Genomic DNA, 115,343 nt, shown 5'->3' on the forward strand with positions numbered 1-115,343 from the left:
CATGACCTGGAACTCTACGGGCTTGTCCACTTCACCCCCACGACTTTCGAAAACAAGGAATGGGGTTATGGTGATGCTGACCCCAAGATATTTAACCCGGCTAGTTTTGACGCCGATCAGATTGTAAAAGCAGCGAAGGCAGGCGGCCTCCGCGGAGTGATCCTGGTTGCCAAACACCATGACGGGTTTGCCTTATGGCCTACACATACTACTGAATACAATATTTCCAAGAGCCCGTTCAGAGGTGGAAAAGGAGATATGGTAATGGAATTCATGGAAGCCGCCCGGAAAAACGGGATTAAATTCGGCATCTATTGCTCGCCCTGGGACCGGAATAACCCTGCTTACGGTACGGCCGCTTATCTCGAAATTTACCGTAACCAGCTCAAAGAGCTTTACAGCAACTACGGGGAACTTTTCATGTCGTGGCACGACGGAGCCAACGGCGGGGACGGCTATTATGGGGGCAGTCGCGAAAAAAGATCCATTGACAATACGGTTTACTACGACTGGGACAACACCTGGAACGAACTGACGCGAAAGCTCCAGCCATCCGCCAATATTTTCAGCGATATTGGTTGGGATGTCCGCTGGGTCGGCAATGAAAAAGGCGTAGCGGCGGAGACCCATTGGGCCACCTTTACCCCCAAACCCGCCGAAGGCGCGCATGCAGCCGTTCCGGGGCAGTCCAACTACAAAGAAAACCCGACCGGGAACAGGGACGGGAAATTCTGGATCCCTGCTGAATGCGACGTCCCCCTCCGGAAAGGCTGGTTTTACCATCCCGATGAAAAAGCAAAATCCCCGGAAGCCCTTTTCGACCTTTACCTGAAAAGTGTGGGCCGCGGTACCGCGCTTGATCTTGGGCTCGCTCCCGCGCCCGAGGGATTGCTGGATACCGGTGATGTAGAAACGCTGACCACTTTCGGCAACAAGCTAACCAACACCTTCTCGGTAAATCTTCTCAGAGGAGCCAACCTGAAAGCGTCCAATGTACGCGGCTACAACTCTATTTACGGCACCAAAAACCTCACCGATCAGAAGAAAGAAACTTACTGGGCCACCGACGACGACTTCAATACGCCAACGCTTGTTATCAGCTTTCCGAAACCGGTAGTTTTCGACATTTTTGATATACGTGAAAACATCAGGCTCGGTCAGCGGATCGGGAAGTTCACGCTTGAAATTGAAGAAAACGGCGCCTGGAAAGAAATTCACCGCGGCACCTCTGTTGGCGCACGACGGTTGGTCAAATTTGATGCACCGATAACCGCTCAGAAAATAAGGTTAAATATCACCGAATGCCCCGTCGCCGTAGCGATAAGCGAAATGGGAATTTACAAGGAAGCAAAATAGAGCAGTCGAAGCAAATTATAAAGCACTACAGCAAGTCTACCAAAGTTGATTTGTCCAGCACTTCGAGGTTGGCATCGCGCCACCTTTGCATCACATTCCGGAGGGTACATTCTTCTTCACTCTGACAGTCCTCACATCTGCCATAGAAATAAAGCGACACGCAAAGCGTAGGCGACAGGGGGCCGTCAATTACCCGGATCACCTTCGAAAAACTGACCTCCTCGGGCGGAAGCCGCAGCATATAGCCGCCTCCTTTCCCTTTCTGGCTTTGCAATACCCCGTTGTTGCGGAGATCCAGCAGGATCGCTTCCAGGAACTTCTTGGGGATTCGTTCTTTTTCGGAAATATGAGAAATTAAAACAGGTCCCTTTCCATACTCTTGAGCGAGCACTTTCAACGCTTTGAGCGCATATTTTGCTTTTTTTGAAATCATAGAAATTGAAACAAACCTGTTTTATAGAATCACCGGCCGCTTGCAAACGCCGGTCTCTTTCCCAAAAGTACGAAAGTTTTCAGATATACGCAGCCCTGTTCAGACAGCTGAACAGGGCTGCAGACCTCTATCCTGACACAAAAACGTTACCTCAGTTCCGCGGGATCTTCCCGCCGTTCAGCAGCCCTTGCATGCGTTCCAACGTTTTCTTCTCTCCGCAAAGTGAAAGAAACGCTTCTCTCTCAAGATCAATAAGGTACTGTTCTGAAACCTCCTGGGGATAGCTAAGGTCGCCGCCGCAGATTACGTACGCTAGCTTCGAAGCTATTTTGCCGTCATGCTCTGTAATATAATTGGCCAGCTTCATCTGCTCGATTCCCGCCATAAACAAAGCAATACCGGCGCGTCCCTGTACTTTCACATCCGATCGTTCTTTCGGTTGGGTGTACCCGTTTTCCGCCAGCTCAATAGCAGCCTGCTTCGCTTCGGCAAGCAGCCTGCTTCTGTTAAGTACGATCAGGTCCTTTTCCTGGAGGTAGTTCATGTCAAAAGCATCGCGTGCAGACGTCGAAACTTTCGCCTGGGCAATGTTCATGAAAGCATTCTGCAGAATGTTAAGCTCCGGGTCGCCTTTCTGGTACAGGTCGGAGCACCGCAGCGCCATTTCTTTCGTACCGCCCCCGGCTGGAATAACCCCTACCCCGAGCTCTACGAGCCCCATATACAATTCAGCCGAAGCAACTACTTTGTCCGCATGCAGGTTCAGCTCGCAACCACCACCCAATGCCAGGCTGTGCGGCGCAGTCACAACCGGGATGGAGGAATAACGCGCCCGCATCATTGTTTTCTGAAACTGGCCGATCACCAGGTTGATCTCATCAAACTCCTGCTCGATCGCAAACATAAACAACATCGCCAGGTTGGCTCCTGCCGAGAATGCTTCCACGCCTTCATTACCGATTACCAATCCCCGAAAATCTTTCTCCGCCACCGATATCCCCTTGTTGATCCCCTCGATCACTTCTGCCCCCATGGTATTCATTTTGGAATGAAACTCCAGGTTCAGAATGCCGTCGCCGATGTCATACAACGATGCGCCGGCATTTTTCCAGATAATGTTGTCAGAGAGGTTCCGCAGGTACAGGAAACCTTCCTGGCCCGGGATAGGCAGGTAGGATTTGGAAGGAATGTCATAGTAAAGACGGTTTCCTTTCTCGGTCTTGTAGAACGAATCATGCCCGGCCGCCACCATGTCATACACCCAGGGGGCGGGCTTGTGATCCAGAGCCTCCATCATTTCCAGGCCCTTTTTTACCCCGATGGCATCCCAGGTCTCGAAAATTCCCAATTGCCACCCGAACCCTGTCGTGATTGCTTGGTCAATGCGGTACAGCTCATCTGCAATCTCGGGAATCCGAAACGAAGCATACCTTGAAATATCTGCAAACGTCTGCCTGTAAAACTCTCCGGCTTTGTCTTTGCCTTGCATAAGAACCGGCAGGCGCGCGCTTAAACTGTCGATCGACTTGGTGGCTTCAAGGGTTTCAAACTTGACCTTACCTGCCGGTTTGTACTCAAGGCTCTGCATATCCAGCGCCAGTATTACCGACTTTCCGGCCTCGTCTTTTATTTTCTTATAGAATCCCTGCCCGGTTTTATCGCCCAGCCATTTTTTCTCGAAAAGCTTTTCTACAATTCCCGGTAGCAGGAACCCGTCTCGGGATTCGTCCGTCTTCTCACCTGAAGCATACAGGTTCTTCGCAACATTTACCGTCGTGTCAAGACCTACCACGTCGGAAAGCCTGAAAGTACCCGATTTCGGTTTTCCGCTGACAGGACCGGTGAGCTTGTCTGCCTCTTCTATCGTTAACCCAAGCGCTTCTGTAATCCTGATGGTCTGCAGCAAGGCATAAATTCCCAGCCGGTTGGCGATAAAGCCGGGGGTATCCTTGCAAAGGACAGTTTCCTTCCCGAGAAAAAGATCGCCGTAGCGCATCAGGAATTTCACGACTTCCGGGTCTGTATCCGGAGCGGGAATAATTTCGAGAAGCCGGAGGTAGCGCGGCGGGTTAAAGAAATGAGTTCCGCAAAAATGCTTCCTGAAATCCTCGGACCTCCCTTCTGCCATCAGGTGAATCGGTATCCCGGAAGTATTGGAGCTCACCAGGGTACCAGGCCTGCGAACAGCATCTACTTTTTCATACAGTGCCTTTTTCACATCGAGCCGCTCCACTACCGCTTCAATCACCCAGTCGTAATCACTGATCTCTTTAAGGTTGTCATCAAAGTTTCCCAGCCTTATGTTTTCAGCCAGATCGGGCGTATACAAAGCGGCAGGCGATGCCTTCAGCGTATTCTGAAATGACTCGTTCACAATCCGGTTGCGGACGGCAGGGCTTTCCAGTGTAAGTCCCTTTGACTGCTCAGCCGGGGTAAGCTCCTTTGGAACGATGTCCAGCAGGAGCACCTGTACGCCTATGTTAGCAAAATGACTGGCGATGCGGGAGCCCATAATTCCGGAACCCAGCACGGCTACTTTGCGAATTCTTCTATTCATAACCTCAATAATTCGTTTTCTTGACTCTGAGTAAATCTTTTATCAGTTATCCCTCCAGTACGTCGGCATTTGCACTTCCTTCCGACCGGAGTTTCTGGTTTTCCTCTTCGACAATCGCATTGATCTGCTGCATCACGTCGAAAAATACCACCAGTTTATCCAGGGGTATTTTATGCCTGATCAGGTTGTTGAAACTTATGACCCCCTCGCGCGCAAGCTCTCGTTTCTCTTTTCCCTTGGCGGTCAGGACAATCCGCACAAAACGTTTGTCATTGTCGTCCACTTCCCGGTAAATAAGTCCTCTCTCCTCCAGGGTTTTCAGCATTCGTACCATACTCCTCGGTTCCATCCCCAGTGACGGCCCGATTTTGGTGGCAGGGGTGCCATTCTCCAGGTCGATATTCAGCAAGACATAGCTCGTTGCCATGGTCATATCAAAGCGGGCAGCAAAGCCATTGTACATTTTAGAAATGGAGTGCCATACCCACTTGATGTGAAAATCTACTGTTTTTTCCTTACGCATAACCTAATAATTTCCACACTCCCCACAAGAGCGCTCCCCACAAATGTAATGAAATTTATCAGTATTATGCAAGCATACCTTTTTGAGCAATAACAGGCCCTGGTTCCATAATTCTGGTCAATTCTTCTACTTTTTCAAGAATTGCATTTTAACATTGGACAGGTACTTTGCAAAATCTATAAATTTGTCAGAAATCTCCGGATGACTATGCAAAGCCCCGAAAATCCCGAAAAGATGGAACAGACCCCGCCCTATCACGTACCGGTGATGCTGAAGGCCTGTCTGGACGGGCTGAATATCCGGAGAGACGGAATTTATGTAGACGTCACCTTCGGCGGGGGCGGACATTCCCGCGCCATACTGGAGCAGCTGGATACCGGCAAGCTGGTGGTTTTTGACCAGGACCCCGACGCTTTCGAAAATGCCGCCGAACTCCAGGACGATCCCCGGTTCCTGTTCATCCAGGCCAACTTCCGGTTCCTGAAGCGCTACCTGAAAATTCACCGGATCCCGTTAGTAGACGGCATTCTGGCCGATCTGGGGGTTTCCTCTCACCAGATCGACGATGCTTCACGGGGTTTTTCCACCCGCCTGGACGGCCCGCTGGATATGCGCATGAATACGGACCAGGACGAATTTTCTGCCTGGGAAGTAGTCAATGAATACTCAATTGAAGAATTACAGCGCGTGCTGGGCCGGTACGGCGAAGTACACAATGCGAAAACCCTTGCCACCGCCATCTTCGCAAGCAGGCACAATGCCCCTATTGAAACGGGCCAGGCGCTGATTGCAATACTGAAACGCTTTGCACCGAAATTCAAAGAGTTCAAATACTATGCACAGGTCTTCCAGGCAATCCGGATCGAAGTCAACCGGGAGCTGGAAGCACTTGAAGATTTTCTTACCCAAACCCAGGAAGTAATTAAGCCGGGCGGCCGCCTGGTAATTATGTCCTACCATTCCCTGGAAGACCGTCTGGTGAAAAATTTCATCCAGAAGGGAGATTTCCAGGGTGAGCCCAGAAAGGACTTCTACGGCAACGTCCTGAAGCCCTTTGAGCCGGTCAACCGGAAGCCCATTGAAGCCGACGACGCCGAGGTGGCGAGTAATCCGCGGTCGAGAAGTGCGAAATTACGGGTCGCCGAGAAACTGCCCGAATAAGCACACCACCCACACAAACTTAATTTTCCTACTTCACATGGCTAAAAAACAACCGGAGCCATTAAAGCCCCGCCCCCAATATAAGCTGTTCAACTGGCTGAACCGGCTTTTACCGCTGGACCGTTTTTTTGCTGAAACAACCAAGAACGGGCCGAATGACACCCGGATTCCGGTTGCTTATTTTAATTATTTTCTCTGGGTCATCCTGCTGCTCATTGTGCAGGGACGAATCGGTTACTGGGATGAAGTCAACGCGCGGAAAACAGTGCTGCTGAGCCAGCGTGCGGAGAATATGCGGGCCGAATACACTACCCTCGTCTCGGAAAATATGAAAAGCGGCAAACAATCCGTTGTTCAGACAAAGCTGTTAAAAGACAGCATTATGGAGCGAAAATCACCGCCGGTCAAGATTGTCGTGGACAATACCCCGGAAGAATAGCATCCGCCTTTTTTTAACCCGAACTTCATTACCAAATCAAGGATCAGTTTATGTCGAAAGCAATAAAAGGCGGGAAAAGCAACAAGCAAATTCTAATCCTCCGGGCCTACCTGGTAACCGGCATGATGGCCGTGCTCGGCCTTGCTGTTTTTGTCAAGCTGATCGGCATCCAGTATTTTGATAAGTATGATGGCAAAACCTGGAAAGAAAGAGCCGAAGCCAGTAAGGAACGCGAAATCAAGATTCCTGCGCTGAGAGGAAACATCTATTCTTCCGATTCAAGCGTTCTGGCGACGTCCCTTCCGTTTTACCACGTGGGCATGGACGTAAAAACTGCTGATTCTTCTTACTTCGAGGCCCATATCAAGGCGTTTTGCGCCAGTTTTGCGGCGCAATATCCCGATGGCAAGTCGGCTGCCACACTTGAGCGGGAAATCAGGTCAAAACGAAAACGTTCCGCCAAAAGCAGCCGGTACATGCGCCTGATTCCCGGAACCGTCAATCATTTCGAACGCGAGCAGATTAAAAAACTCCCGTTTTTCGCCTCGGCCAAGGGCGGCGGCGGCGGGGTGTTTGAGACCGTCCCGCTCCGGTACAAACCTTTTGGCCAGATGGCAAGCCGCACCATCGGGACACACTCGGCCGAAAAGTCGAAATCGGTCGGAATTGAAGCCAGCTTCAACACATTTCTCGCCGGGAAAGGGGGCACGCAGCTCGTCGAAGTCGCCGAGAAAAACATGAAGATCCCCATCGGCGACTTTATTGAAAGGCCGGTACCGGGAATGGACGTGTACACGACGCTTGATATGAACATTCAGGATTTTGCCGAAACCGCTTTGAAAAAAGCCGTCCTGAACTTCAACGCCGACAACGGCTGTGTGGTTGTTATGGAAGTAAGCACCGGTGAGATCAAAGCACTCGTAAACTTCACAAACGACAACGGCGTATTGAAAGATATTTTCAACTACGCGCTTCAGAATGCTTCCGACCCCGGATCTACCTTCAAGCTGGCTACTTTAATGGCTGCTACCGAAGAAGGTAATTTCAATATCAACCAGGAGATGGTAAATACCGGGAGCGGCAAATACCGGCTGACGCGGAATATTACCATTTCGGATGTCCGGAACTTCGGTTACGGCACCATTTCGGCTAAGAAAGTACTGGAGGTATCAAGCAACGTAGGAACCGTTCTCCTCGCGCAGAAATATTTTGGCAAAAACCCTTCGAAATACAGCGAGTACCTGGACCGTTTCCAGCTCCGCGGTCAAACGGGTATACCGATGGAAGGAGAAGTGGCCTCCCAAATTAAAAAGCCTTCTGATAAAAACTGGAACAAGGTCATCTCGCTGCCTTTCATCTCCCATGGTTACGAGATGAAAGTAACTCCTCTCAAAATGCTGACGTTTTATAACGCAGTAGCAAACAACGGATTTATGGTGCGGCCCATGCTGGTCAGAAAAATCCGGTCCAACCAGGAAATTGTGGAAGAATATAAGCCCCAGGTGAGCAAGGAGCGAATTGCGTCGGAGTCTACCATCAGGCAAATGAAGGAGGCCCTGGCGGGTGTGGTTGCCAACGGCACCGCACATAAAATCAACTCGCCCTACTACAGCATTGCCGGGAAAACGGGGACCGCGCAGCTTAACGGCCCCAAAGGTCCGGAAGAAGGAAAATACCATGCCTCTTTTGCCGGCTTTTTCCCACTCGACAAGCCGAAGTACAGTATGATCATTTCAATCAACAACCCTAAAGGTTATTCGCTGTCTTCGCTCTACGGCGGTAGCGTATCCGCGCCGGTATTCAAAGAAATTGCCGACCGGATCTATCTCTACGACGTGAGCCTGCACAACTCGCCGGCGATAAAACCGCAAAAGCAAACAGAAGGCGAAAGCCTTTATCTTGCCGGCTATTCAAATGACCTGAATGCAATAGCAAGTGAGTTAAAGCTCGCCAGGCAACCGACCGTCGAAAACCAGTGGATCACCGGGAAAATAAAAGGACGGGAAAGCTCTGTCTGGCAGAAAAAATACCCGGCTGAGATCCGCCTCCCGGACGTAAGCGGCATGAACCTCAGGGATGCCCTCTTCCTCCTGGAAAACAAAGGCTATAAGGTGCTATTCCAGGGCTCCGGCAAAGTTGTATCCCAGGATTACCGCGAGAACGGGGCACTGAAAGAGGTATTGCTGACGCTGAAGTAGGTTGGAAGTCGGAAGTCAGAGATCAGAAATCGGAAGTCGGAGATCGGAAGATTGCAGTGGGAATCAGGTATTAGCGTACCGGGCCGAAAGCGGCTCGCGGAGCATCAGTTCGTCTCAATGTAAGCCTTTGTCGGGTTAGGGTTGATGGTATCCGACTCCACCAGGCCGTCGCGCAGGCGGATGATGCGGTGGGCATAGTGCGCAATATCTTCTTCGTGCGTCACCATTACGATGGTATTGCCCTTGGCATAAAGCTGGTCGAACAGATCCATGATTTCATATGACGTTTTACTGTCAAGGTTACCGGTAGGTTCATCGGCAAGTAAAATACTGGGATCGTTCACGAGTGCACGCGCGACCGCTACCCGCTGGCGTTGTCCCCCCGAAAGCTCATTGGGCTTGTGATGCGCACGGTTTTCGAGACCTACGTTTTTTAGTGCGAGCATTGCCTTCTCTGTCCGCTCTCCCTTGCTCAGTCCCGCATATACCAGCGGAAGCGCCACGTTATCAAGCGATGACATTCTCGGCAACAGGTTAAAGGTCTGGAACACAAACCCAATTTCCTTGTTCCGGATCCCCGCCAGTTCTCCGTCGCTCATATCGCTCACATCTTTTCCATTCAGGATATAACGGCCGGTCGAAGGTGTGTCCAGACAGCCGATGATGTTCATCAGCGTAGATTTTCCTGATCCCGACGGTCCCATGAAAGCCACATATTCGCCCTTATTGATGTGCAGGGTTACCGATTTAAGCGCGTCAATAATTTCCGCACCCATCACATAACGTCGCGAAATATCTGTGGTTTCGATTATTTTCATCTGGATAAAGTTTTGAGCCTTGAGTTGTGAGCCTTGAGTTGTGAGGCATGAGCTTTTGGTTATCGATGATCTTCCTGACGTGACCGCCACCTCACACCTCATGTCTCACACCTAGCCCCCTTTTACGCAAACCCGGATAAAGTTTTGAGCCTTGAGTTGTGAGGCATGAGCTTTTGGTTATCGATGATCTTCCTGACGTGACCGACACCTCACACCTCATACCTCATACCTCACGGCTCACACCTCGCCCCTTTCTCGCAAACGAAGATACCTAATTATTGAAATTCCGCACGTTCTTTTTGTTTGAGCGAGCGTATTTGTTGATAATGGGTAAAAAATCGGTGATAATCAGCTTCGGCGGCATACTTCCGGACATTCTCCATACCTTCTTCGGCTTCATTCAACAAGCCCAGCTCAAGATTGAGAAGCACGTACTGCTCCCACAAAACGGGCGACTTGTCATTAAACCTGAGGGCATTTACCACCACCTGGTAGGCGGCTTCGGTACGGGACGGTTTCTGACGGGTCAAAAATGCCACGGTCTCCGCCACTGCACGCGAATCAAAAGGATTATGACGAAGTAAAGCCCTGTACGCACCTTCAGTCGCTGAGCTGCGGGCAAGCACCAGTAACGAGTCCGATTTTGAAGGCAGCTTTTTAAGCGACACCACCCTGTCCTGGAATGCAGCAACCCGGGCGGAATCATAGCCGGAGGCCTTCAAACGCTCTAAAATAATCGCTGCCACCGACTGGTTTCCGGCAAGCGACTGTGCAATTGCCTCTCCAATTACCCCTTCGGGCTCGCTTACCCGAGAGAAAAAACCGATCGCTGCGTCGTACAGTCCCAGTTGTAGGAACCAATGCCCTAACACCTTTCTATACAGTGAAACCTGCTCGCCTTCGCCCTCCGCAAGTGTCAGGACCGTTTCGATGGCATTGGTTTTGTCACCCCCGTAAAAATCCGCATGCGCAGTTGCCAGCAGCAAATCATCGGACATGGCATTGTTTTTCCCAACAATCCGTTTCAGCTTCGCCGCCAGCAGGCTATCATTCCCGGCCTGGTTATAGGCGTAATTGAGCCAATAGGCATACCCGGCAGCGTTCAGCAGAGAATCCTTCCGGATCGCATCCCGGCGCGCCTCAAGCGGCGTACGTTTGCCCGTAAGATTACTGACCAGCAACCGGTTTGCCGCCCATACCAAATCATTTCCCGCTTTCATGGCGTTGCTGACCGAATCGAGCTCCGCGGGTTCAAGCACGCCCGACAACACACCCAGGATATTGGCGGCCGGAACATCGCCGGCCTCCTTCTCCGCCAGGTGGAGGAAGTAGTAGGCAGAATCTGCCAGATTGGTTTTGGCGTAAAGCATTCCAAGGTTATTAAGAATCTGCCCGTTCCCGGGGAAAGCCCGCGCTCCCTCTTTCAGGCTGAACATCGCCTCGAAATACAGATTATCATGTGCGAGAAGGTTGCCCAACCCGACATAGGCCTGGGGCGACGGCTTCTTCAGCGTAGCCTGTCTGTAGTAGAACACCGCCGCACTGTTGTCTCCCTGAATCCGGGCGAGAGAGGCCAGCGCGTAATTTCCTTTGTGGTTTTGAAGCGCCTGCTGCAACGACATCCTGTAATATTGTTCAGCCAATACATACTCTTCCGTCAGGAGGTGCCGGTCGCCGAGGCCGTTGAAATACCCGGCGATACCCTGCTTCACCGGGAACAGGTTCTGCATGGAGAACAGGCCGATGACCACGCCAAACCCGATAATCCTGGCCTTGGTAAGACTAAAATTCTGCGGCTTGTACAACACCTTATGTACCTGCAGCCCGTTGCGAAATAGCGGCACAAAGTTGGCAACTATGTAAAATACAAAAACGACGCCCATCCCCAACTGAGCATTCACGACGGTATCTTCCAGCAATTCCAGCAAAGGATCATTGGCCGCTATCACCGCTATCCCGGTCATTCCGATAGAAATGAGCATAAGTCCGGAATAAATCCAAAAACCCGAAGAGCGGAAAGGCAACTGGCCTTCCGTACTTTCACAACGTAGCCGAAACCCGAACAAACCGATAAGCGCCGCAGCCGCAGCGAGAAAATAAACCGGCACGAGCACGATGCCCCATGTGGCCATACGCGTATTGCCAACGTATGCAAAGACAAGCACCAGCAGGTAGATCAGGAGCATAACCGCCAGGTTGACCAGGGACTTCTTTCCCATGCCGGTAGCCCTGGAAGTAGCTACCCAGACAAGTCCGTATATAATTTCGGTAGCACAAACCACCAAAAAGACGAGCGTCGGAACAAGCCACAGAGGCAAGCTGTATACCAGGAAAGTATACAGAGGGGCAGCAGTACCGGAAAAGAAAACTGCTGCAAGCAGCAAAGCCGACAGTCCTGCAAAAGCGAATATGCGCGTAACCAGGGCGGTGTGCGGCCGGAAAGCATGGAAATAATATGCAACACCGTTAAAACACAAAAGGGCCGATACCAAAACTATCCGCTCCGGAAGCCCCGCAAAAGCAATCATTTCGGTTCTCGAAAAAACAAACAGGAGGATAAAAATCCCCATTCCGCCCAGGAACCAGAAGCGGGACAGCGTAGTCAGTCCGGCCAGGACCGTGGAGAGCCCTGCCAGAGCCAGCAACATAAACGCGAGACTTGTTATTACGTCGGGCATCATGAGCGGCGCTGCGAACTGCCCCGTGACATAGGCGGAAGGCACGGGTACTTCGAATCGCAACCCCTCGAAATCGATGCGATTAGCCGGTACCAGCCGCTCCTGGAGCTGCGTAACGAGGTCCCACGCAACACGCTGGCCCGGGTACAGCAGGCCGGAAAAGAACACCGCGCCCGCCAGCGAAACCAGTATTAACCCGAACAAAAACAAGGTCATCCGCCGTTCCGCAGGTGACCATACGCGCCAAAAAAACAGTTCTTTCATTCGGTACTAACGAATTCTTCTTCGGATACTAATATGTGTTCTGGTCGTGCGGGGAACGTTTTCTAGAAAATATCCAATATTTGCACCCCTTAACCGTTTGTTATGATGGATTTATCAACTACTTTTGCGGTCTCAAATTTAATATACGCCAATAAAATATAGCTAAACAATGTCAAATGCGGCAAACATAGGGAAAATTACCCAGGTAATTGGACCGGTAGTAGACGTATCGTTTGAAAATCACAGCCACATGCCATCTATTCTGGATGCCTTGGAAGTCGTTAAAGCGAATGGCCAGAAGGTGGTACTGGAATGTCAGCAGCACTTAGGTGAGGACCGCGTACGCGCCATCGCTATGGAAGGTACCGAAGGTTTGCAGCGTGGCATGGAGGTTATTGCCAAGGGTGCTCCGATCAAAATGCCGATCGGTGAGCAAATCAAAGGCCGTCTTTTCAACGTCGTTGGAGACGCCATTGATGGTCTTAAAGATGTGGATGCCAGCAATGGGATCTCCATCCACCGTGCGGCGCCTAAATTTGAGGACCTGGCAACCGGTACCGAAATTCTTTATACAGGGATCAAGGTAATTGACCTTTTGGCCCCTTACGTAAAAGGTGGTAAAATCGGTTTGTTCGGGGGTGCCGGTGTAGGCAAAACCGTATTGATCCAGGAGCTGATCAATAACATTGCAAAAGCATATTCAGGACTTTCGGTGTTTGCCGGAGTCGGCGAGCGTACCCGTGAGGGTAATGACCTGATGCGCGAGATGATCGAAGCCGGTATTATCAAATACGGTGAGAAATTTAAGCACAGCATGGAAAACGGGGGTTGGGACCTCGATAGCGTTGACTACGAGGAACTGAAAGAATCACAGGCAACCTTCGTATTCGGACAAATGAACGAACCTCCCGGAGCACGTGCCCGTGTTGCCCTTTCGGGTCTGACGGTTGCGGAATACTTCCGCGACGGCGAAGGTGACGGAAAAGGCCGCGATATCCTTTTCTTCATTGACAATATTTTCCGGTTTACCCAGGCAGGTTCGGAAGTATCAGCCCTTCTGGGCCGGATGCCTTCGGCGGTAGGTTACCAGCCGACGCTGGCAACTGAAATGGGTGCCATGCAGGAGCGGATTACTTCTACAAAGAATGGATCTATCACGTCGGTTCAGGCCGTTTACGTACCTGCCGATGACTTGACTGACCCTGCTCCGGCAACTACTTTCGCCCACCTTGACGCAACTACCGTACTAAGCCGTAAAGTAGCTGAGAAAGGTATTTACCCTGCAGTGGATCCGCTTGACTCTACGTCAAGAATCCTTTCCGCCGAAGCACTTGGCGACGCGCACTATGCTTGTGCACAGCGCGTGAAAAACATTCTGCAGCGTTATAAAGAACTTCAGGACATCATCGCGATCCTTGGCTTGGAAGAACTTTCCGAAGAAGACAAACTGGTTGTGTCGCGCGCCCGTCGCGTAGAGCGCTTCCTGTCGCAACCTTTCTTCGTGGCTTCGCAGTTTACAGGTCTCGAAGGGGTGTTGGTTGATATTAACGATACCATCAAAGGTTTCAACCAAATCATCGACGGAGAGTTTGATCACCTTCCTGAAATGGCTTTCAACCTGGTGGGAACTATTGAGGATGCCGTCAGAAAAGGAGAAAAAATGCTGGCTGAAGCTTCAAAAGCTTAATCCGTACTCCTTCTAGCAAATATTACGTTTTCCAGTTGCCCGGTATGCTTTGCCGGGCAACCCAAAACAAACCTCAAGCAAGATGAATTTGGAAATCATAACACCTGACAAGAAGGTTTTTTCCGGAGAGGCTACTTCTGTTACTTTTCCGGGCTCAGAAGGGCAATTTCAGGTTTTAAACAGCCACGCACCTCTTGTGAGCACCCTTGGAAAAGGTGAAATCCTGATCGATACAGGTTCCGGCAAACAATCTTATACCGTTGACGGCGGTGTGGTGGAAGTGCTCAACAATAAGATACTGGTACTGGCTGAGGCTATCTTGTAGACAGGAACTATGCAAAATAATGAGGGGAATGAGAACCGGTTGTTCTCATTCCCCTTTTTTGTTCGCTATAGAGTTGAAACCGTTCTTTGGATAAACGCGGTCAGGTCGCTTCCCGAAAGCATGCCCTGCGACAGCAAGGCGAGATCGAAGAGCTGCTTCGCCAGCTTGCCTTTTTCTGTCTCATCTTCGGCAGCCAGGATTTTATTTACCAGCGGGTGATTGCCATTGACGGACACCGTGTACATCATCGGCATTTCGCCAAACATATTTCTCTGCCCCGAAGTGGCCTGCATATCCATCATCCTGCGGATAAATTCAGGGAAAGTGATGATTACCGGCAAGTCATCAGGTGAAAGCGGCTCGATGTTAACCGAAGCCGATTTATTGTCTGCCACCCCCTGGAACAGGCTTTTCAACGCCTCCTGGTCCTTTTCCGATAACAGATTTTCGGGCATGATTTCTTTCTCCACCAGCTTGTCAACCGTATCGGCATCCACGCGCTTCACACTTACTTTTTCCAGCTTCTGTTCCAGGCTGTTGATAAAATGAGAGTCGATCGGACTGTCGAGGACCAGAACATCGTAATCCTTCTTGCGTGCGGCAGCCACGAAAGCATCCTGCTTACCGGCGTCGGAAGTGTAGAGCCATACCTGGCGATCATCTTTGGTAGTCTGGTTTTCCTTTACTTTTTCGCGGTACTCATCGAAAGTAAAATACTGGCCCTCGGTATTTTTCAACAAACAGAAGTCCTTCGCTTTTTCGTAAAATTTCTCATCGCTGATAGCGCCGTACTTCACAAACAACCCGATGTCTCCAAATTTCTTTTCGAAGCCTTCCCGGTCATTTTTGAATAGCTCTGCAAGCTTGTCAGCCACCTTCCGCGTAATGTAGCTGCCTATTTTTTTCACGTTTCCGTCCGCCTGAAGATAGCTTCTGGACACATTCAGCGGAATATCAGGGGAATCGATTACACCATGCAGCAACTGGAGGAAGTCAGGCACAATATCCTTCACTTCGTCGGTGATAAAAACCTGGCGGCTGTACAGTTGAATTTTCTCGCGCTGAAGCTGGAAATCGTTCTTTAGTTTTGGAAAGTACAAAACGCCCGTCAGGTTGAACGGGTAATCCACATTCAGGTGAATCCAGAAAAGCGGGTCTTCGCTGAAAGGGTAAAGCTCTTTATAAAAAGCAAGGTAATCTTCGTCTTTCAGATCAGCAGGATTCTTGATCCAGACGGGGGTCGGGTTGTTGATCACCTTCTCCTCGAACTCGATCGGGATGGGTAGAAACTTCCCATACTTTTCAAGAATTTGCCGGAGCCGGGCGCCCTGGAGGAATTCCTCCGAATCGGGTGCAATGTGCAGCACGATGTCAGTTCCCCGCTGCTCTTTTACGGTAGGCTCAATTGTAAATTCAGTAGAGCCGTCACATTCCCACCGAACGGGCTGCGCCTCATCCCGGTAAGAACGTGTAAATATTTCCACTTTCGAGGCCACCATATAGGCAGAGTAGAAGCCCAGCCCGAAGTGGCCGATAATGCCGGCCTCGCCACCTTTATCCTTGTACTTTTCAACGAATTCGCTTGCTCCTGAAAACGCGATCTGGTTGATATATTTTTTGATCTCGTCGGCAGTCATCCCGATCCCGTTATCGCTGATCGTGACCGTTTTGGCCTCCTCGTCCAGCTTCACCGTCACTTTCAGCTCCCCCAATTCACCTGTGAATTCGCCCATAGACGCCAATTGCTTCACTTTCTGTGTAGCATCGACCGCATTCGCAACCAATTCCCTCAGGAAGATTTCATGGTCGGAATAGAGAAATTTCTTGATGATAGGAAAAATATTTTCCGTGTGGATGCTTAGCGAACCTTTCTCCTGCTGCATTGTTTCCATTTACGATATTTTGGTTTGGTACAGTTTTTTTATCTTAAATTCAGTAATCGCAATATGCAAACACAAAATTGCGTTCCAATACGTGAAAAAGTGTTGCAATACTGCCAGAATGACAGCAATACTGTGTTTTAATTCAAAATTAGCAATGAGAAAATTACTTTTGGCCGTTATCACCGGCTTGGTTTTGGGCTGTTCGACCCCCAACAAAGTGCCTTTTACCAACTATACTGTTTTCACGGAAGAGCTAAGAAAAGACCTGGAATCGGCGGGTATTCCCCTGGAGAAGGTGCAGTTCTACAATGACAAAATGCTGGTAATCAAACGTGAGGGCGTCAATCCGAACGATATCGGGGTTACTTCGGAAGGCAAGATCAGTATCCAGAACGGGAAAAGCGTGCATACCATTACCATCCGGCCGTTTACTCCCGGTGTATCACTCAGCGCCGAGGCCGGGAAAATAAACGCTTCGTGGGATGACTCTCAACAGGACAAAGACGGTATTCCGTTCGTGATCACCGGCAACCAATACTACCTCTCCACCACTGAAGACTCCAAGATAAACTATAAAGACAACCTGTATGATGTGCAGAGTGGCGTGGGAGCCAGGCTATTTGTAAGCAAAGACCTTTTGAAACAGGTTAACTCACAACGCGAAACGCTGAAAGGCCGTCGCGTCGGGGGAGAAAACTAAAAGGGGATAGGGGGGAGCCGGATATTCCTGCAAGCCGTCGAAATGAAGGGGGGCCATTGTTCTTCCCGGGGCTGCAGGGGACTCTTCCCCCATCCATACTAGAATAAGTGTCGCTTGTAAGCCAGTGCAATCGCCTGGGCAATATTTTTCGCACCCGTCTTCTCAATAATTCGCTGACGGTATCCCTCCACGGTACGGCTGCTTATAAAAAGCTTATCCCCTATTTCCGCAGTGGAAAGCCCGTCGCAAAGCAGCCTTAAAACATCTTTCTCACGCGTAGACAGATCTGACGCGAAGGGTGCATTGAAAACCACCGGCGCCGCATCGGCCTTCTTTGACAATAGCTTCCGGTGCAAAACCTTCCCTACAAAGTCACTGTAATAAGCCCCCTCCTCATACACCTGCCTGATTGCTTTTTCAACCTCTTCCGGGGACGAATCTTTCAGGAGATAACCGTTCACGCCCTGCTCCAGCATGTGCGTCACAAAGCGGTCTTCATCGTACATGGAAATGATAATGATTTTGACCTCGGGGAATCGATCTTTCATAATTTCGGTGGCCTTTATGCCATCCATCACCGGCATGTTGATATCCAGCAGCACAATGTCACAAGGCTGCTCTGCCAACCGGTCAATCAGTTCCTGCCCGTTACCGGCTTCAAAGGCGAAGCAGAATTCATCCACCCCTGACAGCATGGATACGAACCCCATCCTGAACAGGCGATGGTCATCCGCAATACCGAGTACAATTTTTCCCATTTAGATTGGTCTGTTTTGCAAAACTCAGCGCACTAGGCTCCTGTTTCTTCCCTGGAAACAAGCGGAACTGAAACCACAACACTCGTACCCTCACCCATACGCTCGTACTTTGCACTTCCGTTTAATATGCTTAACCTGCTTTCAATATTTTTCAATCCCAGTCCGCTGCTTTTACTTATCCTGGCAGCATCCGCATCGAATCCAGAACCATTGTCCCTTACTCTTACCCAAATACGTTGGGACTGGCTGTAAATCTCTATGCCGATTGTCGAAGCATTCGCATGCTTTAGCGCGTTGTTGACCAATTCCTGGATCACCCTGAAAAGCGTGAGCTCTGTCTTGGGGGCCAGGCGCGGTATCTGTTGCCCGTTCTCTATCAGCCTGACACGCGTTCCATCCATGCCTGAAAACTTTACGATCAGGTCTTCCACAGCCGCCTCCAGCCCGAATTGCTCCAACGTGGTAGGAACCAGCGCCTTTGAAATTCTGCGCACGTTGGTCATGGTTTCATCCAGCAAACCCCGGATTTTAAGCACCATTTCCTTATTGTCTTCCGAGGTAGCACCCAGGCCCTGCTGCAATTGATTGACGCTCATTTTGGTAAGCGAAAGCATTACCCCGATATCATCGTGAAGCTCCCCGGCCATCCTTCTCCGCTCGGCTTCCTCCGAATCCAATGCCGTCTCGAGCAGGCTCTTCTGATATTCCCTTTGCACATCGCCGAGTTCCTTCTCCTGTTTCATCTGCCGCCGCTGGTATTGTATAGCAAAAACAACAATAAAGCCGGCCATCAGGAGCATGGACAAAAAACCAAACAGAATCCCTATTGCGATTTGATTTTGCTCAATCATTGTTTTGAGAAGTAATCAATCCCACCGCAACCGCCAAAATCAGGATAGTCAGGAGGTCCATGTAGTCCGGAATTAGATCCAAAGCACCCAGATCCAGCCGCCCATGCATACGAGCATAGTAATAGAGAAACGGTGCAAAAAAAACCCGGGACGCGAAAAAAAACATCCAGGCAACTACAGTTACAAATCTTGCCGAGGCCAACAGATTAACCACCTTCAATGACTTCAGCAATTCGTAAAAATACAGCAGTATCCATAACAGCATCAGTATACACTCCAAAACCCCGATATATCTAACCCAAAAGTGCTCCTGGTCGCTATTGCCAGGTTGATAGGAAACATATATCTCTCCGACACTGAGCATTAAAAAGATGGGAATCATCCATTTAATCGTCTGCCTCAACTTTTTCGACTCCAGGAATTGGTACATCATACTGCTCAATAAAACGTACCGGAGGGGCACATGTAGATTGTGCAGCAAAATATTATTTTGCCCCGTCGCAGCGGTATAAATCATCGCCCAATCCAGTACAAACTTGCAGATTAGATAAATCAACAGCAAGCGGAAGCCTACCTCAAGTTTCCTATACTTTGCAACCAGTATTCCAATCGGGATCAGTGTAACAAAAACACTTAGGTAAATCGGGTAGTACTCAAAAAATAAAAGAATGAGCCGTAACGTTTTCACCGAATTTCAAACTTGTCTAGTTATCCGGCGGAATGGGTGGAAAACATTTCGGCGGACATGAAGGGCCGGCTGCAAGCACCTGGCCTGCCAATACGTTGCCATTTTCATCTACCGCCATAACAACCAGGCGAGGGTTATTAAGCTTTTCGTCTGCTACGAAATGAAATTTAAATGCAACACACTTGCTGTCTGCCTCATCGAGGAGCTGCTGTAGCCTGGCTTTTCCAAAAACCTGGTAATGCGTATAGTCTGTTGACTTGATTTCGCTTTCCTTGTAGAAAGCGCGGGTCTTCAAAATGAGTTCATCCGCCTCGGTCTGAGAAATGAAAGAACCATCATTTTCCGTAAAATGGATATCGGACATAGAAGATGGGGGGTTGGTAAAACTTTCGCCCAAGATACCCACTTCACGGCCTCCCGGACATACCGTTTAATAAATAACGCGGGGCAATGCTATGCCCCCTCGCCGCTAACCGCTGCCGCTCAGGCGATACGCTGCCTCACGCTTTCGTATAAAATGACCGAAGCAGCCGCTGAAACATTGAGGGAATCCACTTCACCCAACAGCGGAATCGCTACCCTGACGCCCGCCAGTTCCAGCAGATCCGGAGAAATGCCGTCTTCCTCCGACCCCATTATGATTACCGTAGGCGTCGTAAAATCAGCCTGGTAAAGAGGAGTTGAGGATTTTTCCGTACAGGCTATACATTGAAGGCCGCTTTCCAGCAGGTAGCGGACTACCTCTTTAAGGCTCTCTTCCCGGCAAATAGGCATATAGTTAAGCGCGCCCGAGGAGGTCTTCATCGCATCGGCATTGATCATTGCCCCGCCTTTGGCCGGCACGATCACCGCCTGAACGCCGGCACACTCGGCGGTTCTGACAATAGCGCCAAAATTTCTGACATCCGTTACCCGGTCAAGCAGCAGGAACAGGGGCACTTTACCCGCTTCATACACCTGGGTTAGTACGTTGTGCACTGGCGCGTAACGAATAGGCGACAAGAAGCAAACGACCCCCTGGTGGTTTTTCCGGGTAAGCCGGTTGAGTTTTTCCAGCGGGACCCGGTGAATCGCGATCTGCCTGCTTTCCGCAAGCTTCACGATTTCGTTCATTCCCATTTCACGTTGGATGAACAGCCGCTCGACCTCTTTGCCTGAGCGCAACGTTTCTAAAACCGGCTGAACGCCGAATGCCATATCTCCTTGCGGAGGTCTCTTTTTTACAGGTCTTCTTACCTGATATTGCCGGTTCTCCATGCTTCTACCATCGGGTACCAAATGGGCTGATATTCGACATAGCGAACCAGTTCATAGTGGTTATCGACGAATTGATTGGTTCTTTTATTAAAAGTAAAATTAATATTATTGGCGCTCCCCCGCTGGTTATAGACCCAAACTTCCCGGTCCTTGCTCCGCTGAACTTTGTCCGGATTGCCCAGGACAATAAAAATCATTCCCTTATCGGTCTTCCAGCCCTCCTTATAGGTCGTAAACAGGCGATTGGCCTCCTCCACTCTTTCATAATAGCTTCTGATCATGCTGCGCGCCAGGTCCTGGTTGCCATTAACCAGCGACAGCCAGTACCGGTCGAGCGCTTTCTTGGCATTTTCAGTATTCTGCATGTTTTTGATCTCGGCATTGGTACTCATGTACTGTATCGGCCCCGTCAATTGCTCCGGATAAGTCATTTTCGGAAAACGGTCATTGGTGACAAGCAAACCAATACCATCGTGTTTCGCAGTGTCGGCAACAAAATAGTAAAGTCCTTTTCTGTTCAGGGCAAGTTCCTCACCGGGAACCGTACTGAAAGCACTATCTACCTTAAGGGTCCGGGGCGTACCTTTTGCGGAGGTATTCATAGGTGAACTCGCAGGATCAAAGGTATGCCGGTAATAGGATGCCATAAGAGGCACCGTTTGTCCGGAAAGGCTTTTGATCACCACCCGCTCCTGCTCCCGTACAAAATTCCGGTTGAGCAAATTGCCGGTAGCCACGTCAAAAACACCATACTGATCACCGGTACGTAGATTGGAGAACCGCACCGGCAGGTCATTCAGAGATTTTTTCAGCGTGCCCGCCTCGCTGATTTCACTGAGCACTACCCCTGCTTCTTTTCCCGATGGTTTCTTTATGTCGAACTGCACGAGTATATGATCTCCCGCCCTGGTAACGGAATTACCGTCGAGCGGTACATTCCCGTACCCCAATCGGTCACGGCTTCCGTAGTCGCTGTATACCACATAATTCAGGTTGAACTTACCGGTAAACTCCTCTACGGTCAACGGGTTTTTCCCCTTGTAAACTGTCACAAAAAGGTAAACGCGTGTGTTATCCGCGTCCTTATCAAGGAACTTAGACTCAATGACGGGCGGCGAAAACTCTTCGGATTCCGCACCCCTCGCAGCAGTCCCCATTTCCCCCTGCTTATTAATTCCCTTCATGGCCTGATCCGCCTTCCTTGAGGAGGAACAACCGGCCATTCCGGCTGCTATAAAAATTCCGAAAAGACCCCAAAAGTACTTTTTCATGCCATCTGATTTCTTTTATCTGTAAAGAACGAAGTAATGTAGCTTTTTTGCTAAAAAACCGCCAAATATTTGCACGTCGCTACTGAAAGGCCCCGGTGTCCCACAGGCGGAGTCTGCCCTACCGTATTGCGGGTAAAACGAAGCATCCGCCCGATAAAAAACGAATGGTCCGAAGACAATCAGCAACACAACCGGGAGCAGGCTCATTTATTCCGAAATCAGATTATTCACACAAAAAATCAACTATATTCAACCCTGCCAAAACAGGAGCGTGGTGAGCGCCCTGTTATTTGAAAGACAGAATTAAAAAAAAGCCGATTATTTCAAAACATGACCTTACTGGAAAAACTGCTTCCGGAACTCAGCTTCCAGACCGCGCGAAGCGGTGGAAAGGGCGGCCAGAACGTAAACAAGGTTGAGAGCAAAGTTGAATTGAGGTTCGACATTCAAAATTCGGAAGTTCTGACCGAAGAGGAGAAGAAAATTCTTCTGAACAAGTTAAGAAATCGCGTTACCGCTGAAGGAATACTTGTTTTATATCACCAGACGGAACGCTCACAGCTTGCCAATAAGGAACTTGTGATCGGCAAATTCGGAACGCTTCTACGCAACGCATTAACAAAATTACCACCGAGAAAACCAACGCGGCCAACCAAAGCTTCGGTCCTTGCCAGGCAAAAAGCCAAAAGCCACCGGTCCGAAAGAAAGGCCGGTCGCCGGAAAACAGGATGGGAGTAAGGGGTGAGGTTTGAGGTGTAAGGTATGAGTACACCCTCACCCCTCACACCTCACATCTCACCCCTACCAACAACATTCAAACTATGAATCTTAACCTCAAATCAAAAACGCAGAACTCGTACGATGCTATCGTTGTCGGGTCGGGAATAAGCGGCGGTTGGGCCGCAAAGGAACTCACTGAAAAAGGCCTCCGGGTTTTGTTGCTGGAACGCGGTCCCGATGTAAAACATATCGAGGGTTATGAAACCGCATTAAAAGCGCCCTGGGAATTTCCGCACCGTGGAAGGCTCACCAATGAAGTAAAGGAAAACTACCCGGTTCAGGCCAGGAAATACGCGCTTACCGAGGCGACAACCGGCTTGATGACACAGGACATACGATATCCCTACCTGGAAGCCAAACCTTTTCAATGGACCCGTGCTTTTGTTGTGGGGGGGCGCTCATTGGTTTGGGGCCGGCAGAGCTACCGTTGGAGTGACCTCGACTTTGAAGCCAACCTGAAAGACGGGCACGGCGTTGACTGGCCCATCCGATACAAAGACCTTGCTCCCTGGTATGACTACGTAGAACGGTTCATAGGGGTCAGCGGCTCCGCTGAAGGATTGCCGCAGCTGCCGGATGGCGTCTTTCAGGCGCCTATGGAATTAAGCTGCGTCGAGCAGCACGTCAGATCGGCAATTGAACAAAAATGGAAGGTCAGCCGCAAGCTCATGATCGGGAGGTCTGCCAACCTCACCGCTCCTACCCCCGAACAGCTTCAACTGGGGCGCGCCTCCTGTCAGTTCCGGAACCTCTGCTCCAGAGGCTGCCCTTACGGTGCCTACTTCAGCACCCAATCGGCTACCCTCCCGGCAGCCATGGCAACCGGTCGCCTGACACTCAGGCCCAACTCCCTTGTTCATGAAGTAATTTTTGACGAAAACAGAGGCAGGGCAACCGGTGTCAAAGTGATCGACCAGGAAAGCAAAGAAGAAATAATCTTCCACGCCCGGGTGATTTTCCTGAATGCTTCGACGATGGCTACCAATTTTTTACTCCTCAATTCTACCTCCCCGCGCTTTCCGGAAGGGCTCGGCAACAACGAAACCGCAAGCCTGGGGAAATTCATCATGGATCACCACCAGTCTGCCGGGGCCAAAGGCACCTTCCGGGACTTCAATAACAAATATTTTTTTGGACGGCGGGCTAACGGAATTTACGTGGCCAGGTACCGCAACTACCTCGAAAAGGGCGACGGATATTTCCGCGGCTTCGGCTACCAGGGAGGCGGCTCAAGGGGGGGATGGCAGCGCGGGACATCAACAAAAGGCTTTGGCGCCGGCTTCAAAGACAAGCTGAGCGCTCCCGGCGATTGGAGCATGAACCTCAACGGCTACGGAGAATGCCTCCCGTACGAAGAAAACCGGGTATACCTCGACCGGACCCGGAAAGATCCCTGGGGCCTGCCCATGCTGGTGGCTGATGCGGAATACCGCGAAAATGAGAAAGCGATGCGCAAAGACATGATGAGTGACGCCGCGGAAATGCTCGAAGCTGCGGGCGCAACTGACATCAGCACCTTCGATGATATCAAGTACATCGGTTTCTGCACCCATGAAATGGGAGGCGTAAGGATGGGTAGGGATCCGAAAACATCGATTCTCAACCAATGGAATCAATTTCACCAGGTTCCCAATCTCTTTGCCACCGACGGTTCGGCTATGACTTCCTCCAGCTGTTCCAACCCGTCACTGACCTACATGGCTCTTACCGCCCGCGCGGCCGACTATGCCGTTACCGCTATGAAGAAAAACGAATTTTAACCGGATAACCGCACCCAAATAAACGTCGTCTACCGGCGGTGAACCCTGGCCAATAGACGACGTTTTAAAAACCTTGGTACCGATTAACGGACAGAGAAAGTCCCCTCTCCTATAAGAAAGCCTTCGCAAAACAGTTGTACCGCGTAGTTGCCGGAGGTAAAATCACCGCTCCGGTCATACAATATGCTCACATCCTGATTGTTGTTGGTGTAATCCACCTCTTTTGAATAGGTATACTGGTGCGTCTCCCCGTTGTATTGGAAAGTTCCCGAGCCGGTACCCGTGTCGGAAATTGTAGCGCCATTGGGGTCGAGAATTCTCAGGTAGACCAGCTTGGTTCCCGTCTCTGACAGCGGGTTTTTCTCAAGCATAAAATCCACCCTGATTTTATCTACCCGTTTCGACTTCACTTTTTCACCTTCCCGGACTTTCCCTTTAGAAGAGACCGCATAGGTTTTCACATTCCGGGCTTTTAACGCCGAAGCAATGTGCACTTTCCCGGCAAGTTCCTCTGTTTTTGCCAGTGCGCCCGACAGTGAATCCCTTACAGTTGCTCTTTCCTGGGTCAGCGTTTGGTTGGCGGTAGTCAGCTCTTCCTTTTCACTGAGAAGCTGCTGATTCTCCTGGCGCAATTGTGCGATTTCCTCGTCTTTCTGCTTAAGGAAAGTCTCGTATTCTTTAATTTTGCCGCCCAGATTGGCATTTCCTTTACGGAGTGACGCACGGTCAGCCTCAAGTTGCTGCTTCATCTTGGTCAGCTCTGCCAGGTCGCCGCCCAAACCTTCTACCTCGGCGATTTTCTCGTCCAGCTTCCGCGAAATACTGTCGAGTTTCATTTCCATGCCGGCCAGTTCAGTGACCTTTGCCTGAATGTCCTGGGTTTGCTTGCCCGAAAGCTGTTTTTCCTGGTAATACAGATAGGCGAAGACGCCCGCCAGAATGGTCATAATTACTAATGCGGCGAGGATCCCGGAGTTACTTTTCTTTTCCATAGATTGTGATGGTTTTTTTGAGTGTTACAGCAAAAACCATACCATAATCCGAACGCTTCATCATGAGGGGCCAGAAGGAAGTACTGATACCGTAATAGTGGCTAAAACCGGCCAGATCGGTGTTTTTCAACAAACAGTTTGCTCCAATCACCGGAATCATCGCTTTCCGCAAAGTGTGGAAATCTGTGTCGGACAGCCTGTCAACAAGAAAGCCGGGAAAATGTGCAATTTCTTAAGTGTTTTGTATTTTTGCGCCAAACAGAACGGCCGGTGCCGCCGTTACCATCAATACCAGATTACAAAGCAATGGGAAGAGCCTTTGAATATCGCAAAGCGAGAAAATTTAAACGTTGGGGCCAGATGGCCAAAGTGTTCACCAGGATAGGCAAGGATATTGTTCTGGCCATTAAGAACGGAACGGCCGACCCGGCCACCAATTCAAGGCTGAGAGCAGTTCTGCAGAACGCGCGGGCGGCCAACATGCCCAAAGAAAACGTGGAGCGTGCCATCAAAAGGGCTACCTCCAAAGACCAGGAAGATTACAAGGAGATGGTCTACGAAGGATACGGACCGCATGGGATTGCCATACTCGTCGAAAGCACTACCGATAACCCGACCCGAACAGTAGCGAACGTCAGAAGCTATTTCAACAAGCTGGGCGGCAGCCTGGGCACCACCGGTATGCTCGACTTTATCTTCGAGCGCAAATGCATTTTCAAGGTCAGGAAAGACGGAGTTGACCTGGATGAACTGGAGCTGGAGCTGATCGATTTCGGCGCAGACGATGTTTTCCTGGACGAAGAAAGCGGTCTTATTTTTATTTACGGTGAATTCACTGCTTTCGGAGCTTTGCAGCACCACCTCGAAGAAAACAATTTCGAGCTCGTTGAAGCGGATTTCGAGCGGATTCCGAACGACATGAAAAGCCTTGAACCCGACCAGGTTGCCGAGGTGGAGAAGCTCATCGAGAAAATTGAAGAAGACGACGACGTTCAACGGGTCTTCCACAACATGGAATAAAAAAAAGCCCTTCTCAGGGCTTTTTTTCTTACTTATCCTTGATCTCTTCGTAGTCGATATAGTCTCCTCCTTTTATCGTTCCCGATCGGTCCCGGGGCTGGTGATCAACATGTATTCCATCTTTTTCTTCCCTTTTGCGGAAAGCCTCATTCGCGCGCCGCTGTTCTTTCACCAGCTTACGTCCTACTAAAAGATGTAATAAAAACCTGCGGAAAACGGGCACAAAAATGATCAGGGCAATAAAGATCAAAAGAATATTTAAAATGAATTTAAACATTGTCCAACACTTAAGGCTTACAAAATTATTCCAATTGAATATATAAAGTAAACGAAAAAAAACTGAAAATATTCAGCTTCGTTTATGAAAGGCCCAAAACGGGCCACCAGCGGTGGCGACCGGTGAGAAACGGCCTAGAATTCCTCAGAGTACAAATCGTACTCGTCCGCACCCAATCCGCCGAGAATAGTTTCCGCCACGTACTTGGCCTCTACATTATGTCCCTGTCCTTTCAGCGTATACAGTGAATTCGGCACTTTAAGAGCAAGCAGGCGCTCACGTAGCAGGGTCTGTTGACGGACCGCTACAGACCCGTCATCCAGGCCGTAGAGCAAAATGGTCCGGGGCGCATCAGCCGATGCCAGATGAACCGGGCTTGCCTTCACCAGCACCTCCTCGTTTTTTTTCCGTTCGTCATACCCGGTTAGTCCTTTGATGTCATTAATCAGCGTCGGCGTAAGGTATTTGGCAGAAGCAAGCTCGGTAATGGCGCTCATCCCGAGCACGGTGTGAATCTTCTTCTTTCCGAGGGTGTAAGCATAGGAAAGCGCGAGGTGAGCACCCGCACTTGCGCCCATAATCGCAAACCGGTCGGCGCGGATATTGTATTTCGCAACATTTCGTCGCAGGTAGCTCACACAACTGTCAATGTCCGCCATTTGCTGTTCAAACATTGTTTTGCGCGGATCTAATACCGTTATGGTATAGTTAATGTTCACAATGGTGAGATTTTTCCTCGCCTTCATTACCTCGTCTACCGAAGGCTGAAGGAACCATTTATCGCCAAAAAACCAATTCCCGCCATGTATCATGATCATCACCTCGGAAGGTCGCTCATATACACTTTCCGGGAAAAAAACGTCTACACGCTGATAGGGATTCTTTCCGTAGGCCACGTCACGGTCTTCCTTATAGCGCACGATCGGGTCATTGATCTTTGAATCAAACTCCCTGGAGCTGAGGCTCAACTGATCGCATGACGCAAATAATAAAACGGGGAATGCCCAAAATAGCAACTTCCAGCTCATCGCAAATTTGCAATTAAATACGCCTGTCTTCGACGGGACTACCCCGGCGAAGAAAAACTTACTTAACGGCAAAAATAGCGGACCGGGCCGTATTGCAGTTAGATTTTGATGAAAATCTTCCGGACATACATCCAGCGCAGGATGAGCCACATGAGCAAAAGCTGGAGCATCCCCGCGACCAGCACCTGGTAAGGTTCGCCAAACCAATTCGCGTAGCCGGCCCCAAAATGAATCTTAAGCGAGTCGTCTATGAACCTGGGAAGCACATCGGCCATTACGTACGCGGCAATTGAATTCGCACCAATTACCTTCAGGAAATAGAACGGTTTCTCAATGCCGGCCACATCGGTAAGAAGATAGAAGACCGCAAGCAGGAGAAAACACCATCCGCCGCTCCAGAGCACCCAGCCGGGTGTCCAGATCCGTTTCACGATAGGATTGACTCCCAGTGCCGACAGCAGGAAACCGGCCGCCAGCAATATAACGCCAATCACGATAAACTTCCTGAGCAGCTCCCTGTTCCTGTCCCTGAGCCACTGTCCGGCAAAAAGCCCGAGCACCATTGTGGCCAGCGTCGGGATAAAACTAAGCGTTGCATAGCCGCCGCTATTGAAAAGGAAAGGCTTTTCCCTGGGAAAGAGGTTGAGAAACCAGCGATCAAAAGCCCAGGCCGGATTGGTGTTCTTATTCCAGTGCGCTGCAAATCCCTTCAGATGATGCTCCCAGTCGGCTGTAACGCCGGTCTGGCTCCAGTCAAAACCCGGACCAGGCAGCGGGTACATGGCAAAGAAAAGCCAGTAGCCGATCAGGATGGCGCCGAAAGCCCCCCATTGAACCGGTCGTTTTACAAATGCCAGCGCGAATAAAAAGGGATAACCCAGACCTATTTGCGTGAGGGTATCCTCGAATGTAAAGTTTGTCTGGGCGCTGTGCATGGAACGCAGGAATATACCCAAAAGCACTAAAATAAGCGCTCGTTTAAGCGTATGAAGCCACAGCGAACCGGCGCCCATTCCCCTGCCCTTCCGGGACAGAAGCGAAAAAGGCATGGCCACCCCTACCAGGAAAGAAAACGAGGGCTGAATCAGATCATGAAGCGTACAGCCTATCCAGGGCACATGAGATTGCTGATCAGCCAGGAAAGCCCAGAAAGAACTTTCCGGGAGCGCTTTTGAAACCTGGCGCAACCGCAGCACCTCGGCAAGCATAAGAAACATCACAAACCCCCTGTAAACATCTACGGAAACGACGCGTTGAGGTAATGCCTGATTGACTTTAGCACACATACATTTTTAATAAAACGGAGATCTTTAAAAGTAAAGGGTTGACACTCTGCCTTATGTTGTAATACCGAAAAGCGTCAATCAGGGCTACGCCTACTCTTAAAAAAATGTTTTCCTGTTTTAACTGGCAGCTGATGCCCATACCTGATAAATTTGCAATTTTGCAACCACATCAAAACCGGATTTATGGAACTAGGCCAGGGATACCAGAATGTATTCTTTGTAGGTATCGGAGGCATCGGCATGAGTGCTATCGCGAGATGGTTTCATGTCAACGGCTACCAGGTAGCCGGGTATGACCGTACCCCGACACCGCTTACTGCAGCGCTACAGGAAGAAGGAATCCGGATCATTTTTGAAGATTCCCGTAGTGCTATACCCGCCGGTTTCTCGGAAACTTCCGGCACACTGGTGGTCTTTACCCCGGCTATTCCAAAGGATAGTGAAATTCTGTCCTACTTCCGGGACAGCGGTTTCGACCTCCGGAAAAGGTCCCAGATTCTCGGCTTGCTGGCGGCTGAAATGACCACCATCGCTATCGCAGGAACGCACGGAAAGACTACCACTTCCAGTATGACTGCGCATATCGTCAGGTCATCGGGAATCAATTGCGCGGCTTTTCTCGGCGGCATAACCAACAACTACCAGAGTAATTTTCTGCTCAACCAACCCGCCGCCAATATGAAAGACGTGGTATGCGTGGTGGAAGCCGACGAATTTGACCGGTCATTTCTGACCCTTTTTCCGCATGTTGCCGTGGTAACCTCCACCGATGCCGATCACCTGGATATTTACGGGAACCACAACGAATTACTTTCTTCCTTCCAGAATTTTGTAGACCAGGTCGATCGGGACGGGAAGTTTTTTCTCAGGAAAGGACTCTCCTTGCGAGGCCCCGCGAATACGTACGCTTATGGTCTCGACGAAGGAGATTACCATGCGGGGAATATTCGCGTTGAAGCAGCCAGGTTTGTATTCGATATTCATACGCCTTCCGGCATCGTCAGGGACATCCGGTTGCAGGCGCCCGGCTTTCATAACGTAGAGAACGCAGTAGCCGCCTGCGCGGCCGCCCTTGCAGTAGGCGTCACGCATGAACAGGTCCGGGACGGCCTGAATTCATTCAAAGGCGTAAAAAGACGATTTGAATTTGTATTGGAGGGGCCGCATGTGCAGATTGATGATTATGCGCATCATCCCGCCGAAATCGCCGCTTTCCTGAAATCTGTAAAAGCGCTTTACCCGGGCAAGCCGGTTACGGCGGTTTTCCAACCGCACCTTTTCACGCGTACCCGCGATTTTGCCGACGGATTTGCCGAAAGCCTGGCGCTCGCCGATCAGATTTACCTGCTCGATATTTATCCGGCGCGTGAGCTTCCTATCGAAGGAGTGGACGCCGGAATGCTGCTGGCAAAGATCCCGAAACAGTCGAAACAGCTCGTAGGCCGGGAAGAATTGCTGGAATTGGTAAAGAAATCTCCCCCCGAAATTCTTGTTACAATAGGGGCCGGCGATATCGACAAATTGGTATCTCCGATTAAATCGATTTTGCAACCATCTAATATTCCATAATTTATAAAGATTTATTAATATTACACCCATGTTGAAGAACGATAGATTCTTGAAAAAAGGAGCAAAGCTTGTCCTGTGGGCGGTTGTTTTTGCCCTTTGCGTGGGAATGGCGGAGAGAAAGTTTCTATCACAACGCTGTGAGGAAATTGTGATCAATTTCCCTGAGAGTGAGTCGGCAGCTTTGCTTTCCGAAACTGACATTTTGAATCAAATCAATAAAAACGGCCCCGTGCTGGGGCGTAAGATGGATTTGATTAACCTGGCCGAAATAGAATCCTCGGTCAAAGAAAATGTGTTTGTACGGAACTGTGAGGCCAGCAAGGATTTTTCGGGCAACCTGATTATTAACCTTGACCTGCACAGCCCCGTTGCCCGGTGGGTGGACACGCCCGGGTCCGGGGGCGAATGGAAAAAGGCCCGGGGCTTTTATATTAGCGAAGACGGACATTATTCCGCGCTCTCCAACCGTTATACCATGCATGTACCGCTCATCAGCGGCGAGTATATCAGGAAACTGGGAAGGCTGGACCAGGAGAAAGGGAAAGATTATCTCGCTTTTATACGTTACATTCGCAATGATCCCTTCTGGCATGCCCAGATTAGCCAGATAATGGTGGATCACAGCGGGGAAATCAGCCTGCTGACGACATTGGGCGACCAGGTAATCGAATTCGGACCACCGGTAAATACCGGTGTAAAGCTTAAAAAGCTCAAAGTTTTTTATGACCGGGTGCTTTCCAGCGACTGGAATTCGTACTCGAAAATTAATGTCAAGTTTCAGGATCAGGTAGTTTGCGAATAAATTAAAGATTTGATATGAAGTTGAGCAATGTTATTGCCGGTATTGATTTAGGAAGCAGCAAAGTTTCTATCGTGGTAGCGCGTCCTGTTTCGGACGCTGTCGGTTACTCACTGGAGGTGCTGGGATTCGGAACGAGTCCATTGCCCAAAGGCGCCATCGTAAACGGCTCAGTGGAGAATATTGTGCAGGTAGCAGAAGCGCTTGCGAAAGCACTCCAGCAGGTATCCTCGGTCGCGAACTACCCTTTTGATACCGTAAATGTGAGCTTTGGCGGAATGAACGTCAAGGTGATCGAACAAAAAGATGAAATTATCCGGCCAACCTCCTCCTCCGGAGAAGAGGTTACCGAAAATGATATTGCCCAGCTGATCAGCGAAGTAACAAGGGTCAGAAAGCAAAAAGACAGCAACTACGACGTTATCCATGTACTGCCGCGGTATTTCATGGTCGACAATGTAGGCCATATTACCGAACCCGTAGGCCGCCAGGGCATCAAGCTCGGCGCCGACTTCCTGGTCCTGTCGGGCAACAGCCAGTCATTGAAGCGGACCAAAAAGAGCCTTGAAATCGTAGAGAACAGCTTGAGAAGAGCCAATATCGTGTACTCACCGATTGCTACCGGCCTCGCTGTCCTTACCGAAGAGGAGAAAAACGCCGGGATTGCCCTGGTCGACATTGGTGAGCAAACTACCGATGTGGTTATCTATCAGAACAATTTCATTCGCCATATCGCCTCTTTCCCTATTGCCGGGAAAAATATTACCAATGACCTGAAAACAGGCTGCGGTATCCAGCTTTCCAACGCAGAGGACCTGAAATGTACTTTTGGCGCTGCACTCGCCGAAAATGTTCCGTCCAACATCGAAATATCGATCAATTACCTCTCCGGCCGGCCGCCCCGCAAGGTGCTTAAGAAAAACGTGGCGCTGATTATCGAAGAAAGACTCAAAGAGATCGCAGCGATGGTGTACGGTGAAATCAAGCACCAGGGACTGGAGGAAGAGCTGATCGGCGGAGTTGTGCTTACCGGGGGAACCTCTTCCATTCCCGATATCGAAACCGTTTTCAGCCGTGTAATGGATAACATGAACGTCAGGGTGGGCCTGCCCGAAGGTTTGGACCATACTTCCATGGCCGACATCGTCAGCTCACTTTCCTACGCATCGGCGGTGGGTCTCGCCTGGGCAAGTATCAAACCGCTGGACGAAAGACTGATTACCCGCAAACCCATTAAAATTCAATCTGTTTCTGAGCAAAAGAAAGAAGAAGAAACGTATTACAGAAACGACCGGAGCACCGCCTCAGAGCAGAACCCCGGCAATACCCGTTCTTCATCCGCCCCGTTAATTGATATCGGCGGCTGGCTTTCCAGTATCAAAAATACCTTTATCAGCAACCGCGACCAGGCCAATGACGGCGGAAGCTACGGAGATGAAGACGAAAAATAAAGAAACGCTCAATTATGGATATTGAAGATTTTTTTAAACAGGACTATATCATCAAGAAGATTGTGAAAGATACACCAACCGGAGAATCACACGCACCCATTATCAAGGTGATTGGGGTAGGCGGCGGCGGCGGGAATGCCGTCAACTACATGTATAAGAAGAAAATCAAAGATGTGGACTTTGTGATCACCAACACGGACCGCCAGGTTCTGCTGGAAAGTCCCATTCCTGTTAAAATCCAGCTAGGCGCCACGCTTACGGGCGGACTTGGAACCGGTATGGACGTCACCTTCGGGAAGAATGCGGCCATTGAAAGTGAAGACGAAATCAAAGCGGTGCTGGGCGGTTCTACCAAAATGGTTTTCATCACTGCCGGTATGGGAGGGGGAACCGGAACCGGAGCCGCTCCGGTAATCGCCGGGATTGCCAAAAGCATGGGTTTGCTTACTGTTTCTGTGGTAACGGCGCCCTACTCGTGGGAAGGCCGCAAAAAGCTGGAACAGGCCATGGAAGGTATTGCCGAGCTTCAGGCAAACAGTGATACGGTACTGGTTGTGTTGAACGATAAATTGGAGGAGCTTTATGAAGATCTCCCCCTTTCCAACGCATTTGCGCAGGCAGACAATATCCTGCTTTATGCTGTACAAAGTATCTCCGAAATTATCACCACCAGCGGAACCATCAATACGGACTTCCGGGATGTTGAGAAAGTCCTGAAAGGCGCCAAACAATCGGTTATGGGTACGTCGGAGGGCGAAGGGCCCGACCGCGCGCTCAATGCGATTGAGAAGGCGCTGGATTCGCCTCTTCTCAACGACCGCGATATTTCAGGCGCTCAAAGTATCATCGTCACGATCGCTACCAGCTCTAAAAAAGAAGCCGTTGTTCGCGAGCAGCGGATTATTACTTCCTACGTCACTGAAAAGGTAAAAGGAAATCACTCCCTTTTCAAGCTGGGAACAATTTCCGACGAAAGTCTTGGCGAAAAACTCCGTGTTACCATCGTAGCATCGGGTTTCGACAAAGGCGGAAAACTGGAAATCCCGGACCTCGATAAAAAAAAGACTGATGATCCTTCGGATGAGATACCGGAAGCGGTCAGCTCTGACAAGAGCGGTCTGTTTGAAGAAGATACCCGCGTGGCAAATGAGTTTACCCCGGAACCTCAGGGTAGCTTTATAAAAGAGGAAGAATTTGAGCTCGAGGACACAAAAACAGGACCTTCCGTGATTGCAGTTGACGACTTCGATAACCGGGTCGTATTTGCACGGCACGATGATCTGCTCCGAAAAACACTGTACGTGGAGCATACCGGGAAGGAAGGATGGAGCCTCGCTGAAGAAAGGCGTCTTGCTTCGCTGTCGGACTGGTTTAAGAACAACAGGAACCCGAATTGGGCAGAACTGGAATCGCCTGCTTTCCGGCGCAACAACCTGGAGTTGTGGCAACACCCCGACATCCCGGCAAGCGAAATGGAGAAATTCAATTTGAGTGATAAAAAAAGAGGAGCTTAGGCCCCTCTTTTTTTTAATTGCCCGCCCACCTCGTTTCCGCTATTACTGTCTGTTGGCCTTATGTCCCGAGCTTTTCAATACTACCTGATTTACAAACCTTACGGTATGCTGAGCCAGTTTACCAAAGAAGGAGAATGGACCACGCTTTCCGACCTCGGCTACCCGTTCGAAAAGGATGTTTACCCGGTCGGCCGGCTTGATGCCGACAGTGAAGGGCTGCTGCTGCTCACCAACGACAATCAGCTAAAAACGAGGCTCCTCGATCCGAAAAACAAACACTGGCGGACGTACTATGTGCAGGTGGAGGGAATTGTTACCGACGAAGCCTGCAGGAAAATGTCCGCAGGGGTTACCATTTCTGTAAACGGGAAATCTTATCAAACCCGGAGGGCTATGGCAACCCCCATTGACCCGCCGGCGCTTCCCGAACGGGTTCCACCCATACGTGTGAGAAAAACAATCCCGGATTCCTGGCTGTCACTCTCGTTATCGGAAGGTAAAAACAGGCAGGTAAGAAAAATGACTGCTGCTGCCGGCTACCCGACGCTGAGATTGGTTAGGATGGCGATCGGCAACCTGAGACCGGACGACATGAAGCCGGGAGAAGTCCGGGAACTGAACAAGTCGGCCGTACTGGACGCAATCCGCTGAAAACCCGCTTCAAATTACCCCCAATTTCTCCCCTATGCTCCGTTGCCTGGCTTTCCTGTTGTTCCTTTGTCCCATCAGCATTTCAGCGGTCCATGGTCAGCCCAAAGCACGCCATAACCTGACCTTTGACCGGCTACCCGTTGTTTGGGACGAAGCCCTGCCCCTTGGCAACGGAACGGTAGGCGCGCTGATCTGGGAAAAAGATCACAGGCTGCGTTTCTCTCTCGACAGGGCCGATATTTGGGACATGCGGCCCATGAAGGGATTGCACAGGAAAGAATTTTCTTTTGACTGGGTGCGCGGCCAGGTGTTGAAAAACGACTACAAACCGGTACAGGAATACTTTGATGCGCCCTATGACAGGGAGCCGGCTCCCTCGAAGATCCCTGCAGGTGCGTTGGAGTTTGAACTTCCCGGAAATATCCGAGCCGTTTCGGCATCGGTCAGCCTCGAAAACGCAACCTGCGAAGTACATTGGAACAATGGTCTGAAACTTACCACTTTTGTACATGCCACTCAGCCAGTGGGATGGTTCCGGTTCGAAAATGCCGCGGAAGAAATTAAGCCGGTACTGGCTCCTCCGCCCTATCAGGCCCGGATCGGTAATAGCGTCACCCCGAATTCGCTCATCGGCGATGACCTGGCCAGGTTGGGCTACAAACCCGGTGTGGTTAAGAAAACCAGCAACGAAATTACCTACGAGCAGGAAGGCTGGGGCGGACTTATCTATCGCATCTCTGTCCGATGGAAAAAGGTGAACGCGACTACCACCGAGGGTGCCTGGAGCGTTTCTGCGCACTACCCCGGCAAAAATGCGTCCGGCGCTTCTAAAATCCTGGCCGCAGCGTTTCCTGCCGGGATGAAAACCGCCTTCGCCAGCCATGCGGCCTGGTGGAACGATTTCTGGCAAAAGTCGGCCGTTTCGGTCCCCGATTCTCTCCTTGAAAAACAATGGTACCTCGAACAATACAAATTCGGATCTGTAGCCCGGGAAGATACTCCCCCTATTTCTCTCCAGGGCGTTTGGACCGCCGACAACGGGAGAATTCCGCCCTGGAAAGGCGACTTTCACCACGACCTCAATACCCAACTCAGCTACTGGCCTGCCTACAGTGGCAACCACCTGAAAGAGGCGCTCGGCTATCTTAATCATCTCGATGCCAACAAAGCCAATTACAAACGGTATACCCGCCAATATTTTGGGGTTGAGGGGCTGAATGTACCGGGTGTCACTACGCTTGACGGTACCGAGATGGGCGGGTGGATTCAGTATTCACTCTCCCCGACCGTATCCGCGTGGCTTGCCCATCATTACTACCTGCAATGGCGTTACAGCATGGACAGGGAATTTTTGAAGTCCAGAGCCTATCCGTGGTTCAGGGAAGTAGCTACTTTCCTCGCAGGCATCACCCGGAAAGACGAAAACGGTTTACGGCAATTGCCTTTAAGCTCAAGCCCTGAAATCAACAACAACAGCATCAACGCCTGGTTTACCAAAAATACCAATTATGACCTGGCGCTTATGAAGTTCGTATTCAAAACGGCCGCGGAATTGGCCCGGGAGCTGGCCCTGGAAAAAGACGCAGCCAGGTGGCTGGCCCTGTACTCCGAATTCGGGGCGTTTGCAACTACCGGTAACGATGAACTCATGTTTGCGGAAAACCTGCCTTATCATGAGTCACATCGGCATTTTTCTCATTTGATGGCCATACACCCGCTGGGGCTCATCAAATGGGAAGACGGAGAAGCCGCCCGGTCGGTTATCAAAAACACCATCAGGTCGTTAGAGACAGTCGGCCCGGCCCTTTGGTGCGGTTACTCCTACTCCTGGTCAGCCAATCTGTATGCACGGGCAAAAGACGGCGAATCTGCCGCCAAAGCACTCCGGATCTTCGCCAAAGCATTTTGCCTTCCCAACAGTTTTCACGCCAACGGCGACCAAACACGATCAGGATACTCTACCTTCACTTACCGGCCTTTCACGCTGGAAGGAAATATGGCCTTCGCTGCCGGGCTGCAGGAGATGCTCCTCCAAAGCTATAACGGCGCAATCGAAATCATGCCGGCGGTCCCCTCGGAATGGCAGAACATTTCATTTCGCCGGCTCCGGGCTGAAGGCGCCTTCCTGGTAGACGCATCCATGCGGAACGGCCGCCTTGAAACGGTAACCATACAATCTGAAAAAGGTGGAAAAACCAAACTGATGCTGCCGCTCCGCGAATGGAATATTACGGCAGGCAGCAGTTTCAGGGTAGCAGATGCCGGGGACGGTTATACCGCGCTGGACGCCGAACCGGGCGCTAAACTGGTGCTGACCAGGAAATAACCCAATTGATTTGACCGGCCGTCGTGAGTACCAATCGGTCCTGCGACAGATATTGCAATAAAACGAAGCCGACACTTTGGAAGCGAACAACAACACAATCCACCTGTGGAGCAAGCGCTCAGTTGCGGGAGCCCTATTTTTGCTGGCAGCAACTTTAACTGCCTGCCAGAGCTCCAAAACCGGGCCGGATACCGAAAAGAAAGTTAACTGGGCCGAGATAGATACATTCTTCACTCCTCCGCCTGCATACAACAACAACCCGGGTCCCTATGCGTCGCCGCTCGTTTTTGACAACGGCGACACCGTAAAATCGAGCGCTCAATGGGGGGTACGGAGAAAAGAAATCCGGGACAAATGGCACCAACTGATGGGTTCCTGGCCCGAGCTGATCACCGACCAGGAACTTACGATTACCGCTTCGGAAAAAAAGGATGGTTTTGTTCAGCATACGGTTAAATTCAAGTGGCTTCCCAACGAAGAAACCCAGGGTTACCTGCTTGTTCCTACATCGGCAAAAAAATCGGCTCCCGCGGTTATTTCCGTATTTTATGAGCCTGAAACCGCTGTCGGAATCGGTGGGAAGCCCTATCGGGACTTTGCCCTTCAACTGGCAAAACGGGGGTTTGTCACGCTTTCGCTGGGAACCACCGCTGCTTCCAAAGCCCATACTTTCTCCCTTTATTACCCGTCAATTGATAAGCCTGCACTCCAACCCCTTTCCGCCCTCGCTTATGCCGCCGCGAACGCGTGGCATGCCCTCTCGAAACGTCCTGAAGTAAACGCCGCAAAGATTGGGATTGTAGGACATTCCTTCGGCGGAAAATGGGCTATGTTCGCCTCCTGTCTTTTCGACCGGTTTGCCTGCGCAGTCTGGTCCGATCCGGGGATCGTATTCCAGAATGACCGCGAAAGCATCAACTACTGGGAGCCCTGGTACCTGGGGTTCCATCCGAAACCCTGGAGGAAACGGGGCCTGATAACGCCCGAAAACCCGGCGTACGGATTGTACCCGGAGCTGATAAAAAATGGCAGAAACCTGCATGAACTTCACGCTCTCATGGCGCCGAGGCCCTTTTTGGTGTCGGGAGGCGCTGAAGACCCGGTAGAGCGCTGGCACCCTCTTCAACATAGTATCGCCGTCAATCGGCTGCTCGGATTCGAAAAAAGGGTGGCCATGACCAACCGCCCGTTACATGACCCGAATGCAGGCTCAAACGAGGTAATTTATCGCTTCTTTGAAATTTACCTGGCGAAAAAATAGTTTTTGCTCGCTTGCAAAACAAATAACTAATAAAATAGTTTGTATACTAATTACTTAGTTATATATTTGCTAAAGTCTGCCGGCCCACTTAACGGCAGCAATTGATAAGTATGGAAAAACGGTCGTTAACGCGCGCAGAGGAAGAGGTGATGCTCATCCTCTGGGAAAAAGGCAAAGGATTCGTCAAAGACATACTGGCAGAAATGCCCGAACCCAAACCTGCCTACAATACGGTCTCAACCATTATCCGCATTCTGGAAAAGAAGGGTATCGTTGGGTACAATGCCTATGGCAAAACGCATGAGTATTTTCCGCTGCTCTCGAAGGAGGACTACAAAAAGTCTGAAATGGATCAGCTTATGGGGACCTACTTTGAGAATTCTCTTTCCAACCTGGTGTCGTTCTTTGTAAAAGATAAAAAAGTCAATACAAGGGAATTGGACGAGATTCTGGATATTATCAATCGCAAAAGTGTGAAGTAACAATTTCCATCTTCTTAACACCTAACCGCCGACCGATCATGAACCTTCTGATTTGGACAGGGGAAGTAGCGCTATACTGGCTCTTCTTGTATGGATTTTTCTACTTTTTTCTTAGGAAATTTACACATTTCAGATGGAACCGGGCCTATTTACTGGGAAGCCTGGGCGTCTCTCTGCTTCTACCGTTCATTGAAATACCGACCGGCGCCAGTGAACCCATAGTTGCCTATACGGCCGCTTTGAGACCCGCAACCATCTCCCCCTCCTTTCATAGAACCGATAAAGATTTATGGCTTCAGCTACTCCTCGCCATTTACCTGGCCGGCGTGCTGGTTGCCGGTCTGAAATTTGCCGCCAAGCTCCTTTCGTTATCCCGCATCTGGCGAAACGCTACCCCGATAAGCCCGGAAAAAGCCGGTGCTATGGTTTACTTGCTTCCCGATGGTGAAACCAGGTCCTTTTCATTTTTCAAAAAAATAGGCTTATCCCCGGAGGACAATACGGCCCATTACGAAACGATCGTAGCACACGAAATGGTCCATGTAAGACAGTGGCATTCACTCGATATTATTATCACTGAAATCCTCCAGATTGTTTTCTGGTTTAACCCGACGATCCGGCTGTACCGCCGGTCGTTGCAGGAACTACACGAGTTCCTGGTAGACCGTGAGACCGGAAACCGTGACGCTTATGCCCGGTTCCTGGTTACTTATACCTTGAACTACCCCGAATTGAGCCTCGTAAATAATTTCTTCAAAGCATCACTCCTGAAACAGCGGATTGAGATGCTTTACCGCGAAAAAACCTCGGGATGGAAAGTGAGCGTGTATGCTGCTTCAGGCCTGATTACCTTGCTGCTTGCCGTAGCAATTGCCGCATGTACCGACGTTTTCACCAAAGAACCGGTAGTAATAGAGACGAACGAAAAAATATTTACAGCGGTAGAAGAAGTGCCCGAGTTTCCGGGTGGGACGGCCGAGATGTACAGATACCTGCAAAAACACATCAGGTATCCGGGGCCTGCCGCCAGGGCCAACGTACAGGGAAAGGTATTCCTCCAATTCGTGGTAACCAAAGAGGGCGCGGTGAAAGACATAAAGGTATTGAAAGGTATCGGCTTCGGTTGCGACACCGAAGCGGCCCGGGTAGTAAGAAACATGCCGAGGTGGGTACCCGGCCGGCAGAAGGGCCAGCCCGTCAATGTTCAATATACCCTGCCCGTTAACTTCCAGCTTGAGACTGCCGAAGGAGAAGTTACCAAAATGTACCCCCCGACGATCAGCGGCCCCGATGGGTTAGAGCTGAAAACGATGTATTTCATCGGGGCTAAAAAAGTGGAGTTTTCAGGCCGGCCACATCCTAATGACATCAAAAGCGTTAAGGTACTGGACGGTCAAACCGCCTTCAAAGCCTACGGTGAACAGGGTAAAAACGGTGTTGTGGAAATTCAATTGAAGGAAATCCACTGAGCCCATGAGCCTGTTGATTCATCTCGTTAAATCCAGCCTTTTTTTGTTCCTGTTTTATGGATTTTACTGGCTGTTGCTCCGGCATACAACTTTCTTTCACCTTAACCGGGCTTATCTCCTGCTGGGGATCCTGGCATCATTCGCATTGCCTTTTATTCATCTGACCGAAGAAATCCCTTCCCCACCAACCGAATCGGCGCTGACCATCTCGGAATTAACGGCGGGAGCAAACGAACCGGTCCTCGCCGGAGCAAACACCGTAACCCATACCATTCCGCCTTCTGCAGCCGAACCGGTTCTACCGCTCGGGACCCTGCTGGTAGCCTTTTACCTGCTAGGCTTTGCCTGCTTCACCTACAGGTTGATAACCAATATCGCAGGAGTCCGGAGAATCCGGCGCAACGGAAAAAAAATACAGCTCAGGGGGACACAGGTTATTATCCTGCCCGAAGGATCAGAAACCGGGTCTTTCTCTTTCGGCGGAAGCACTTATATGGATCAGAGGGACTTTGACCGACATTTTAACAAGGTATTCCGGCATGAACAGACACACGTCAGACAATTTCATACACTAGACATTCTTTTAATAGAAATTACGCGGGTTCTCCTTTGGTTTAACCCGGTTGCCCTCCTCTACAAACGCACGATTCAGGACGTTCACGAATTCCTGGCCGACGCCGCTGCCAAAGACAAGCAGCTGTATGCCAATTTCCTGGTGGCCTATGCTATTTCCGGGAGCAATACCTATCCCATTAGCCAGGTACTTCGCCGCGATTCCTCTCTAAAACGCCGGATCAAAATGTTATTCATGAAACAAGACCCGAAATCAGCCATGTTGCGATACTTACTCGTATTACCGCTCGTCGCAGTACTCACCGTGCTCACCGCAAGCCGTCAATATATTTACCAAAACCCGGGCGACGAAACGGTTGCCGGTCGTTTTGCGGCTGCAGCACCAGAAGTAAGAGCGCCGGCTGTAACGACCTCGGAACCTGTGCATAACAACTCACTTCCGGTTCGCAGCGAAGTAAAACCGGTCACTTTATCCCCCAGCGCGACGGCAGACATTCAAGTCACGGGGCAGGTTTTCGGCTCTGACGACGGGGAGCCATTACCCGGCGTGAGCGTGTTGGGAAAAAACACCTACCGGGGTACGGCGACCAATATTGAGGGGCGGTTTTCTATCGCGGTAAACCCCGAAAACCCGGTACTCGTGTTTACTTTTGTAGGCTATGAACCGCAAACAGTCCGCATTACTGAGCAGAGACATATAAAAGTGACACTGGTCGCAAATCTGAACGTCCTGGAAAAGGTTATTGTAACGGGATACGGGCGAGCGCCTATCGATGCAGTGGAAAATACGGGTAAAACCGTCGCCGTGCCTCGAGAAGACAAATTGCTTGTGGTTGAACAAATGCCAGAATTCCCCGGCGGTAATTCAGCACTCCGGCAATACCTTGCCAAAAACATTGTTTATCCTTCCGAGGCTGCGAACGCCAATATTCAGGGACAGGTTCTGGTCTCCTTTACAGTCAACAAACTGGGGTTCATCCGCAATCCGAAAATAACGAGAGGGCTTGGGTATGGAACCGATGAGGAAGCGCTGAAAATCGTCATATCAATGCCGCGCTGGCAGCCCGGAAAGCAAAACGGCCAGCCTATTGATGTGCAACTGACCCTGCCGATTGAATTCCGACTGAATCAGGCTGCTGAACGCCAGGGTTATGCTGAACCGGAAAAAGGGGCGAATACGGGTCAAAACGAAGGCAGTCCGGCCGTTATTCGCATTGTCGGAAATGATTCCGGCTCCTTTGGAAACACAAATGTTTCGCCCCCGGTATGGCTTGAAAAAATTAAAACGGAACCTTCCCTATCAGCCTGGACAGCCTTGAAGAAACCCCTTTATCTTTTGAATGGAAAGGAAATAGGCGGTTTGGAAAATGTAGATCCGGCTATGATCTCCTCCATTTCCGTACTAAAAAACGTGGCAGCCGCTCCTTACGGGGAAAAAGGTAAAAACGGTGTCATTTTGATCACGCTGAAGGAGTCGAAGTAAATCGTCATTCCGAGAAAAAAGTTTTTTGCGAAAACACCTTGTAGCGGAGATGACAAATAGATGTTGTCAATGCAAGTCAATGGTAGCCGGAGGCTACCGCCCGGACGGTCATCCTGATGCGGAGCGCAGCGGAGTCGAAGGATCTCCTGTTGCAAGAAAAAAGCCCTCTGAAAGGGATTGGGTACTGGGAGCGGGAGATCCCTCCGCTGCTGTCGGGATGACGGTAAAAGCCGCGAATTCACGAACAAAACTTATTCGTGAATTCGTGGCTCCTTTTCAATCCGCTCCCCTACTTCAGACCCAACTCCTCGCCTATCGCTTTCACCTTCTGCCGGAGCTCTTCATACACCTTATCAAAATCGGCGGCATCCTGCAAAGCGCCTCTCACCCCCACATAGAACTTGATTTTCGGCTCCGTTCCGGAAGGGCGGCAGGTAAATTTCGTTCCGTCTTCAGTGAAAAACTGAAGCACATTTGACGGCTCGATCCCCATCTCCCCCGAGGGGATGGATTGGGTTGTATTGGTCTTGAGATCTGCTGACTGCAGCGACTTATAGTCGTCAATCCGAACGACAGGCGAACCTGCGAGCGTTTTGGGCGGGTTGGCACGGAAATCGCTCATCAGCTGCTGAATCTCGTCGGCACCTGACTTCCCTTTTTTGGTCAGGGAGATCAGACCTTCGTAATAGAAGCCGAAACGCTTATAAATCTCTATCAACAGGTCGAAGAGGCTCAAGCCTTTATCCTTCGCATAGGCTGTTAATTCAGCGATAAAAGCGCAGGAAGCGATTGCATCCTTATCACGTACGGCGTCTCCGATCAGGTAACCGTAGCTTTCTTCACCGCCTCCGATAAACTGTTCCACACCTTCCTTCTCCCGAATCACCTGGGCGATGTATTTAAACCCGGTGAGTGTGTTGTAGCACTTCACCTGGTAATCGGCTGCCATGGTATCAATCAGGTCTGTAGTCACAATGGTTTTACAAACAAACTGCGACCCGTTCAATTTCCCGGCTTCTCTCCAGGCATTCAGGAGGTAGTAAATCAATAAGCTGGCGGTCTGGTTACCATTCAGCAATTGAATCTCCCCATGGTGATTCTTCGCGGCGATCCCGACGCGGTCCGAATCCGGGTCGGTACCCATAACCAGGTCTGCATCAATTTCTCTCGCTTTCCTAACCGCCAGGTCCATTGCTTCCGACTCTTCGGGGTTGGGATATACAACTGTCGGAAACTGGCCGTTTCCGTTGGGCTCGGCCTGCTCCTCAATAACCGTTACATTCCGGAAACCCATTTTACCCAGTAGCTTCGGCACCAGGGTTACGCCGGTCCCGTGGAGCGGGGTATATACAATTTTCAGATCCTGCTGTCTTGCTATTGCGTCTTTGGAGATGGAAAGGGAAAGAATCTGATCCAGGTATTGCTCATCTATCTCCGCACCAACTTTATGGATCAGGGCGGGGTTGCCTTCGAACCGGATGGCATCCACCGAAGTGATGGCATTCACCTCTCCTATAATATTCTTGTCATGGGGCGCCACCACCTGGGAGCCGTCCGTCCAATACGCCTTGTACCCATTGTACTCTTTGGGGTTATGCGAGGCGGTTACCACCACACCGCTATGACATCCGAGCAACCTGATCGCAAATGAGAGTTCAGGAGTAGGTCTGAGTGCTTCAAAGAGATAAACGGTAATGCCATTGGCCGAGAAAATATTGGCAATAATGGCCGCAAACTCATCGGACTTAATACGGCTGTCATGCGCAATGGCCACCTTAATAGTCTCACCTTTAAAGTTTTTATTCAGGTAATTGGCCAGTCCCTGCGTAGCAGCGCCAACCGTATAACGATTCATGCGGTTGGAACCGATACCAATCAATCCCCGCAAACCACCCGTTCCGAACTCCAGGTCCTTGTAGAAGGAGTCGGTCAGTTCCGTGACTGCATCTTTATCTATCAGCTGCTGAATAGCAGATTTGGTTTCCTGATCATAATTACCGGTAAGCCATTTGCCTACCTTTTCTTTGACACCCGGTTCCAGTTGTTCCAATGACATGAATAGTTAGTTTAAGGATGTAAGTGATGTTGCTAGGTATATCTAAAAGAGTTGTCCGATAAGAATCTATTGATTAAGGACGGCTTTCTCCGCCGCGGTTTTATTGGATTTCCCCGCAGCACGGGCTCTCCCTATCTGCAGTATCAGTTCGGCGACAAGCCCGGTCCAGCCGGTCTGGTGTGAAGCTCCGCAGCCGCGCCCGTTATCACCGTGGAAATATTCATAAAAAAGAACGTAATCCTTGAAATAAGGATCCGTTTGTTCCTTTTCTGATTTACCGGCCACCGGTCTCCGACCGTTTACGTCCGGTTTGAAGATATTGACGAGGCGCTTCGCCAGTCCAAGTGCAACCTGGTCAATTGAAGTCAGTTTGCCGGAATTAAAAGGATATTCTACTTCAAAATCGTCACCGTAGTAGGAGTAAAACTTCACCAGCGAATCCACTACCAGAAAGTTCAGCGGGAACCAGATCGGTCCGCGCCAATTGGAATTCCCCCCCATAATATCGGTGAGGGCTTCGCCGGGGACGTAGTCGACCTGGAGCATTTCCCCGTTCAGGAAAAACTTATAGGGATGATCTTTGTGATATTTAGAAAGGGCGCGAACCCCGTAGTCCGAAAGGAATTCCTCTTCGTCAAGCATTCGCTTCAGGATCATCTTCATCCGGTGCCCGCGCAGGATCGACAGCAGGTGATTTTCGCCTTTCCCGGGCTCATACCACCTGGAAATCAGGCGTGCCAGGTCCGGGCGGTTAGACACAATCCAATCGAGCCGCCGCTTGAATACGGGCAACTTTTCCAATGTATTGTGATCCAGGATTTCCACTGCAAACAACGGGATCAGCCCGACAATCGAGCGGACCTTCAACAGGATGCTTTGCCCGTTGGGAATGTGGATCACGTCGTAGTAGAACTGGTCGGCCTCGTCCCAAAGACTGATGCTGTTGTCGCCCCCGACCGCCTCCATCGCTCCCGCGATGTGAAGAAAGTGTTCGAAGAACTTCGACGCCATATCCTGGTAAACAGGGCGTTGTAAGGATATTTCAACCGAGATACGCAACATATTAAGCGTATACATCGCCATCCAGCCGGTAGCATCCGCCTGTTCCAGTTTGCCCCCGAACGGCAGCGGCATGGACCTGTCGAAAACCCCGATGTTGTCGAGCCCGAGAAATCCGCCGCTAAAAATATTATTACCGGTATCGTCCTTCTGGTTGACCCACCAGGTAAAATTCAGCAACAGCTTATGGAAAATTTTTTCCAGGAAAGTAACGTCGCCAACGCCATTGTTCTGCTCCTTATCTATTTCATAAACTTTGAGCGTAGCCCAGGCGTGCACGGGCGGGTTCACATCTGAAAAGTTCCATTCATAGGCCGGCATCTGCCCGTTGGGATGCATGTAATATTCCCGAAGCAAAATTTCAAGCTGCCGTTTTGCAAAATCTGCATCTACCCGCGCCAGGGGAATGGTATGAAAGGCCAGGTCCCATGCTGCAAACCAGGGATATTCCCATTTGTCGGGCATTGAAATCAGGTTAGCAGCATACAAATGCTTCCAACCCGAATTCCGGCCGCCTTTGCGGTACTGATCGGGCGCCGGTTTGCCCGGGTCCCCTTTCAACCACTCGTATACGTTGTAATAGTAAAACTGCTTGTTCCACAACATGCCGGCGTAAGCCTGCCTGCCGATCGACTGGAGCTCGGCATAGCTGACCTCACGCTGCAGCTCTTCATAAAACTCGTCGGTCTCTTTCGACCGGCAGTCAAAAATTTCATCAAAGTCGGAGAACGGGCGCTCATGAACCCGGTCGGCAAAGCGGGCACGGATCGTAATACTTTCACCGGCCTCAATAGTCCGGGTAAAACACCCCGATGCCTTTGTCCCAAACTTGTTTTTATTAACCGTAGGCGCTTTCTTACCGCTTATTATGTAATCATTGATCCCATCTTTGACAAACTGGGACGCATTGGGCGTATTAAAAAGCTTCTGGTAGTTCGTTTCATTTTCGCAGAAGAGAATTTCATCCGCGTCTTCAAAGTAGAGATTGTACCGGCCATGCCGCCTGTGGCTTGCTTCTATCGCCTGCCGCGAAATACTGGTGAGCATGGGCTTGTAATCGAAATCCTTGTAGCCCCACGACCAGGTATTACGGAACCAGATAGTCGGCAGAATGGTGATGGGCGCCGCTTTCCGGCCGCGGTTGTGCACCGTTACTTTAAAGAGTGCATCTTCTTCGCCGGCTTTGGCATACTCGATGAAAATATCGAAATATTCATCCTGATCGAAGATCCCGGTATCGAGCAATTCATATTCGGGTTCCTCTTTTCCGCGCTTTGCACTTTCCTCGCGAAGCTTCGTATAGGGAAAGGGATTTTGGGGATACTTGTAAAGCATCTTCATATACGAGTGCGTAGGGGAGCTGTCAAGATAGTAATACTGCTCCTTCACGTCCTCGCCGTGATTGGATTCGCGGTTGGTCAACCCGAACAAACGCTCTTTAAGCAGGCTGTCCTGGTGGTTCCAGAAGGCGAATGCTATACAGATATGCTGTTTATTGTCCGAAAAACCCCCGATTCCTTCTTCTCCCCAGCGGTATGCCCTGGACCTTGCGGCATCATGCGTAATATAGCTCCAGGCATCACCATTGGCACTGTAGTCCTCCCGCACGGTTCCCCATTGCCTCTCAGAAAGGTAAGGTCCCCACTTTTTCCACCCCCGGTTCTCTTTTTGTTTGGACAATCTTGCCTTTTCTGCGCCTTTTGTCATATGTATCTGTCAATGTTCAACTTCAAAAGTGTCGGCCGGAAGCTCATGAAATACGACAGGATCAAAGTCTTCCTTCCCGGCGTACCTCCTGGTAATCTCGCCGCAAACTTTCCTGGTATGGAGGATCAGGGGATCCGTTTCCGTGTCCAACGCGCTCAAAACATCCGCGATAAAGTCTTTAAAAAGAAGCTGAACCGGCAGCTTTACGAGCGAACCATCGCCTCTTTTCAGCAGGACGCGGCCTTCAAACTCTCCGGCTCCGCTGATTTTCGAATACCATTTTTTTGCGGATTGGTAGGCCTCCTGGTCCGGTTCGATCCATATTGATCGGCACGGCTTTTCTTTTCCGTGACCTTTTAAAATGGCATTATCAAGCCCCGACAGCATCTCCCGGACGCGAACGGTGTCCTTTGCCGACCCAATACGGGCCGCCATAGACTGTCGTATCAGGTAGGTAAGCGATTGGGTAATGTTGAGGCCTATTTCGGCCATTTGCTTGAAAATCAACGAAGACGGCGACATACCGGGAACGGTATTAGGGTCATGGAGAACCACTTCACCATCCGCTGTTAAAAACCCGTCAATCCGAACACAGACCGCCATATCCAGGCTTTCCGCAGCTTTCACTACGTAATCCTGAATTTTCAGATTCCGATCCAGCGAGGTCTTCACCGGGATTCTCTTACGCGTCCCCCCGGGCTTATATTTCGAATTAAAATCGAAAACCTCGTCGACTTTGATCACTTCTGTCGGTGGGAGTGCTACATGGCGGCCATTATCGAGCTGGATGCAGCCACATGAAAACTCCTGTCCTTCCACAAATTCTTCGCACAATACCTCAGGCTCAAAATCAACGCTTAGAAGGAGCACCTCTTCGGCGCCTTCACCGATACAGCTGTCGATTTCACCGATCAGTTCATCGGGATTACTTACGGGCCTGTCTTCAACAAAGAGAGGGTAACCTATCCCCGATTCAAGATCCGCCTGCGAATCGGCCCAAAGCTGCTTTTCCGCGAGGCTCTTCTGCCTCCACACGGCGCCTGGTACGGTCGCGGTAAAAAAACATTGATTAACTCCTGCCTTAAACTTCTCAAGGTCGTCTTCTTTCACAATGGCTACCCCGATGGAAGACCCCTGATGCGGGGCTTTAATAACAACGGGCAACCCTAACTGGCTTTTGATCCGCTCAAAAACTGCGGAAGGCCCGTTCTCTTTTTGCCATTCGTCAAAGGCTATGCTTGCGGTGGCCTTTTGCTGACCCACTACGGTCGCCAGCATTTTATTCTGAAGAATTTTGTTGATCCCAATCGAGGAGCCGAGAAGCCCCGGTCCGCTATACGGGATCCTGAACCACTCCAAAAGTCCCTGGATGGCACCATCCTCGCAATCCGGACCGTGCATGGCCAGAAAAACGAAATCAAAATAATCCGTAAAACGCTCCGGCCCGATCACCTGCCCGATTTCGGGCGATACGGGTTCATTTTTTTTCCCGGGGTAAGAATCGATATAGAGCCGGGAGGCCCGTCCCGGCGCATCGGCCGAAAAAACAGACCGGATGTCGGCGGCATACATGTGCGCCTCTTTTAAAAGAATAAACCTGCCAAAGCCGTCAACAAAGACAGGTACCGGCAGGAAAAGTTGTTTATCGAGGTGCTCAAAAGCTGTCTTGCCTCCCGCAAAAGAAATCTCGCGTTCTCTGGAGGGGCCGCCAAAAAAAATTCCTACACGTATCACTTTGTTGCCATGTTTACTTCAGCGATTTGCGGAAATGAAAGTTCAGGCAATTTCCGATACGGGAACCGCCTCTACCTTCGTCACTTCCGGTACCGCCCTGCGGATAGATTCTTCGAGGCCCGCCTTGAAAGTCATTGCGCTCATCGGACATGACTGGCAGGACCCGAGCAACTCCAGCCTGACTACCATATCGTCGGTCAGCTCATGAAGTTTAACATCACCGCCGTCGGCCAGCAGGTAAGGCCTCACTGAATCCAAGGCATCCTCTATCCTTTTCACCAAACCCTCTTTCATCTCGATACTCATTTCCGATACGTTAAATTGGATCAAAATCTGCCCGCTATGGAGCATTATGCAATTTACAAATAAATTAAACCTGAATCTCCACTTCTTTGGTTTTTTGAAGGGAGGCATTGCGGATGGCGATTTGCCTGGCCAGTTCTGTGGCAGCATCACGGAATGCGTGGCCCTGGATAGAGTCTTCCTCCATCACGGCCGGGCGACCTTCATCACCGGCTTCCCTGATACGTTGCACAATCGGTATTTCGCCCAAAAACGGCACACTGAACTGCTCCGCGAGCCGGCGCCCGCCGCCTTCTCCGAAAATATGGTATTTATGGTCAGGAAGCTCCTCCGGGGTAAAATAAGCCATATTCTCCACCACTCCAAGCACCGGCACGTTGATCTGCGGTTGTCTGAACATTGCCAACCCCTTTGTAGCATCTGCCAGCGCTACCTTCTGGGGAGTGGTCACAATCACAGCTCCTGTTACAGGAACAGTCTGGACCAGCGTGATGTGGATATCGCTCGTGCCGGGGGGAAGGTCGATCAGCAGGTAATCCAACTCGCCCCAATCGGTATCGGCAAAGAACTGCCGGAGTGCCTGGCTGGCCATGGGCCCGCGCCACACTACAGCGCTGTCGGGTGGCGTCATGAAACCGATGGACATCAGCTTGATCCCGTATTGCCTGATCGGGTTGATCAGGTTCCGGCCGTTTACCTGCGAAATGGTAGGCTTCATGTCATCCGCCCCGAACATGACCGGTATAGAAGGCCCTGAAATATCGGCATCAATAATCCCCACCTTAGCGCCGCTCCTGTGAAGTGCCATGGCCAGGTTGGACGTGACGGTAGATTTTCCGACGCCCCCTTTTCCCGAAGCGATCGCGATCACGTTTTTGACGCCCGGAATCAAGGCGCCGCCGGTACGCGCCGTGGTGACATTGGCGGACAAATTAATAATAACCTGGAGATCAGGTGAAACATGCCGGTGAATCGCCTCCGTACATTCTCTCCTGATCAACTCTTTCAGGGGGCACGCCGGTGTGGTAAGCACGACTGTAAACCGTACCTGTCCCACTCCTACCTCGATATCCTGGATCATATTAAGCGTCACAAGATCCTTTTTCAAGTCAGGTTCCTGAACGGTGCTTAACGCCGCAAGTATTTTCTCTTTGTTAACCGTAAGTTCTCCCATTATTCCTGTTTAAAATCACCCATTTTGTCACACATCCTGTTCTGACCCGAAAGTCACTGAATGGGTAACACTTAACTATCCGCCTGAGTTTACGAATAGTGATTTTTTAGTATCAGTCCAATCTCCTCGATCTCTTTTTCGACCATCAAACGTGCCTTCAACCCGCGCAACCGCTCCAGCGTTTGGGTAAGATGCCGCTGATACTCCGCCGAATAGCCGTGTTTCGGCTTGTGGTTCAGCATCTGTACAACCTGGTGCCATTCTTTCAAGGTGTCGTGCGTATCGGCATCGAGATAGGCCTTCAGGAAAGTTCTGAAAATATGATCGGTCGCCACCGAATCGGGGTGAATCAGATCCGGTTCATAAAAACGATAATCCCGAAGCTCATCAAGCATGATCTCATAAGCCGGAAAATACACCACGTGGTCGTACCGTTCCTCCAGCTCGTGGCAGAGCAATCGTAATACCGACTTGCTTACCTGGTTGAGCGGCAGGGTATCGCGGGTGTGCCTTACGGGGCTCACGGTAAGAACGACGCGCATTCGGGGGTTAAGAGTTGCCAGGATTTTCAGCAGCTCGTCCATCGTTGCGCGAAGCGTTTCCAGCGACAGCAGTTCCTTGGTAAACTCCTTCCCGGGCGTCTTGTGGCAATTGGTAACAAATTCATTGGTTTTCAGGTACCGGTAGACAAACGCGGTCCCCAGCGTCAGCACCAGTACGTCGGTAGCCTGCAGGTACTGTTTGGTCTGGAACAGGTTCCTGCGGATCTTCCCGTCCAGGTCTTCCAGAGAAATATCGGAATAGACAGACGAATGAAAGTCGTAATGGAAAAACAGGCTCCCATCGGCGCGTACGTAATGCCCAACATGGGGCAATGTATCGGAGGCACTCATCTTCACCAGCTTTGCAATCGAATAGGGATTGAAAACGGTCCCAAACAAGCTGGGGAGTACCTGGAATTTACTTTCAAACAACTGATTCCCCACTACCTCCGCAAAGCATGACCCCATGGTCATCAGTTTTGTGTCGTAGTCTATTTTCCAGGGAGACGGCTTAACCTGAACCTCAGTACTTAATTTCATAAATTACCAAACGCGACCCGGCCCTTTTTCTTTTCCTCACTGTGGCTGATCCGGGTTACAAAATTACCCTGTACCGCTCAATAAACAAAGAAAGCAAGGGATCAGTATACCGGAATGGCATCAGTCGGCCGATCCGTGCATCTTAGCATCGTCCAGTTCACCTTCCCAACGGCCTATTACGGCGGTAGCGAGGCAGTTCCCGATCACGTTAACGGAAGTCCGGGCCATGTCCATCAGTTCGTCGATGCCCATGATAAGCAACACCGGCCATTCCGGCAATCCGAAGTTGGCCACGGCCCCCAGCAATATCACCATCGTCGCACGGGGAATTCCCGCAACCCCCTTGCTCGTCAGCATTAACAGGAAAACCATCACTATTTGCTGTGAAATCGGGAAATGGTGCCCGGAGGCCTGCGCCACAAAAATGGTCGCCAGCGAAAGATAAAGGGTGGATCCGTCCAGGTTAAAACTATACCCCGTCGGCATCACAAAAGAGACAATCTGCCTCGGCACCCCGAATTTTTCCATTTTCTCCATCGCCTTCGGCAGCGCGGACTCGGAACTGGTGGTAGCAAATGCGATGGAAACCGGCTCGGCAATGGCCTTCGCAAATTTCAGTATCGGGATGCGGCAATACAGGGCTACCGGCACCAGCACGACCGCAATAAAAGTAAGAAGCGCCAGGTAAAGCGTCCCAAGCAACATCCCCAGGTTTTTCAGGACCTCGATGCCCATATGGCCCACGGTTTCCGCTATGGCAGCACCTACCCCTATCGGTGCAAAGAGCATCACAATGCCGGTAAATTTGAACATCACCTCTGCCAGCAGCTCCACGCCTTTTACGAATTTCATCTTCTTCTCCGAGGGCAGTAATGCCAGGGCGATTCCGAAGAGTACGCTGAACACCACAATTTGCAGCACCTGTCCTTCATAGATCGACTTCGCTATGTTTTCCGGGAATGAATGAACGATCACATCCTGCCAGGTTTGCTGAACCACCTTGGGCAGATGATCGTGAAACGCTTCGGGCGGCGTAAGCCCCGCCCCCGGTTCCAGCCAGTTGGCGAATATAAGCCCGATCACTAAAGCAAAGGTGGTAATAACCTCAAAGTAAACCAGTGATTTCCAGCCCATCCTGCCCACCTGTTTCAAATCGGAATGACCCGCAATACCGGCCACAAGCGTGGCAAACAACAAAGGCGCAATGATCGTCTTGATCATTTGCAGAAATATCTTTCTCAGGAAGGAGAGGTTGGTGGCCAGCTCAGGGAAATCATGCCCTATGCCGATCCCTACCACCATAGCAACCAGGATGGAAGTCGTGAGGTTACGTTTGGCAACGGCGTAGGTAACAAAAGCAGCAATTGTGAGCCATCTCAAGCCAAACTGTAGGGGTTCAGGTATCCCGAAAAGCGAATAATGATCAATGACTGTTACCAGGCAAGTAATCGTGGTCAGGATCCAGACCGAGGGCAGTATTTTTCCTCTCATTCAGAATAAAGTTTTGAAAACCAAGAAAAACCGGGAGTAAACTTAGCAAATATCCCCTAAAAAGAACCATTCTTTCGATCGGGCTCATCTTTTGAAAAACCGCCATTGCAAATAGATAAAGTTCGGTTTAATTTTACAGGTAAAATTGTCCGTATCAATACCCACTCAGCTTGAAATCTTCAAAACCCGTCGGAATAATATTCGGCATACTTCTTTTTTTGTTCGTTTTCATTGTTCTTTACGATAAGTACCTGGGTGGCGATGACGGCTTTATAAAAGGGTTCGCATTCAAACGGATCTTCGGACAGATTGTGATCCTGTTCTCTCTTTTCTGGCTGCTGGGGATGGGTATAAGCACAAAAAGCAAGGTCTTGCAGAACATATCCCTGTCATTCCTCAGTCTTGTTTCCTGCTTTTTAATTTTCGAGCTGTTCTCTTTTTTTGTTTTCAGGACCGGCATAATAAAGGGCGATACGCCGCGACACCACCTTAACACAGACGCCGCCCGTTTATCTGCGGACCGGCGCCCTTTTTGGGGAGATTACAATCCGCACTTCGCTAAATGGTACCTTCCCCTCGACACCCTGAAAAGAAAGAACTGCTCGGGAGATTCGCTGGTTTCCTTTACCAATTCCTTTGGCGCCAGAGACAGGGAGCGCACTCTGACCGCCTCATCCGGACGTGTCGTGCTGCTTGGTGATTCTTTCATCGAAGGCTATATGGTTAACGCCGAGGAAAGGCTGTCAAATCGCCTGGAGGAAGCCAGCGGGATAGAACATCTCAACTTCGGCATCAACGGCACCAGCCCGATCAACTATTACCTGACCTATAAGCATCTTGCCAAAAAATTTGATCATGACGTCTTGATTGTCGGGATCTTACCCGCGAATGATTTCGAAGACTTTACCAAAGAGAAGCTATCGAGCCTCGTCGAAAATCCGATGTACCGGCCTTACTGGCATGGCTCCTATCCCAACTACAAACTCCGCTATTCACTGGCTTCGATCAACCATTCCAGCCATTCCCTGTTTCATTACGAAAATCCGGAAAAAATCAATGCAGCTATCGATTCGGCTTTTACTGCAATGAGCTGGACCGACCGGACCAAAGCAGTACTAAAAGACAATATGTATACCTGGCATTTCGTCGAATGGGCCCGGCAACGCATGGCGTCAGCGGCCCCGCCGGAGTTTTCGCGGTTCAACTCGTATAGCCGGGATGAGTGGAACATCTTCTCCTTCTCGCTTGAGCAGCTGTTAAAGGAGGCGAACGGCAAGAATGTTATATTTCTATTGCTTCCTACCCTGAATGACGTGCGTGCCTATGACCACAACAGACACTCCAGGCTGGCTGAGGATCTGAACCGGACGATCGGTAAAAGGCCTAACGTAGGCATAATTGATCTTTTACCGGTTTTCCACGCGCAAAAGGGAAGATGGGAGGATTTCTACGTAGTATGCGACGGCCACTGGTCTGCAGAAGGTGAGCGGTTTGCCAGCTCGGTCCTCCTGAATCACCCGCTTTACAAGGCGGCTTTGTCAGGCCTGCGGATAAAATGAAACGCCGGGCCGTACATACAAACGGGCCACATTTTCGTTCATTAAACAAACTTTGTACTTAATTTGCGCTAGCCATCGATTGATCTGTCTATGCCTTTTCTCGAAGCCATTGAGGTAGTAAAAGAGTACAACCAGCACCGGGCGCTGGACCGGGTAAGCGTTACGATTCCAAAGGGTTCCATTTTTGGGCTGCTGGGACCGAACGGAGCGGGCAAAACGTCCCTTATCCGGATTATCAACCAGATTACTGCCCCCGACAGCGGAAGCATACTTTTTGCAGGCGAACGTCTCAATGAGTCGCATATCCGGCGGATCGGCTACCTTCCTGAAGAGCGTGGCCTTTATAAAAAAATGAAAGTGGGCGACCAGTTGCTGTACCTCGCCCAACTGAAAGGACTTTCTGAACGGGAAGCCATGCATAAGCTCCGTATCTGGTTCGAGAAATTTGATATAAAACCCTGGTGGACCAAAACCATATCGGACCTGTCGAAGGGAATGCAGCAAAAAATCCAGTTTGTGTCCACTGTTCTTCACGAACCGGAGCTCGTTATACTGGATGAGCCCTTTTCAGGTTTTGACCCGATCAATGCCAACCTCATCCGAAACGAAATCCTTGAATTGAAAGAAAAAGGTCATACCGTGATTTTTTCGACGCACCGGATGGAATCGGTAGAAGAGCTGTGCGATCACATTGCCCTGATCCATCGGTCCAGGAAAATACTGGAAGGCCCCAAGAGCGAAATCAAGTCAGCTTTTAAAACGAATACCTTCCAGGTAGAATACCGCGGCGCCCTCGCCGAACCGCACCCTATGTACCGGGTTATAAGCAGCCAGGCCTTTCCTGACGGCATAACCAGGTCCACGCTGTCGCTTCCTGACGATACTGGCGCCAACGCACTGCTTTCGGTTTTAATCGAACAGGTTGAAATCCGGTCATTCGGAGAAAATATTCCGTCGATGCATGATATTTTCATACAGGCCGTGGGAGAGGTCCCGGAGTCATAAAATAATTGAAAATCATTATCTTCGCGGTTTTTACATGGACACCACTGGTAACATTCGCCATATCAACAAGACTCGCTTTATGAGATCGTTTCGTTTCCAAAATATATTCCGCGCGGCACTCGCGCTCCCGTTTCTTGCCCTGCTGCTCGTTAGTTGCAAAGATGAAGGGGAAATCAGGCCTGAAACCATTTCGGATGTCATTCAAAACGACAGCCGTTTCACCGTTCTGCGGTCCGTACTGAAACAGGGCGGCATGTCCGATGCGCTCAGAACCGGATCATATACGCTGTTTGCTCCCACAGACGAAGCCTTCAGAAAAATGAGCATTACCGACCCCGGGCAAGTGGGATCGCTCTCCCGCGATTCGCTTCGGGCTGTTGTTCAGTACCTGATGCTGGACAGCCTGCACCTGGCCAAAGATTTCGACGCCCTCAACAAAAAGCAAATCAAAGCGTTCGATAACAGCAACCTGTTCATTACCAAAGATGCCGGCCGCTTCCTGGTGAACATGGCCAATGTAATCCAGGCGGACATCATGGCGAACAACGGGGTTATTCACGCTATTGACCACGTCCCTTCGACGTCAAAGTTCACGCTGGCCGGGTGGATTAGCGCCAACCCGTCTTTTTCGTTCTTTGCCGAGATGGCGACCCGGGCTTTTGCAGCAAATCCCGACCTCGCCAACCAACTGACGTCGGAGAATTCGTCCTTCACTTTGTTTGCCCCCGCAAATGAAGCTTTCATAGCATCCGGTTTTGCCACAATCGATGACATCACCAATTCCGACCCTGTAATACTTACCTCGATCCTGACCGCACATATTCTTCCGAAAGCTTATTTCACTACCGACCTGGCAACAGGACAATACGTGTCTGTGGGCGGACACCCCCTCCTGATCGGGGTGGATGGAAAAATTACGGTGTCGGCGGAGCAGAATTCGGGCACTTTACCTACGATTACCCGATCTGACATCCTGACAAAAAACGGCATTATACACGTAGTGGACAGGGTTTTACTCCCCTAAAAACCTGGTGGCCCGCCCGGGTAGCCATCGGAAAGTCTTGCGTCTGCCGTTACAAATGCTTATATTTAGAGTTGAGCACTTTGTGAAACAGCCATGAGTGGTGAGGCATAAGGTATCGGCCAGCCCCTCATAGCTCCAAACTTTCTACACCGATGAAAAAGATTTACGTTACAGGTCGTTGGCGCCAGTGGCTACTCCTTTTTTCGGGGCTTTTGCTCTTCACACTTTGGAGATATGCACACCAGGTAGAATTCAGGATCAGCGATGAAGAGATCAAATCTCTCACCGCGAACGTAGGGGACAGTGTACGCATTTATCACTACCAGGTTAACAAACGTAATATCAGGTTTGCGGAATTCGGATCGGATACCCTGCCCGTCACCATCCTGGTGCATGGGTCGCCCAGCTCCATGAACTTCTTTCGCGCGTTTTATACCGATTCAACACTGCTGTCCAGGACCATGCTGGTCGGCGTGGACCGTCCCGGCTACGGTTACTCCGATTTCGGGCATGCCGTTACTTCCATTGTGGAGCAGGCGCGGCTGCTTCAACCCGTAATCGACAAATACGCGAAAGAAAATCGTAAAATCTATATGGTCGCTTCCTCTTATGGTGGTTCGGTAGCGGCCCGGCTGGCCATGATGAATCCCAAATTTGTAAAGGGCCTGCTCTTCATTTCCTCGTCTTTTGCCCCCGGGCAGGAATATACCTACCCGGTGGTCAGCGACATGCTTGACTCCAGGTGGTCCCGCTGGTTTTTCCCGAAAGTACTGCGTGTGGCCAATGACGAAAAACTCAGCCACAAATCGGCCCTGGAGGAAATCCAGGACGGCTGGGAAAATATCAGGGCGCGCGTAATTTTATTACACGGTAAATCTGACGGCCTGATCTATTTCTCAAACGCCGAATATGCGAAGCGGAAGCTTAAGAATGCCAAATTCCTGAAAGTAGTGGCACTCGACGGGCTCGGTCACAGCATTCTGGACGACCGGCCGGAACTGGTCGAACAGAATATTCTGGAGTTGATCCGCTAAACCATCTACCCGCCGCTCTACCCGTTTCCCGGCAAATGGTAGCGGATTAACCCCGGCATTGGCCTCTGCTCTATTTTGCCGGGTTGCAGCCCCATTTTTCCCACGGCCCGTAAAAGCTGCTGCTGAAATATCCAGGCAACCGAGCCGGTAAATGAGACCGGGTAGCGATCTGCATGGGGATGCTTGCACACATATTTTTCAAGAAACAGTAAGAAGGCTTCCTCAAGGAACCGGTCGACAAAAGCATCACCCTGCTGTTCGCTCAGAAAATGCGTGTACCGGGCAAAATAACGGTTGGGAAAGGGTTGGCGATACGCCTTGTCCAGGATCTCCAGGCGATTTACGCCGGGGTACTTCTCAGAAAAAGCTGCGCTCAGGTTTTCGGGGAGCTCCTTATGAAGGAACGAAATAACCAGGCGCTTACCCAGATAGCCCCCGCTGCCCTCGTCGCCCATCCAAAAGCCGAGCGAACCGATATTTCCGACAATCTCCCGGCCGTCGTACAGGCAATTGTTAGCCCCCGTGCCCAAAATGCAGGCAATCCCTTTTTCATGCCCGCACAGGCTGCGGGCAGCGCCCAGCAGGTCGCTCTCGACACCTACAGTGGCGCCCTTATATTGTTTCCCAAAAATTCCTTTTAGGGGGGCATTAATGGCCGGGTCGGCGCATCCAGCCCCGTAAAATGCTATAGTGGCAGGTTCGCTTCCGGCAAGCTGCGGAAAAACCACCTCGTTCAGCAGCGCTTCAATGGTATCGGCATCCTGAAAAAAAGGGTTGATCCCCGGAGACTGCCACTCTTTCAGGGTCTCACCATTTGCCGCTGCCAATGCCCAATCTGTTTTACTCGAACCGCTGTCTGCGATCAATATTCTGTTCATATGAAGTTGATGTGCGGGGATGGCGCCCGCCGGAAATGAGAACCGGAAAAGTAACAATAATCTCTTTAATTCCCGCAGGAGGGAGTCCCTTCAGAGAAATCAATTAGTTTTGAGGCGCCGGGTTGAATGGAAGAAAGGTCCTTTCCGCCCATAACGATCCGGCATTGCGGTTCAAACCTCTTTTTTGTAAATGAAAAAGCTAGATCTCCTGTTGCCACCGGATATTGCCCTGGACCCTGCAGGCTTTGACGGCTTTGTCCGAAAAAAGTTTTCTGTCCGCGCCGACGACCGCCTCGAAATCAGGAAAATAAGGCAATCTATCGATGCCCGGTCCAGGCAGGTAAAAGTGTCTGTGATGGCCGAGGTGTATATCAATGAAACTCCACCGGCACTTCTGACGACCGAACAGCCCTATAAAAAAGCCGATCCCTCCAAAAAAGTGGTCATTGTCGGAGCAGGACCGGCCGGTCTGTTCGCCGCGCTAAGGCTCATAGAATACGGTTGGCAACCCGTTCTGCTGGAGCGCGGGAAAGATGTACAGGCGAGGCGACGCGACCTGGCCGCCATTAACAAGGAACACATCGTCAACCCCGACTCGAATTATTGCTTTGGAGAAGGCGGCGCCGGCACGTATTCCGACGGCAAGCTATACACCCGATCCAACAAACGGGGTGATATCAAGCGCATCCTGGAAATACTGGTCCGCCACGGTGCGACCGAACAAATTCTCATTGATACGCACCCGCACATCGGGACCAACAAGCTGCCCCGCATTATCCAGGCAATGCGCGAAACGGTTATACAATGGGGTGGCGAAGTTCATTTTAATGCCCGCGTAAGCGATTTCATCCTGTCGGGAAACCAACTGAAAGGAGTTACCACCGCCGACGGACGGGAATTTGCCGGCGCGGCGGTCATTCTGGCTACCGGTCATTCGGCACGTGACATTTTTGAGCTGTTGCATCGGCGCGGTATCCAGATCGAAAGTAAGCCCTTCGCAATGGGCATCAGGATTGAACATCCGCAGAACAGTATTGACCGGATCCAGTACCATTGCACAACCGACCGCGGCCCTTATCTCCCGGCGGCTGCCTACAGCCTGGTTACCCAGACACACGTAGGGCAAATACAGCGCGGCGTTTTCTCATTCTGCATGTGCCCGGGAGGTTTCATCGTTCCATCCGCTACCGCCCCCGGCGAAGTGGTGGTAAATGGCATGTCACCCTCCAGAAGAGATTCCGAGTTTGCCAATTCGGGCCTGGTCGTGGCAGTGAATGAAATAGACACCAACCACCTTAGTAAAGATTTCGGACCGCTCGCCGGGCTGGAATTTCAGCGTCGGGTGGAACAAAAAACCTGCCAGGTAGCCGGCGGCAGTCAAAAAGCTCCGGCACAGCGCGCCCTCGACTTTGTAAACGGTAAAACTTCGGCAGACCTGGGCAAAACCTCTTACCAGCCCGGACTCTCACCGGTCCCCCTCCCGGAATTTCTACCGGATTGGATGGCGCAATCCCTGAAAACCGGTTTAACAGACTTTGGCCGCAAAATGAAAGGCTACCTGACCAATGAAGCGGTGCTTGCCGGCGTGGAAAGCCGTACTTCATCGCCCGTCAGGATCCCCCGCGACGCGGATACCTGTGAACATCCCTTGGTTAAACGCCTTATTCCCTGCGGCGAAGGAGCCGGTTACGCCGGAGGTATTATGTCGGCGGCTATGGACGGAGAAAGGTGCGCCGATGCCGTCATAAGGTTAAATTACAGGCCATAACAGCTTTTATCAGGCAGTGCCAACTTTTTTCACAGCCCATACAGACAACCGCATGAACCGTAGAACTTTTTTAGCAGCAACGGGCCTTTCTGCTCCCGCCTTATGGCCGGCTGCCACCCCCCTGGATTTCCAAGGCGCCCCGAAAGCGAAAATTGCGGTTCTGGCGACCAATTGGGGATTTCAAGGCGACATACACGCTTTCTGCGCCGCAGCTAAAAAAGAAGGCTACGACGGCATTGAAATGTGGTGGCAGGGCGACCCGGCCAAGCGGAAAGCACTTTTTGAAGCGCTCGCTACCCACAGCCTCAAGGTAGGCTACCTGTGCGGCGGACATCAACCGGAATTTGACCTGCATCTTAAAACTTTTGAATCCTCGCTGAAAGCCGCGTCAACACAATTCGACGAAAAGCCGCTCTACATCAACTGTCATTCCGGAAAGGATTATTTTTCACGGGAGCAAAATCAGAAATTTATCGATCTCACTACAGAAACCGCGTCAAAAACAGGGATTAAGGTATGCCACGAAACCCACCGCGGCCGTATGTTATTTGCCGCGCCAGTGGCACGCCGGTTTCTGACCCAAAATCCTGACATGCGGCTGACACTTGACATCTCGCATTGGTGTAACGTGCATGAAGGACTGCTTGCCGACCAAAAAGAGACCGTAGATATGGCGCTGCAGCGTGTAGACCATATTCATGCACGCGTAGGCCATGCCCAGGGCCCGCAGGTGAACGATCCGCGCGCACCGGAATGGAAAAGTGCGGTAGACGCCCACTTGAGCTGGTGGGATGCAGTTGTCGCGCGGAAATCAAAGAACAACGAAACGATCACCTTCCTTACAGAATTCGGACCGCCCGACTACTTTCCCACCCTGCCGTACACACGGCAACCGGTTTCTAACCAATGGGAAATCAATGTTTATATGATGAAATTGCTTCGGGAGAGGTATGAGGGGTGAGATATGAGGTATGAGCCTTGAGGGGTGAGGGGTGAGATAATGGGCTTGCGTTTCGGCTTATACATCTGAAAGTTCAGGTCCGAAGGCGGCGTTCAATACCAGCCGGCTTTCGACGGTATTGCCGTCCGGGAGTTGCCAGCCTTTCAGCTTTCCGGTTTTTCCTTTCAGGATCAGATCGGCAACCTGTGACTCGGTCAGCTTTTTCCCGAATATTTCGAACGGGATTTTGAAGCCACAGGACGAATACTCCGGACAACCGTAGGCGGTTTTGCCCTTTATCAGAGTTTTTTGCCTGCATTTGGGACATTGCTGCGCCTGAATGTCAACCGCTTCTTTTTTGGCGCGCGGTTCCCTTGGTTTACTTTTCCCGGTTTCGGCCGCTACCGGATCGGCGACCGATATTACCCTGAAAGCGCCGGTCTTTACCTCGTTGGTAAGATCGGCCACCATTTGCGTAAGTTCCTGCTTGAAGGTTTCCAGGGCGTACTCCCCTTTCTCAATCAGTCGCAATTTCCGCTCCCATTGACCGGTCAGTTCGGCGCTTTTCAAAAGTTCGCTCTGAATGGTATCGATCAGGTCTATTCCTGTCTGGGTGGCGATGATATTTTTTTTCTTCTTCTCAATATATTTTCGTTTGAAAAGCGTTTCAATTACAGCGGCGCGCGTAGACGGCCGCCCTATGCCATTGTCTTTCAGCAATTCCCGCACTTCCTCATCATCCACCTGTTTTCCGGCAGTTTCCATTGCCCGCAGCAGGGTCGCTTCGGTGTAGTACTTGGGCGGACTGGTTTTCCCGTGGTGGACGCGCGGTTCATGGGGCCCGGTTTCTCCTACCTCGAAAACGGGCATTACCTTTTCTTCCTCAGCCGACTCTTTTTTCTCATGGGCGTACAGTACCCGCCATCCCGGATCCAGGATCTGCTTCCCGGTAGCCTTGAACTCAATCTCCCCTACCTTCCCCAGCACCGTTGTGGTCGACACCTTGCATTCCGGGTAAAAGACGGCGATAAAACGCCTTGCAATCAGGTCGTAAATCCGCTTTTCATCAGTAGGGAGGGCAACCGGGTAAACCCCTGTAGGAATAATGGCATGGTGGTCGGTAACCTTCTGATCGTCGAAAACAGTTTTCAGCTTGGGAATGGGAGCCTGCAGCAGCGACTCGGTAAACTGCGCATATGGCGTGAGTTGCTGTAAAATACCTTCCACTTTCGGATGCAGGTCTTCAGAAAGATAAGTGGTATCCACCCGCGGATAGGTAACCAGCTTTTTTTCATAAAGGCTTTGAATAAACTTGAGGGTATCCTCAGCAGAAAAGGCGTATTTTTTATTGGCTTCTACCTGCAGCGACGTCAGATCGAAGAGCCGCGGATTTCCCTCCCGGCCTTCTTTCGCATCGAAAGACGTCACCTCAAAAGGATGGTTCACCAGGTAAACAACCCCTTTTTCGGCCTTGTCCAATGACTTAAGCCGGTCAATGATCGCGGTAAATTCGGTCTCCCGGTAGATCGTCTTTAGTTCCCAGTACTCTTCTACCACAAAGGCCATGATCTCTTTATGCCGCTGAACGATCATAGCAAGGGTTGGCGTTTGAACGCGGCCTATTGAGAGCACCACTCCACCCTTACCATAGCGGGTTGTAAAAAGCCGGGTGGCGTTCATACCCAGGAGCCAGTCGCCGATCGCCCGGGCGCTTCCCGCTGCATAGAGGTTGTCGTAACGGGCACTTTCCCGGAGCGACTGAAAGCCCTCTTTAATGGCCTGCGTCGTAAGCGACGATATCCACAGGCGTCGTATGGGCACCTTGCATTTTGCTTTCAGCAGCACCCATCGCTGGATGAGCTCTCCTTCCTGGCCCGCATCCCCACAGTTAATGACCTCCTCACAATTGGCTACAAGCGACTCTATTACTGAAAACTGCCGCCTGACTCCCTCGTTATCAATCAGTTTTATACCGAAATTGGGCGGTATCATCGGGAGCTCCTCCAGCCGCCAGGTCTTCCAGCGATCGGTATAGTCATGCGGTTCTTTGAGTGTACAGAAGTGACCGAAGGTCCAGGTAACCTGATACCCGTTCCCCTCGTAATAGCCATTCATCTTTTGCCTGGCCCCCAACACTTCCGCCAGATCTTTTGCCACACTCGGTTTCTCCGCAATACATACTTTCATAGTGCCCCCGCTGCTCTCTAAAAAACGGGGCTGCAATTTGATAAAAAAATACCTCACAAGCCAGAATTACCGCGGTAACAACGGCAGGAGTCCGATCTTTGAAATTTGCCGTCCTCCCAGATTTTGGCCATCGTCGTGGCTGTTGACCACTATTTGGGTTAATTTTGGCGTTTCACCCGAATTTCGATTCGAGCAACCCAGGAGACACATGATTCAAATTGAAGGGACACTGATCCGGGACCTGATCCTCCACCGGGTCGGGTCAGAAGAAGAAAACAGCATAATCAGTGACAAAGCGATCGACATTGAGGAGGAAGAGGAGGCCGTATTTAAAAAAGCGCTGTTGAAGCCCTTCACCTCCCAGGCACAAACCTATGAATTCCGCCACGAAGTGGGCATCGGGTATAATGTATTGTTCAATCTTTCCAAAGGAATCCTGGAGGGAGAAAACTTTGTTGAGGTATCAAAGGACATTCTGAGGCACCTCGTTGCCTCTTCCACCCATCCGAATATCAAAAGCGGCGACCTCTTTATCGCAAAATTTGACGGCATTAAGGTAAACAACCAGGAACTGGAAGGACTGGGCATTTACAAATACGAAGACAAGGAAAGCTTTATTGAAACCACCCTTTCGGAAAACGGGCTTAAACATGCCGTCCGCCGGGGTATAGGCGGGAAAAAGCCCGACAAAGCGTGCCTGATCCTTTTTACAGAAGCGCCCTACACCCTGCTCGTTATCGACAATACAAGTGGTGAAACCGCCTACTGGCAGGACGACTTCATCCACCACCGGCTCAAAAATGACCATGTGAACAACACGCACCATTTTATGAACATGGCCAAGGATTTTATTGTCAACCAGATTCCCAACGAATTTGAGGTTTCCAAAGCCGACCAGATAGACTTGCTCAACCGTTCGGTAGATTACTTTAAGAAGAAGGAAGTTTTTGACAAGAAAGAATTTGAGACTGAAGTATTTTCGGATCCTAACGTTGTGGACGCTTTCCAGCTATTCGACCAGGGGTACCGGAAGGAAAACGAACTTGAGATCCATGATAAATTCGAGATAGCCGGCCAGACTGTAAAGAAACAGTCGCGGATCTTTAAAAGTGTTTTGAAGCTTGACAAAAACTTTCACATCTATATCCACGGAGATCGTAACCTGATCGAGCAGGGCCATGATGAAAAAGGCAAGAAATTTTACAAGCTTTATTACGAAGAAGAGTCCTGATTGCTAAAGAAAGGGGCGCGTTGCGCGGTCTCTCCCGCAAACCGGCGGCTGTTTTCTGCCGGGATACACCGCGACACCCTGCATTTCCATCTCGGCAATAGCGGTCTCCGACTACCTGGACACCTATGAAAACTAACACTATGTGGAACATGCGCCTGTTTTTTTTCGGCATTGCCGCCCTTTCAGCAGCCAGCTGCTATTCCCAGGTAAACAGCGCCGCGAAGCCGTCGTTCAGCGGCATTTACCCGCATCTGGCCATGTACAACTCGGAAGGAGAGTGTGGTACCGGCGCCGTCGTTCCGTGGGCTGACCGCCTCTGGGTGATCACCTACGGTCCGCACCTGCCCTTCGGTTCATCGGATAAGCTGTACGAAATTACGCCGGGGTTGGCACAAGCGGTACGGGCGGAAAGTATAGGCGGAACACCCGCCAACCGGATGATTCACTCCGAAAGCAACCAGCTGTTCATTGGCCCGTATGCCATTGACCCGAAAAGGAACGTGCGCACGATCTCCTACAACAAAATGCCCGGCCGTCATACCGGCAACGCCCGGCATCTCACCGACCCGAAGAAAAGAATCTATTTCGGGACCATGGAGGAAGGCTTTTACGAGGTAGATACGGAAACCCTGGAGCCTACCCTGCTGTATGAAGACGGCAATGTTACCTCGAAAAAACAAAAGGGGAGCGAGGCCGGCGGCCCGGCAGCCCGGCTTTACGGCGCACATGGAAAAGGACTCTATTCCGGCCAGGGGGTTGTGGTGTACACCAACAACGGCGAGTCCGGAAAAGCGGCGCTGGAGCAATTTGACATAGAGGCCGGGTCCTTGTCGGAATGGGACGGTAAGAATTGGAAAACCGTTCGCAGGAACCAATTTGTGGAAGTAACCGGGCCCGGCGGCATTCACGGCAACTCCAATCCCGCAACCGACCCTATCTGGGCCACCGGCTGGGACCATAAGTCTGTTTTGCTCGGCGTGCGCGACTCCGGGAAATGGTCTTTTTACAGGCTTCCGAAAGCCAGCCACAGCTACGACGGTGCACATGGCTGGAATACGGAATGGCCGAGGATCCGGAACGTTGGCACGCCTGGAAAGCCCGATTACCTGATGACCATGCACGGGCTTTTCTGGAAATTTCCTGCCGGGTTTTCGTCCGGAAACGCGGCCGGCATCCGGCCCAGATCGGCCTACCTTAAGGTAATAGGAGACTATACCCGGTGGAATAACCAACTGGTGTTTGGCTGCGATGATTCGGCCCAAAAGGAATTCCTCAACAAGCGAAAAATAAAAGGCGGAATCGAAGGGCCCGGCCAGTCGAACTCCAACCTCTGGTTCACTACTCCGTCAAAACCCGATCAACTCGGCCCCAATACCGCTGAAGGCGCCGTATGGATTTCCGAACAGGTGACGGCCGGGCAATTCTCAGAACCATTTCTCTTTGCCGGCTGGGACCACCGGTCTGCCTGGCTGGCCAACGAGGGCCCCTCAGAAACTGAATTTGTGTTTGAAACGGACCGTAATGGCAACAACCAATGGACCGAATTACAGCGTGTGACGCTGGCCGGGCAAAAAGATCTGCAACTGGTATTCAGCGCCGCACAAAAAGGGGAATGGATTCGCGTGCGGCCACTTCAGGCAACAAAAGCCACGCTGCACTTCTCCTATACCGATACCAGTCGCTTCAAAACTAAAAACACAACCCTCTTCCGGGGCTTGGCCGAAACCGGCGCCAAAACCTACCAGGGCGGCCTTCTATACGGATTAGGGGACAACCGTCGTGCGCTTGGACTGCTGGCCGGTAAAATTTTGGACGGCAAATTTTCAGAATCAGGGTATTACGAACTGGACGAGTCAATGAAGCTGGTCAAAAAGGACGATCCGGAGACGGCAACATTTATACGAAACAAATTCGCAATTCCTTTGAACCTGGTCAGTGTGGAGGCTTCTTCCGTGCTGGTGATCGACGACAAGGGACGCAGGTGGCGGCTTCCGCTGGGCGCCCAGGCCATGTCTACGCTTACCGACCAGGCTCTGACCCGGTTATGCAGGGAAGTAGCGACGGAACGCGACCTTCTCAACCTTCATGGTACCTTCTACGAGCTCCCCGCGGAAAATGCGGATGGATTCGCCAAGATCCGGCCTGTTGCCACCCATAACCTCGCTATTCATGACTACGCTTCGTACCGCGGATTACTCGTTCTTACGGGCATTGAAAATTCTTCTCAAAACACCGGCAGAATCATCCGTTCCAACGATGGCAACGCCAGTGTATGGGCCGGGACCATCGACGATCTCTGGGAATTGGGCAAGCCGAAAGGAGAAGGCGGCCCCTGGAAAGACAGCCCGGTGAAAGCCGGGGAGGCCTCGGACCCCTACCTGATCGGGTTCTATGACAAAAAAAGCCTGCGGTTAAGTCACAACTTACCTGAAACCGTTACATTCAGGATAGAGGCGGAGCCAATCGGGCATGGCCCCTGGTTACGCTACCGGGAGATAACCGTTAAACAGGGCGAGACGGCTGAATTTTCCTTTCCGGCGGGTTTCCAGTCGCGTTGGGTACGCTTTGTTGCCGACCGCGACTGCACAGCAACCGCCTGGCTGAGCTACCGGTGAGTGCCCCGCTCCGTAGACAGTTAATAAAAATCCCCGGGCATTGGGTCCCGGGGGTTTCAGTTACAGGATAATAGCATCTCAGAAGCGGTAGCTCACGGCCGCCGCCACGTTGCGAGGGTCTATCTGGTTGATCGTCCCGCCTCTGAAATATGAATTGTACCCGATTGCGTCCGCAATATTATTGAAGAACAACCTGGTGGTAAAATGCTTCGCCTTGTAACCAAGCTGCGCATTTATAGTGGTGTAAGCCGGCATGTCAAAAGGTTTCGAGCCCACCGGAGTGCCATGACCGTCGGGAGAAAGCGAATATTCATTAACCGGGCGTTCGCCTACGTAATAAACACCCAACCCGATCGATAACCCCGGTAATCCCTTTTTAAAGCTATAATTTAGCCAGCCGTTTGCCGTATGGCGGGGCGCGTTCATCGGCGCCGATCCGTTCACGTAAGAAGGGCTGTCTGCATATTGTGCATCCAGGTAAGCATAACCCAGCATGGCCTGGAGGTTGCTGAATATCCGGCCGTTCAACTCCGCTTCCACACCTTTTCTTTTCAGGTTTCCGGCCTTGAAATAGTACCCGGTAGTGATGTTGGTACCTTCGATGTATTCGGAATTCGACAAGTTCCTGGTGATGATATCAAAATAAGTAAAATTGAACCGCAGCCGATTGTTCAGCCAGTCTGACTTAATCCCTACTTCAAACTGCTCGGTTGAAGACGGGCCGATCTCTTCACCATTTGCCATTAAATTGGCGGCGGAACGCAGGCTGGTGCTGGTAGTGAAGGAGCCGAAGAAATTGAGATGGCTCATAGGGCTTACCATTACGCCCAGGCTCGGATTCCAGGCCCCGCGACGCGGTTCGGAAACCCCGCTATTGGTTTTGGCCTGTATCTCGGAGTAGCGCACCCCCAGAATTGCCTTCACATATTTGTTGAAAGTAATCACATCCTGAGCCATCAAACCGTAGGTGGTATAATAAGCCAGTACGGGTGTTGCAGGCGTGAACGTTACATTTTTCCTCAGCTCATTGGTGATAGGTTTGAAAACATCAATAGTGTCAATTGTCGTCGAGCCCAGGCTGGTGGTGGTGGCATCTGCGATGCGGTAATCAAACCCGGCCTGGAAAGTATGCGAGATTTTTCCGGTCATAACGTCCTGCCCGACAAAATCCAGCTGGACCACCGAATTCTGATCCTCCCTGAGGCTCCTGGAAAGCACCCTTCTTCTCAAGTTATAGGTATTGTTTACTACGGTAGAAACAGCAGTACCGGTCGCATCCACATCGTAATTTGATTTGATATAAGCCGCGCGTATGCTGAGTTTCTCGGTTAGCTGACGGGTCAGCCGCGCCGAAAAACTGAAAGTTTTGGTCTCCGTAAGGTCATTCCTGAGGCCGAGAAATTTAGTGTGCGGAAGCTCATACAATGCATTTTCGGTAATCGGTCCGAGGTTTACCGTACTGTTAACGGGTGTGCGGGCATCATTCATATAGTCGGCTTCCAGGGTAATGGCCGTCTTCTCATCCGGTCTCCATTCAAGCGAAGGATTGATATAAGCCCGGGTAGAGTTGACAACCGGCCTGTAGTTGTCAGCCCGCTCAAACGAGCCGTTTACGCGAAGTGCGATTGTCTTTTTCTCATCCAAGACATTCTGAACGTCAAAAGTAGGCCGCACCTGCCCCCAGCTGCCGATACGCAAGCCAACTTCGCCGGTATTAATAAATTGCGGGGTTTTGGTAACAATATTGATCACACCGCCGGCATTCCCGATATCGGTAATAACACCCTGCGTAATCGCGGCCGATCCTTTGATTACCTGGATCGACTCAACCCCCTGCATATCGGTCGATATTGATGCGGTCTGGAACTGTGAATCCATCCTGACCCCGTTTTTGAGAACCGGGATCCCACGATAGCCCCTGGTGGACATACTTTCCTTCACACCGCCGTAGGAGGCGAAAAGGGTAACTCCCGGCACGTTGCGAACTGCATCGGTCACGGAAAGTGCACCTTGTTCCTCAATTACCACGTTGGAGATTACCGAAATACTCTGGATCTGGTCAGAAGGTTTCAACGGCATACGGGTAATTGACTCCAGGCCCCTGGGCGCCGCATCCCGACGGCCGAAAACTTCGACTTCGGTCAGTTGATTGTCCTTGGACAGCAACCGGATGGCATGTACACGGTTCTCTGACCGGCCGGCATGAAGCGGGGTCCTGACGGTTTCGTACCCTACCATACTAACGACTATGATTTGCTTTCCTTTCGGAACACGTTCAAGCAAAAAAACGCCGTCTTCGTCGGTAATCGCGCCAAGACTTGTCCCTTCTACCGATACAGACGCGGCGGCAACCGGTGCGTTATGGCTGTCTGTGACCTTCCCTTTTAAACTCACCAAATCCTGCGCCATTAATTGGACTGAACCAAGAATCAGAAAGAATAAAAATATACCTTTTCTCATTACATATTTAGATTAAATAAAACTAATTGCATTGCTCCGGCAAAATTAACCCGTGTTTTAAATTATTTTTGACGTGAAAAGTCTATTTTTTGACGTGAAAGGATATTTATTAGAAATATTCTAAACAAGTTTAGAATTGAATTATCCCGTTCCAATTACTCGCTAGAGGCGAAAAACAGCTCACCGGATGGATTTTAAGGAGGGAACCCATCATCAGATAACGATGGAAAGGCTGCCGGCCGAAGAAGGCGGGAACGAATTGGGTGTAACTATTTCTACACGTTCTGCGGAAGCCAACCGGGAATACCGACTGGAAGTTAATCCGCAACGTTTGGTCTTTGTCTACCTGCTGGAAGGCCATGCCCGACTTACCTCCGGCAGACATACCACCCAGGCAAATTCCGGGGAATTTGTCTGCTTTGCGGCGGAAAAAGCCCCGGTAGCGCTCCGGTTTATTTCCGAATCCGGCAGTAAGGTACTGGTCCTGCAGCTCGACCCTGCCGCCCCCCTGTTTGCAGCGCTAACCGGCAAAGCCGCTTTTTCATATGGAGCCGCAAATGCTCTTTCCGGCCCGCTTGCCCGGCTGATCCACCACTGCCTCGCTGCGAAAGCGAATACCGGGGAATATCTCACCGGTCTCGGGGCTACCTACCAGGCGCTGAAGTCATGTGAGCTTGCCGTACTGTTTCTTGAAGCATGTATGCAGGAAACTTTTCCGGACAAGCGGAGAAACCCGGCGCTCAGCGTAGATAAGATGCGGCAGATTGAGCAATACATGCGCAGTGCGCCCGAGCAGGATTTCACCCTGAAAACGCTTGCTGCGCACATCGGAAGCAATGTTACCTTCGTAAAGACCAACTTTAAAAAGGTATATGGCCAGTCAGCCTTTGCGCTGCTTACACAAATCAGAATGGAGAAAGCGCTGGACCTGCTGACCCATTCCCCGTTGTCGGTAGAAGCCGTAGCCCTGGAAGTGGGTTACAGGCACGGCACGCATTTCAGCGCGGCTTTTAAAAGATACTACGGCACGCTTCCCAAAAAAATAAAGTCGCACCGGTAGCTGCGACTTCTGAAGTTGCCAGTTGTTTTCCATACGCCTTGAAGCGTCCTTCAAGGCGTATGGAAAGGTTTTTGGCTATACCTTGGTAATACCGGGGATCGGTACTTCCGAGACCGGCCATTTCAAATCCCAGGTATAGTCTTCGTACTTGGGACCAATTGAAACGTTCGAGTTCATCGCGTCCTCCCAGGCAATTTCTTGTCCGCTATAGGCGGCCATACGGCCCATGATACCCAGCATGGTACTGTGCGCCATCCAGGTGCCGTCGTTAATAGGCTTCCCGCTTCTGATCGAGGCAAAAAACTCATCCTGCTCGGCCTGGTGCATGACGTTGTGCTTTCCCTGGAACTCCCACTGGTTTTTGCCGGAAATTTTGTAGTGCTTGTAGATGGCGATGTCGGTTTTGCCGTCCGAACCAAATACTTCGACCGTATTTCTTCCGGGGCAGCCCAGGTGCTGTCTTGAAAAACTGTAACCCTTTACGCCGTTTGCATACTCGTATTCAACCGCGAAATGGTCGTAAATATTACCGAACAAAGGATCGGTACGCTTTTGACGACCCCCGACACCAATTGCCTTGATGGGTGTCTGGTCGCCGAGCGCCCAGGCCATCATATCAAGGCTATGAACGGTAACTTCTGTAATAAAATCGCCTGAAAGCCAGTGATAATAGTACCAGTTACGAAGCTGGTACTCCATATCCGACCAGCCGGCTTTCCGGGGGAAAGACCACAGCTCCCCGCCATAGCGGTAAGTAGTGACGTTCCGTATCTCTCCGACGTCACCTTTCAGCACCCGCCCGAAAGTCTCCCGGTTAGCGGCGTCATACCTGAAGCAAAAGCCGCTCACAAGGGATAAATTTTTCTCTTTCGCAAGCTTGGCCGACGCCAGTATACTCCTGACACCCGGCGCATCTACCGCTACCGGCTTTTCGGCGAAAGCGTGCTTCCCGGCCTTGATTGCCGCTGCCAGGTGATGAGGCCGCGCATAAGGCGGCGCTGCCAGCAATACGACGTCAACCCCCGAATCGATGACTTTCTGGTAGGCATCAAAGCCGATGAAACGTTTGGATTTGTCCACTTTCACCCGGTCACCGCCAACCTTAGTGAGTGTGGCCAGCGATTCATTGAGTTTATCTTCAAAAACATCGCCGAGCGCGGTGATATGTACGCCGGGGTCTGCTTTCAGGGCTTGCATGGCCGCGCCGGTGCCGCGCCCGCCGCATCCGATCAGCCCGACTCTCAGCACTTTGTCGGCATTATGACCCAGGTGAATACCCGAAGCAAAGGTATTCACTCCTGCCAATGCAGTACCCAGCACAGTTGCGCCGGTTTTTTTCAGAAAGCCTCTCCGCGTATCGGCGCTTTCGGAATTCAATAAATCCATTGTAAAACGTCAGGTTTATTATAAAGTTTAGGAAAGCGTTAAATATAGCAACGCTTTATCAAAAAACTACCAATAAACAGGCTGCCTAACCGTTATTTTATCCGCCGGTGTTCCGTTGGAGATCAAAACCCGACGGCATAGTTACCCCAGCCAATCATCAGGATGGATATGATCAGGAGCAGGATACCGACCACCAGGTAGACCATAGTGGCGCGGCTGGTTCCTTTCCATTCTTTCAGCCAGAGCCCCCACAGGTTACTGAAAATAACGATCGATGACATGTGTATGCACCAGCTCGCGAATTCATACCCGATCATTTTGGTGGACCCCATTCCGTAGAAAAAGTACTGGAGGTACCACATTACCCCGGCCAGTATTGCCAGCAGGTAATTTTTGCCAAATTCAGGCAATTTGGTATTACCCAGGTTACTCAGGTAATTGTGGCCCCTGCTCCGGATAGCTACGTAAATAAAATTGGTGGTAAAACCTCCGGCCAGTGCGATGGCAAAAATCGGGATATTCATAAAAATAGGCGCGGTCCCGGTCGCGACGGCTGCTTTGGCTATAGGCTCGCCGAACATAATCGCGATGGCCATACAAGCGCTCATAATGCCGCCGATAGTGGCAATAATAAGTCCTTTTGTCAGGGAGAACTCAGTGTTCCCGTCTACTTTGCCCTTTCCTACGGTTTGCTCCTTAAGGTGTCCCGCAACGCCGCAGCAGACAATACCGACGATGCTGATTACCAATCCACCGGTAATAATCCAACCGGATTGGGTTGAAACCAGCCGGCCCAGGCTATTGTTCATAATGGCAGGCACGAGCGTGCCTACAACCGAACAAACCCCCAGGGAGACGGACTGTCCCAGGGCAAGCCCCATATAACGAATCCCAAGCCCGGCGAAAAGTCCGCCGAAACCCCATAATGCTCCGAACAGGTAGGTGTAAAACAAATCGCTTCCCGCTGTGGAACGATAGATATCCATCGCGTTTTGAGTCACAATCAGGTTTCCGACCGTGGGCATAATCATCCAGGCAACGAAGCCCAGCAGGATCCAATAGGTTTCCCAGGCCCATTTTTTGATTTTATAAGTAGGCACGTAGAAGCTTGCCGAGGAGAAGCCTCCGATGGTGTGCAGGATAATTCCAAGTAGTTGTTCCATATTTATATAAATCACTATTACTCAAAAATATACCGGGTATTTATGAACTGAGTCAGCTTTGTTCCTGGCTCCAGCACTTGCGGGCATCCTCCTGCCGCTTCGATTTCCATAAATCCACCGGCATCACTGTAAACGCTATACCTCACTCCTTTTTCTGACGGCGGCACTTCCGGGGCAGCATCACGAATGTCCGCGTAAGCTAAGCCGTCTGAAAGTATCGCGGCATCACGGACCACCCGCATCCTTCGCAGCGGATCACGGTATTCTATAGCAGCTACCGCCGGTCCCAAACCTATCTGGTAGCGACGCGTACCATCGGTAATCGCATGGCATATGCCGCCTTCCCAGTACCTGTTCCCCCTATCGGGATCATCGTACAAATCCCACACATCGCGCTCTTCCGCCGCAAATACTACCTCGCAACCTTCTCCGCAATCAAACTGGCAGAGGCTCCAGGGGGAAAGCAAAAATGTACCCTTTTGAAGGGTACGCGAGCCCAGATAGGTCATGGATTCTCCTACCGATACGGTAAAACCGTCAGTTTCTTCCTTCACCCGAACATCGCGCTCAAACAGCAAGGGAATCCCTGTCCCCTGGCTGTTAATCAGATCCACCTCACTTGCAACCACAGCATGATCAGCGCCTTCGGCAATCACCTGAAAACGCGCATGGCGTATTCCCGAGGGTACACGCCAACTGCCTGTTGCATAAGAATAACCCAAACGGGTCCCTTCAGGGGCCGGCCAAAGCCCATCTCCACCAGGATTATGATAAGTCTCCATTACACTTGCACCGGAAATTGCCACCGGGTTAACACGATTCAAAACCCGGCCGTTATACACGCTATAGAGGCGACCCTCCAGGTCGAGTCCGATGATGACCCCTCTGGACAGATCGCCTGCTACGTGAACACGCTTTCCGGCCGCGGCAAACCTATTCAATAAGTCTGCCGCGGCAACTGACTCTCCGCGCTCTCCCATTATTGAAGAAAGAATACCTGCTTTAATTCTTCCTCCCAGCCTTTCTCCGCCCCGGGATAGGCCACTTCCAGTGCTTCCGTCATGTACTTCCACCACCGATGGCATACCGGAGATTCGCCAAGCAGCTCAAATTTAGCCGGGTCTTCTATCTCCATATAACAAAACAGGTAACGGGTCTCCGGGTGCAGGAAGATCGAATAGTTACTCACACCGTGGCGCTTTATTTCTTCTTCAAGCTCGCCCCAGATCGGATTATGCCGCTTTTCGTACTCCTCTTCCATTCCTTCCCTGGCCCTTATCACATATGCTTTTCTGATCATTGTCATTTCAGTTTGATTGGTTCAAATATTCCCGTCCGAGATCTCCGGCTGTCACAAAGCGCCCTCCGGCCTGCTTTAACAGATCGCACAGACGGTCGAATTGCCCGATGGCGTACGGACCGCAGTTCTCGACGATAAACGGAAGCGGCTTCACACTGCATTCACCGAAATCGATCAGTCCCTGAGGCATTGGGTAAAACTCCCAGGGATGCAGATAAAAGCAAACAACCGGTCGGTGCTGTCTTGCCGCCACGTAATCAATAAACCCGGTTGTCTTTTCCATCAATACGTCTGCTGATTTTGTGCGAAACAAAGGCCATTGGTCACGATCCCGCTGATAGGGATCATTGCTCTGCATCTCAAGATCGCAAAAGTTAGGAATTTCGAGCAGTTTCGCTCCTCCCGGCTTTGTCCAGTCGTCGTTCGAAGGAAAGTAGGGGACAAAAGGTTCGCCAAAAAAATACAGTGGAAAAGACGCATCGGAAATGTACCCAAGCTTTTCGAGGGTATTAATGACTTGCGTACTTCCCCAAAGGCGCGGGCACCGAAAGCTGACCGGACGCTCACCAAGCACCTCTTCAATTATCCGGGTTGCGATTTCAAGTCTTCCCTCCACTTCTGAAGACAGAATCGGCCAGTTATTGGGCAAGGGGAAAATGGGGTCGCCCAGGGTTTCATGAAACAGGCCGTGACAGCCTGTTTCATGTCCGCGGGCGGCCACTTCTCTTACCATATCGGGGTTGTTCTCGGCAGCATGACCGGTCCAGTAGAAAGTCGCTTTCACGCCGTGCCGGTCAAGCACGTCCAGGATCGGCGGCGTGCCGAATTGCACGCCTTCGTAGAACGGCGTGTAAGAACCGATGTCGGTTTCCATATCAAAGCCCAACACCACGTCAAAAAGAGTTGTGTCGCTCATTACGCTTCTCCGGCTAAAAGGGCGTCCATCGAAGGGCTTAAAGGGATCGGGCCGTCGGGTCCTATTTCATAACTCGTTTCTATCCGAACTCCGTTGTATTCCGGATGCCCGAAGAAACTGATGTCAATACAAACCATCATGCCCTCCGTCAGCACGTCGTCACTATGCGGACCGAAAAATGGCGATTCCGCTTCATGCAGGCCTATCGTATGTACAAAAGGACAAACGAGGTAGGGTGAAAATCCATGCTCGGTAAAGTACGCCCGTGTAGGGGCGTCTATCTCGCGGCCGGTTTTGCCCGGGATAAGCTGTTCCTTAGCCAGCCGGAAGGCATTTTTAAGGTGGTTGATACACACTTGCTGCGATTCGGTGTAAACCCCGTTTACTGCAAGCGTATCACCTACAACGCCCGCATAACCCGCCACTTTCGGTGATATTCCGACCATCACCAGTTCACCGTCCTGCAACAGTTTACTACTCGCTGTAGGAACCACTGCATTGGCACGGGCGCCGCTTCCGATTATCGTACTGAACCCGAAACCGTTTGCACCGCGGCTACGAACCGCATATTCTCCCGCCGCCGCGACCTGGATCTCCGAAATTCCCGGCGCCACCACTTCTTTCATCGCCTGGTAGGCATGGTCGGCCAGCCGGAAAGCCGTACGGATCTGCTCGCGCTCCCACTCCGATTTGATAAACCGTAAAGAGACGTACTCGTTGGTAATGTCGACCAGCGTAACGTCAGAAAAACCTTCTTCTATCTGGCGGTAGCATCCCATAGGCATCCGCTCGGCCCCTACGAGCCCCACTCTTCTCACTGCTCCGAGCCTTCGGTTCAACTCCTCGAAAAGGATGGAGAAATTGATAATCTCAGCGTTAGGATATTCTTCGTCCGGCACCATAAATACCGGAAAATTACGTGTTTCTTTAATCGCACTGTCGAGCTTGGCGAAAGGCTCGCTTTCCGGCCCGCCAAGAATCAACGCTTCTCCTTCGCGCGGAATCAATACAGCGCCGCTTTCAAACTGGGGGCACCAGCCGGTTACATACCACCCATTCCCGATGTTGAATTCGTCGTAATAAACGAGTGCAAGGTCAAGGTTTTTTTCTTCGAGGATCCGTCTGACACTGGCAATACGGACTTCACTTTCGCTTTGAGGCAAATAAGACATTGATTGTTCGGTATAAAGGTTGTAAAAAGGTTTGAGGTTTGAGGTTTGAGGTTTGAGGTTTGAGGTTTGAGGTTTGAGGCCTGAGGTTTGAGGTTTGTGGTTTGTGGTTTGAGTCCTCAGGTTTGGAATTTAAGGTTTAAGAATTTAAGATTAAATACGATAACTACCTGGATATACTCTTGTTTTTTACATCGGTCATAGGGTTTCCTTCGCTAATAACAGTAACTTGTACCCGCGGCGACACTTCCCGGTTGCTCTCGCATCCGAAACGAAGTTCGTTCACGCCGGAATTCAGCACCGGAACTTCACCTTCAATTTTTACCTCGCTGAGAATATTCCCCTTTGCGTCATAAAGCTTGCAATCTCCGTCCGAATAAAATTCCAGGTACATCCCCGATTGCATCTCCACCGGGAAAGTTATCGTTTTGTCACCTATTGTGACCGCCGGATTTTTAATAGTCGTCTCCACCAGAGGTAGGGCTTTTACCGGGCCTATTACCGTACGTACCTCTTTCCCCGCCGGGAGATTGTTGTACCATAGCTGAAACCTGTCTATCTGTGCAAAATCAATGGTGTGGCGATAGGAATCATACACATAAAAATGGGAGTCATCCGGCCATACATAGTCGCTTATCGCAGATGATTCGATCTCAACAAGCTCAAAATATTTCCAGCCTTTAAAATCGATCCTGACAAACCTGTCGCCGTGAGCGCCGTGTGAAATGTGGTCCGGGCTCCTCAGGCTCAGGTTCAGTAGCTGCCCGTTGCCGTCGCCTTTTATCCATACCCCCAATCCCTTGTTGTCGCGTAATGACAGCCCCTTATGATAGGTTTTTTCTGCATTGATGTAAGCGGCGTCCGGCGGAGTTTGTCCCGCGTTGCGGGCTGTAAAAGCCAGGGTGTTTTCCTGTTTCCGGGTCGTCTCTCCACCCGGAGCGATACGGCCGGAAACTCCTTCGGAAATCTGCCTGGTCGAAAATTCCGTTTGCGTGGAAAAGTCAGCCAGGACAATACCGGACGCATCGTCATAGGGTTTGACCGACATCAGCGGCTCAATTCTGACCTTCAGCGGCTGAGCCCGGAAATCGTTGCCGACCTTCCAGGCTTTTGACTCGTGGTCATGGCCCAACACTTTATGTTTTTCATATTTGCGGGGTTTAAAAGTCCACCCGTCCTCATCATTTCCCACGAGGGTAAAGTCCTTCCCAGGTTGCCGGAGCTTTGCCAGCACGCTTTCATCGAAATACTTCTGATGGCGCAATTTCTCATATCGGCGTATGATTCCGGCGGCCTGGCTGAAAAGCGGCGTGGTCTTCAGTGTTTTGGCATCGACTCCGCCAAGTTGGGAGTAACCGGCATCATTTGAAAGCATTTTTACCGCCAGGTACTCCACGTCATCAGGAAAGGTGGGCTCTATTTGTGGTGGATCCCAGGTTTGGTTTCCCCACCACCCCAAATGCAGCGGTAACATCGTTTGCCCGTTTTTAACTCCTGCAAACTTGTCGATCAGCGGCGTGTTCCCACGCCAGAGGCCGTGTTCCCATTCGTTTGATTTCATTTTTTCGGGCAGGAAAAGGCTTGGATTCTTAACCGAAGCAAGGTGAATGTCAATAAATCGTTTGTATCCCCTTACGGCTCGGTCCCAGGCCTGCCAACGCGACCGATAGTGCCACCAGTGGTGTGACATAGAACTCATTTCCATACCCACGCTGCTTTTCAGGTTTTTCGCTATTTCGAAAACGAATTTGGTGCCATAGTACCAGAAGTGCTCTTCTCCGCCCAAAACATTGGCGCCATCAATAGCGTCGAGGTAAATCCCTTTGAACCCGCATTCATTCACGATAGAAGCGTGTTTTTCGGCAATCTGCCTGAACAGCTCCGAATCCGGGTCCGGCACAAATCTTCCAAATCGTTCACTCATATGAAGGGCGCGGGTTGCCTGGGCGTGAGTTGCGGTACGCGTTCCGTTCGCTCCCCTTTTCAACCCTTTAAACTGGTAAGGGGGCGTCCTGGTTACTTCGCTGAATTCTATCAGTTCGTCACCAAGCCGGAGTGTCACGCTATTTTCTGTGTGGAACCCGGTGATTGTCGAAATATTCGCCGTCGACTCGTTTACGGTTATCACGTCTGATGTCTCCGTAACCGGTTCCGCCAAAGTGAAAGTCCTGGCGTACCCGAGGTCTTTGTGAGGTACCGGCGTAACGTAATGCGTCGACTTGTCAATAAAAAAAGCATAGGTGTGAAAGATATGCGAGATTCCGTTTTCGCGTAGTTTCGCATTAATCCTTTTAAAGGAATCCCATCCTTCCGGCCATTTTTCTTTATTGAGTTCGAGCGTTCCGAAGTCAAAAAAACCGGCTCCACCGTGGCTGTCGATCTGGTTAAATCCCAGCGACTTACACGTTTCAATCCATTCATCCGCAGTTTCCTCGGTAAGCGTCCCGAAGTTCATCAGGTAAGAGCCATATCCCTCCTTCGCGTCAGCAGCCCAGGCGCCGCCTGCCTGTGAAGGGGGCACGTCCGCCGCTTTTGACATTACGTCCCTTATGACGGGCAGCAGGTCTTTCTGCGGCAAACCGAGGAGTGTAACCTCCGCTCCTTTCAAACCGAATTTCTGGTAACACTTTGCCCACAAGTGCGTCTGAAGAGGTGGAAGCTGGCGTACGTGCGTAAAAAGATTCATCGAAAGCACGCATGCTCCGAATGGCTCGTAAGGCTGCGCTTCCAGAGAAAGCGGTACATTGAGAATCGTCAATGATTCCGTTAATTCCGGTGCCGACACTACCTTCAGCGAGATCCTGTCGGGCTTTACCGCCACGTCCAGCACCACGCTGCCGTTGACCCCGGAATAACGCATCTCCAACAGGCCCTCTTTCAGCTCGACGCTCTTTACCGGCAGCACCTTTCCGTTCACTGTAACATCGGAGCAAAAAGACGCTTTTTGCGCTTTCAGCAGGTCCTTCCCGCCCGACTTGTCCAGGAAGCTGACATTGCGTCCATTCCCGGCTATCTCATACCGGAAGAAGGTATTTTCAAGCACAACGTTAGCCGGGGCGACATTACCGCTGCTGCCAAGAAGAACACAGCTTACCCAAAACAGGCATACTGATTTAGATTTCCAAAAAAATTGAATGTATTCTCTCATCTAATCCTTTGTTAAGAACCCTGTCTGCAGAAACAGCTGCCTGGTAGGTTCAGGGATGCCCGGCATAAGGCCGGCAAACCACTCACCGGGCACTGTTCCGGCTATGACTGTTTTTTAGTAACCTGTGTTTTGGGTCAGGCCTGGATTAATCTGTGTTTCTCTGAACGGAATCGCATAGACCAGTCTCCTCTCGGTGATTGTAAATGCTGCCGCCGGCAGAAAATCATATTTCTTTTTCATTTCGGCGCCATAGGCAGTCATTGTCTCAATTGCCTTTCCGTTTCTGATCAGGTCAGTCCAGCGGTGGTTCTCGAACGCGAGCTCATGGCGCCTTTCCAAAAGAACATTCTCCCGGGTAGCGTTCTGTAAATCCGCCAATCCGGCGCGTTTTCTGACGGCATTCACATAGGGAAGCGCCTCACTGCTTTTACCCTGCTTCACCAGGTTCTCTGCAAGCAGAAGCAACGCATCAGCATACCTGAACACAGGCCAGTTCTGACCGGTATTGAATGGTTTTCCGTAAGGTCCGTGCAGGAACTTCGCAATAAAAGGGAAATATACTTTTCCGGGCTCGGGGGTATAGCTGCCTACTTCACGAATCGCCAGGTAGGTAATAGGATCGGTATACAAATTTCCCCCGTTGAGCGTACCTTCAATCACTTTTACAGATGCTTTCAAACGTTTATCACCGCTTTCAAACGAGGCGATCAGATTTTCGTTGGGCACGTTCCAGCCGCCCTGCGACACATTGTTCACTACAATACCGGTGGCAAGCGAAGTATTGGAAGTCTTCGGGAGCATTTCGTAAATAAAGCTGCTTTCCTGTCCGTCGTCTCCTTCCATGTACTGGATATCAAACACAGACTCCCGGTTATTTTTATTTGAAGGAACAAAGTTGGCCAGATAGTCGTCAAGCAATTGGTAGTTCATCCCGACAACTTCCCGCAGTGCGCTTTCTGATTTTGCATAGTCGGGCTGCGGCATCGACATATAGGCTTTGGCAAGCAGCATCATCGCCGCGCCCCTGGTTGCCCGGCCGGTTTGCGGAAAAACAGTAGCTACCGGCAAAAGAGGGGCTGCCTGGTCAAGGTCGCTAATAATCTGCCGGTACACCTCTTCCACTGATGCCCGGTTCTGATAGGCGGACGATTCATCTGTCACCTGCTCGAGATATAGCGGAACACCGCCGTAGTGTGTAACGAGGTCGAAGTAGAAGAAAGCCCGGAGAAACCGTGTTTCTCCTGAAATCTTATTCTTCGCTTCGGTGCTGAAATCCGCCTTTGGCAACTGCGAGAGAATGGTATTCGCCCTGGAAATTCCTTGAAAATCGCTGTAGTAACGGTTATTAACCACCGTTGTTTGCGACTGGTCTGTCCATTGAATAATGTCTTCTACCCAGTTGGCCGGTCCCCTGTTGGGCGCATAATAGCGAAAGAAAGTATTGTCGGAGCGCATTTCGTCCATATAGTGACCGGGAGAAACCGTTCCTCTAAGCTGCGTGTATACCCCCACCAAAGCCAGCTCGAAATGCGATTCTGTTTTATAGAAGGTAGAAGAAGTCAGGTTAGTTTCAGGAGAAAGCTTCAGAAAGTCTTCATTACATGCGGATAACGACAAGGTGATCCAGGTACAGAATAATATCTTTTTCATTTTCGTCATCGGTTAGAATTTGAAATCCGCTCCTACAGTGAATATCCTCGGAACAGGGTAGTGACCGAAATCGCGGCCTTCGTTGAGTCCGTTGAGCCCGGCTTCACTTGCCTCCGGATTCATCCCCGGATACTTGGTCAGCATCAGCGCATTCTGCATATTGAGGTACAGCCTGGCCCCTTTGATCACCCCGTTCGCCGGAATGTTGAAACGATAGCCAAGCGTGATATTCCGGACCGACAGGTAAGTACCGTCAAAAATGTGACGACTGTTGTTAAAGCGGTGAAGCGGGTTAGAGTTTGTTTTGGGAAGATCTCCGTTACCGGGATTCTCGGGCGATCGCCAGCGTTGTGCTGCCTCGGGCCGTACGTTGAATACGCCGTCGAGGTTTTCCGTCCACAGCAGTTCTCCCATGAAAAGATCTCCGCCCACTCTGCCCACCATATGAACATCAAGATCAAACCGCTCATAGGAAAGCCTGTTGGTAAAGCCGAAATTAAACCTGGGATTGGGATTGCCGATAAATGTCTTATCATATTCGGCATCTATAAACCCGTCGGGTACCCCGTCAGGACCGCTTATATCCTTCAACCTTGCCGACCCTACGGTAGATCCCCCGAAATTTCTGATCTGCGGCCCCCTGTTAAGTTCTTCCTGGTTCATAAAAACCCCGTCGTAAACATAACCGTAAAACTGCCCTATCGGATGCCCCACCGCGGTCCGGACAAAATCCACATTCTCCTGGTAGCCGCCGATCGGCGTATCTTCGGTTCCCAATTTATTGACCATATTGCGGTCAAGTGAGATCGCCAGGTTGGTATTCCATTTTAACGCGCCTGTGAGATTCCTGGTTTCTAGGCCGAACTCGTGGCCCCAGAACTCGAACTCCCCGATATTGGACTGGATGCTTCCGAAACCTGAAGCGAGAGGAATGTTAACCGAATACAAAAGTCCATTGGTTCTTTTCCGGTAGTAATCATACAAAAGGAATATGCGGTCATTAAAAAGACCCAGGTCAAGGCCGATGTCGGTCTGAACGGTTGTCTCCCAGGTCAAAAGCTGGTTACCCAGGTTGCTGATCGTTTTACCTGCGGCCAAAACATCGTTAAACGCATAGTTCGAATTGCCAATAGTACTCAGATGTGTATAGTTCCCGATATTGTAATTTCCAACTTCACCGTAGCTTGCCCTTACTTTCAGAAAGCTGACGACTTTGTCGAATTTCCTCATAAAGTTCTCCCCTGAAACAATCCATCCTGCTGACACAGAAGGAAAAGTTCCGTACTTTTTATTATCGCCAAACCTGGATGAACCGTCTCTCCGCACGGCCACAGAAACCAGGTACCTGTTTTTGTAGTCATAATTCAGACGTCCGAAAGCAGACAATACCGAGAAATCGGTAACCGATGCATCGCCCCTCCTGACCGATGCGGCAGTAATCCATGAAATCTCATCATCGGGGAACTCGGTACCATTAATCGCACTTGACTCGCTCCTGACTTTCTGGGCCGAATAGCCCGCCAGAGCTTCGAAATTGTGATTGCCTCCGATTGTTTTGAAGTAGTTCAGCGTATTCTCAACCTGCCAGTTGGAATACCCCGAAGTGCTGTAAGAACCCGCCGCAGGCGTAGGCGGCGCGGTAAACATACCGCCCTGCGCAGTAGATGGACTCCAGTACCTGGATTTGGAATCGCCTATATCGGCATCTGCCTTCAGTTTGTACTTCAATCCTTTTATGATCTCCAGCTCGCCAAATGCATTTACGATAAAATTCTTCCTGACAAGAGGATTTTCCCGCTCTGTAAGGACCCGGAACCAGTTGGGATTGGGAAACATTCCCGGAGATGAATACCCGACCGGCAGAGTCCCGTCGTCATTCTTGTAAGAGAGTGTAGGATCCATAATATAGGCGCCGGAGATAATACTCCAGGTACCGTCCGTTGCCAGATTCTGAGAATTCCGGTAAGACGAGGCCAGATTCAGGCCGAAGGTCAGTTTCGGAGAAACCCTGAAGAGATTGTTGGCCCGCGCAGTAAATCTTTCCGCAAAAGTGTTTAGCATCACCCCTTCCTGCTTGTTATAGCCTGCCGATATGGAAGTACTCACCTTGTCGCTGCCGTTCGAAATCGACAACTGGTAGTTTTGTGTGGGCGCATTATGGTTCAACAGTACATCAAACCAGTCGGTACCGTCATTAGGTCCGTATTGAGAGGGGTTCCGGTAGCGTTCCGGGACTTCCAGTCCCTGATCACTGTACCATTCATTTTTATACTGGGCAAATTCCCGGGCATTCATCACGTTGGGACGCCCCCTTTGTGGAACATTCTGAATTCCTGCCCACGCGCTGAATTCCACTTCGGTTGCACCGCTTTTTCCCTGTTTGGTCGTAACCAAAAATACTCCGTTCGCTGCCCTGGAACCATAGAGAGAGGTAGACGCAGCATCCTTCAGAACCGAGATCGATTCGATATCGGCAGGGTTGATCGATTCAAGGCCGGTGCTGGACGGAAAACCATCAATTACAACGAGCGGCGCATTTCCAGCGCCAATGGAAGCCTGTCCCCTGATACGGAAAGACATTCCTTCGCCGGGCGTACCCGTCGACTGGTTTACACGAACGCCCGGCATCCGCCCCTGCAGCTGCTGTCCTACCTGGCCGGTAGGCATATTCTTGAGATCCTTTGCACTTACCGAACTGACGGCGCCTGTTACCAATTCCCGCTTCTGGGTACCATATCCTACAACGACTACTTCCTCGAGGCTCTTTTCATCCACTTTCATCGTGACCTCAAGTACGGAATTGTTCCCCGCCACCTGCTCCTGGGTTGCATACCCGACGAAAGAAAACACAAGCACCACATCACCTTCGGGTATATTCAGGCTGAAGTTTCCATCGCCATCGGTAATCGTACCGTGTTGCGACCCCTTTACCAGGATACTTACGCCCGGTAGTCCATCGCCGTTTTCATCTTTCACTTTACCTTTTAACGGGGGCAAAGCAACCGTATTTTCAGCGTCCCGGTCGGTTCTGACATCTGTGCTCCCCGTTCCCGGCATCACCATAATCCGCTGCCCTACCTGCTTGAACGACAACCCGTTTGGCGTCAAAAGTTCACGCAACAACTCATCAAGTGACGTGGGCGCTCCGCTATGCGAGACCCCTTTCACATGCCGCACGTCTTCTTTCCGGTACATAAACCGGAAAGGACTTTGCTTTTCTATCCTTTGAAAAGCGTGAATCAGCGATTCATTTTTCATCGGAAGCGAAACTTTTACTGCCTCGAGGTTTTGCCCGTTGAGTGACGAAGCTCCCAACCATTGCGCGGTGATAAGCATTCCCAGGAAGACGAATAACGAAATTCGCATAATCTTTTTTAATGTGCGCCGGGAAGGCGGGCCCGAATAGCCGGACATGCCATATCCGGCATATACAAATTTTTGCATACATTTGGTAGGTTTAAGGTAATAGATGCTGCTCAGCATAAATGTTACTGCGACACCCCTGAAAAGGGGTTTGATACTGTCAAACGGCCTGTACGCCAATACATCCCGCGAGGCAGTATCTTTTTTTTAGGAAGTATTCATTTTCATAGGGGTTTAAGCGATAAAGTGACTTTCTCCTTCGCGGTATCTATGCTGTAAACAGCATCGTTAAACATGGCAAGGCTGTTCAGCACACTCTCCAATGTTTCGTTCCTGGTAAATGTAGTGGTGAATCGCCGTGACCGGAGCGCGGAGTCCTGCACTTCTACCACCACTCCGTAACGTTGTTCGATAAGAACAGCTGCCTGCTCTACTGTGATGTCGTCACAGTACAGATCCTCCTGCAACCAGCCTGCCATCCCTCCGGATTCCACGGTTCTGATCGCTTTTTTGGCTTCGGGAATATGGTAAACCATCTCCTCATCCGGGAGCAGCACCGCGAACGTTTCCTTTTCATTACCTACCTGCACCTTCCCGGAGATAACGGTAACCGTTATACTTTCACTTCCGGGAAATGCTTTTACATTAAAAGTGGTGCCCAGAACCGTAGTTTTCAGTGCTCCGGACAGAACGACGAAAGGCTGATGAGGCATGTGCTCAACATCAAAATAGGCTTCTCCCTTCAGTACAACTTCACGCCTGTCTGCGCCTTCAAAACTGTCCGGGTATTCGAGTGAACTCCCGGGAGCGAGAATCGCCATACTGCCGTCCGGCAATTGGATAAGATTATTTGTCTTGGCAGGAAGCTTTCTATCAACGGCTTCCGTGACGGCAGACCTGTCCCGATCATTTGCCTGGTAATGGAAAATGAGCATCCCGCAAACCAGCACTACCGCAGCAGCAGCCACGAAGCGGGGCCAGTTCCTCCACAAATGGCGACGGTTTAGACCGGACGGAATCTCTTTTGCAGGCGAAATGCCCTTTCTGATCTTCAGCGCCAGCTCCTCCAGCTCACGCTTCGTCAACCCGTCAGTAGCATCCGGTTTCAATTCGAAGCTCTTGTAATATGCTTCCAGGAACCGAATTTCCTCAGCCGTAGCCTCCCCGTTTGCGTACCGCTTCAGTAAATCCGTAAAAAATTCCCTGTCCATAGCTCAGGCCATTTATCCGGATGCCGGCCGGAAATGTCCCTGAGCCGACTGGCCGGTAAGTTTAAAAGGTTTCGGAAGGCATGAAACATGCCCTTTATTATACCAGTTCCGAAAAATCCGGAAGCGCCCACTCCGCAGTAACTTTTTTTTTGAAATTTTCGCACGGCCATTTCCGCCACCGGGAAAAGGCCCTGATCATCCCGGAACGACCGACAATAGTAGTACCAATAAAAACGCCAGCCCCGACTTCATTTTCCCTAGTGCCCGGCCAATCTGGTTGCGCACCGTTTTCTCCGAAAGGTGTAACTGGCTCGCTATCTCCCCGCTGCTCATACCTTCGTCGTAGCGAAGCTGAAAAATGAGGCGTTGCTGCTCAGGCAGTCCCGCTACCAATCCCCGGTAGGCGGCCAGCAGCTCTTCAAAGAGAAGCCCGGCGTCCGCCCGGTTATCATGGCCTTCCAGTTTTTCGAGAACTTCCGGAATCGGGACAAACCGTTTTTCCTTTTCCATCCATTTAAAAACATGGTTACGGACCGCTACATACAAATACCCCGGAACATTGTCTATAACCGGCGCTTCCCCCGAATGCAGGTAAGTCCATAGCTGCGAAAAAACTTCCTGGGAGATATCGCCTGCCGCTTCCCGGTCGCTCAAACGCTTGTACGCAGCATTAAATACGAATTTCCAGTACCGCTCATAGAAAACATCAAAAGCAGCCGCATCTCCCCGGCCAATACGGGCAAGAAGCTCCTGATCGTCTGCATACGATAAACGTCCCATAAGTTTTGAAATTCCGGGTGTCTGAAGCTAACCGTAAGAACTCCCCAAAGGTAGGTCGGCGAACTAACCAAAGCAAGTTACGCAATATTTTATTCTTCAGAACAAAACATCCCCCAAATCGTCTTTCCACAAAATAATGATCAAAGAACTTAAATACCAGGGAACCGGCGCTACGCCTCCCGTAGTAAGGGGAAACAGGCTTTACCAGGCAGATTGGCTGATGCAGCCAAACTTTCTTACCTTCGCAGTTCATCCAAAAGATACCTGAAACTACATGAACTGCGCACTCGTTACGGGGGCCTCAAGAGGACTGGGGAGGGCCATTGCCCTACAGTTAGCCATTGATCACGGCCTTTTTATTCTCATAAATTTTGCCTCGAATCATGAAGCGGCGGAAGAAACTCTTTCGGCCATACGGGCTGCAGGAGGCGATGGCAATCTGCTCCCCTTCCGGGTTCAGCACAAAGAGGAAGTAGACGCCGCTCTCAATGCCTGGAAAGAAGCCAATCCCGAAAAATTTATCAGCGTGCTGGTTAACAACGCCGGCATCACAAAAGACGGCCTCCTCATGTGGATGCCGGAAAGCGATTGGGACAGCGTGGTAGACATATCTGTAAAAGGCATGTTCAACGTAACACAGAACGTGATCCAGCAAATGCTCCGCAAACGCACCGGACGTATTGTGAATGTGTCCTCCTTATCAGGCTTGAAGGGGGTTGCGGGGCAAACCAACTATTCTGCCGCAAAAGGGGCCATGATTGCCTCTACCAAATCATTGGCCCAGGAAGTTGCCAAGCGCAATATCACAGTCAATGCGGTGGCGCCCGGATTTATAAGGAGCGACATGACAGGCGATCTTGACGAAGGGCAGATCCGACAACTGGTACCGGTCGGGCGCATAGGTGAACCCGAAGAGGTTGCACATACCGTTAGCTTCCTGGTCTCGCAGAAGGCCGCTTATATCACCGGCGAAGTGATCAATATCAACGGCGGCATATATTCCTGAAATGCCGCAGCCTGTTCCCGGCAATAATTTCGGAAGAAATCAATCCGGGAACAGCGATTTGTCCAGTCCCGGAACAATGCGGAGCGCGTTTTTGTAATAGACTTTCTTCAGCACTTCATCCGGCAGCCCAAGCCCGTACATGCGCCAGAATGCGTGGTATTTTTTGTGGTACGGGAAGTACTCGTCCTCAGTTTCAAGCACCCTGAAATAGGTCGTATACTCCGAGGGCACCCAGCTATCTTTTCCGAAAAGGATCCGGTCCTGGTGCTTGACGAAAAATTGATGCGCCGTGCGCGGCTGCCGGCCCAGTTCAGCAATTACCGCACCGATCTCTACCACCATATTCGGGAAGGCTTCCATCAGGCTGTCCAGCTTTTTGAGGTTATTGGGGTACCAGCCCATGTGGGCGTTTACGAAGGTAGTTTTCGGGTGTTTCCGGAAAATATCGTGTTGCTCGGCGATCAGCGAATCGAACGGCACCGGATCATTCGGCCCGCGTTTCCGGCCGGGATGGGTTTTCAGCTCGAGCCACCGCTCGTTGTACCGGTCGAGCGGGTCCCAGAACGACGCCACGTCCGCGGTGTGAATCAAAACCGGTATGCCCAATTCGCCGCATTTGGCCCAAACCGGGTCAAGGCGTTTGTCATTCACCGCCACCCGGTTTCCTTTTTCATCCTTTATCCCGCTAAAACCGAGGCTTTTATAAATCTTAAGTCCTTTTGCACCGGCCTTTACGTCTTCTTCAAGCTGTTTAACTGCGCGCTGTGACCAGTCTTTCGCCCCAAAATCATTAAACACCAGGTTGGTAAAGATCACCAGGCGGGAGCCGTTGGTCTTCCGGGCGTTGGTGATTGAAGCTTTCAAATGCTCTGTGCTTTCATCCCAATTCTGCGTGAATCCGCGTCCGCTCAGGTTCACCATAATGGCCATATTCAAGGCATCCATCTGGCTGAGCAGTTCTTTCAGGTCCTGCGTCGGCATCCTGGGCTGATGGTTATGAATATCGATAAAGGGGAACCTGGCCCGTTTTACAACATGCTCTTCTACTTTTAGAGTCGAAACGGGGTCGTACTCCTCAAACCCTAGCGGCGCCTGCGCAGCCTCCTGGGCGGCTACCTTTCCGGCCAGCGAAAATATGGTGGAGACCAGCGCTACTGCGCGTAAAGTGAAGGAAAAGCGGCGGGAAAAAGGTTGGTTCATATCAAATCGCAATTTCAAAATACCCGGTTGCAAATCTATAACAATCAAGACAATGCGCACTCAGGTATTGATCATTTTACCACAGGCGGCTATTGGGCCTTTTTATAAATCAGGGCAACCGCCAGGGCAAGAATCCCCTCTTCTCTCCCCACGAAACCCATGTGTTCCGATGTGGTTGCCTTGATCGAAATCTGTGCAGTTTCAACCTTCATTACACCGGCAAGGCAGTTTTTCATGTCTTCAATGTGCGGATTAAGTTTTGGCAATTGCAAGACGATAGTTACATCCACGTTCCCTACCTCATATCCTTCGTCCCGAACCATTTGCAGCGACTTCACAAGCAAAATTTTACTGTCGACCCCCTTCCACTGCGGGTCTTTATCCGAAAAATAGTAGCCTATATTTCTTAAACCGGCGGCGCCCAACAGGGCATCGCACAAAGAATGACAAACGACATCCGCATCGGAATGTCCCTTTGCTCCATGGGTATGAGGGATCTGGATGCCGCCCAGCCAAAAGGCCCGGCCTTCCTCCATCTGGTGAATGTCATACCCCTGACCAATACGAAACGGCACCATACAAGCTGAATAACTGAATAACCAAGGCTGCAAAGCTACTTACTATTCGCCACAATGCGATGCCCGCTTCGTCATCCCGCAGCGGTGAGATCTCCCTTTCCCGGTACCCAACCCCTTTCAGAGGACTTTTTTCGAGCAACAGGAGATCCTTCAGCTCCACTGCGTTCCGTTCCTTTAGGATGACCATCCGGCAGATGCCCTCCGGCTTCGCTACCATTGACAACAACACGTTTGGCGGCGCTCCAACCGGAAGGTCATCCCGAGCGCAGCCGAGGAATCTCCCGCTCCCTGTACCCAATCCCTTTTAGAGGGCTTTTTATAACAACAGGAGATCCTTCGACTCCGCTGCGCTTCGCTACAGGATGACCGTCCGGGTGGTAGCCGCCGGCTCTCCAAACCTACCAACGACAAGCTTAAAAAAGTTATCCCGCTTGCCACCGTGAGGGAAAGTGCCTTTTTTTGCTGGTGAAAACACCGAGACCCCGGACATGAAGGAAAACACCGAAAATTTCCCGCAGGGCGCCTGCATCGAAACCATCCGTTATATGGACGCAAGACCCGAAAACCTGGCGCACCATAACCTGCGGATGAACCGCACACGGCAGGATTTGTTCGGATCGGAAGATTTCGTCGATTTGGGGGAACTAATTCGAATTCCGGATATGTTACCCTCACACGTGTATAAATGCCGGGTAACTTATACCCACCAGATAGTAGCGGTAGAATGGGAGCCTTACCAACGGCGGGTGATCAGATCACTTCAGGTTGTACACAACGAAACAATAGACTACACTTATAAATACAGACAACGTCATGATTTAGAAAAAATCTATAGCCAGAAAAAAAAACACGATGATGTGCTGATCGTGCGGAATGGCTATTTGACGGATGCTTATGTCTGCAATATTGCGCTTTTGAAGGGTGACAAGTGGCTGACGCCAGCCCTGCCCCTGTTAAAAGGAACCCAAAGGGAATTGCTTCTTGAACAGGATAAAATCTATGAAGCCGACATCCACCTGGACAACCTCCCGGATTTTACGCATATCAGGCTATTCAACGCAATGATGCCCTGGCGCGATGCCATTGAGCTGCCGGTCAGGCAGATTTTTCACTAAAAACAGGTCCGACCTGACGTATATTCTTAAAGACCGAAAAAACAAACACCATATATGATTGAAAAACACAAGATGATTTCTACCGCCGCCGTCCAGGAAACTGCGGTCCTGGTGGCGGTCAGCCCAAAAAATCAATCGATAGAAAAAACCAGGGAGTACCTCGACGAGCTGGAATTCCTCGCCGAAACTTCAGGTGTAAAAACGCAGCAGAAGTTTATCCAGAATCTCGAACGCCCGGATATCAGAACCTATGTAGGAAAAGGAAAGCTGGAAGAGATCACCACTTTTATCAATGCCGAGCCGGTCGATATGATCATTTTTGACGACGACCTTTCACCTTCCCAGGTGCGAAACCTGGAGGGGCATTTCAAGGACATTAAAGTGCTTGATCGCAGTTTGCTGATCCTGAATATCTTCGCTATGCGGGCGCAGACCGCCCAGGCAAAAACACAGGTAGAGCTGGCGCAATACCAGTACATGTACCCGCGCCTGACCCGTATGTGGACCCACCTTAGCCGTATCAAAGCAGGCGTAGGGATGCGCGGTCCCGGTGAAAAAGAGCTCGAGACCGACCGGCGTATTGTGCAGGACCGCATCAGCTTCCTGAAGGATAAACTTGAAAAATACGATAAACAGAGTGTAACCCGCCGGAAAGAACGCTCCCGCCTTGTACGCGTCGCGCTGGTCGGATATACCAACGTAGGCAAGTCGACATTGATGCGCCGCCTGGCGAAAGCGGATGTTTTTGCTGAAAACAAACTCTTTGCTACCGTCGATTCCACCGTGCGGAAAGTCACCATTGAAAACATTCCGTTCCTCCTGACCGACACAGTTGGCTTCATCCGGAAATTACCTACCACGCTGATCGAATCGTTTAAGTCAACGCTCGATGAGGTTCGCGAGGCGGACATCCTGATCCACGTGGTTGACATCTCTAATCCCGCGTTCGAGGAACAGATCGAGGTGGTCAACAGCACGCTTGCAGAAATCGGTGCATCGGACAAACCGGTTGTTTTGGTCTTCAACAAGATTGACAACTACAAACCGTACGATGAAGATAATTACCTGGACGAAGAAGGGCTTGATTCAACACCGCCCCAACTATCGATTGAAGCGTTAACGGAACAACTGAAACGTAGCTACATGGCCCAGAAGGCGGAGCACACCGTGTTTATCTCCGCCGAAATGAAGGAAAACCTGGACGAACTTCGCGATACGGTTTTCAAACTCGTCAAAGCGAAGCATTTCACGATTTACCCGAACTGGGTGGAAGTTCCGAGTGGGTTTGGGGAGGAAGAGGGTGAGGGGTGAGGTATGAGTGATGAGGTATGAGTCGTGAGGTATGAGGTGGGAGGTATGGGGCGAGACTGGAAGGTTTCGGCTTTTGTGCGGGTTCAGTTTCATTATTTCGCGATCTCATTTGCATGATGCGTTAATTTTTAGGAAATTTGCAGGCCCGAAATACCATTGGTGTTCCGGGCCTCGTAATGACTGCGTAGTTCAACGGATAGAATAGGAGTTTCCTAAACTCTAGATATGGGTTCGATTCCCGTCGCGGTCACAAAGCCTCGCAGTAATGCGGGGCTTTTGTATTTTTGGGGCTCGGCGCTCGCCGCGAAAAGAATTTAAAAAAGCCACGAATTCCAGCGAAGCACGTTTGGAGCTTTGATTTAAATAAACAACGCTTAGCTTTTGACCTGGTTGAGGATCAGACATCCGGCAGATTGTGTTAAAGGGGTTCGACGGGCTCACCCGCCATCCGGACGGTGCCATCCTGACGGTGCCATCCGGACGGCGCCTGAGCCTGTCGAAGGCTGATCTTAGGATACCCATTCAATAGAAGCCATGCGTTCCATTATCAGCCATCTGTAACTTTGTTGTACAGAATGCAGGAATCATTTTAAATTCGTGCATTCGTGGCCCCCTTATGGCTCTCCCGGCTTAAATTTCTTTTGAAATGATCCTGTATATCCTGTTCATCTTCATGGTTTCCTGCAGCCAGCCCGTCAATCCCGACACGCCTATGCCGAACACATCCACCACCGAAAATCCGTTGATTAACGATGTCAAAAAGAACCGGATCGAAGCCGTTGAGCAGGCTTTGAAAAAAGGAGCCGATGTAAACACCCGGGACAGCAAAGGCCGGACGCTGCTGTTGCTCGCCACGCATGACGCATTAAACGACATGGCCGCCCTTTTAGTAAAATACGGCGCCGACGTCAACCGGCAGGACGACATCAAAGACAGCCCTTTCCTCTATGCAGGCGCAACCGGACAGACCCAACTGGTCAAACTCTTCCTCGAGAACGGCGCGAAATTCAATGTTTTCAACCGGTATAACGGCACAGCCCTCATACCGGCCTGCGAACGGGGGCATGTCGAAACCGTAAAACTCCTTGCAAACACCAGGAACTTCCCCATCGACCATGTAAACCGGTTGGGATGGACAGCCTTGATGGAGGCGGTCGTGCTGGGCAACGGAAGCGAAAAATACCAGCAAATCGTGCGCATTCTCAAAGAAGCCGGATGTAACCTGAATATTCCGGACAACGACGGGAAAACAGCGCTCCAACATGCCAGGGCATCGGGATACAAAGAAATTGTCCGAATTCTTGAATCGGAATAACCTGCTCAGATTCAATTAACCTCACTTCAGCAAAGCAGTAAATCCAAAAAGATTTTCATTTTTTTTGTGATTCCGTGTAACGAACCCACACTCAGGGCGACCAACTGTTCAAAATCAAAAACAGGACGCCCATTATGCAAATCAAAAAAATTACCCGCTCTATCCTCGCTCTTTTCTGTGTGCTGGCAGCCTCGGCGCAAAGCCATACCCAAAGTCTTCTCTGGGAAATCAGCGGAAACGGTCTTTCGGCTCCCTCCTACCTGGCAGGTACTTTCCATACCATGTGTGCGGAGGACTTTCTCATGAAGGAAAAAGTAAAAACAGCGCTCGGGAAAACTAAAAATCTCGTGCTGGAAATTAACTATACGGACTCCGGGGAGGTAGAAGCTCTGCAGAAAATGATGTCCGCCGAACAGCCGCTCAGCGCCCAACTTGATGCGGAAAGCCTGAAGCGACTTGAAAACATATTGGTGCAATACGGGACTTCACTCAAAGAAGTAGACAGCTTCAGCCCGCAGGCCCTTTATTCCCTGGTTTCAAAGAAATCATTCACCTGCGCACCTGCCGACCTCCGCATGTACGAGATAGAACTCATTAAACTAGCAATGGGAAACGGCGCCCGAATTGGCGGATTAGAAACGGTTGAGACACAGGCAAAATACCTTGGACTTGCCTACAATCTCCACCAGACAATTGAACAACTGGAAGCAGGCGATTCCTATGCGGCTATCACAAAAGACATGATAAAAGCTTTCCAGGACGAAAACCTTGAGGAATTGACCCGAATGGTAAGAGACAGGCGCTTCATGAACGACGAACAGGAAAAATGGGTGCTCACCGAACGCAACCGGAACTGGGCACAATCCATGCCGGATATGATGAAAAAAGAAAGCACCTTCTTTGCAGTAGGCGGTGGTCACCTGGGCGGGAATAACGGGGTTATTAAATTGTTGCAGGATCTTGGCTATACTTTAAAACCCGTAATACTGTAATTGACGTAAACGAAATATTCGTGGACAACGATAAGGAAAGCGTCTTCCTGAAACTGGTGCATCAGCACAAAGGCATCCTGCACAAAGTGTCAAAAATGTATGCGGACCTTCCGGAAAACCGTGAGGATTTACAGCAGGAAATTATAATCCAGCTCTGGAAGTCTTTTTCTCTTTTTGAAAGCAAAAGCGAGTTCTCCACCTGGATGTACAGGGTTGCCATCAATACTGCGATAACTTATTTCAGGAAGGAGAAGAAAAGAACCCGGACTTTTGCACCGGAATTGTCCACCGATACCGCTGATGAAATCTACGATGCCGGCCGCGATGAACAACTCGAAATTTTTTACCAGGCAATTCAGCTTCTCGGGCCAATAGAAAAAGCCCTCATGTTTTATTACATGGAAGGGCTCTCTCATAAAGAAACAGCTTTACAGCTCGGGATCAGTGAAATTAACGTAAGAGTGAAATTGTCCCGCACCAAAGAAAAATTACAAAACCTGATCAAAAAACAAAGCCATGGATTTTGAAGCCCTTAAAAACAAATGGAATTCCGAAAACCCGGCAGAGGTGAATATTCCGTCTACAATTGCCCGATTAAAGAAGGCGCAGCACCCGCTTGAAAAGCTCAGGCGTACCATGAAAAACGAATGCTGGAGCCAGCTGGCAGCCGTTCTCTTTGCAGGCGCCATACCACAGGTATTTGGCCTTAGCCCGGCTTTCTACGTGGTTTATTATACCGCTTACAGTATGCTTCTGGTAACTTCTGGATACTATTTCTACGAATTTTACCAGTTTTACAAGGAGGTTGGCCTGTACCACGCGGACACCCACGAAAGCCTCTGGAAAATTTACTATGAGCTGCGCCTCAACATGGAACGGTACCAGTCATTCGGGTTCCTTTTATTGCCGTACTTCCTGGTTGCCACCGCTCTGCTGGGTTATGACCGCCTCATCTCAGAAGGCAAAACACTCCAGCAAATCACCAGCCAACAACAGGTGATCATTCTTTTGGTTACCCTTTTCAGCACGCTTCTGGCCATTGGGGCAATTGTTCTCTGGACCCGTTACGTTTACGGCAAAACCGCAAGGGAAATAGATGGCCTGCTTAAAGAAATAAAAGACGAAATCTGACCCGGTTCGCTTCTATTTTGCCAGGGGCACAACATCGCCCCGGTATGAAATAAAAGTTTTGTTTTGCGGTGTCACTCTCAGATCGGCACTTCCGTCAGGAAACACGGTCAGGAACAAGTCACGGACGACCTGGGAATCCTGCACGCGGATGGTTACTTCCCTCCCGCCATTCTTGATCGGTTTCACGTCATAAGTAAATTTTTCGGACACGAATTTAATACCGCCGTCGCCCCCGATAGGCGCCGAATAGGCACGGCCGAAATAGGGAAGATCTGCCGAAATCCTGTCCTTTTCGACTTTCATGAAATAATTCCCAACAATTTGCCGCATCCTCCCGCGCGATGGCTGCAGGAAAGTTGCCTGAAACTGGTAAGATTGCTCATCAAAGGCGGTTGATATTTCCTGGGACGAACGGGCTGTACTCGCTTTTTGACTGGAACAAGCGCCGAAAGCCAGTGCTACAGCGAGACTCCCTGCTATTATGAATAGTTTCATACGAATTGCGTTAATACGTTTGTTGAATTACATAACCGGAATGCTTTTATCGCTTCCTGTAAATATAGATTCAATTTTGATGGCTCGGGTTTAAATTGGGGTTGAGAAAGGTTCATTTTTTTTGCACGACTGGCAGTTACAGCCAGGATTTCTATGTAAAAAAATTGAAACCGCTTGCCAAAATCATTGCATATAAAAAAAAGATCGCGTTTCTTACCGTAATTTTACCCGGATACCTTTTGTATGCAAACCCATCAAACAAAGGCTTATGGCGCCGAGACGTCGGGCTCATTGCTAAAGCCCCTGACCATCTCGCGCAGGGAGCCTGCTCCTCATGACATCGAGATTGAAATCCTGTACTGCGGCGTTTGCCATTCCGATCTGCACATGGCCCGAAATGAATGGCACAACACTGTTTTCCCGATCGTTCCGGGGCACGAAATTGTGGGCAGGGTGATCAATGCCGGCCAACATGTTAAAAAATTCGGCAAAGGCGATATGGTGGCAGTGGGTTGCATGGTGGATTCCTGCAGGACCTGCCCGCATTGTACCGAGGGGCTCGAACAGTATTGCGACCTCGGGAAAACGCTGACTTATAACAGTCCTGACACGCACCTGGGCGCACATACGCTAGGCGGTTATTCAGAACGAATCGTAGTCGACGAGCATTTTGTTCTGCGCGTGCCCGACAACCTGGACCCCGCAGCCGCCGCCCCGTTGCTCTGCGCGGGCGTTACCACCTGGTCGCCGCTCAGGCATTGGCGTGTGGGCCCGGGACAAAAGGTTGGGGTGGTAGGTATAGGCGGCCTGGGCCACATGGGGATCAAGCTCGCCAAAGCGCTCGGCGCGCATGTAGTAGTCTTCACTACCTCCGCGTCCAAGTTTGACGACGCAAAACGTCTGGGCGGCGACGAAGTGGTACTTTCAACCGATATTCACGAGATGAAAAAACACAGGAACACCCTGAATTTCATCCTCGATTGTGTCTCGGCCGAACACCCCATCAATGACTATATGTCGCTGCTCACCACCGACGGAACGCTGGTACTGGTGGGCGCCCCCGAAAAACCCATGCCGGTTTCCGCTTTCAGCCTTATTCCGGGAAGAAGGAGCTTGGCCGGCTCCAATATCGGCGGCATACGCGAAACCCAGGAAATGCTGGATTTTTGCGGCGAACACAACCTGGTTGCCGACATCGAGCTCATCGGCATCCAGGACATCAACAACGCTTATGAGCGACTGGTAAAAGGCGACGTCCAGTATCGTTTCGTAATTGACATGGCCTCGCTGAAGGTCTGAAACCTGGTCCGGATCCGGTTCCCGGTTTCAGGCAGTAACTTATTATGCTTTCTCTTCCCCAACAACCTTTCCCTTATATTCATTATGAGCCTCATAAACCGGGTAAAAAACAAAGTAAACCAGCTCCAGGACCGTTATTTCCCGATGAAATCTTTCGATCCCGCCAGTATTCCGTGGATTGATTCGCCGGGTGCGGACATCGACGCATTCCTTCAAAAGTTCAACCGGCGTTTCGACGTTTCGTACGATCTGAAAGAAAAGCTGACGGGTTGGCGGGAAAAAGGATATGCAGTACTTGAAAACATTATCCCGCCGGAGATGATCGACAATTTCATGAGAGATTTCGACCAGCTTAGGGACGAACCCGAAAAGCACAAACTCAGCGTGCGGATCGACCTACCCGAGTTCAGCCCCGAACAACAACGGAACATCAGTGACTTCCCGAAAGAATCACTGAATGGTAAATATGTAAAGTTCAACGACTTTCACAATTCGTCGGTAGCTGCCAAGAAGCTGATGTCGCACCCGGGGATAGTAACTTTCCTGGAAGCGATATTTAACGACCAGGTCGTGGTGATGCAAAGCCTCACCTTTTTATACGGCAGTCAGCAACCTACCCACCAGGATTTCCCCTGGGTAACTGCAAAAGATCCCAGCCACCTGGCCGCCGCGTGGATTGCGCTTGAAGACATCAAGATAGACTCAGGCCCTCTTTATTACTATATCGGGTCTCAGAATATGCCCAAATTCGACTTCGGCTCCGGCATTCTCTATAAACCGTGGTCGACCAGGACACCGATTGAATTCGCCGACTACCTCGACAAAACCTGCGAAGCCCTCGCTTATCCGAAAGAAATCCTTTTAATCCGGAAAGGCGACGTTCTGATCTGGCATGGAGCGCTTGCACATGGCGGAAGCCCGATCCTTAATCCCGAGCAGACCCGGAAATCGTTCGTTTGCCATTATTCCACTTACAAATCGCTTCCCTTTCACAGGATTTCACCGGGCAGTGAGCCTATCATACAGGACTATAACGGCATGTATATCTATAACAACCCGGCATTGCCGGAATCGGAAGACAGCTTCAAATGAAAAAACTGCGTTCCGCCCGGATGACTTTGACCGTCACGCCGGGCGAAACGCAGTGAAGCTGCAGCGTTTCCGTTCGCTAAACCTGCTTCCAGCCGTCGCGGTATTTCCGCTTCACAAACTGGTTAGCCGGTTCGAAATTGGTAATCCGCTGGTTTTTGCCATCCCAAAGCAGTTTCTTACGCCCCGGGAATGCGAATTTCCCGTCCGCTTTGGTTTCGCGGAAGTTGTAACTGCGAATGGCCAGGTTCCCCATAATAACGGTCTCGGTCAACGGGCCGGAATAATCAAAGGACGAGGTAAGCGCTTTGTGTGCCTGACTGTTAAATCCGGCCTTACAAGCGTCTGTCCAGGAAACCTGGTGCCCGAACTCAGGCATATCGGAATATTTGTTCTTGAACGCTCCTTCAGGCATGGTCCGTTTCTCACCTCCTTTGAGGTACAAAACAGGATTTCTGCCGTAGGTGCCGCACGAAATAACGCCTTTGGAGCCGATCAGGAGGACACCGTTGCTGCTGTCGTCTTCCCCGATAGGATCATTCGCCGGGATCAGGTCGGGATGGAAGGGGCGGATTCCACCATCATACCAGCTCATTTTCACCTCAGACTTGTTATGACTGGTTGCAGGAAACTTCAATTGGATCACCGAAGACGGCGGGCATCCTTCCGGGATATACTCAGGTGACCAGTCCTTGATGAAGACCTGTCCGACGCTGGCCTCAACTTCGCTCGGATAGCCCAGGCGAAGGGTTCTGAAGGCCGAATCGATCAAATGACAGCCCATATCGCCAAGTGCGCCGGTCCCGGTGTTCCACCAGCCGTGCCACTTGAATGGATGCCAGGCCGGGCTGTAGTCAACCCACTCGGCCGGCCCTACCCACAGATCCCAGTCAAGATAGTCAGGGACGGCTTCCTTTTGGGTCGGAAACGGAATTCCCTGCGGCCATACCGGTCGATTCGTCCAGATATGGGTTTCGTGAACCGGACCGATCAACCCTTTGTCAAACCATTCCAATATTTGCAGCTGGCCCGGGTTGGAAGCCCCCTGATTGCCCATTTGCGTCACCACCTTGTACTTTCTGGCGGCTTCGGTCAGCACCCTGGTTTCATGGAGACTGTGGGCCAGCGGCTTCTGTACATACACGTGCTTGCCCATTTCCATGGCAGTAAGTGCAACTATGGCATGGGTATGATCGGGTGTTGACACGATAACGGCATCGATGTCTTTACCCATTTCATCGAGCATCTTGCGATAGTCTTTGTACTTTTTTGCGTTGGGGTGCCTGTCGAAGCACTTTGCACCAAGCTTCCAGTCTACATCGGTGAGTGCCACGATGTTTTCCTTCCCATTGTTCCAGGCGTTCTGAACATCACCACTGCCTTTCCCCCCTACTCCCACTCCGGCAATATTCAGCTTGTCGCTTGGTGCAATAAACCCTTTCCCCAAAACGTGCCTCGGCACAATGAAGAAACTGCCAACTGCGGCCGCCGCACCCTTTTGAAGGAAGCTACGTCGGCTTACCGGCTCAAATTCGTACTTCTTTTTCATCGGTTTGAAAACTCGGAATATTGTTAAAAATAAAATTCTGGCTCCGGGCCGGACCTGCCCCGACCTAACGGAATAGGTCATTACAATCCCAATATTACAAAATTTTCAATGGCGGCTATGGAGCGAAATTAAAATTAACGGCACTATTATCTGCCGATTGGTGTTAGCAATTCCAAGACCAGACTATATTTTTGCGTCTTCATTTCAGTTCGTTCAACAGTTACTCAAAAGAAATGTTAATTACCGTAATGAAATCCAAAATCCACCGGGTTAAAGTTACCCAGGCGGAATTGCACTATGTCGGAAGCATTACCATTGACGAGGACCTGATGGATGCTGCGGGCCTGATCGAAAATGAGCAGGTACACGTTGTTAACAATAACAATGGAGAACGCCTGGTTACCTACGTTATCAAAGGAGAGCGGGGTACCGGTACAATTTGCCTCAACGGGGCTGCCGCAAGACGCGCAGAAGTCGGCGACATCATTATCATTATTGCGTATGGCACACTGAGCCAGGAGGAGGCTGCCGTGTTCCGGCCGAAGATCGTATTTCCGGATAGCCACAACAAACTCGTTTCCTAGACCCCGGGACTGCAGGAGCACCTCTGTGGGCTTCCCGATTGGTCGTCATTAGGCTTTTATTGATCGATAAAAGCTTCCAGTTGGTCGGTTGACAGGTTTAATGCCGGCACTGGCCTTAAACTTCCTGAGGAATTGCGCCTCTAAGCGTATACAGTTTAATCCTAACGCTTATGCGCCCCTTCCGCTTTACCCTTCTGCTGACTTTTTTTTTCGCGGCCACACAACTAACGGCCCAAAGCTTCCGGGTGAGCGGGACCCTGAAAGATTCAACTGACCAAAGCGGCGTACCGGGGGCCTATATTAAACTGACCCCCGCCGCGGACACTACCAAACCGGTCTACGCTGCATCGGACATCAACGGCGGCTTTTCGTTCACCGGCGTCAGTCCCGGCCGTTATGAGATGCTCATTACCAACCTGAGTTACGAAACCATTTCGCGAAAGATCGCTGTGACCAACTCTCACCTGGATCTGGGCACCATCCGGATGAAAACCGGCGCAAAAATGCTACGGGAAGTGAAGGTGGTGGGCACAATCGAACAGTCGCAGCAGAAGGGCGATACCACCCAATTCAATGCCGCTGCATTTAAAGTCAACCCCGACGCCACAACGGAGGACCTGGTGCGGAAAATGCCGGGAATTACCGTCGAAAACGGCCAGGTACAAGCCCAGGGCGAGAATGTACAACGGGTACTGGTTGACGGAAAACCCTTTTTCGGGGACGACGCAACGCTCGCTCTACGCAACCTTCCCGCCGAAATTGTAGATAAAATTGAAGTTTTCGACCGGCAAACCGACCAGGCGCAATTCAGCGGATTCGACGACGGAAATGCCCAGAAAACGATTAATATCGTCACCCGCGCGGATCGCAATAAAGGACAATTCGGAAAAATCTTTGCCGGCTACGGGCTGGATAACCGCTTTATGGCAGGCGGCAATGTAAATATGTTCAGCAGCGGGCACCGCATTTCTATGATCGGGCTGAGCAACAACATCAACCAGCAAAACTTCGGTTCTCAGGACATTGCGGGTGTGCTCGGCAACAGTGGCGGCGGGCGCGGCGGCAGAGGCGGGCGCGGCAATGGCGGCGCCGACAATTTTATGGTGGGACAACAAAATGGGATCACCAATACCACAGCCCTGGGACTCAACTACACCGGCACGTGGGGAAAGAAAACCGAAGTAAGCGCCAGTTACTTTTTTAACCGGGCCAGTAATGCCAATACGCAGATCACCAGCCGGGAAACTTTTCTTTCACGCGGGAACCAGCTTTACAACGACTCGAGTACCACCGGGAACCTCAACCTGAATCATCGGTTCAACCTTCGTTTGGAGCACAAAATAAACGATCGTAACTCACTGATTTTTTCTCCCAGCCTCAGCTTCCAAAATAATGAAAGCGCAACCGACCGGCGCGGTGTAACATCGCTCAAGGAAGACGGATCGCTTATCAACCTCACCGAAAACCACCGGCTTAACCAAACAAACGCGTTCAACCTCAACAACAGCCTTCTCTGGCGGCACCGTTTTGCCAAAGCCGGCCGGACGTTTTCCGTCGACCTTACCTCGGCCATTAACAACCGCAACCGCCAGGGCAGCCTGAACTCACTCAACCGGTACCTTTCAAATTTGCAGAATCCCGGTGACACCATTGACCAGGTTTCGGAAAACAAAACTTCAGGAATCCGCTTTGCGGCAAACGCCAACTATACGGAACCGATCGGTAAAACCGGGCAACTCCAGTTTGGTTATAACGTTTCTGTAAGCAATAACAATTCGAAAAGCGAGACCTTTCACCACGATGAAATCACGTCGGGCTATACCCGCATCGACTCCCTGCTTTCCAATACTTTTGACAACCGGTATACCACCCAGCGCGGCGGGCTCAGCTACCGGATCCGCTCAAAGTCGGGGCTGATGTTCAGCACCGGCGTGGACTTCCAGCATGCCAATCTTTTCAGTCAACAGGTGTTTCCCGGCCGCAACAAAGTAGACAATTCGTTCTTCAACGTGCTTCCGAATGCCATGCTGATGTACAGGAAACGGGGCGGTACCAACTTCCGGATGTTCTATCGTGCCTCTACCCAGGAGCCGTCGATCAACCAGTTGCAGAATGTGATCGACAACAGTAATCCCTTGTTTATGTCGGCGGGAAACCCCAACCTCAAACAATCGTACCGGCACATGGTAAGCATACGGTTCAATACCGTTTTCCAGCAAACAGGTCACAACCTTTTCGCCATGGTCTCCGGAAACACGGTCGACAACTATATTACCAATGCGACCATTATTGCACAGGCGCCTATGGAGCTACCCAACGGCCTGCTGTTACAGCAAGGCGCGCAATTTACGGCGCCGGTAAACATCAACGGCAATTATGGCCTGCGCGGCTTCCTGACCTACGGAATGCCGATAAAGCCGTGGAAACTTAACATTAACCTTAATTCCGGGGCAACTTATCAGCGTATTCCCGGTATGATTAACAACGTCCGGAACCTTTCGAACACCTACGCGCTCAGCCAGGGACTGGTACTCGGCAGCAACATCAGCCAGAACCTTGACTTTTCGCTTTCCTATAGCGGCAACTACAATATTGTCAAAAACAGCATCCAGCAGCAGTCCAACAACAACTACTATTCACAGTCATTGGGCGCCAGGGCTAACTGGATTTTCGGGAAAGGTTTTGTGTTGCAGTCTGATATTGGCAGACAGTCGTATCGCGGGCTTGGCGAAGGGTTTAACCAGCAATTCACGCTGTGGAATGCCGGTTTCGGCAAGAAAATGTTCAAAAACAACGCCGCCGAACTCAAAGTCACAGTATTTGACATTCTCGGACAAAATAACAGCATTAGCCGCGACGTTACCGAAACCTACCAACAGGACGTAATCAGTCGGGTTCTGACCCGCTATGCAATGCTCACTTTCACCTACAACCTGCGAAACTTTGGCGGCGGACAATCGGCTGCCCCGGCCCCTTCTTTTGAAAATGAGGATCGCAGCCGCGAGGGCCGCAGCCGCGAAGGCCGGTTCCCCAACGGGGACGGCGGATTCAGAGGGGGAGCCGGTGGGCCAGGAGGCGATTGATGCCCGTCAGCTTCGCCCCATAAACGGATCGGTTACACTTTCCCGGCCTGTTTCCACATGCCCGGCATACCGTTTGACCGACTGATCCATTCGTAGCTTGAAGTCGTACCAGTTGTGACTTTTGTCAAGTCTCAACCGAGCCGATGAGCGCCCACCGGACGGGACCTTCAACCCCACCGGCTGCTGGCCATAGGCATTGTCAACCAGCGTAACAGAAATTTCCTTTGCCTCCCCGTTGCGTACCGTAACCTCCAGGTCTCCTGTAAGTCTGCCTTCTTTGTCCTGCACATAGGCACAGGAAACGGTTGCATCCGTGTCTCTTGCACTACCGGCAAATTCTCTGAAAAATCCATTCGGGCCATATACCCTGAGGTGATACTCCTCACCATCAAAATCAGCCAGGTTCCAGGTTTGTTTCAAAGTATCGCCTGCCTTAACGGCGAAATTCCATACGGCGAGCTCTTCGCCTTTGTACCGGCGTATCGCATAGATAATAAACGGTGCTCCGGCAGATTTTTCACCAAAAACAGCATTTCCGGCCGACAGCGATATTTCAAATGTTTTCCTGTCCTTAGAAAGAGTCCCCCCGGCATACAGCTCATACGGAATGGCACACGACGGCCTGGTGCCCTTCTCTTGGGCGGGCAGCAAAGCGGTAGCTGCGGGATTCCTGTTAATTTCGGAAATTTCATCTGCCGACAACGGTCTGAAATTTGAAGGAGTATCCCGGAACTGCGCCTTGTGAATGGTTGTTACGATTTCATCCCGGTTCACGGGTGTTGGTTTCCGGTAGGTCGAGGGATCATACGGCTGAAAAAGTGAACTGATATTGCCGCAAATCGTCCTTCGCCATTCCGTTATATTGGTTTCCTTTACCTTTTTCCCGGATTTATGGCTGGCAAATTCCTCCAGGAACCTGATAATAGAAGTATGGTCGAACACCTGCGAGCATACTTTACCTCCTCTCGACCAGGGCGAAGCAACCACCAGCGGTACCCGGAAACCGAGACCGATAGCACCTTCCCTGGCGTTACTTTTCGGTACCTGCGACTGGTCTTGCTCCAACGTCACATATTCCGCCTTGATGTCGATACCTTCGGAAACCTTCCCCGAATCGGGTTTAAAGGGAGTTGGAATCGAAAACGGCGGAACGTGATCATAGTAGCCGTCATTTTCATCATAACACAAAATGAAAATCGTCTTTTTCCACACTTCCGGATTCTGCGTCAGGATATCGAGCGTCTCGGAGACATACCAGGCCCCGTACCAGGGCGCCGAAGGGTGATCGGAGAAATTTTGCGGCGCAGCGAGATAGGAAACCGCGGGCAACCGGCCTTCTTTTACATCCTTCCTGAACTGGTAAAATATATCACTTTTAGGTACCTGGACCCTTCGTTTTTCGCCGTTTTCCTCGTAAGTAATAGTGCTTAGCTTCAGGTAATCGGGATCTTCCCGGTTCGATACAAATGCCCGGGCATGCAGATCGCGTTCCGCTGCGGAGAACTTTTTAAGATTTTCTTCGCTGTACCGGGCCAGATCCGCTTCGTATTTTTCGAGCACTGCCGCCTGGTTTTCATAACTTTTGGAAAGCTTTGCCTTTTCCTCTCCGGAGGCAGTCGCCAGTTTGCCTTTCAATTCCAGCAGTTCTTTTTTAAGCTTTTCAGCCTCCAGCCCGGCATAACGGATATAGTCCCCGGAAGATTTAACATGGTATTGGGCAAATCGTTCCAGCGGGTTACAACCGAAATTACTCAGCCAGGAGCCTAGCCCCGGGTGAAATTGCATGATGGCCCCGACCTCGTTCTGGTAGAATTTCCAGGAAACACCCGCTTCCTGCAGACGCTCCGGAAAAGTCTTCCACCTGACCGGCTTGTTGATTGAAAAATAGCTGTTCCGCACGACCGCGAGCGCGTCCATATCCGGATGTTCACGTATCGTCCCCGACCATAAATAATAGCGGTTCGGGTGGGTGGGCGTCATGGAGGAGCAGAAGTTCTGGTCGCAAACGGTAAATGCATCTGCCAATGCGTAGTAAAAAGGGATGTCCTGCCGGTCATAAAAACCGAGGGTAAGCGGCATTTCAGCATACTCCTTGTGCCCCGACCGTTTGGAAGTCAGCCATTTGTCATATTTACCCCCGTTGTAGGCATCCACCTGCGATTCTCTGGAATGCGGCAGATCGTGCATCCAGGTAGCTTTTGTATTTTTAATATCGAGCCTGAAGGGTGCGTAGGTGTCTCCCTTTTTATCGGTCTGTAACCATACCTTGTTCTTGTTAGGCAAAGAGATGGCACGGGGGTCGTTAAAGCCGCGTACGCCCTGGAGCCTGCCGTATGCATGGTCAAATGAACGATTTTCCTGCATCAGGATCACGACATGCTCCGCGTCCAGGTAAGTGGAGCCCGGGTCGGGGTGAATCGCCATGGCGCGCTGCACCGATTCAGGCAAAAAATTCATCATGCCTGCCCCACCGGTCAGCAGGGCAGCTTTTTTTAAAAACGCTCTTCTTGAATCCATACAAATGAAAAGTTGCCTGTACTTTTTTCCTACTGTGGAGCTTCCGGCGAGGTTTATTCAATGCTCTTTTACCGGGAAAAAACGGCGAAAGACCGCTTCCCAGTAAGCCAGGTATTGTTCGTCAGTAACTTCCTTCGGCAAGCCTGCCGCCGTCAGCTGATCGTCATACATTTTCTGCATTTTGGCCCGGGCGAAACTGACTTCCTCGGCGGATTCCGGGTACGGTCCCTTGTCGGTTTCCGCAAGCCAGTTTTCCAGAACCTGCTTAAGGGTGTTCAACTGTTTGGCGTAAGACGGGTCTCCGGCAAGATTTTTCGTCTCAAAGGGATCTTTGCGCAAATCGTACAGCTCGTACTCAGGCCGCGTGTCTGCCATAAAATGCGCCTGAACAGGGGTGAGTTCACCGCGCTTTTTCAGCACCTGCATCAACGTCAGAACCGGGTACGAAGTCTTCTTGTAGGCATTAAACTGCGTATAGGGGCGCTCCGGGAAATAATTCCGGATCAACTTAAACTCCCTGGTCCGGACCATGCGAATCCGGTCAAGAGTTTCGTCGCACCGGTCCCTGGAGGAAAAAACGTAGGTGTTCGGAACCGAATTTTCCTGCAGGAAATCCCGGCCCTGCATAAACGCCGGAACACGAAGGCCGGCCAGCGACAGCGTCGCGGCTGCAAGATCCGTGTTGCTGACAAGCCGGTCGCTCACACCCGATTTCCGGATACCGGGGCCTGCAACAATCAACGGTGCATTAACGCCGCCGTCATACAGGAACTGCTTTCCCCGAATGTGCGGATGACCGTGGTCCCCGAAGAAAAAGACCACCGTATTGTCCTCCAGTCCGTTGTCTTTGAGTCGTTGCAGGATCGCCCCGACTTGTTTATCCAGCAGCTGCACGGTTTCCAGGTACATCGCCCAATCCTGCCGGGCCATCGGATGATTGGGGTAGTAAGGCGGGACCACCACCTTATCGGGATTAATCGGTCGCTCCGGGTCTCTTTCAAACGGACGGTGGGAGAGCTTCAGATGCACCTGGGCAAAAAACGGCTGTCCTTCTTTCCTGCCGCTCCAGTCGAACCCGTCGTACAGCGCTGCGGGGTCATGCTCGAAATTATACCCGGTATAATAAGGGCCTTTCATCGCAACGCCGCCCGTGTTGGCAACATAATAGCCACCTGCCTTCATCAGCAGGGGCAACGGGGTAATTCCATCGGGGAGCTTTGTTTTTTTATTGGGAAACTGGTTATGGCAATTGATGCTGACGGCATGCATCCCGGTAATAAAAGCAGACCGGCTTGGCGAGCACACCGCTCCGGCCGTGATCATGTTACGGTAGGCAACTCCTTTTCCTGCCAGCCGGTCGAGGTTCGGCGTATGAATGAGCTTATTGCCATAGCAACCGAGCTCATTCCCGATGTCATTTGCTACAATCCAGAGAATATTGGGACGTTTCTCTGCCTGGGCAACGATGGTGCCCGGCAATATACCGGCACATATCGATGCGAAAAGTACACGCCACACGGCGGCTCCCGCGAACCACTCCTGTAGGTTTAATCTGAGGTATTTCATGGTTTTGATCAGGTAGCTATCATTCAGCATTTTCAAACGTATTCGCAATCAATCCCAGGCTTCCCAGGAAGTCCCGGCACGCCGCCTTTACATTGTACGGTACCTTAAACCGGTCTGTCTTTTGGTAGGCTTCTTCAACGGCACCCACAAAAACAGACTTTTCCGGAGTGTACAAAAGCATGTTAAGCGCGAGCAATGCAATGTCCTGGTTCTCTGACTTAATGAAACTGACCAGGTTTTCCCGGGCTGCAGGCCGGCCCCAGTGATGGTAGCACAACCACGCAGCGAGGACTGCCGCCGGCGGATAAGTGTCCTGAAGCGCAGCCTCCAACTGCGGCCTGTAGATGTCGAGTCCTCCCTTGCGGTACGAGCAGAGACTCATGAGGCCCCAATACCGCCTGACGGAATCAGCTTCGCCAAGCAGCTTTATTTGCGCTTTCAATGATTTCTGATCCGTGAACCCGGACAGGTTGGCTGCCTGCAGGATCCGGTCAGCCGGGTACTTCTTTGCGTCCTTTCGGAACTCGTAGGGAGTCGTACCGGCAGGCAGGCCGGAAATAGCGTACTCGGGAAGAAACATCACATCGCGCGCCTGTTGCAGTTCTTTTTGCAAAGCGGCGCGCATTTTCTCTTTCACGCTCCGGTAGGCGGGATCTTCCGCCAGGTTTTTCAGCTCCCACGGGTCCCGGCTTAAATCATACAGCATTTCTGGGGGACGGGCTGCAAACAAAGAAGCCTGAACGGCGTTCAGCCTGCCGTCACGACGGTCCTTTCGCATTTCCTGTTTGATTTCGCCTATTTCCATGTAGCGGATATACCGTACTTCGGGCAGAAAGGGCATAAAATTCCGCGTGTAAACCAACCTGCCGTCGGTCACCGTCCGTGCCAGGTCAGTACTGTTGTCAGAGCGATCGCTGGAAAGAAAACAGTAGGATGGCGGTGTTTTCCTGGCCTTCCCCAAAAAAGCTCTACCTTTCATCTGCCCGGGGATCTCTGCCCCGGCCAGGCTCAGTATACTCGGTCCGAAATCCTGAAAATCGACAAGTTCCTGTACCGTACTCCCGGGCGCCCCCCAGGGTGACAGGTGGCGGTACTTCGGCGGGAACCAAACCACCAGGGGAACCCGGTACGAGAGATCGATACTATTGGTTTTCCCGCGCGGTATTCCTTCGCCATGATCGGCGAAAAACCAGATAATCGTATTTTCCCTTAACCCTTCGTTTTCCAGCCGCTGCAGCAACCGGCCGATTTTCTGGTCTGTCAGGGTGATGGAGTTATACACCCTCGCCAATTGCTTCCGCATGGCGGGGCTGTCCCGGTAAAAGGGCGGAACGTCAAAGCCTTCGTCCGGAGTGCGTATAGCCGGCTCAAGCTGTTCCAGGACTTGCTTCTGATAACGCGTGTAAGGGAGCGTCATGGTACGGGACTGATGCGAGTCCTCAAAGTTGAATACTGCAAAAAAAGGTTGTCCCGGACGGCGATGACTCCAATCGGCCGCCGCGTCGCATTCATTCCAGGCCTCAGCGATGAAATTCTTTTCCCCGGCGATATTGTAGTCGGTCTTCTTATTATTGACCGTAAAATAACCTGCCTGACGGAGGTAGTACGGAAACCCTTTCACAAATGAAGGCAGCGGGACTTTACTCCGGTGATGCCCCGTACCGGCCTCATAAGTTTTGACGGCCGTGATGAGCGCGGTGCGGCTGGGCGAGCATACCGATCCGGTTGAGAAGGCATTTGTGAAACGGTACCCTTCGGCAGCCAGCCTGTCCATTACCGGCGTTTTGGCATTTCGATTTCCATAACTCCCGATAAATTCCGGGGAAGTGTCTTCAATGGTCACCCACAAGATATTGGGTCTGTCGTCTGCCGCATAGGCCGCCGACAGGCTTGTCAAAGCCAGGACTGAAAACCAAAAAAACGTGTCCCTATAGCTATTTCTCATATTCGGAAACCTCAAAATCTGACGGACTGACCCAACCGGCTTTCAACTTTTCCCCTTTTTTCCATCGGTTGTAAAAATCGGCAGTAGCTTCTTCTGCATAAGGATAGCGGTCGAAAATTGCGCCTTTTCCGAACATACGCGGGTCGCCCTGCTTTTTGAGGGCTGCCTCCATTTCGTTTCTCAATTTCTTTAACACGTTCAGATGCGCCGCATCCGCCGCCAGGTTTTTCATTCCGTGGGGATCCTCCGTCAATTGGTACAGTTCCTCGGAAGGACGCTTGCCAAACGACAGATCCCAGAAAGTATCTTTTCCGTTATGTCGCTTGCGATTCAGGATCTCGGTTTTGGTCGGCCCTCCATCCGAATCAAGATACCCGGTCTCCGGATTTCCTGCCGGCCATCTTGCAGGTTCGTAATTCTTCAGATAGAAATACCCGTCTTTTACCAAACCCCGTACCGGGAAACCCGCATCGTCCGGGCGCCCGACGTCAGTTCGTTCGCGCCCGAGCAGGACCAAATTGCGCCGATGACCGGCCTCCTTATGGTCGTCTGAAAGGAGCAGCGGCAGCAAGGATCTCCCTTGTACCGGCTGCATGCCTGTCTTTCCGGCATCAACGCCGGCAGCCGCAAGGAAAGTCGGCGCAAAATCAATAAAGCTGACGTAGTCCGTTACAGTTCGCCCTTTGCTCTTCATTTTTCCTTTCCACATCATCGCCAGCGGGAGGTGGTTCGAAAACTCGTATACATTTCCTTTCACACGCGGGAACGGCATCCCGTTGTCAGACATAACCACGACAATCGTGTTTTCCAGCTCTCCTGCTTCCCCGAGGAGTTTCAGAATCGCGCCCAGCTGGCGGTCAAAATATTCTACTTCGAGCGCGTAATCCAGCAGGTCATTCCGTACCACCTCATTATCCGGCCAGTATGGCGGAACTTCAGCTATATCCGCTGTTTTTTTACCCCCTACCGAAACACCCGAGCCGTAGGTATAGCCGCGGTGAGGTTCCGCTGCCCCGAACCAGAAACAAAAGGGCTGTTCTCCCGGTTTCTCAGAAAGAAATTCCCTGAAGTTCTCCGCATAGTCAATGTTTGACATTGCCGGTGTGGGAGGCGTGATTTTCTTTTGGTTGTATAGCGGTCCTGTCAGCTGACGCGGTTTCCCGTTCCTGTTGCCGGCCTTCCCGGGCGCCCACCCTTTCCCGGTAAAGCCGGTACGGTATCCATTGTCACCGAGCGCCTCCATCCAGGTCACAAATTTATCAGGGAAATAAGGGACATGATTCCCGGCTTCTTCAAGCTGCCACGGATTTCTGCCCGTCAGGATACACGCGCGGGACGGCGCGCATTTTGAATTGGGCGTGTAGGCATTGGCAAACAAAACCCCTTCTCTCGCTACATAATCGAAGGCAGGGGTTTGAAGCCAGGGGGTTTTGTGATAAGCATTCAGAAAACGGAACGACATATCGTCGGCAATGCAAAACAATATATTGGGAGCTTTTTGCTTCCCGCCATTCCCGTTGGCCGCCTGAGCTGCCGCATGCCCCGCAGCAATCACCAGGAGGCACAGGAATATCAAATGGGTTCCTCGAGCCATATTTCGGTTAGTTTTGTTTAAAGTTAAGCTATTTTAATCCGGCTGCTCCAGTTCTTTCCAAAACCTCCGGACGCCAGCCATTACCGGTCGATCCGGCTCTTCGGCCGAGCGAACTATTTCATCGAGCGCGACGCCTCGTTTATGGAGCTGGCGCCCGATCTGTATCCCAACGGCCTGGTCAAATTTCCTCGCTTTGTGAAATAAAATCCGTGGCTGTGCGCCGTATTCAGACACCAGTTTTCGGGCATAGGCTCCCGCACTGGTCCAGGTCTTTCCGGTTGCTGCGTAAACCACACCGGAGATTCCCATCACAACCGGGTTCCAGGCCGGCGACGACTGCTGGTAAGGCCGTGCAATTTGCCAGTAAGGTTGCTTTCTTTCTCCCCGGCCCCACGCCACTGCTACCAGGAAAACGTCATGCGCCAAAGCCGGCAGCCGCCAGGTCTGCCCGCTTTTTAACCCGGCTTTTTTTCCGTTCCCTATAGCCGCTTCCCTGATCAGGACCCCGTTGGCATACAGCGCGACGGAATCTGCCGATACCCAGGAAGGCCCGGACACCTGCACCTTTACCTCCACTTCCCGGTTACCGACCCGGATGGTGTCGCCTGCTTGCCCGGAACGGTTAACCGTAATCTCGGTCAGCAGGCCAAAAGCCACCATGGTTCTCCCCTTTGCGAAATTCCTGAGCAGGGTTTTGGTATCCAGATTACCTGGCAATTCGTCATTTCCCCGGACGTAGGTGCGCGCCTGTCCGACCAGGTAGCGGCTTACCGTGTGCGAATCGGACGAACCGACGCCCGCAATAGCCCTGCCACTATTGATCAGCCCGAACCAATCTTCTACGGGCCGCATCATCTGCGACTGATGTGCACCCGAATTAATCAGTTCCATGGCATTGCCGGCTATTTCCCATCCGTTTCTGTTCCAGCCGGCAGCGGCTACATGCAACTTCGGATCAAACGGCCGGAAGCCAGCATGGATATCCCGGGGATGATTGAATACCATCACCTGTAGCCCCTTTATCTTCGCTGTGGTCGCAGTTACCTGCGTCCAATCAGTTGCCCCGTAGTCCGGCACCGGCCGGGACCGGTCTACCGGGAAAATATTAAAGTGACCGACACGGGTGGTCAGTTCCATTCCGTCGACCACCGTAAACCGGTTGCCAACGCCGGCCTGATCAATTGCCTGGCTGAGGTCGGCATATACATTGTGATCGGTAGCCACCGGCATTTCCAGGTGTTCACCGGCGAGGGTAACCACGCGCTCGGCAACGGTCGCATCGCCATGCCGGGAATAGGAATAGGTGTGAACATGGGGGTCGGAGCTCACCAGCCCGGATGTTTCTACCTCTCTGGCAATCCGTAAATGCAGTTTCCCTGTTTTTCCTTTTTCGACAGTCACTGTTGACGAATCAACTCCATATTCAAACCCGCGCGTAGCATAAACGGTGTAGGTGCCGGCCCGAAGCGGCACTGTCGCTTTTCCATCGGCCGTGTAGACAAAGCCGGGGCGCAGTGCCAGGCCGGTTCCGGCAGAAATACCCAACGGTACATACCCACCGTTTCGATCGACAATTGTAAAGCGGCCCGGCATCGGCAACTTCGAAAGGCGGTCTGTCAACTCCAGCTCCAGTTCCGACTCACTCAGTAATTCCGGCAGCCTGCCTTTTTCAATAATTATGTCGCTGACCAGGATATCATTGGGCAGATCCGTATAGGGTGCTTTTACCATCGCAGCGATGCGCAACTTGTTTTTGCCCGGGGAAAGGATTCCGGGCGCCAGTGAAAACGCCGTAACGATCTCTTTTTCGTCGACTTCCAGCTTCCCGATCAGCGAATCATTCAACACCACCACCCAATCGTGCATGACCCCGTATTGCCGTATAAACATACTGAAATCGCCGGAAGATTCGGGTACTGAAAACACCAGCTCAAGATAGGGTTGAACGGGCAACCCTCTGCCAATGTCCGCCCATTGCTCCCGGTTGCCATACCGCAGGTGAAATTTTTCCTGGGCTGCAAAAACAGTTTGCCCCGCGGCTTCGCCCGAATACAATATGAACAAAGCGGCCGCCGCCAGCCTGACGGTCCGCCGTACCCGGTGCCAAAGTGCATTAAAACCAAGAAAGACTTCAGCCGGCATACGCTCAGGGGTTCTGAACCAGGTTGGGGTTAAGCACAATTTCCTGCTGCGGTATAAAATAGACTACCCGCGGATCGTTGGGTTCAATCACCTGGGTTGTCTGCCCGCTCAACAGGTGGTACCCCGGGTAATTCCGAACCAACGCGCGGTTATTCCGGAACAGGTCAAATTTCCGCTGGCATTCGAACGCAAGCTCAATCCGCTTCTCCTCGAGTACGGCATCCAAAACCGATTCATGGCCACCGAGACTACCTTTGCTATAGAGAGAATTTGCCAGCCCGGCCCGTTTCCTGATCACATTGACATCCTCCAGCGCCTTTTCTTCCTGCCCCAGGTGGGCATAGGCTTCGGCTCTGATGAGGTAGATCTCCGCCAGCCGCAGGTATACGGGGGAGCTTAGTGTTTGAATTCCATCCTGGCCGGAATACTTGTAAATAAAATACTTGGGAATACCGTTACGTGTAGCCAACACCTGTTTGCCGGAAGCGTCTGTAATATACACCGGCCCGGAGAAACTATGCCTCACGTCTTCCGGATGCTTGTCCAGCACGGCCCGGTACGTTTCTGAAGTATACATTTCCCCCCATCCCAGCCCGGCTGTTCCGTCGTACATGGACCCTATTGAAGCCTTTGCCCGGTCGTCGCTAACGGTGTGCCTGATGGCAAAAATCGTCTCCGGATTTTGTTCGTTGGAAATCGTAAAATACTTCTTGTACGTCTCGGTATCCAGGAGCGTATACCGTTTCGAGGCAATCACCTCATCGGACATCGCAACGGCTTTCTGGAAATCCCCTTTAAACAGGTACACCCGTGCCAGGAGCGCTTTTGCCACTTCTTTCGAGGCGAAACTGCTGTTTTTAGTGGATGCCATCAACCCGCCGGCTTTTTCCAGGTCAGCAATAATCTGGCTGTAAACCTCAGCAACCGTACTCCTGGGCGGCAGCGCACTTGTCTCGGTATCAATCCGGATCATAATACCCGGCCCCTTGCCCTCATCCTGGGTAAAAGGCCTGGCAAAAAGTGTAACGAGGTCAAAATGAGCCATTGCACGCAGAAAATAGTTCTCGCCGAGCAACTGGTCGCTTTCCGGCGACACGCCCTCTCCTACCTGTTCAATGATCTTGTTTGTACCATAAATCACTTCATACGCCTTGCGCCAGAAATTATTGGTCTGGTTCATCGATTCAAGGTGTCTATAATTGTACGCATAGAAAAGGTTATCGCCGGTGGCGCCGCTCAATGTCACATTATCGCTCGGATACTCGGCGAGCTGGTGATAAAACTTAGCATAATTGACGTGTTTGACGATACTGTAATTCCCCAGGGTGGCAGTGCGTACGCCGTCCGTAGTCGTCAGCATTGTCGAGGCATCTTTCCCGTTATAAGGTTCCAGGGAAAGGTCGCAAGCCGGCAGGATAATTGCCAATGCTGCGAATTTGATATTACGAATGAGTGTTTTCATTTGTGTAAAAAGGTTTGAGCAATGAGCGCCTGCGGCAGGCTGCTTTGAAGTACGAGGATGGCTTGGATATTAAAAGCTGCCCCCTCAAACCTCACGCCTCAAAGCTCAAGGCTGTTTAGAAACCTATGTTAATTCCGAACAATAATTTTCTACTGTTAAAATATTTGGCAAGGCCCGTTGCACCGGCTTCGAAACCGACCTCCGGATCCATTCCTGTATAGGGTGTCCAGGTGAGCAGGTTGTCACCGGTCCCGTATACCGACAGTTGCCCCAGCCCCAGCCTTTTGAGAATCGCTTCGGGAAATTGGTAAGCCAGTCTCACGTTCCGGAGCCGGATATAGCTGGCATC

Annotated in this window: 90 protein-coding genes and 1 tRNA gene (2 of these 91 cut by a window edge); 42 read left to right on the forward strand and 49 right to left on the reverse strand. The window is 51.0% G+C overall.

All coding sequences use genetic code 11. From position 1 onward, the window contains the following. A protein-coding gene (locus ABD852_RS06095; protein ID WP_345027206.1) for an alpha-L-fucosidase crosses the window boundary here: on the forward strand, positions 1–1,356 show its 3' portion. 102 nt of this gene lie to the left of the window's left edge; only the last 1,356 of its 1,458 coding nucleotides appear in the window; its start codon lies off the left edge, out of view; its stop codon occupies positions 1,354–1,356. A gap of 25 nt (positions 1,357–1,381) precedes the next feature. Here the strand turns inward: ABD852_RS06095 and ABD852_RS06100 are convergent, their stop codons facing one another. The 3 genes from ABD852_RS06100 to ABD852_RS06110 all read right to left on the reverse strand — a co-directional run bounded on the left by ABD852_RS06100 (position 1,382) and on the right by ABD852_RS06110 (position 4,869). Beyond that, the gene (locus tag ABD852_RS06100; RefSeq protein ID WP_345027208.1) at positions 1,382–1,789 is read right to left on the reverse strand and encodes an RrF2 family transcriptional regulator; all 408 of its coding nucleotides are present in this window, start codon (positions 1,787–1,789) and stop codon (positions 1,382–1,384) included. A 151-nt stretch (positions 1,790–1,940) separates the two neighbouring features. Next, entirely contained in the window at positions 1,941–4,346 is a 2,406-nt protein-coding gene (locus ABD852_RS06105) for a 3-hydroxyacyl-CoA dehydrogenase/enoyl-CoA hydratase family protein (RefSeq protein ID WP_345027211.1), read from the reverse strand. A gap of 46 nt (positions 4,347–4,392) precedes the next feature. After that, entirely contained in the window at positions 4,393–4,869 is a 477-nt protein-coding gene (locus tag ABD852_RS06110; RefSeq protein WP_345027214.1) for a MarR family winged helix-turn-helix transcriptional regulator, read from the reverse strand. Between the two features lie 234 nt (positions 4,870–5,103). Here ABD852_RS06110 and rsmH point away from each other — a divergent pair, with 234 nt between their 5' ends. The 3 genes from rsmH to ABD852_RS06125 are packed head-to-tail and all read left to right on the forward strand — an operon-like array spanning position 5,104 to position 8,667. Further along, positions 5,104–6,030, forward strand: coding sequence for a 16S rRNA (cytosine(1402)-N(4))-methyltransferase RsmH (gene rsmH, locus ABD852_RS06115; RefSeq protein ID WP_345027217.1), 927 nt, complete (start codon positions 5,104–5,106; stop codon positions 6,028–6,030). Positions 6,031–6,067: 37 nt separating this feature from the next. Continuing rightward, positions 6,068–6,469, forward strand: a complete 402-nt coding sequence (locus ABD852_RS06120; RefSeq protein ID WP_345027219.1) for an FtsL-like putative cell division protein — start codon at positions 6,068–6,070, stop codon at positions 6,467–6,469. Between the two features lie 50 nt (positions 6,470–6,519). Then, a complete protein-coding gene (locus ABD852_RS06125; protein WP_345027222.1) occupies positions 6,520–8,667 on the forward strand; it encodes a penicillin-binding transpeptidase domain-containing protein in 2,148 nt (715 codons plus the stop codon). A gap of 104 nt (positions 8,668–8,771) precedes the next feature. Here the strand turns inward: ABD852_RS06125 and ABD852_RS06130 are convergent, their stop codons facing one another. Together ABD852_RS06130 and ABD852_RS06135 are read right to left on the reverse strand one after the other, a co-directional pair. Beyond that, positions 8,772–9,485 carry an ABC transporter ATP-binding protein gene (locus tag ABD852_RS06130; RefSeq protein ID WP_345027226.1) on the reverse strand — a complete coding sequence of 238 codons (714 nt, stop codon included), beginning with the start codon at positions 9,483–9,485 and terminating at the stop codon, positions 8,772–8,774. A 275-nt stretch (positions 9,486–9,760) separates the two neighbouring features. After that, positions 9,761–12,427 (reverse strand): hypothetical protein, encoded by a 2,667-nt coding sequence (locus tag ABD852_RS06135; protein WP_345027228.1) that lies wholly within the window; start codon positions 12,425–12,427, stop codon positions 9,761–9,763. Between the two features lie 169 nt (positions 12,428–12,596). Between ABD852_RS06135 and atpD the strand changes: the two genes are divergently transcribed. Continuing rightward, positions 12,597–14,114, forward strand: a complete 1,518-nt coding sequence (atpD, locus tag ABD852_RS06140) for a F0F1 ATP synthase subunit beta (RefSeq protein WP_345027230.1) — start codon at positions 12,597–12,599, stop codon at positions 14,112–14,114. A gap of 82 nt (positions 14,115–14,196) precedes the next feature. Beyond that, positions 14,197–14,439 (forward strand): ATP synthase F1 subunit epsilon, encoded by a 243-nt coding sequence (gene atpC, locus ABD852_RS06145; protein WP_345027232.1) that lies wholly within the window; start codon positions 14,197–14,199, stop codon positions 14,437–14,439. 65 nt (positions 14,440–14,504) lie between these two features. Here atpC and htpG read toward each other — a convergent pair whose 3' ends face one another. Beyond that, positions 14,505–16,331 carry a molecular chaperone HtpG gene (gene htpG, locus ABD852_RS06150; RefSeq protein WP_345027235.1) on the reverse strand — a complete coding sequence of 609 codons (1,827 nt, stop codon included), beginning with the start codon at positions 16,329–16,331 and terminating at the stop codon, positions 14,505–14,507. A gap of 145 nt (positions 16,332–16,476) precedes the next feature. Between htpG and ABD852_RS06155 the strand changes: the two genes are divergently transcribed. Then, positions 16,477–17,022, forward strand: a complete 546-nt coding sequence (locus ABD852_RS06155) for a hypothetical protein (RefSeq protein WP_345027237.1) — start codon at positions 16,477–16,479, stop codon at positions 17,020–17,022. A gap of 98 nt (positions 17,023–17,120) precedes the next feature. Here the strand turns inward: ABD852_RS06155 and ABD852_RS06160 are convergent, their stop codons facing one another. The 6 genes from ABD852_RS06160 to ABD852_RS06185 form a co-directional block, all read right to left on the reverse strand. After that, positions 17,121–17,780: a response regulator transcription factor gene (locus ABD852_RS06160; RefSeq protein WP_345027240.1), complete on the reverse strand. Its 660-nt coding sequence runs from the start codon at positions 17,778–17,780 to the stop codon at positions 17,121–17,123. A 32-nt stretch (positions 17,781–17,812) separates the two neighbouring features. Then, on the reverse strand, positions 17,813–18,631 hold the full coding sequence (locus ABD852_RS06165) for a sensor histidine kinase (RefSeq protein ID WP_345027241.1): 819 nt from the start codon (positions 18,629–18,631) through the stop codon (positions 17,813–17,815). Beyond that, positions 18,624–19,112, reverse strand: a complete 489-nt coding sequence (locus tag ABD852_RS06170) for a hypothetical protein (RefSeq protein ID WP_345027245.1) — start codon at positions 19,110–19,112, stop codon at positions 18,624–18,626. Before ABD852_RS06170 ends, ABD852_RS06165 begins: the two co-directional genes overlap by 8 nt. Positions 19,113–19,335: 223 nt before the next feature. After that, positions 19,336–19,683 carry a hypothetical protein gene (locus ABD852_RS06175; RefSeq protein WP_345027248.1) on the reverse strand — a complete coding sequence of 116 codons (348 nt, stop codon included), beginning with the start codon at positions 19,681–19,683 and terminating at the stop codon, positions 19,336–19,338. 119 nt (positions 19,684–19,802) lie between these two features. Next, positions 19,803–20,576, reverse strand: a complete 774-nt coding sequence (rlmB, locus tag ABD852_RS06180) for a 23S rRNA (guanosine(2251)-2'-O)-methyltransferase RlmB (RefSeq protein ID WP_345027249.1) — start codon at positions 20,574–20,576, stop codon at positions 19,803–19,805. Further along, the gene (locus tag ABD852_RS06185) at positions 20,552–21,847 is read right to left on the reverse strand and encodes a GWxTD domain-containing protein (protein ID WP_345027251.1); all 1,296 of its coding nucleotides are present in this window, start codon (positions 21,845–21,847) and stop codon (positions 20,552–20,554) included. The genes rlmB and ABD852_RS06185 overlap by 25 nt, the downstream gene beginning before the upstream one ends. A 330-nt stretch (positions 21,848–22,177) precedes the next feature. On the opposite strand from ABD852_RS06185, the gene arfB reads away from it, so the two are divergent. Together arfB and ABD852_RS06195 are read left to right on the forward strand one after the other, a co-directional pair. Next, the gene (arfB, locus tag ABD852_RS06190; RefSeq protein ID WP_345027252.1) at positions 22,178–22,585 is read left to right on the forward strand and encodes an alternative ribosome rescue aminoacyl-tRNA hydrolase ArfB; all 408 of its coding nucleotides are present in this window, start codon (positions 22,178–22,180) and stop codon (positions 22,583–22,585) included. A gap of 83 nt (positions 22,586–22,668) precedes the next feature. Further along, entirely contained in the window at positions 22,669–24,387 is a 1,719-nt protein-coding gene (locus tag ABD852_RS06195) for a GMC oxidoreductase (RefSeq protein ID WP_345027255.1), read from the forward strand. 83 nt (positions 24,388–24,470) lie between these two features. On the opposite strand, the gene ABD852_RS06200 is transcribed toward ABD852_RS06195, so the two are convergent. Next, complete coding sequence (locus tag ABD852_RS06200) at positions 24,471–25,379, reverse strand: hypothetical protein (RefSeq protein WP_345027258.1); 909 nt, start codon at positions 25,377–25,379, stop codon at positions 24,471–24,473. A 306-nt stretch (positions 25,380–25,685) separates the two neighbouring features. Between ABD852_RS06200 and ABD852_RS06205 the strand changes: the two genes are divergently transcribed. Beyond that, positions 25,686–26,399 (forward strand): YebC/PmpR family DNA-binding transcriptional regulator, encoded by a 714-nt coding sequence (locus ABD852_RS06205; RefSeq protein WP_345027260.1) that lies wholly within the window; start codon positions 25,686–25,688, stop codon positions 26,397–26,399. A 28-nt stretch (positions 26,400–26,427) separates the two neighbouring features. Here the strand turns inward: ABD852_RS06205 and ABD852_RS06210 are convergent, their stop codons facing one another. From ABD852_RS06210 to ABD852_RS06220, 3 genes are all read right to left on the reverse strand, one after another. Then, positions 26,428–26,676, reverse strand: coding sequence for a DUF4834 domain-containing protein (locus ABD852_RS06210; RefSeq protein ID WP_345027262.1), 249 nt, complete (start codon positions 26,674–26,676; stop codon positions 26,428–26,430). Between the two features lie 134 nt (positions 26,677–26,810). Further along, positions 26,811–27,704: an alpha/beta hydrolase gene (locus ABD852_RS06215; RefSeq protein ID WP_345027265.1), complete on the reverse strand. Its 894-nt coding sequence runs from the start codon at positions 27,702–27,704 to the stop codon at positions 26,811–26,813. 98 nt (positions 27,705–27,802) lie between these two features. Continuing rightward, positions 27,803–28,990 carry an acyltransferase family protein gene (locus ABD852_RS06220; protein WP_345027268.1) on the reverse strand — a complete coding sequence of 396 codons (1,188 nt, stop codon included), beginning with the start codon at positions 28,988–28,990 and terminating at the stop codon, positions 27,803–27,805. Positions 28,991–29,173: 183 nt separating this feature from the next. Here ABD852_RS06220 and murC point away from each other — a divergent pair, with 183 nt between their 5' ends. From murC to ABD852_RS06270, 10 genes are all read left to right on the forward strand, one after another. After that, entirely contained in the window at positions 29,174–30,559 is a 1,386-nt protein-coding gene (murC, locus tag ABD852_RS06225; protein ID WP_345027271.1) for a UDP-N-acetylmuramate--L-alanine ligase, read from the forward strand. Between the two features lie 28 nt (positions 30,560–30,587). Next, complete coding sequence (locus ABD852_RS06230; RefSeq protein ID WP_345027275.1) at positions 30,588–31,361, forward strand: cell division protein FtsQ/DivIB; 774 nt, start codon at positions 30,588–30,590, stop codon at positions 31,359–31,361. A 14-nt stretch (positions 31,362–31,375) separates the two neighbouring features. Further along, a complete protein-coding gene (ftsA, locus tag ABD852_RS06235; RefSeq protein ID WP_345027278.1) occupies positions 31,376–32,809 on the forward strand; it encodes a cell division protein FtsA in 1,434 nt (477 codons plus the stop codon). 14 nt (positions 32,810–32,823) lie between these two features. Beyond that, positions 32,824–34,323: a cell division protein FtsZ gene (gene ftsZ, locus ABD852_RS06240; RefSeq protein WP_345027280.1), complete on the forward strand. Its 1,500-nt coding sequence runs from the start codon at positions 32,824–32,826 to the stop codon at positions 34,321–34,323. 60 nt (positions 34,324–34,383) lie between these two features. Then, positions 34,384–34,974, forward strand: a complete 591-nt coding sequence (locus ABD852_RS06245) for a pseudouridine synthase (protein ID WP_345027283.1) — start codon at positions 34,384–34,386, stop codon at positions 34,972–34,974. Between the two features lie 34 nt (positions 34,975–35,008). After that, positions 35,009–37,300 carry a glycosyl hydrolase family 95 catalytic domain-containing protein gene (locus ABD852_RS06250; RefSeq protein ID WP_345027285.1) on the forward strand — a complete coding sequence of 764 codons (2,292 nt, stop codon included), beginning with the start codon at positions 35,009–35,011 and terminating at the stop codon, positions 37,298–37,300. A gap of 76 nt (positions 37,301–37,376) precedes the next feature. Then, on the forward strand, positions 37,377–38,561 hold the full coding sequence (locus tag ABD852_RS06255; protein WP_345027286.1) for an alpha/beta hydrolase family protein: 1,185 nt from the start codon (positions 37,377–37,379) through the stop codon (positions 38,559–38,561). Between the two features lie 110 nt (positions 38,562–38,671). After that, a complete protein-coding gene (locus ABD852_RS06260) occupies positions 38,672–39,043 on the forward strand; it encodes a BlaI/MecI/CopY family transcriptional regulator (protein WP_345027287.1) in 372 nt (123 codons plus the stop codon). A 38-nt stretch (positions 39,044–39,081) separates the two neighbouring features. Further along, positions 39,082–40,512, forward strand: coding sequence for a TonB family protein (locus ABD852_RS06265; protein WP_345027288.1), 1,431 nt, complete (start codon positions 39,082–39,084; stop codon positions 40,510–40,512). Positions 40,513–40,516: 4 nt separating this feature from the next. After that, positions 40,517–42,568 carry a TonB family protein gene (locus ABD852_RS06270; RefSeq protein ID WP_345027289.1) on the forward strand — a complete coding sequence of 684 codons (2,052 nt, stop codon included), beginning with the start codon at positions 40,517–40,519 and terminating at the stop codon, positions 42,566–42,568. A gap of 289 nt (positions 42,569–42,857) precedes the next feature. Here ABD852_RS06270 and ABD852_RS06275 read toward each other — a convergent pair whose 3' ends face one another. The 7 genes from ABD852_RS06275 to ABD852_RS06305 form a co-directional block, all read right to left on the reverse strand. Then, positions 42,858–44,624 (reverse strand): phospho-sugar mutase, encoded by a 1,767-nt coding sequence (locus tag ABD852_RS06275; RefSeq protein WP_345027291.1) that lies wholly within the window; start codon positions 44,622–44,624, stop codon positions 42,858–42,860. Positions 44,625–44,690: 66 nt separating this feature from the next. Then, a complete protein-coding gene (locus tag ABD852_RS06280; protein WP_345027294.1) occupies positions 44,691–47,390 on the reverse strand; it encodes an MGH1-like glycoside hydrolase domain-containing protein in 2,700 nt (899 codons plus the stop codon). Between the two features lie 9 nt (positions 47,391–47,399). Continuing rightward, positions 47,400–49,124, reverse strand: a complete 1,725-nt coding sequence (locus ABD852_RS06285; protein WP_345027297.1) for a D-alanine--D-alanine ligase family protein — start codon at positions 49,122–49,124, stop codon at positions 47,400–47,402. 42 nt (positions 49,125–49,166) lie between these two features. Continuing rightward, complete coding sequence (locus tag ABD852_RS06290; protein ID WP_345027300.1) at positions 49,167–49,430, reverse strand: NifU family protein; 264 nt, start codon at positions 49,428–49,430, stop codon at positions 49,167–49,169. 64 nt (positions 49,431–49,494) lie between these two features. After that, on the reverse strand, positions 49,495–50,601 hold the full coding sequence (locus ABD852_RS06295; RefSeq protein ID WP_345027302.1) for an Mrp/NBP35 family ATP-binding protein: 1,107 nt from the start codon (positions 50,599–50,601) through the stop codon (positions 49,495–49,497). An 89-nt stretch (positions 50,602–50,690) separates the two neighbouring features. Continuing rightward, complete coding sequence (locus ABD852_RS06300) at positions 50,691–51,683, reverse strand: GSCFA domain-containing protein (RefSeq protein WP_345027303.1); 993 nt, start codon at positions 51,681–51,683, stop codon at positions 50,691–50,693. Between the two features lie 120 nt (positions 51,684–51,803). Beyond that, a complete protein-coding gene (locus ABD852_RS06305; protein WP_345027306.1) occupies positions 51,804–53,174 on the reverse strand; it encodes a dicarboxylate/amino acid:cation symporter in 1,371 nt (456 codons plus the stop codon). Positions 53,175–53,344: 170 nt separating this feature from the next. Here ABD852_RS06305 and ABD852_RS06310 point away from each other — a divergent pair, with 170 nt between their 5' ends. The 4 genes from ABD852_RS06310 (at position 53,345) to ABD852_RS06325 (ending at position 57,796) form a co-directional block, all read left to right on the forward strand. Continuing rightward, positions 53,345–54,733, forward strand: a complete 1,389-nt coding sequence (locus tag ABD852_RS06310) for an SGNH/GDSL hydrolase family protein (RefSeq protein ID WP_345027309.1) — start codon at positions 53,345–53,347, stop codon at positions 54,731–54,733. Between the two features lie 90 nt (positions 54,734–54,823). Then, complete coding sequence (locus ABD852_RS06315) at positions 54,824–55,738, forward strand: ABC transporter ATP-binding protein (protein ID WP_345027311.1); 915 nt, start codon at positions 54,824–54,826, stop codon at positions 55,736–55,738. A 79-nt stretch (positions 55,739–55,817) separates the two neighbouring features. Continuing rightward, positions 55,818–56,762 (forward strand): fasciclin domain-containing protein, encoded by a 945-nt coding sequence (locus ABD852_RS06320; protein WP_345027314.1) that lies wholly within the window; start codon positions 55,818–55,820, stop codon positions 56,760–56,762. 152 nt (positions 56,763–56,914) lie between these two features. Continuing rightward, on the forward strand, positions 56,915–57,796 hold the full coding sequence (locus ABD852_RS06325) for an alpha/beta fold hydrolase (RefSeq protein ID WP_345027316.1): 882 nt from the start codon (positions 56,915–56,917) through the stop codon (positions 57,794–57,796). Positions 57,797–57,813: 17 nt separating this feature from the next. On the opposite strand, the gene ABD852_RS06330 is transcribed toward ABD852_RS06325, so the two are convergent. Beyond that, on the reverse strand, positions 57,814–58,674 hold the full coding sequence (locus ABD852_RS06330) for an N-acetylglucosamine kinase (protein ID WP_345027319.1): 861 nt from the start codon (positions 58,672–58,674) through the stop codon (positions 57,814–57,816). A gap of 190 nt (positions 58,675–58,864) precedes the next feature. On the opposite strand from ABD852_RS06330, the gene ABD852_RS06335 reads away from it, so the two are divergent. Together ABD852_RS06335 and ABD852_RS06340 are read left to right on the forward strand one after the other, a co-directional pair. Further along, positions 58,865–60,442 carry an NAD(P)/FAD-dependent oxidoreductase gene (locus ABD852_RS06335; RefSeq protein ID WP_345027321.1) on the forward strand — a complete coding sequence of 526 codons (1,578 nt, stop codon included), beginning with the start codon at positions 58,865–58,867 and terminating at the stop codon, positions 60,440–60,442. 52 nt (positions 60,443–60,494) lie between these two features. Further along, positions 60,495–61,403 carry a sugar phosphate isomerase/epimerase family protein gene (locus tag ABD852_RS06340; protein WP_345027324.1) on the forward strand — a complete coding sequence of 303 codons (909 nt, stop codon included), beginning with the start codon at positions 60,495–60,497 and terminating at the stop codon, positions 61,401–61,403. Between the two features lie 57 nt (positions 61,404–61,460). On the opposite strand, the gene ABD852_RS06345 is transcribed toward ABD852_RS06340, so the two are convergent. Beyond that, on the reverse strand, positions 61,461–63,539 hold the full coding sequence (locus ABD852_RS06345) for a type IA DNA topoisomerase (protein WP_425568774.1): 2,079 nt from the start codon (positions 63,537–63,539) through the stop codon (positions 61,461–61,463). Positions 63,540–63,777: 238 nt separating this feature from the next. Here ABD852_RS06345 and ABD852_RS06350 point away from each other — a divergent pair, with 238 nt between their 5' ends. Together ABD852_RS06350 and ABD852_RS06355 are read left to right on the forward strand one after the other, a co-directional pair. Further along, positions 63,778–64,800, forward strand: a complete 1,023-nt coding sequence (locus tag ABD852_RS06350; RefSeq protein ID WP_345027328.1) for a nucleoid-associated protein — start codon at positions 63,778–63,780, stop codon at positions 64,798–64,800. 125 nt (positions 64,801–64,925) lie between these two features. Next, a complete protein-coding gene (locus tag ABD852_RS06355) occupies positions 64,926–67,415 on the forward strand; it encodes a hypothetical protein (RefSeq protein ID WP_345027329.1) in 2,490 nt (829 codons plus the stop codon). Positions 67,416–67,493: 78 nt separating this feature from the next. Here ABD852_RS06355 and ABD852_RS06360 read toward each other — a convergent pair whose 3' ends face one another. After that, complete coding sequence (locus ABD852_RS06360) at positions 67,494–69,875, reverse strand: TonB-dependent siderophore receptor (protein WP_345027330.1); 2,382 nt, start codon at positions 69,873–69,875, stop codon at positions 67,494–67,496. A 187-nt stretch (positions 69,876–70,062) separates the two neighbouring features. Here ABD852_RS06360 and ABD852_RS06365 point away from each other — a divergent pair, with 187 nt between their 5' ends. After that, entirely contained in the window at positions 70,063–70,935 is an 873-nt protein-coding gene (locus tag ABD852_RS06365; RefSeq protein WP_345027331.1) for a helix-turn-helix transcriptional regulator, read from the forward strand. Between the two features lie 75 nt (positions 70,936–71,010). Here ABD852_RS06365 and ABD852_RS06370 read toward each other — a convergent pair whose 3' ends face one another. From ABD852_RS06370 to ABD852_RS06420, 11 genes are all read right to left on the reverse strand, one after another. After that, positions 71,011–72,321, reverse strand: a complete 1,311-nt coding sequence (locus tag ABD852_RS06370) for a Gfo/Idh/MocA family protein (RefSeq protein ID WP_345027335.1) — start codon at positions 72,319–72,321, stop codon at positions 71,011–71,013. A 122-nt stretch (positions 72,322–72,443) separates the two neighbouring features. Next, entirely contained in the window at positions 72,444–73,484 is a 1,041-nt protein-coding gene (locus ABD852_RS06375; protein WP_345027337.1) for an L-rhamnose/proton symporter RhaT, read from the reverse strand. A 17-nt stretch (positions 73,485–73,501) separates the two neighbouring features. Continuing rightward, positions 73,502–74,464: a hypothetical protein gene (locus ABD852_RS06380; RefSeq protein WP_345027339.1), complete on the reverse strand. Its 963-nt coding sequence runs from the start codon at positions 74,462–74,464 to the stop codon at positions 73,502–73,504. Further along, positions 74,464–74,784: an L-rhamnose mutarotase gene (gene rhaM, locus ABD852_RS06385; RefSeq protein ID WP_345027342.1), complete on the reverse strand. Its 321-nt coding sequence runs from the start codon at positions 74,782–74,784 to the stop codon at positions 74,464–74,466. The genes ABD852_RS06380 and rhaM overlap by 1 nt, the downstream gene beginning before the upstream one ends. A gap of 7 nt (positions 74,785–74,791) precedes the next feature. Then, entirely contained in the window at positions 74,792–75,700 is a 909-nt protein-coding gene (locus tag ABD852_RS06390; RefSeq protein WP_345027345.1) for a polysaccharide deacetylase family protein, read from the reverse strand. Beyond that, on the reverse strand, positions 75,700–76,872 hold the full coding sequence (locus tag ABD852_RS06395) for a M24 family metallopeptidase (RefSeq protein WP_345027348.1): 1,173 nt from the start codon (positions 76,870–76,872) through the stop codon (positions 75,700–75,702). Before ABD852_RS06395 ends, ABD852_RS06390 begins: the two co-directional genes overlap by 1 nt. A 163-nt stretch (positions 76,873–77,035) precedes the next feature. Beyond that, positions 77,036–80,017, reverse strand: a complete 2,982-nt coding sequence (locus ABD852_RS06400) for a hypothetical protein (protein WP_345027351.1) — start codon at positions 80,015–80,017, stop codon at positions 77,036–77,038. Positions 80,018–80,131: 114 nt separating this feature from the next. After that, entirely contained in the window at positions 80,132–81,667 is a 1,536-nt protein-coding gene (locus tag ABD852_RS06405) for a RagB/SusD family nutrient uptake outer membrane protein (protein ID WP_345027354.1), read from the reverse strand. A gap of 12 nt (positions 81,668–81,679) precedes the next feature. After that, positions 81,680–85,111 (reverse strand): SusC/RagA family TonB-linked outer membrane protein, encoded by a 3,432-nt coding sequence (locus ABD852_RS06410; RefSeq protein ID WP_345027355.1) that lies wholly within the window; start codon positions 85,109–85,111, stop codon positions 81,680–81,682. A 143-nt stretch (positions 85,112–85,254) separates the two neighbouring features. Then, entirely contained in the window at positions 85,255–86,241 is a 987-nt protein-coding gene (locus ABD852_RS06415) for a FecR family protein (protein WP_345027359.1), read from the reverse strand. 195 nt (positions 86,242–86,436) lie between these two features. Further along, positions 86,437–87,021: an RNA polymerase sigma factor gene (locus ABD852_RS06420; protein WP_345027361.1), complete on the reverse strand. Its 585-nt coding sequence runs from the start codon at positions 87,019–87,021 to the stop codon at positions 86,437–86,439. 136 nt (positions 87,022–87,157) lie between these two features. Between ABD852_RS06420 and ABD852_RS06425 the strand changes: the two genes are divergently transcribed. Next, the gene (locus ABD852_RS06425; protein WP_345027364.1) at positions 87,158–87,289 is read left to right on the forward strand and encodes a hypothetical protein; all 132 of its coding nucleotides are present in this window, start codon (positions 87,158–87,160) and stop codon (positions 87,287–87,289) included. A gap of 6 nt (positions 87,290–87,295) precedes the next feature. Continuing rightward, positions 87,296–88,027 (forward strand): flexirubin biosynthesis SDR family reductase FlxB, encoded by a 732-nt coding sequence (gene flxB, locus ABD852_RS06430; protein ID WP_345027365.1) that lies wholly within the window; start codon positions 87,296–87,298, stop codon positions 88,025–88,027. A gap of 39 nt (positions 88,028–88,066) precedes the next feature. Here the strand turns inward: flxB and ABD852_RS06435 are convergent, their stop codons facing one another. The 3 genes from ABD852_RS06435 to ABD852_RS06445 form a co-directional block, all read right to left on the reverse strand. Then, entirely contained in the window at positions 88,067–89,227 is a 1,161-nt protein-coding gene (locus ABD852_RS06435) for an amidohydrolase family protein (protein ID WP_345027366.1), read from the reverse strand. Positions 89,228–89,316: 89 nt separating this feature from the next. Continuing rightward, entirely contained in the window at positions 89,317–89,802 is a 486-nt protein-coding gene (gene ispF, locus ABD852_RS06440) for a 2-C-methyl-D-erythritol 2,4-cyclodiphosphate synthase (protein ID WP_345027445.1), read from the reverse strand. Then, a complete protein-coding gene (locus ABD852_RS06445; protein WP_345027367.1) occupies positions 89,774–90,022 on the reverse strand; it encodes a hypothetical protein in 249 nt (82 codons plus the stop codon). The genes ispF and ABD852_RS06445 overlap by 29 nt, the downstream gene beginning before the upstream one ends. A gap of 271 nt (positions 90,023–90,293) precedes the next feature. Between ABD852_RS06445 and ABD852_RS06450 the strand changes: the two genes are divergently transcribed. From ABD852_RS06450 to ABD852_RS06480, 7 genes are all read left to right on the forward strand, one after another. Then, positions 90,294–90,920 carry an aminotransferase class IV gene (locus ABD852_RS06450; RefSeq protein WP_345027370.1) on the forward strand — a complete coding sequence of 209 codons (627 nt, stop codon included), beginning with the start codon at positions 90,294–90,296 and terminating at the stop codon, positions 90,918–90,920. 54 nt (positions 90,921–90,974) lie between these two features. Continuing rightward, positions 90,975–92,231: a GTPase HflX gene (hflX, locus tag ABD852_RS06455; RefSeq protein WP_345027372.1), complete on the forward strand. Its 1,257-nt coding sequence runs from the start codon at positions 90,975–90,977 to the stop codon at positions 92,229–92,231. 178 nt (positions 92,232–92,409) lie between these two features. Next, positions 92,410–92,481 (forward strand) — tRNA-Arg (locus tag ABD852_RS06460). Between the two features lie 396 nt (positions 92,482–92,877). Beyond that, entirely contained in the window at positions 92,878–93,546 is a 669-nt protein-coding gene (locus ABD852_RS06465) for an ankyrin repeat domain-containing protein (RefSeq protein ID WP_345027375.1), read from the forward strand. A 134-nt stretch (positions 93,547–93,680) separates the two neighbouring features. Further along, complete coding sequence (locus ABD852_RS06470; RefSeq protein ID WP_345027376.1) at positions 93,681–94,538, forward strand: TraB/GumN family protein; 858 nt, start codon at positions 93,681–93,683, stop codon at positions 94,536–94,538. Between the two features lie 20 nt (positions 94,539–94,558). Then, complete coding sequence (locus ABD852_RS06475; RefSeq protein ID WP_345027379.1) at positions 94,559–95,065, forward strand: RNA polymerase sigma factor; 507 nt, start codon at positions 94,559–94,561, stop codon at positions 95,063–95,065. Continuing rightward, entirely contained in the window at positions 95,055–95,669 is a 615-nt protein-coding gene (locus ABD852_RS06480) for a hypothetical protein (RefSeq protein WP_345027382.1), read from the forward strand. The genes ABD852_RS06475 and ABD852_RS06480 overlap by 11 nt, the downstream gene beginning before the upstream one ends. Positions 95,670–95,681: 12 nt before the next feature. Here the strand turns inward: ABD852_RS06480 and ABD852_RS06485 are convergent, their stop codons facing one another. Continuing rightward, positions 95,682–96,164 (reverse strand): DUF4251 domain-containing protein, encoded by a 483-nt coding sequence (locus ABD852_RS06485; protein WP_345027384.1) that lies wholly within the window; start codon positions 96,162–96,164, stop codon positions 95,682–95,684. A 243-nt stretch (positions 96,165–96,407) separates the two neighbouring features. On the opposite strand from ABD852_RS06485, the gene ABD852_RS06490 reads away from it, so the two are divergent. Beyond that, positions 96,408–97,463 carry an NAD(P)-dependent alcohol dehydrogenase gene (locus ABD852_RS06490; RefSeq protein ID WP_345027387.1) on the forward strand — a complete coding sequence of 352 codons (1,056 nt, stop codon included), beginning with the start codon at positions 96,408–96,410 and terminating at the stop codon, positions 97,461–97,463. An 84-nt stretch (positions 97,464–97,547) separates the two neighbouring features. Further along, positions 97,548–98,555: a phytanoyl-CoA dioxygenase family protein gene (locus ABD852_RS06495; RefSeq protein WP_345027392.1), complete on the forward strand. Its 1,008-nt coding sequence runs from the start codon at positions 97,548–97,550 to the stop codon at positions 98,553–98,555. Between the two features lie 76 nt (positions 98,556–98,631). On the opposite strand, the gene ABD852_RS06500 is transcribed toward ABD852_RS06495, so the two are convergent. Then, positions 98,632–100,101, reverse strand: coding sequence for a Gfo/Idh/MocA family protein (locus ABD852_RS06500; RefSeq protein WP_345027395.1), 1,470 nt, complete (start codon positions 100,099–100,101; stop codon positions 98,632–98,634). A 233-nt stretch (positions 100,102–100,334) separates the two neighbouring features. On the opposite strand from ABD852_RS06500, the gene panD reads away from it, so the two are divergent. Beyond that, the gene (gene panD / locus ABD852_RS06505) at positions 100,335–100,685 is read left to right on the forward strand and encodes an aspartate 1-decarboxylase (RefSeq protein WP_345027399.1); all 351 of its coding nucleotides are present in this window, start codon (positions 100,335–100,337) and stop codon (positions 100,683–100,685) included. A gap of 170 nt (positions 100,686–100,855) precedes the next feature. Further along, positions 100,856–103,768 carry an outer membrane beta-barrel protein gene (locus ABD852_RS06510; RefSeq protein ID WP_345027402.1) on the forward strand — a complete coding sequence of 971 codons (2,913 nt, stop codon included), beginning with the start codon at positions 100,856–100,858 and terminating at the stop codon, positions 103,766–103,768. 6 nt (positions 103,769–103,774) lie between these two features. Here the strand turns inward: ABD852_RS06510 and ABD852_RS06515 are convergent, their stop codons facing one another. The 7 genes from ABD852_RS06515 to ABD852_RS06545 all read right to left on the reverse strand — a co-directional run. Continuing rightward, positions 103,775–106,285 (reverse strand): phosphocholine-specific phospholipase C, encoded by a 2,511-nt coding sequence (locus tag ABD852_RS06515; RefSeq protein ID WP_345027405.1) that lies wholly within the window; start codon positions 106,283–106,285, stop codon positions 103,775–103,777. Positions 106,286–106,342: 57 nt separating this feature from the next. Then, entirely contained in the window at positions 106,343–107,851 is a 1,509-nt protein-coding gene (locus ABD852_RS06520; RefSeq protein ID WP_345027407.1) for a sulfatase family protein, read from the reverse strand. Between the two features lie 19 nt (positions 107,852–107,870). Then, entirely contained in the window at positions 107,871–109,796 is a 1,926-nt protein-coding gene (locus ABD852_RS06525) for a sulfatase family protein (RefSeq protein ID WP_345027410.1), read from the reverse strand. Next, positions 109,786–111,390 (reverse strand): sulfatase family protein, encoded by a 1,605-nt coding sequence (locus ABD852_RS06530; RefSeq protein WP_345027413.1) that lies wholly within the window; start codon positions 111,388–111,390, stop codon positions 109,786–109,788. The genes ABD852_RS06525 and ABD852_RS06530 overlap by 11 nt, the downstream gene beginning before the upstream one ends. Before the next feature lie 33 nt (positions 111,391–111,423). Further along, positions 111,424–113,532 (reverse strand): CehA/McbA family metallohydrolase, encoded by a 2,109-nt coding sequence (locus ABD852_RS06535; RefSeq protein WP_345027414.1) that lies wholly within the window; start codon positions 113,530–113,532, stop codon positions 111,424–111,426. 4 nt (positions 113,533–113,536) lie between these two features. Further along, positions 113,537–114,994, reverse strand: coding sequence for a RagB/SusD family nutrient uptake outer membrane protein (locus ABD852_RS06540; RefSeq protein WP_345027415.1), 1,458 nt, complete (start codon positions 114,992–114,994; stop codon positions 113,537–113,539). A gap of 115 nt (positions 114,995–115,109) precedes the next feature. Further along, positions 115,110–115,343, reverse strand: the 3' portion of a protein-coding gene (locus ABD852_RS06545) for a TonB-dependent receptor (RefSeq protein ID WP_345027416.1). It continues 3,171 nt past the right edge of the window; only the last 234 of its 3,405 coding nucleotides appear in the window; the start codon falls outside the window, past its right edge — the gene reads right to left on this strand; its stop codon occupies positions 115,110–115,112.

This window comes from Ravibacter arvi (assembly GCF_039540405.1).
GTDB classification, from domain to species: domain Bacteria; phylum Bacteroidota; class Bacteroidia; order Cytophagales; family Spirosomataceae; genus Ravibacter; species Ravibacter arvi.

What these genes read in the sequence shown, in the direction of transcription:
- ABD852_RS06100 (WP_345027208.1), bottom strand. Translation starts at nt 1,789, where the DNA reads ATGATTTCAAAAAAAGCAAAATATGCGCTCAAAGCGTTGAAAGTGCTC.
- ABD852_RS06105 (WP_345027211.1), bottom strand. Translation starts at nt 4,346, where the DNA reads ATGAATAGAAGAATTCGCAAAGTAGCCGTGCTGGGTTCCGGAATTATG.
- ABD852_RS06110 (WP_345027214.1), bottom strand. Translation starts at nt 4,869, where the DNA reads ATGCGTAAGGAAAAAACAGTAGATTTTCACATCAAGTGGGTATGGCAC.
- rsmH (WP_345027217.1), top strand. Translation starts at nt 5,104, where the DNA reads ATGGAACAGACCCCGCCCTATCACGTACCGGTGATGCTGAAGGCCTGT.
- ABD852_RS06120 (WP_345027219.1), top strand. Translation starts at nt 6,068, where the DNA reads ATGGCTAAAAAACAACCGGAGCCATTAAAGCCCCGCCCCCAATATAAG.
- ABD852_RS06125 (WP_345027222.1), top strand. Translation starts at nt 6,520, where the DNA reads ATGTCGAAAGCAATAAAAGGCGGGAAAAGCAACAAGCAAATTCTAATC.
- ABD852_RS06130 (WP_345027226.1), bottom strand. Translation starts at nt 9,485, where the DNA reads ATGAAAATAATCGAAACCACAGATATTTCGCGACGTTATGTGATGGGT.
- ABD852_RS06135 (WP_345027228.1), bottom strand. Translation starts at nt 12,427, where the DNA reads ATGAAAGAACTGTTTTTTTGGCGCGTATGGTCACCTGCGGAACGGCGG.
- atpD (WP_345027230.1), top strand. Translation starts at nt 12,597, where the DNA reads ATGTCAAATGCGGCAAACATAGGGAAAATTACCCAGGTAATTGGACCG.
- atpC (WP_345027232.1), top strand. Translation starts at nt 14,197, where the DNA reads ATGAATTTGGAAATCATAACACCTGACAAGAAGGTTTTTTCCGGAGAG.
- htpG (WP_345027235.1), bottom strand. Translation starts at nt 16,331, where the DNA reads ATGGAAACAATGCAGCAGGAGAAAGGTTCGCTAAGCATCCACACGGAA.
- ABD852_RS06155 (WP_345027237.1), top strand. Translation starts at nt 16,477, where the DNA reads ATGAGAAAATTACTTTTGGCCGTTATCACCGGCTTGGTTTTGGGCTGT.
- ABD852_RS06160 (WP_345027240.1), bottom strand. Translation starts at nt 17,780, where the DNA reads ATGGGAAAAATTGTACTCGGTATTGCGGATGACCATCGCCTGTTCAGG.
- ABD852_RS06165 (WP_345027241.1), bottom strand. Translation starts at nt 18,631, where the DNA reads ATGATTGAGCAAAATCAAATCGCAATAGGGATTCTGTTTGGTTTTTTG.
- ABD852_RS06175 (WP_345027248.1), bottom strand. Translation starts at nt 19,683, where the DNA reads ATGTCCGATATCCATTTTACGGAAAATGATGGTTCTTTCATTTCTCAG.
- rlmB (WP_345027249.1), bottom strand. Translation starts at nt 20,576, where the DNA reads ATGGAGAACCGGCAATATCAGGTAAGAAGACCTGTAAAAAAGAGACCT.
- ABD852_RS06185 (WP_345027251.1), bottom strand. Translation starts at nt 21,847, where the DNA reads ATGAAAAAGTACTTTTGGGGTCTTTTCGGAATTTTTATAGCAGCCGGA.
- arfB (WP_345027252.1), top strand. Translation starts at nt 22,178, where the DNA reads ATGACCTTACTGGAAAAACTGCTTCCGGAACTCAGCTTCCAGACCGCG.
- ABD852_RS06195 (WP_345027255.1), top strand. Translation starts at nt 22,669, where the DNA reads ATGAATCTTAACCTCAAATCAAAAACGCAGAACTCGTACGATGCTATC.
- ABD852_RS06200 (WP_345027258.1), bottom strand. Translation starts at nt 25,379, where the DNA reads ATGGAAAAGAAAAGTAACTCCGGGATCCTCGCCGCATTAGTAATTATG.
- ABD852_RS06205 (WP_345027260.1), top strand. Translation starts at nt 25,686, where the DNA reads ATGGGAAGAGCCTTTGAATATCGCAAAGCGAGAAAATTTAAACGTTGG.
- ABD852_RS06210 (WP_345027262.1), bottom strand. Translation starts at nt 26,676, where the DNA reads ATGTTTAAATTCATTTTAAATATTCTTTTGATCTTTATTGCCCTGATC.
- ABD852_RS06215 (WP_345027265.1), bottom strand. Translation starts at nt 27,704, where the DNA reads ATGAGCTGGAAGTTGCTATTTTGGGCATTCCCCGTTTTATTATTTGCG.
- ABD852_RS06220 (WP_345027268.1), bottom strand. Translation starts at nt 28,990, where the DNA reads ATGTGTGCTAAAGTCAATCAGGCATTACCTCAACGCGTCGTTTCCGTA.
- murC (WP_345027271.1), top strand. Translation starts at nt 29,174, where the DNA reads ATGGAACTAGGCCAGGGATACCAGAATGTATTCTTTGTAGGTATCGGA.
- ABD852_RS06230 (WP_345027275.1), top strand. Translation starts at nt 30,588, where the DNA reads ATGTTGAAGAACGATAGATTCTTGAAAAAAGGAGCAAAGCTTGTCCTG.
- ftsA (WP_345027278.1), top strand. Translation starts at nt 31,376, where the DNA reads ATGAAGTTGAGCAATGTTATTGCCGGTATTGATTTAGGAAGCAGCAAA.
- ftsZ (WP_345027280.1), top strand. Translation starts at nt 32,824, where the DNA reads ATGGATATTGAAGATTTTTTTAAACAGGACTATATCATCAAGAAGATT.
- ABD852_RS06245 (WP_345027283.1), top strand. Translation starts at nt 34,384, where the DNA reads ATGTCCCGAGCTTTTCAATACTACCTGATTTACAAACCTTACGGTATG.
- ABD852_RS06250 (WP_345027285.1), top strand. Translation starts at nt 35,009, where the DNA reads ATGCTCCGTTGCCTGGCTTTCCTGTTGTTCCTTTGTCCCATCAGCATT.
- ABD852_RS06260 (WP_345027287.1), top strand. Translation starts at nt 38,672, where the DNA reads ATGGAAAAACGGTCGTTAACGCGCGCAGAGGAAGAGGTGATGCTCATC.
- ABD852_RS06265 (WP_345027288.1), top strand. Translation starts at nt 39,082, where the DNA reads ATGAACCTTCTGATTTGGACAGGGGAAGTAGCGCTATACTGGCTCTTC.
- ABD852_RS06270 (WP_345027289.1), top strand. Translation starts at nt 40,517, where the DNA reads ATGAGCCTGTTGATTCATCTCGTTAAATCCAGCCTTTTTTTGTTCCTG.
- ABD852_RS06275 (WP_345027291.1), bottom strand. Translation starts at nt 44,624, where the DNA reads ATGTCATTGGAACAACTGGAACCGGGTGTCAAAGAAAAGGTAGGCAAA.
- ABD852_RS06280 (WP_345027294.1), bottom strand. Translation starts at nt 47,390, where the DNA reads ATGACAAAAGGCGCAGAAAAGGCAAGATTGTCCAAACAAAAAGAGAAC.
- ABD852_RS06290 (WP_345027300.1), bottom strand. Translation starts at nt 49,430, where the DNA reads ATGAGTATCGAGATGAAAGAGGGTTTGGTGAAAAGGATAGAGGATGCC.
- ABD852_RS06295 (WP_345027302.1), bottom strand. Translation starts at nt 50,601, where the DNA reads ATGGGAGAACTTACGGTTAACAAAGAGAAAATACTTGCGGCGTTAAGC.
- ABD852_RS06300 (WP_345027303.1), bottom strand. Translation starts at nt 51,683, where the DNA reads ATGAAATTAAGTACTGAGGTTCAGGTTAAGCCGTCTCCCTGGAAAATA.
- ABD852_RS06305 (WP_345027306.1), bottom strand. Translation starts at nt 53,174, where the DNA reads ATGAGAGGAAAAATACTGCCCTCGGTCTGGATCCTGACCACGATTACT.
- ABD852_RS06315 (WP_345027311.1), top strand. Translation starts at nt 54,824, where the DNA reads ATGCCTTTTCTCGAAGCCATTGAGGTAGTAAAAGAGTACAACCAGCAC.
- ABD852_RS06320 (WP_345027314.1), top strand. Translation starts at nt 55,818, where the DNA reads ATGAGATCGTTTCGTTTCCAAAATATATTCCGCGCGGCACTCGCGCTC.
- ABD852_RS06325 (WP_345027316.1), top strand. Translation starts at nt 56,915, where the DNA reads ATGAAAAAGATTTACGTTACAGGTCGTTGGCGCCAGTGGCTACTCCTT.
- ABD852_RS06330 (WP_345027319.1), bottom strand. Translation starts at nt 58,674, where the DNA reads ATGAACAGAATATTGATCGCAGACAGCGGTTCGAGTAAAACAGATTGG.
- ABD852_RS06335 (WP_345027321.1), top strand. Translation starts at nt 58,865, where the DNA reads ATGAAAAAGCTAGATCTCCTGTTGCCACCGGATATTGCCCTGGACCCT.
- ABD852_RS06340 (WP_345027324.1), top strand. Translation starts at nt 60,495, where the DNA reads ATGAACCGTAGAACTTTTTTAGCAGCAACGGGCCTTTCTGCTCCCGCC.
- ABD852_RS06350 (WP_345027328.1), top strand. Translation starts at nt 63,778, where the DNA reads ATGATTCAAATTGAAGGGACACTGATCCGGGACCTGATCCTCCACCGG.
- ABD852_RS06355 (WP_345027329.1), top strand. Translation starts at nt 64,926, where the DNA reads ATGAAAACTAACACTATGTGGAACATGCGCCTGTTTTTTTTCGGCATT.
- ABD852_RS06360 (WP_345027330.1), bottom strand. Translation starts at nt 69,875, where the DNA reads ATGAGAAAAGGTATATTTTTATTCTTTCTGATTCTTGGTTCAGTCCAA.
- ABD852_RS06365 (WP_345027331.1), top strand. Translation starts at nt 70,063, where the DNA reads ATGGATTTTAAGGAGGGAACCCATCATCAGATAACGATGGAAAGGCTG.
- ABD852_RS06370 (WP_345027335.1), bottom strand. Translation starts at nt 72,321, where the DNA reads ATGGATTTATTGAATTCCGAAAGCGCCGATACGCGGAGAGGCTTTCTG.
- ABD852_RS06375 (WP_345027337.1), bottom strand. Translation starts at nt 73,484, where the DNA reads ATGGAACAACTACTTGGAATTATCCTGCACACCATCGGAGGCTTCTCC.
- ABD852_RS06380 (WP_345027339.1), bottom strand. Translation starts at nt 74,464, where the DNA reads ATGGGAGAGCGCGGAGAGTCAGTTGCCGCGGCAGACTTATTGAATAGG.
- rhaM (WP_345027342.1), bottom strand. Translation starts at nt 74,784, where the DNA reads ATGATCAGAAAAGCATATGTGATAAGGGCCAGGGAAGGAATGGAAGAG.
- ABD852_RS06390 (WP_345027345.1), bottom strand. Translation starts at nt 75,700, where the DNA reads ATGAGCGACACAACTCTTTTTGACGTGGTGTTGGGCTTTGATATGGAA.
- ABD852_RS06395 (WP_345027348.1), bottom strand. Translation starts at nt 76,872, where the DNA reads ATGTCTTATTTGCCTCAAAGCGAAAGTGAAGTCCGTATTGCCAGTGTC.
- ABD852_RS06400 (WP_345027351.1), bottom strand. Translation starts at nt 80,017, where the DNA reads ATGAGAGAATACATTCAATTTTTTTGGAAATCTAAATCAGTATGCCTG.
- ABD852_RS06405 (WP_345027354.1), bottom strand. Translation starts at nt 81,667, where the DNA reads ATGAAAAAGATATTATTCTGTACCTGGATCACCTTGTCGTTATCCGCA.
- ABD852_RS06410 (WP_345027355.1), bottom strand. Translation starts at nt 85,111, where the DNA reads ATGCAAAAATTTGTATATGCCGGATATGGCATGTCCGGCTATTCGGGC.
- ABD852_RS06415 (WP_345027359.1), bottom strand. Translation starts at nt 86,241, where the DNA reads ATGGACAGGGAATTTTTTACGGATTTACTGAAGCGGTACGCAAACGGG.
- ABD852_RS06420 (WP_345027361.1), bottom strand. Translation starts at nt 87,021, where the DNA reads ATGGGACGTTTATCGTATGCAGACGATCAGGAGCTTCTTGCCCGTATT.
- ABD852_RS06425 (WP_345027364.1), top strand. Translation starts at nt 87,158, where the DNA reads ATGATCAAAGAACTTAAATACCAGGGAACCGGCGCTACGCCTCCCGTA.
- flxB (WP_345027365.1), top strand. Translation starts at nt 87,296, where the DNA reads ATGAACTGCGCACTCGTTACGGGGGCCTCAAGAGGACTGGGGAGGGCC.
- ABD852_RS06435 (WP_345027366.1), bottom strand. Translation starts at nt 89,227, where the DNA reads ATGAACCAACCTTTTTCCCGCCGCTTTTCCTTCACTTTACGCGCAGTA.
- ABD852_RS06445 (WP_345027367.1), bottom strand. Translation starts at nt 90,022, where the DNA reads ATGGTAGCGAAGCCGGAGGGCATCTGCCGGATGGTCATCCTAAAGGAA.
- ABD852_RS06450 (WP_345027370.1), top strand. Translation starts at nt 90,294, where the DNA reads ATGAAGGAAAACACCGAAAATTTCCCGCAGGGCGCCTGCATCGAAACC.
- hflX (WP_345027372.1), top strand. Translation starts at nt 90,975, where the DNA reads ATGATTGAAAAACACAAGATGATTTCTACCGCCGCCGTCCAGGAAACT.
- ABD852_RS06465 (WP_345027375.1), top strand. Translation starts at nt 92,878, where the DNA reads ATGATCCTGTATATCCTGTTCATCTTCATGGTTTCCTGCAGCCAGCCC.
- ABD852_RS06470 (WP_345027376.1), top strand. Translation starts at nt 93,681, where the DNA reads ATGCAAATCAAAAAAATTACCCGCTCTATCCTCGCTCTTTTCTGTGTG.
- ABD852_RS06480 (WP_345027382.1), top strand. Translation starts at nt 95,055, where the DNA reads ATGGATTTTGAAGCCCTTAAAAACAAATGGAATTCCGAAAACCCGGCA.
- ABD852_RS06485 (WP_345027384.1), bottom strand. Translation starts at nt 96,164, where the DNA reads ATGAAACTATTCATAATAGCAGGGAGTCTCGCTGTAGCACTGGCTTTC.
- ABD852_RS06490 (WP_345027387.1), top strand. Translation starts at nt 96,408, where the DNA reads ATGCAAACCCATCAAACAAAGGCTTATGGCGCCGAGACGTCGGGCTCA.
- ABD852_RS06495 (WP_345027392.1), top strand. Translation starts at nt 97,548, where the DNA reads ATGAGCCTCATAAACCGGGTAAAAAACAAAGTAAACCAGCTCCAGGAC.
- ABD852_RS06500 (WP_345027395.1), bottom strand. Translation starts at nt 100,101, where the DNA reads ATGAAAAAGAAGTACGAATTTGAGCCGGTAAGCCGACGTAGCTTCCTT.
- panD (WP_345027399.1), top strand. Translation starts at nt 100,335, where the DNA reads ATGTTAATTACCGTAATGAAATCCAAAATCCACCGGGTTAAAGTTACC.
- ABD852_RS06510 (WP_345027402.1), top strand. Translation starts at nt 100,856, where the DNA reads ATGCGCCCCTTCCGCTTTACCCTTCTGCTGACTTTTTTTTTCGCGGCC.
- ABD852_RS06515 (WP_345027405.1), bottom strand. Translation starts at nt 106,285, where the DNA reads ATGGATTCAAGAAGAGCGTTTTTAAAAAAAGCTGCCCTGCTGACCGGT.
- ABD852_RS06520 (WP_345027407.1), bottom strand. Translation starts at nt 107,851, where the DNA reads ATGAAATACCTCAGATTAAACCTACAGGAGTGGTTCGCGGGAGCCGCC.
- ABD852_RS06525 (WP_345027410.1), bottom strand. Translation starts at nt 109,796, where the DNA reads ATGAGAAATAGCTATAGGGACACGTTTTTTTGGTTTTCAGTCCTGGCT.
- ABD852_RS06530 (WP_345027413.1), bottom strand. Translation starts at nt 111,390, where the DNA reads ATGGCTCGAGGAACCCATTTGATATTCCTGTGCCTCCTGGTGATTGCT.
- ABD852_RS06535 (WP_345027414.1), bottom strand. Translation starts at nt 113,532, where the DNA reads ATGCCGGCTGAAGTCTTTCTTGGTTTTAATGCACTTTGGCACCGGGTA.
- ABD852_RS06540 (WP_345027415.1), bottom strand. Translation starts at nt 114,994, where the DNA reads ATGAAAACACTCATTCGTAATATCAAATTCGCAGCATTGGCAATTATC.